Annotated in this window: 109 protein-coding genes, 1 other RNA gene and 4 other annotated features (1 of these 114 running past the window's edge); of the genes, 89 read left to right on the top strand and 21 right to left on the bottom strand. The window is 52.8% G+C overall.

Features of this window, described 5'->3' with window-relative positions; all coding sequences use genetic code 11:
• From rph to EVJ24_RS08515, 15 genes are all read left to right on the top strand, one after another.
• On the top strand, positions 1-667 hold the 3' portion of the coding sequence (gene rph / locus EVJ24_RS08585; RefSeq protein WP_071399353.1) for a ribonuclease PH. The gene continues 83 nt to the left of window position 1, outside the view; the window shows 667 of its 750 coding nt (coding positions 84-750); its start codon lies off the left edge, out of view; it ends in the stop codon at positions 665-667.
• On the top strand, positions 664-1254 hold the full coding sequence (locus tag EVJ24_RS08580) for an XTP/dITP diphosphatase (RefSeq protein ID WP_071399354.1): 591 nt from the start codon (positions 664-666) through the stop codon (positions 1252-1254). Before rph ends, EVJ24_RS08580 begins: the two co-directional genes overlap by 4 nt.
• A gap of 5 nt (positions 1255-1259) precedes the next feature.
• On the top strand, positions 1260-1772 hold the full coding sequence (locus tag EVJ24_RS08575) for a metallophosphoesterase family protein (RefSeq protein ID WP_131440983.1): 513 nt from the start codon (positions 1260-1262) through the stop codon (positions 1770-1772).
• A gap of 545 nt (positions 1773-2317) precedes the next feature.
• The gene (locus tag EVJ24_RS08570; RefSeq protein WP_071399356.1) at positions 2318-3223 is read left to right on the top strand and encodes a hypothetical protein; all 906 of its coding nucleotides are present in this window, start codon (positions 2318-2320) and stop codon (positions 3221-3223) included.
• A gap of 98 nt (positions 3224-3321) precedes the next feature.
• Positions 3322-4614 (top strand): trigger factor, encoded by a 1293-nt coding sequence (tig, locus tag EVJ24_RS08565; RefSeq protein ID WP_070327725.1) that lies wholly within the window; start codon positions 3322-3324, stop codon positions 4612-4614.
• A 210-nt stretch (positions 4615-4824) separates the two neighbouring features.
• Entirely contained in the window at positions 4825-6093 is a 1269-nt protein-coding gene (gene clpX, locus EVJ24_RS08560; protein ID WP_131440981.1) for an ATP-dependent protease ATP-binding subunit ClpX, read from the top strand.
• A gap of 71 nt (positions 6094-6164) precedes the next feature.
• Complete coding sequence (gene lon / locus EVJ24_RS08555) at positions 6165-8468, top strand: endopeptidase La (RefSeq protein ID WP_131440980.1); 2304 nt, start codon at positions 6165-6167, stop codon at positions 8466-8468.
• Positions 8465-9061 (top strand): ribosome biogenesis GTP-binding protein YihA/YsxC, encoded by a 597-nt coding sequence (gene yihA / locus EVJ24_RS08550; protein WP_071399358.1) that lies wholly within the window; start codon positions 8465-8467, stop codon positions 9059-9061. The genes lon and yihA overlap by 4 nt, the downstream gene beginning before the upstream one ends.
• 95 nt (positions 9062-9156) lie before the next feature.
• Positions 9157-10329: an AI-2E family transporter gene (locus EVJ24_RS08545; RefSeq protein ID WP_236637605.1), complete on the top strand. Its 1173-nt coding sequence runs from the start codon at positions 9157-9159 to the stop codon at positions 10327-10329.
• Between the two features lie 187 nt (positions 10330-10516).
• Positions 10517-11860 (top strand): glutamyl-tRNA reductase, encoded by a 1344-nt coding sequence (gene hemA, locus EVJ24_RS08540; RefSeq protein WP_131440978.1) that lies wholly within the window; start codon positions 10517-10519, stop codon positions 11858-11860.
• A 58-nt stretch (positions 11861-11918) separates the two neighbouring features.
• Entirely contained in the window at positions 11919-12836 is a 918-nt protein-coding gene (gene hemC, locus EVJ24_RS08535; RefSeq protein ID WP_131440976.1) for a hydroxymethylbilane synthase, read from the top strand.
• The gene (locus EVJ24_RS08530; RefSeq protein WP_131440975.1) at positions 12829-13494 is read left to right on the top strand and encodes a uroporphyrinogen-III synthase; all 666 of its coding nucleotides are present in this window, start codon (positions 12829-12831) and stop codon (positions 13492-13494) included. The genes hemC and EVJ24_RS08530 overlap by 8 nt, the downstream gene beginning before the upstream one ends.
• Positions 13491-14471, top strand: coding sequence for a porphobilinogen synthase (gene hemB, locus EVJ24_RS08525; protein ID WP_131440973.1), 981 nt, complete (start codon positions 13491-13493; stop codon positions 14469-14471). The genes EVJ24_RS08530 and hemB overlap by 4 nt, the downstream gene beginning before the upstream one ends.
• On the top strand, positions 14468-15772 hold the full coding sequence (hemL, locus tag EVJ24_RS08520; RefSeq protein WP_131440971.1) for a glutamate-1-semialdehyde 2,1-aminomutase: 1305 nt from the start codon (positions 14468-14470) through the stop codon (positions 15770-15772). Before hemB ends, hemL begins: the two co-directional genes overlap by 4 nt.
• Positions 15773-15819: 47 nt before the next feature.
• Positions 15820-16040 (top strand) — a binding site (T-box leader).
• Between the two features lie 55 nt (positions 16041-16095).
• Positions 16096-18747 carry a valine--tRNA ligase gene (locus EVJ24_RS08515; RefSeq protein ID WP_131440969.1) on the top strand — a complete coding sequence of 884 codons (2652 nt, stop codon included), beginning with the start codon at positions 16096-16098 and terminating at the stop codon, positions 18745-18747.
• A gap of 91 nt (positions 18748-18838) precedes the next feature.
• Here the strand turns inward: EVJ24_RS08515 and EVJ24_RS15365 are convergent, their stop codons facing one another.
• The 4 genes from EVJ24_RS15365 to EVJ24_RS08505 form a co-directional block, all read right to left on the bottom strand.
• On the bottom strand, positions 18839-19015 hold the full coding sequence (locus tag EVJ24_RS15365) for a hypothetical protein (RefSeq protein ID WP_161567329.1): 177 nt from the start codon (positions 19013-19015) through the stop codon (positions 18839-18841).
• Positions 19012-19206, bottom strand: a complete 195-nt coding sequence (locus tag EVJ24_RS08510; RefSeq protein WP_131440967.1) for a hypothetical protein — start codon at positions 19204-19206, stop codon at positions 19012-19014. Before EVJ24_RS08510 ends, EVJ24_RS15365 begins: the two co-directional genes overlap by 4 nt.
• Positions 19203-19379 carry a hypothetical protein gene (locus EVJ24_RS15360; protein ID WP_161568081.1) on the bottom strand — a complete coding sequence of 59 codons (177 nt, stop codon included), beginning with the start codon at positions 19377-19379 and terminating at the stop codon, positions 19203-19205. Before EVJ24_RS15360 ends, EVJ24_RS08510 begins: the two co-directional genes overlap by 4 nt.
• A gap of 88 nt (positions 19380-19467) precedes the next feature.
• The gene (locus EVJ24_RS08505) at positions 19468-20910 is read right to left on the bottom strand and encodes a protein adenylyltransferase SelO (protein ID WP_131440965.1); all 1443 of its coding nucleotides are present in this window, start codon (positions 20908-20910) and stop codon (positions 19468-19470) included.
• 114 nt (positions 20911-21024) lie between these two features.
• Here EVJ24_RS08505 and EVJ24_RS08500 point away from each other — a divergent pair, with 114 nt between their 5' ends.
• The 3 genes from EVJ24_RS08500 (at position 21025) to EVJ24_RS08490 (ending at position 26676) form a co-directional block, all read left to right on the top strand.
• Entirely contained in the window at positions 21025-22239 is a 1215-nt protein-coding gene (locus EVJ24_RS08500; RefSeq protein WP_131440963.1) for a bifunctional folylpolyglutamate synthase/dihydrofolate synthase, read from the top strand.
• Positions 22240-22327: 88 nt separating this feature from the next.
• Positions 22328-26068, top strand: a complete 3741-nt coding sequence (locus tag EVJ24_RS08495; RefSeq protein WP_161568745.1) for a DUF5057 domain-containing protein — start codon at positions 22328-22330, stop codon at positions 26066-26068.
• Positions 26068-26676 carry a hypothetical protein gene (locus tag EVJ24_RS08490; protein ID WP_131440959.1) on the top strand — a complete coding sequence of 203 codons (609 nt, stop codon included), beginning with the start codon at positions 26068-26070 and terminating at the stop codon, positions 26674-26676. Before EVJ24_RS08495 ends, EVJ24_RS08490 begins: the two co-directional genes overlap by 1 nt.
• A 41-nt stretch (positions 26677-26717) precedes the next feature.
• On the opposite strand, the gene EVJ24_RS08485 is transcribed toward EVJ24_RS08490, so the two are convergent.
• From EVJ24_RS08485 to EVJ24_RS08475, 3 genes are read right to left on the bottom strand one after another with little or no spacing between them, the layout of a single operon-like run.
• On the bottom strand, positions 26718-28373 hold the full coding sequence (locus EVJ24_RS08485; protein WP_131440956.1) for a hypothetical protein: 1656 nt from the start codon (positions 28371-28373) through the stop codon (positions 26718-26720).
• A gap of 20 nt (positions 28374-28393) precedes the next feature.
• Positions 28394-28957, bottom strand: a complete 564-nt coding sequence (locus EVJ24_RS08480; protein WP_236637604.1) for a prepilin-type N-terminal cleavage/methylation domain-containing protein — start codon at positions 28955-28957, stop codon at positions 28394-28396.
• The gene (locus EVJ24_RS08475; RefSeq protein ID WP_131440954.1) at positions 28896-29360 is read right to left on the bottom strand and encodes a type IV pilus modification PilV family protein; all 465 of its coding nucleotides are present in this window, start codon (positions 29358-29360) and stop codon (positions 28896-28898) included. Before EVJ24_RS08475 ends, EVJ24_RS08480 begins: the two co-directional genes overlap by 62 nt.
• A 158-nt stretch (positions 29361-29518) precedes the next feature.
• On the opposite strand from EVJ24_RS08475, the gene EVJ24_RS08470 reads away from it, so the two are divergent.
• The 25 genes from EVJ24_RS08470 to EVJ24_RS08350 all read left to right on the top strand — a co-directional run bounded on the left by EVJ24_RS08470 (position 29519) and on the right by EVJ24_RS08350 (position 51299).
• Complete coding sequence (locus EVJ24_RS08470) at positions 29519-30745, top strand: G5 domain-containing protein (RefSeq protein WP_071399374.1); 1227 nt, start codon at positions 29519-29521, stop codon at positions 30743-30745.
• Positions 30742-31023, top strand: a complete 282-nt coding sequence (locus tag EVJ24_RS08465) for a hypothetical protein (RefSeq protein WP_131440952.1) — start codon at positions 30742-30744, stop codon at positions 31021-31023. Before EVJ24_RS08470 ends, EVJ24_RS08465 begins: the two co-directional genes overlap by 4 nt.
• A gap of 1 nt (position 31024) precedes the next feature.
• Entirely contained in the window at positions 31025-32683 is a 1659-nt protein-coding gene (locus tag EVJ24_RS08460) for a GspE/PulE family protein (protein ID WP_131440950.1), read from the top strand.
• 7 nt (positions 32684-32690) lie between these two features.
• On the top strand, positions 32691-33725 hold the full coding sequence (locus EVJ24_RS08455) for a type IV pilus twitching motility protein PilT (RefSeq protein ID WP_442899261.1): 1035 nt from the start codon (positions 32691-32693) through the stop codon (positions 33723-33725).
• A gap of 4 nt (positions 33726-33729) precedes the next feature.
• On the top strand, positions 33730-34947 hold the full coding sequence (locus EVJ24_RS08450) for a type II secretion system F family protein (protein ID WP_131440946.1): 1218 nt from the start codon (positions 33730-33732) through the stop codon (positions 34945-34947).
• Positions 34948-35087: 140 nt separating this feature from the next.
• Complete coding sequence (locus EVJ24_RS08445) at positions 35088-35576, top strand: prepilin-type N-terminal cleavage/methylation domain-containing protein (RefSeq protein ID WP_131440944.1); 489 nt, start codon at positions 35088-35090, stop codon at positions 35574-35576.
• A 95-nt stretch (positions 35577-35671) separates the two neighbouring features.
• Entirely contained in the window at positions 35672-36424 is a 753-nt protein-coding gene (locus tag EVJ24_RS08440) for a prepilin peptidase (protein WP_131440942.1), read from the top strand.
• A gap of 12 nt (positions 36425-36436) precedes the next feature.
• Positions 36437-38038, top strand: a complete 1602-nt coding sequence (gene pilM / locus EVJ24_RS08435; protein ID WP_131440940.1) for a pilus assembly protein PilM — start codon at positions 36437-36439, stop codon at positions 38036-38038.
• Positions 38035-38742 carry a hypothetical protein gene (locus tag EVJ24_RS08430; RefSeq protein ID WP_131440938.1) on the top strand — a complete coding sequence of 236 codons (708 nt, stop codon included), beginning with the start codon at positions 38035-38037 and terminating at the stop codon, positions 38740-38742. Before pilM ends, EVJ24_RS08430 begins: the two co-directional genes overlap by 4 nt.
• Positions 38743-38879: 137 nt before the next feature.
• Positions 38880-39467: a Maf family protein gene (locus EVJ24_RS08425; protein ID WP_236637603.1), complete on the top strand. Its 588-nt coding sequence runs from the start codon at positions 38880-38882 to the stop codon at positions 39465-39467.
• 23 nt (positions 39468-39490) lie between these two features.
• On the top strand, positions 39491-40120 hold the full coding sequence (gene radC / locus EVJ24_RS08420) for a RadC family protein (protein ID WP_131440934.1): 630 nt from the start codon (positions 39491-39493) through the stop codon (positions 40118-40120).
• Between the two features lie 85 nt (positions 40121-40205).
• Entirely contained in the window at positions 40206-40622 is a 417-nt protein-coding gene (locus EVJ24_RS08415) for a hypothetical protein (RefSeq protein WP_131440932.1), read from the top strand.
• 119 nt (positions 40623-40741) lie between these two features.
• The gene (locus EVJ24_RS08410) at positions 40742-41578 is read left to right on the top strand and encodes a DUF2785 domain-containing protein (protein ID WP_131440930.1); all 837 of its coding nucleotides are present in this window, start codon (positions 40742-40744) and stop codon (positions 41576-41578) included.
• Between the two features lie 193 nt (positions 41579-41771).
• The gene (locus EVJ24_RS08405; protein WP_131440928.1) at positions 41772-42809 is read left to right on the top strand and encodes a rod shape-determining protein; all 1038 of its coding nucleotides are present in this window, start codon (positions 41772-41774) and stop codon (positions 42807-42809) included.
• A 13-nt stretch (positions 42810-42822) separates the two neighbouring features.
• Positions 42823-43713, top strand: a complete 891-nt coding sequence (mreC, locus tag EVJ24_RS08400; RefSeq protein WP_070327696.1) for a rod shape-determining protein MreC — start codon at positions 42823-42825, stop codon at positions 43711-43713.
• A gap of 1 nt (position 43714) precedes the next feature.
• The gene (gene mreD / locus EVJ24_RS08395) at positions 43715-44209 is read left to right on the top strand and encodes a rod shape-determining protein MreD (protein WP_131441070.1); all 495 of its coding nucleotides are present in this window, start codon (positions 43715-43717) and stop codon (positions 44207-44209) included.
• Positions 44210-44214: 5 nt separating this feature from the next.
• Entirely contained in the window at positions 44215-44883 is a 669-nt protein-coding gene (locus EVJ24_RS08390) for a septum site-determining protein MinC (protein WP_236633412.1), read from the top strand.
• 5 nt (positions 44884-44888) lie between these two features.
• The gene (minD, locus tag EVJ24_RS08385) at positions 44889-45746 is read left to right on the top strand and encodes a septum site-determining protein MinD (protein ID WP_070327693.1); all 858 of its coding nucleotides are present in this window, start codon (positions 44889-44891) and stop codon (positions 45744-45746) included.
• A gap of 41 nt (positions 45747-45787) precedes the next feature.
• Positions 45788-47113, top strand: coding sequence for a ribonuclease E/G (locus EVJ24_RS08380; RefSeq protein ID WP_131440926.1), 1326 nt, complete (start codon positions 45788-45790; stop codon positions 47111-47113).
• A 55-nt stretch (positions 47114-47168) separates the two neighbouring features.
• Positions 47169-47240 (top strand) — a sequence feature (ribosomal protein L21 leader region).
• A 15-nt stretch (positions 47241-47255) separates the two neighbouring features.
• A complete protein-coding gene (gene rplU, locus EVJ24_RS08375) occupies positions 47256-47564 on the top strand; it encodes a 50S ribosomal protein L21 (protein ID WP_070327691.1) in 309 nt (102 codons plus the stop codon).
• 5 nt (positions 47565-47569) lie between these two features.
• Entirely contained in the window at positions 47570-47905 is a 336-nt protein-coding gene (locus EVJ24_RS08370) for a ribosomal-processing cysteine protease Prp (RefSeq protein ID WP_070327690.1), read from the top strand.
• Between the two features lie 12 nt (positions 47906-47917).
• Entirely contained in the window at positions 47918-48199 is a 282-nt protein-coding gene (rpmA, locus tag EVJ24_RS08365) for a 50S ribosomal protein L27 (RefSeq protein ID WP_016508537.1), read from the top strand.
• A gap of 66 nt (positions 48200-48265) precedes the next feature.
• The gene (locus tag EVJ24_RS08360) at positions 48266-48706 is read left to right on the top strand and encodes a Spo0B domain-containing protein (RefSeq protein WP_131440924.1); all 441 of its coding nucleotides are present in this window, start codon (positions 48266-48268) and stop codon (positions 48704-48706) included.
• Positions 48707-49996, top strand: a complete 1290-nt coding sequence (obgE, locus tag EVJ24_RS08355; RefSeq protein WP_070327688.1) for a GTPase ObgE — start codon at positions 48707-48709, stop codon at positions 49994-49996.
• 16 nt (positions 49997-50012) lie between these two features.
• Positions 50013-51299: a hemolysin family protein gene (locus tag EVJ24_RS08350; RefSeq protein WP_131440922.1), complete on the top strand. Its 1287-nt coding sequence runs from the start codon at positions 50013-50015 to the stop codon at positions 51297-51299.
• A 36-nt stretch (positions 51300-51335) separates the two neighbouring features.
• Here the strand turns inward: EVJ24_RS08350 and EVJ24_RS08345 are convergent, their stop codons facing one another.
• The 4 genes from EVJ24_RS08345 to EVJ24_RS08330 all read right to left on the bottom strand — a co-directional run bounded on the left by EVJ24_RS08345 (position 51336) and on the right by EVJ24_RS08330 (position 54573).
• A complete protein-coding gene (locus tag EVJ24_RS08345; protein ID WP_070327686.1) occupies positions 51336-52112 on the bottom strand; it encodes an NUDIX domain-containing protein in 777 nt (258 codons plus the stop codon).
• Positions 52113-52237: 125 nt separating this feature from the next.
• Positions 52238-52819, bottom strand: a complete 582-nt coding sequence (locus EVJ24_RS08340; RefSeq protein ID WP_131440920.1) for a DedA family protein — start codon at positions 52817-52819, stop codon at positions 52238-52240.
• Between the two features lie 106 nt (positions 52820-52925).
• Positions 52926-53465: a transcription repressor NadR gene (locus EVJ24_RS08335; protein ID WP_070327684.1), complete on the bottom strand. Its 540-nt coding sequence runs from the start codon at positions 53463-53465 to the stop codon at positions 52926-52928.
• A complete protein-coding gene (locus EVJ24_RS08330; RefSeq protein ID WP_236637602.1) occupies positions 53443-54573 on the bottom strand; it encodes a cysteine desulfurase family protein in 1131 nt (376 codons plus the stop codon). Before EVJ24_RS08330 ends, EVJ24_RS08335 begins: the two co-directional genes overlap by 23 nt.
• A gap of 95 nt (positions 54574-54668) precedes the next feature.
• On the opposite strand from EVJ24_RS08330, the gene EVJ24_RS08325 reads away from it, so the two are divergent.
• The 8 genes from EVJ24_RS08325 to yajC all read left to right on the top strand — a co-directional run bounded on the left by EVJ24_RS08325 (position 54669) and on the right by yajC (position 62210).
• Positions 54669-56102 carry an L-aspartate oxidase gene (locus EVJ24_RS08325; RefSeq protein WP_236637601.1) on the top strand — a complete coding sequence of 478 codons (1434 nt, stop codon included), beginning with the start codon at positions 54669-54671 and terminating at the stop codon, positions 56100-56102.
• Complete coding sequence (gene nadC / locus EVJ24_RS08320; RefSeq protein WP_131440916.1) at positions 56056-56925, top strand: carboxylating nicotinate-nucleotide diphosphorylase; 870 nt, start codon at positions 56056-56058, stop codon at positions 56923-56925. Before EVJ24_RS08325 ends, nadC begins: the two co-directional genes overlap by 47 nt.
• Positions 56888-57967 (top strand): quinolinate synthase NadA, encoded by a 1080-nt coding sequence (gene nadA, locus EVJ24_RS08315; protein WP_131440914.1) that lies wholly within the window; start codon positions 56888-56890, stop codon positions 57965-57967. Before nadC ends, nadA begins: the two co-directional genes overlap by 38 nt.
• An 84-nt stretch (positions 57968-58051) precedes the next feature.
• Entirely contained in the window at positions 58052-58639 is a 588-nt protein-coding gene (ruvA, locus tag EVJ24_RS08310) for a Holliday junction branch migration protein RuvA (protein WP_070327680.1), read from the top strand.
• A gap of 10 nt (positions 58640-58649) precedes the next feature.
• Positions 58650-59645, top strand: a complete 996-nt coding sequence (gene ruvB, locus EVJ24_RS08305; RefSeq protein ID WP_071399448.1) for a Holliday junction branch migration DNA helicase RuvB — start codon at positions 58650-58652, stop codon at positions 59643-59645.
• A gap of 18 nt (positions 59646-59663) precedes the next feature.
• Positions 59664-60707: a tRNA preQ1(34) S-adenosylmethionine ribosyltransferase-isomerase QueA gene (queA, locus tag EVJ24_RS08300; protein ID WP_083274023.1), complete on the top strand. Its 1044-nt coding sequence runs from the start codon at positions 59664-59666 to the stop codon at positions 60705-60707.
• Entirely contained in the window at positions 60704-61849 is a 1146-nt protein-coding gene (tgt, locus tag EVJ24_RS08295; RefSeq protein ID WP_070327677.1) for a tRNA guanosine(34) transglycosylase Tgt, read from the top strand. Before queA ends, tgt begins: the two co-directional genes overlap by 4 nt.
• Positions 61850-61931: 82 nt before the next feature.
• Complete coding sequence (yajC, locus tag EVJ24_RS08290; RefSeq protein WP_070327676.1) at positions 61932-62210, top strand: preprotein translocase subunit YajC; 279 nt, start codon at positions 61932-61934, stop codon at positions 62208-62210.
• A 26-nt stretch (positions 62211-62236) separates the two neighbouring features.
• Here yajC and EVJ24_RS08285 read toward each other — a convergent pair whose 3' ends face one another.
• Positions 62237-63391, bottom strand: a complete 1155-nt coding sequence (locus EVJ24_RS08285) for an FAD-dependent oxidoreductase (RefSeq protein WP_131440912.1) — start codon at positions 63389-63391, stop codon at positions 62237-62239.
• Positions 63392-63568: 177 nt separating this feature from the next.
• Here EVJ24_RS08285 and EVJ24_RS08280 point away from each other — a divergent pair, with 177 nt between their 5' ends.
• Complete coding sequence (locus EVJ24_RS08280; protein WP_131440910.1) at positions 63569-65359, top strand: methyl-accepting chemotaxis protein; 1791 nt, start codon at positions 63569-63571, stop codon at positions 65357-65359.
• Between the two features lie 51 nt (positions 65360-65410).
• On the opposite strand, the gene zupT is transcribed toward EVJ24_RS08280, so the two are convergent.
• Positions 65411-66277: a zinc transporter ZupT gene (gene zupT / locus EVJ24_RS08275; RefSeq protein WP_071399453.1), complete on the bottom strand. Its 867-nt coding sequence runs from the start codon at positions 66275-66277 to the stop codon at positions 65411-65413.
• A 218-nt stretch (positions 66278-66495) separates the two neighbouring features.
• Between zupT and secD the strand changes: the two genes are divergently transcribed.
• The 8 genes from secD (at position 66496) to aspS (ending at position 77842) form a co-directional block, all read left to right on the top strand.
• Positions 66496-67797, top strand: coding sequence for a protein translocase subunit SecD (secD, locus tag EVJ24_RS15555; RefSeq protein ID WP_084813086.1), 1302 nt, complete (start codon positions 66496-66498; stop codon positions 67795-67797).
• Entirely contained in the window at positions 67787-68716 is a 930-nt protein-coding gene (secF, locus tag EVJ24_RS15550) for a protein translocase subunit SecF (protein ID WP_131440908.1), read from the top strand. Before secD ends, secF begins: the two co-directional genes overlap by 11 nt.
• Before the next feature lie 102 nt (positions 68717-68818).
• Complete coding sequence (recJ, locus tag EVJ24_RS08260) at positions 68819-71116, top strand: single-stranded-DNA-specific exonuclease RecJ (RefSeq protein WP_131440906.1); 2298 nt, start codon at positions 68819-68821, stop codon at positions 71114-71116.
• A gap of 1 nt (position 71117) precedes the next feature.
• Positions 71118-71636: an adenine phosphoribosyltransferase gene (locus EVJ24_RS08255; RefSeq protein WP_131440904.1), complete on the top strand. Its 519-nt coding sequence runs from the start codon at positions 71118-71120 to the stop codon at positions 71634-71636.
• Positions 71637-71823: 187 nt separating this feature from the next.
• A complete protein-coding gene (locus EVJ24_RS08250; protein WP_131440902.1) occupies positions 71824-74013 on the top strand; it encodes a RelA/SpoT family protein in 2190 nt (729 codons plus the stop codon).
• Positions 74014-74030: 17 nt separating this feature from the next.
• On the top strand, positions 74031-74474 hold the full coding sequence (gene dtd / locus EVJ24_RS08245; protein ID WP_131440900.1) for a D-aminoacyl-tRNA deacylase: 444 nt from the start codon (positions 74031-74033) through the stop codon (positions 74472-74474).
• A 38-nt stretch (positions 74475-74512) separates the two neighbouring features.
• Positions 74513-74747: a binding site (T-box leader), on the top strand.
• 39 nt (positions 74748-74786) lie between these two features.
• The gene (gene hisS / locus EVJ24_RS08240) at positions 74787-76067 is read left to right on the top strand and encodes a histidine--tRNA ligase (protein WP_131440898.1); all 1281 of its coding nucleotides are present in this window, start codon (positions 74787-74789) and stop codon (positions 76065-76067) included.
• Positions 76064-77842 carry an aspartate--tRNA ligase gene (aspS, locus tag EVJ24_RS08235; RefSeq protein ID WP_131440896.1) on the top strand — a complete coding sequence of 593 codons (1779 nt, stop codon included), beginning with the start codon at positions 76064-76066 and terminating at the stop codon, positions 77840-77842. The genes hisS and aspS overlap by 4 nt, the downstream gene beginning before the upstream one ends.
• Positions 77843-77875: 33 nt before the next feature.
• Here the strand turns inward: aspS and EVJ24_RS08230 are convergent, their stop codons facing one another.
• The gene (locus tag EVJ24_RS08230) at positions 77876-78067 is read right to left on the bottom strand and encodes a hypothetical protein (protein ID WP_131440894.1); all 192 of its coding nucleotides are present in this window, start codon (positions 78065-78067) and stop codon (positions 77876-77878) included.
• Positions 78064-78414 carry an iron-sulfur cluster biosynthesis family protein gene (locus tag EVJ24_RS08225; RefSeq protein ID WP_131440892.1) on the bottom strand — a complete coding sequence of 117 codons (351 nt, stop codon included), beginning with the start codon at positions 78412-78414 and terminating at the stop codon, positions 78064-78066. Before EVJ24_RS08225 ends, EVJ24_RS08230 begins: the two co-directional genes overlap by 4 nt.
• Positions 78415-78532: 118 nt before the next feature.
• Here EVJ24_RS08225 and EVJ24_RS08220 point away from each other — a divergent pair, with 118 nt between their 5' ends.
• Together EVJ24_RS08220 and EVJ24_RS08215 are read left to right on the top strand one after the other, a co-directional pair.
• On the top strand, positions 78533-80245 hold the full coding sequence (locus tag EVJ24_RS08220; protein WP_131440890.1) for an ABC transporter ATP-binding protein: 1713 nt from the start codon (positions 78533-78535) through the stop codon (positions 80243-80245).
• Positions 80246-80343: 98 nt separating this feature from the next.
• A complete protein-coding gene (locus tag EVJ24_RS08215) occupies positions 80344-81378 on the top strand; it encodes a zinc-binding dehydrogenase (RefSeq protein ID WP_131440888.1) in 1035 nt (344 codons plus the stop codon).
• Positions 81379-81428: 50 nt separating this feature from the next.
• Here EVJ24_RS08215 and EVJ24_RS08210 read toward each other — a convergent pair whose 3' ends face one another.
• A complete protein-coding gene (locus tag EVJ24_RS08210) occupies positions 81429-82076 on the bottom strand; it encodes a YczE/YyaS/YitT family protein (protein ID WP_070327662.1) in 648 nt (215 codons plus the stop codon).
• Positions 82077-82420: 344 nt separating this feature from the next.
• On the opposite strand from EVJ24_RS08210, the gene EVJ24_RS08205 reads away from it, so the two are divergent.
• The 3 genes from EVJ24_RS08205 to EVJ24_RS08195 all read left to right on the top strand — a co-directional run bounded on the left by EVJ24_RS08205 (position 82421) and on the right by EVJ24_RS08195 (position 84760).
• Positions 82421-83635, top strand: coding sequence for a DASH family cryptochrome (locus EVJ24_RS08205; protein ID WP_131440886.1), 1215 nt, complete (start codon positions 82421-82423; stop codon positions 83633-83635).
• Positions 83636-83710: 75 nt separating this feature from the next.
• Positions 83711-83897: non-coding RNA, 6S RNA (gene ssrS / locus EVJ24_RS08200), on the top strand.
• Between the two features lie 95 nt (positions 83898-83992).
• Positions 83993-84760, top strand: a complete 768-nt coding sequence (locus tag EVJ24_RS08195; RefSeq protein ID WP_070327660.1) for a tRNA threonylcarbamoyladenosine dehydratase — start codon at positions 83993-83995, stop codon at positions 84758-84760.
• A 24-nt stretch (positions 84761-84784) separates the two neighbouring features.
• Here EVJ24_RS08195 and EVJ24_RS08190 read toward each other — a convergent pair whose 3' ends face one another.
• A complete protein-coding gene (locus EVJ24_RS08190; protein WP_131440884.1) occupies positions 84785-86092 on the bottom strand; it encodes a replication-associated recombination protein A in 1308 nt (435 codons plus the stop codon).
• A gap of 60 nt (positions 86093-86152) precedes the next feature.
• On the opposite strand from EVJ24_RS08190, the gene cymR reads away from it, so the two are divergent.
• The 4 genes from cymR to EVJ24_RS08170 are packed head-to-tail and all read left to right on the top strand — an operon-like array spanning position 86153 to position 89506.
• Complete coding sequence (gene cymR, locus EVJ24_RS08185) at positions 86153-86560, top strand: cysteine metabolism transcriptional regulator CymR (RefSeq protein WP_071399466.1); 408 nt, start codon at positions 86153-86155, stop codon at positions 86558-86560.
• 17 nt (positions 86561-86577) lie between these two features.
• Positions 86578-87714, top strand: coding sequence for a cysteine desulfurase family protein (locus EVJ24_RS08180; protein WP_131440881.1), 1137 nt, complete (start codon positions 86578-86580; stop codon positions 87712-87714).
• Positions 87715-88836 (top strand): tRNA 2-thiouridine(34) synthase MnmA, encoded by a 1122-nt coding sequence (gene mnmA, locus EVJ24_RS08175; RefSeq protein ID WP_131440879.1) that lies wholly within the window; start codon positions 87715-87717, stop codon positions 88834-88836.
• A 4-nt stretch (positions 88837-88840) separates the two neighbouring features.
• On the top strand, positions 88841-89506 hold the full coding sequence (locus EVJ24_RS08170; protein ID WP_201740363.1) for a tetratricopeptide repeat protein: 666 nt from the start codon (positions 88841-88843) through the stop codon (positions 89504-89506).
• Between the two features lie 52 nt (positions 89507-89558).
• On the opposite strand, the gene EVJ24_RS08165 is transcribed toward EVJ24_RS08170, so the two are convergent.
• Together EVJ24_RS08165 and EVJ24_RS08160 are read right to left on the bottom strand one after the other, a co-directional pair.
• Positions 89559-89834: a hypothetical protein gene (locus tag EVJ24_RS08165; protein WP_161568744.1), complete on the bottom strand. Its 276-nt coding sequence runs from the start codon at positions 89832-89834 to the stop codon at positions 89559-89561.
• 63 nt (positions 89835-89897) lie between these two features.
• The gene (locus EVJ24_RS08160) at positions 89898-90446 is read right to left on the bottom strand and encodes a VOC family protein (protein ID WP_233589610.1); all 549 of its coding nucleotides are present in this window, start codon (positions 90444-90446) and stop codon (positions 89898-89900) included.
• A 118-nt stretch (positions 90447-90564) separates the two neighbouring features.
• On the opposite strand from EVJ24_RS08160, the gene EVJ24_RS08155 reads away from it, so the two are divergent.
• From EVJ24_RS08155 to EVJ24_RS08085, 15 genes are all read left to right on the top strand, one after another.
• A complete protein-coding gene (locus EVJ24_RS08155; RefSeq protein ID WP_131440874.1) occupies positions 90565-91251 on the top strand; it encodes a hypothetical protein in 687 nt (228 codons plus the stop codon).
• Between the two features lie 67 nt (positions 91252-91318).
• Entirely contained in the window at positions 91319-93529 is a 2211-nt protein-coding gene (gene recD2 / locus EVJ24_RS08150) for an SF1B family DNA helicase RecD2 (RefSeq protein WP_201739225.1), read from the top strand.
• A 310-nt stretch (positions 93530-93839) separates the two neighbouring features.
• Positions 93840-96482: an alanine--tRNA ligase gene (gene alaS, locus EVJ24_RS08145; protein ID WP_131440872.1), complete on the top strand. Its 2643-nt coding sequence runs from the start codon at positions 93840-93842 to the stop codon at positions 96480-96482.
• Between the two features lie 37 nt (positions 96483-96519).
• Positions 96520-96786, top strand: coding sequence for an IreB family regulatory phosphoprotein (locus tag EVJ24_RS08140; protein ID WP_035386073.1), 267 nt, complete (start codon positions 96520-96522; stop codon positions 96784-96786).
• 1 nt (position 96787) lies between these two features.
• Positions 96788-97210 carry a Holliday junction resolvase RuvX gene (gene ruvX, locus EVJ24_RS08135; protein WP_070327649.1) on the top strand — a complete coding sequence of 141 codons (423 nt, stop codon included), beginning with the start codon at positions 96788-96790 and terminating at the stop codon, positions 97208-97210.
• A 13-nt stretch (positions 97211-97223) separates the two neighbouring features.
• Positions 97224-97520, top strand: a complete 297-nt coding sequence (locus EVJ24_RS08130) for a DUF1292 domain-containing protein (RefSeq protein WP_024369916.1) — start codon at positions 97224-97226, stop codon at positions 97518-97520.
• Between the two features lie 69 nt (positions 97521-97589).
• Positions 97590-98729 (top strand): endolytic transglycosylase MltG, encoded by a 1140-nt coding sequence (mltG, locus tag EVJ24_RS08125; protein ID WP_131440870.1) that lies wholly within the window; start codon positions 97590-97592, stop codon positions 98727-98729.
• 66 nt (positions 98730-98795) lie between these two features.
• Entirely contained in the window at positions 98796-99437 is a 642-nt protein-coding gene (locus EVJ24_RS08120; RefSeq protein WP_131440868.1) for an O-methyltransferase, read from the top strand.
• A 16-nt stretch (positions 99438-99453) separates the two neighbouring features.
• Entirely contained in the window at positions 99454-100092 is a 639-nt protein-coding gene (udk, locus tag EVJ24_RS08115) for a uridine kinase (RefSeq protein WP_071399478.1), read from the top strand.
• Between the two features lie 63 nt (positions 100093-100155).
• On the top strand, positions 100156-100647 hold the full coding sequence (gene greA, locus EVJ24_RS08110) for a transcription elongation factor GreA (protein ID WP_131440866.1): 492 nt from the start codon (positions 100156-100158) through the stop codon (positions 100645-100647).
• 56 nt (positions 100648-100703) lie between these two features.
• Entirely contained in the window at positions 100704-101408 is a 705-nt protein-coding gene (gene mtnN / locus EVJ24_RS08105; RefSeq protein WP_131440864.1) for a 5'-methylthioadenosine/S-adenosylhomocysteine nucleosidase, read from the top strand.
• A gap of 76 nt (positions 101409-101484) precedes the next feature.
• Complete coding sequence (locus EVJ24_RS08100) at positions 101485-102444, top strand: beta-ketoacyl-ACP synthase III (RefSeq protein ID WP_131440862.1); 960 nt, start codon at positions 101485-101487, stop codon at positions 102442-102444.
• Positions 102441-103673 (top strand): beta-ketoacyl-ACP synthase II, encoded by a 1233-nt coding sequence (fabF, locus tag EVJ24_RS08095; protein ID WP_071399481.1) that lies wholly within the window; start codon positions 102441-102443, stop codon positions 103671-103673. Before EVJ24_RS08100 ends, fabF begins: the two co-directional genes overlap by 4 nt.
• A 66-nt stretch (positions 103674-103739) precedes the next feature.
• A complete protein-coding gene (locus EVJ24_RS08090) occupies positions 103740-105272 on the top strand; it encodes a peptide ABC transporter substrate-binding protein (RefSeq protein WP_131440860.1) in 1533 nt (510 codons plus the stop codon).
• Between the two features lie 203 nt (positions 105273-105475).
• Complete coding sequence (locus tag EVJ24_RS08085) at positions 105476-107140, top strand: peptide ABC transporter substrate-binding protein (protein WP_131440859.1); 1665 nt, start codon at positions 105476-105478, stop codon at positions 107138-107140.
• 98 nt (positions 107141-107238) lie between these two features.
• On the opposite strand, the gene trpS is transcribed toward EVJ24_RS08085, so the two are convergent.
• Both trpS and EVJ24_RS08075 read right to left on the bottom strand, forming a co-directional pair.
• Complete coding sequence (gene trpS / locus EVJ24_RS08080; RefSeq protein ID WP_131440857.1) at positions 107239-108240, bottom strand: tryptophan--tRNA ligase; 1002 nt, start codon at positions 108238-108240, stop codon at positions 107239-107241.
• Between the two features lie 47 nt (positions 108241-108287).
• Positions 108288-108495 (bottom strand) — a binding site (T-box leader).
• Positions 108496-108540: 45 nt separating this feature from the next.
• Positions 108541-108918 (bottom strand): DUF3899 domain-containing protein, encoded by a 378-nt coding sequence (locus EVJ24_RS08075; protein WP_131440855.1) that lies wholly within the window; start codon positions 108916-108918, stop codon positions 108541-108543.
• A gap of 273 nt (positions 108919-109191) precedes the next feature.
• Between EVJ24_RS08075 and EVJ24_RS08070 the strand changes: the two genes are divergently transcribed.
• From EVJ24_RS08070 to EVJ24_RS08050, 5 genes are all read left to right on the top strand, one after another.
• The gene (locus EVJ24_RS08070) at positions 109192-110808 is read left to right on the top strand and encodes a peptide ABC transporter substrate-binding protein (protein ID WP_131440853.1); all 1617 of its coding nucleotides are present in this window, start codon (positions 109192-109194) and stop codon (positions 110806-110808) included.
• A 302-nt stretch (positions 110809-111110) separates the two neighbouring features.
• Positions 111111-112037 (top strand): oligopeptide ABC transporter permease, encoded by a 927-nt coding sequence (opp3b, locus tag EVJ24_RS08065; protein WP_131440851.1) that lies wholly within the window; start codon positions 111111-111113, stop codon positions 112035-112037.
• Positions 112037-113062 carry an oligopeptide ABC transporter permease gene (opp3C, locus tag EVJ24_RS08060; protein WP_070327636.1) on the top strand — a complete coding sequence of 342 codons (1026 nt, stop codon included), beginning with the start codon at positions 112037-112039 and terminating at the stop codon, positions 113060-113062. The genes opp3b and opp3C overlap by 1 nt, the downstream gene beginning before the upstream one ends.
• Positions 113063-113085: 23 nt before the next feature.
• Entirely contained in the window at positions 113086-114159 is a 1074-nt protein-coding gene (locus EVJ24_RS08055; protein WP_131440849.1) for an ABC transporter ATP-binding protein, read from the top strand.
• Positions 114159-115109, top strand: a complete 951-nt coding sequence (locus EVJ24_RS08050) for an ABC transporter ATP-binding protein (protein WP_131440847.1) — start codon at positions 114159-114161, stop codon at positions 115107-115109. The genes EVJ24_RS08055 and EVJ24_RS08050 overlap by 1 nt, the downstream gene beginning before the upstream one ends.
• Positions 115110-115343: the final 234 nt, after the last annotated feature.

Genomic DNA, 115343 nt, shown 5'->3' with positions numbered 1-115343 from the left:
GATCTCGATCGGGGACACGAAAGTGATCTGTACGGCGACGGTCGAAGAACGCGTCCCAAACTTCCTGCGCGGGAAGAAACAGGGCTGGATCAACGCCGAGTACGCGATGCTGCCACGGGCGACGGGTAACCGGACCGTCCGGGAATCCGTTCGCGGTAAGCAGACAGGACGGACGATGGAGATTCAACGGTTGATTTCGCGTTCGCTCCGTTCGGTCGTCGACTTGGAACGGCTCGGTGAACGGACGATCTGGATCGATTGTGACGTCATCCAAGCAGATGGTGGCACACGGACAGCGTCGATCACAGGCGGTTTTTGTGCGCTCGTGCTCGCGATCGACGCGCTCATCCGTCAAGGCAAACTCGGCGACACGCCGATCAAAGAAGGCGTCGCCGCCATCTCGGTCGGACGGACGAACGAGCTGTTGCTCGACTTGAACTATGAAGAAGACGCAGCGGCCGAAGTTGACATGAACGTCGTTATGACGGCGAGCGGACGCTTCGTCGAAGTGCAAGGCACGGGTGAAGAAGCGACGTTCACGCTGCAAGAAATGAATGAGATGCTCCAGATGGCCCAAGGCGGGATCGAGACGCTGTTCAAAGCAGCAGAAGACGCACTCGGTGCCTCATGGTGGTATGTCGGGGAACAAATGGAGGAAACGATATGAAACTGATTGTCGCGACACGCAACAAAGGGAAAGTGGTTGAAATCGAAGGGATGCTCACGCCGCTCGGATTTGAAGTCGAATCGCTCTTAGATTATCCGGATGCACCGGAAACGGATGAGACGGGCACGACGTTCGAAGCGAACGCCGAACTGAAAGCGACCGAGGCGGCCCGTTACTTCGGACACGCCGTCCTCGCCGACGATTCGGGGCTTGAAGTCGATGCGCTCGACGGTGCCCCAGGCGTCCACTCGGCCCGCTTCGCCGGTCCTGAGAAGTCGGACGCGGCGAACAACGCGCTCCTGCTCGAGAAGTTGAACGGGGCGAACGACCGCTCGGCTCGCTTCGTCTGCGCGCTCTGCCTCGCCAAACCGACAGGCGAGACGTTGACCGTGCGCGGGACAATCGAAGGTACGATCGGCTATGCGCCCCACGGGGAAAATGGATTCGGGTACGACCCGCTCTTTATCGTCCCGTCGCTCCATAAGACGGCAGCAGAGCTCGAGCGTGACGAAAAGGCGGCGGTCAGTCATCGCGGTCAGGCGTTAAGAAAACTGGAGGCAGAAATCATTCCATTTATGAAAGGTTGAGGTGTATGCGTTTTCTAGTAGTCAGTGACAGTCACGGATTGACAGACGAACTAACGACCATCTTTACTCGGCATGAAACTGAGATTGAAGACGCGTTCCATTGCGGCGACTCCCAGCTCGCGCTCGTCGACGAGCACTTGCTGCCGTATCGGACCGTCCGCGGAAACTGTGACTTCGGGGGCGATTTGCCGCTCGAACGGGTCGAAGAGACACCTGAAGGTACGGTTTTAATCGTCCACGGCCATCACCATGACGTGAAGTTCGATTTGAACCGGTTGCGTTATCGGGCCGAGGAAATCGGGGCGAACGTCGTCTTGTACGGTCACTCGCACGTGGCCGGGGCCGTCATCGAAGACGGGGTGCTCTACGTGAACCCGGGCTCGATCCGGATGCCGCGCGGACGCTCGGACAAGACGTACGCGTTGATCGACCTTGACGCCGGTCAGGCAGCGGTCCGGTTTTACCGGTCTGAGGACGGGACGCACGTCGAAGATTTGGACTTGTCAGGACAACTTTGAACAAAACAGAAAGAACCAATTGACAGCAAAGCATTTTTCTATTATAGTTTTCTTGTCAATGTCCCAATAGCTCAGCTGGATAGAGCAACGCCCTTCAAGACAAATAGGAGCCTTTATAGGGAAACAGAAACCTATAGAGTGGACGACACTATATCGGTGAAGCCTTAACAGATCATGCTGATGGTAATACCGAGGAAACTTGTATCCTTTCGAGGTCAAGGTGGTTCAAAGGACTAAAGGGTCAGCCTTTAGAGGTAGAACCATTGAAGGAACAATTTGTTCGTGAGGTTCCGTAGAGACTACACGTGTCGCACCTGAAATGGTGAAGATATAGTCCAGACTACAAACAACATGCGTTGGTGGCGAAAGCCATGGTGGTAAGCTAAGGCGTCGGTCGGGGGTTCGAATCCCTCTTGGGACACTTCCATTTAAAATAGAGATAGCCTCCACGGAGGTTGTCTCTTTTTTCGTTTTCCGGGGTATTGATTGACAACGCAGCAATTCCTAAGGAAGATGGAGATGGATGGAAGAAAGGGTGTGTGAAGATGGAAAAAGAGCGGGAGTACCCGTTTCCAGGGAACTGGTCGCGGCTGCAGAAGATGATTCAAGAAGCGGATGCGGCCGGGGAGCGGCAACGGGTCGAGCCGATCCTATGGGATTGGTACGCAGCCGTCAAAGGCGATCAGTTTATTTTCATGGAAATTTTTCAATGTTTGATGGAGCGTCCGGAAGAGCCGGAAACGCTTGAAAAACTCGAAGAACTCGTCACGACGCAGATTCATGAGGCAGAAGAACCGGCAGCCGGCGGGCTTCAAATTGCCCAGTACTACATCATGCGTGACCAACCTTTCGAGGCGGCACACTGGATTCATCAATATTTAGAGTGGCAAGACAAGGCCGATCAAGTGAACACCCAAGCTTACCAAGTGCTCCAAGTACTTAAGATGACCGAGTTTCCGGCGGCCATCGCCAAACTGAAACGGACGGTTCATCGTGGCAGTGTCGGGGAACAGATTGAACTGCTCGAGCACGTCCATTTCAATATCGATGACGTACTCGACAACGTATTGAAGGAACTGCTCCTTGAAGATCGCCCAAAATTGATGAAGTTGATCGTGCTCGAAAAAGCGTTCGAAGAACTGTCCGTCATCGAATGGGTCGACCTCGAAACGCATCATCGGCTGACGCAGGCAGAGGCACAAGTGAAGATGGACGAATGGGAGCATGTGGTCCACGATTTGCAGAAGGCCGTCAAAGGCGACGAAATCGCGACGCAACTGCTCATGAACTACATGTATACGCACTATCCGTTCACACCGGGTGAGACATCTGAAATCGAGACAGCCGTCGTGAAAGCGAAAGCAGCGATCCTGAACGATGAAGAAACAGACGGGCTCGCGGCTGAAATTTTAGAGGCGGACATCCGGTTCACGCAAGCGTTTCTAGACTAAATCCTTGTGTGCAGTCACCGGATTTATGCTATAATACTGATTGTTGTACATTTTTGTACGGTATAGAAGAATAAACGAATTTGTTGGAGGGACTTAGCATGACAGCAAAATGGGAAAAAACATCAGGTAGCCAAGGCGTACTCACGTACGAAGCACCTGCAGAAGCATTCAATAAAGCAGTCGACGCAGCATTTAAAGATGTCGTCAAAAACTTGAACGTACCTGGCTTCCGTAAAGGGAAATTGCCACGTCCAATGTTCAACAAAATGTACGGAGAAGAAGCACTCTTCCAAGATGCGCTTGATATCCTCTACCGTGACACAATCCAATCTGCAGTCGAAGAAGCTGGTTTCGAACCAATGGCTCTCGAAAACATCGACGTTGATGGCACGCTCGAAAAAGGTCAGCCGGTTACTTTCAAAGTAACATTCGTGGTTGAACCAGAAGCTGAGCTCGGCGACTACAAAGGTCTCGAGTACGATGCTGTAGAAACGAACGTCACAGACGAAGAAGTCGCAGCAGAACTTGACGCCCTCAAAGAGCAAGGCGCAGAACTTGCTGTTAAAGAAGGCGCAGTCGAAAACGGCGATACAGCTGTCTTTGATTTCGCAGGTTTCGCTGAAGGCGAGCAATTCGAAGGTGGCACGGCTGAAAACTACACACTTGAAATCGGTTCAGGTCAATTCATTCCTGGATTCGAAGAGCAAATGGTAGGCATGACTGCTGGTGAAGAAAAAGACATCGAAGTAACATTCCCTGAAGAGTACCACGCTGACAACTTGGCGGGTAAACCAGCGACGTTCAAAGTCAAACTTCACGAAGTAAAAGCGAAGCAAGTTCCTGAGCTCGACGACGAGTTCGCAAAAGACATCGACGAGTCAGTAGCATCACTCGACGAGTTGAAAGCGAAAATTCGTGAGCGCTTAGAAGCTGCGAAGCAACAAGAAGCTGATGGCACGATGCGCGACCAACTCGTTGAGCAAGCAACTGCTAACGCGACAATCGACGTACCTGCAATCCTCATCGACCAAGAAGTAGACCGCATGGTTCAAGAGTTCGGTACTCGTGTATCTTCACAAGGCATCGACCTCAACATGTACTTCGAACTCACTGGCACAACAGAAGAAGCTATGCGTGAAGAGATGAAAGAGCAAGCTGAAGAGCGCGTTAAAGCTCGTCTCGTCTTGAAAGCAATCGCTGAAAAAGAAGCGATCGAAGTGACTGATGAAGATGCTGAGAAAGAACTCGAAGAAATGTCTAAACTCTACAACATCGCACCGGATCAACTCCGTACGATGCTCGCACCGCAAGGCGGAATCGAGACACTTAAAGGTGACCTCAAATTCCGTAAGGCGATCGACATCCTCGTTGAAACTGGTAAAGCGAAGTAATTAGATGAGAGGAGGGCGACTGCGACGCAGTCGTCCTTTTTTCTGTCACGACACATTACGTGTGTTAATCTTTGAAGTCGCTATATGTTCATGCTACAATTATTGCAACGCAGAGATGTAAATGTTTTTTCGTGAGTGCTTTGCACCTGAAAATACAAATAGGCGATTTATCGCACTTACATCCATTTCCATTCAGAAGGGGTGTACCGAATGTTCAAATTTAACGAGGAAAAGGGACAACTTAAATGCTCGTTTTGCGGGAAATCGCAAGAACAAGTCCGTAAACTAGTCGCCGGTCCTGGCGTATACATTTGTGACGAATGTATTGAACTTTGCAATGAAATCGTTGAGGAAGAGCTCGGTGTCGAAGAAGAAGTTGAATTCAAAGACATTCCAAAACCACAAGAGATCCGTAATATCCTTGACGAATACGTCATCGGTCAAGACCGGGCGAAACGTGCGCTTTCGGTAGCTGTCTACAACCACTATAAACGTATCAATGCCGGTGGCCGTTCTGATGATGTCGAACTTTCGAAGTCGAACATCGTCATGATCGGACCAACTGGTAGCGGTAAAACGCTTCTCGCTCAGACGATGGCTCGCGTCTTGAACGTCCCGTTCGCTATCGCGGACGCGACGAGTTTGACAGAAGCCGGTTACGTCGGGGAAGACGTCGAGAACATCTTGCTCAAGCTGATCCAATCGGCTGACTACGATGTCGAAAAAGCTGAAAAAGGGATTATCTATATCGATGAAATCGATAAGATTGCCCGTAAGTCGGAAAACCCATCAATCACGCGTGACGTGTCTGGTGAAGGGGTCCAACAAGCCTTGCTCAAGATTCTTGAAGGAACGACTGCGAGCGTACCGCCACAAGGTGGACGGAAGCATCCGCATCAAGAGTTCATCCAAATCGATACGACGAACATTCTTTTCATCGTCGGTGGCGCATTCGCCGGCATCGAAGCGGTCGTCAAACGCCGCATCGGGAAGAAAGTCATCGGTTTCGGGAACGATCAAGAAAATCGCGAGATGACGCAAGAAGACTTGCTCGCCCGCGCATTGCCGGAAGATCTTCAAAAATTCGGCTTGATCCCTGAATTTATCGGACGTCTACCGGTCATGGCGACGCTCACGACGCTCGACGAGGAAGCACTCGTCGAAATCTTGACGAAGCCGAAAAACGCGCTCGTCCGTCAGTACGAGAAAATGCTCGAACTCGACGATGTCGAACTCACGTTCACAGACGAGTCATTGATTGAAATTGCCAAGCTTGCGATCAAACGCAAGACAGGTGCACGTGGTCTCCGCTCGATTATCGAAGAAATGATGCTCGATGTGATGTTTACTGTCCCATCGCGTGATGATATCGAGAAAGTCATCATTACAGACGAAACGATTACGGGTCTTGCCGGTCCGAAATATGTTCTCCGTGATGGTACTGTCGAACAGACTGGGGACAACAAAGAGACAGCATAATCTTTTAACGAAAAAGGCTCAAACACTCGGCACACCCGAGTTTTGGGCCTTTTTGCACAGGAGGCGTTGTAATGGAACAATTACCAATTCTTCCTTTGCGTGGAGTTGTCGTTTATCCGCTGATCGGAGTGACGATCGACGTCGGGCGACCGCTCTCATTACGAGCACTCCTTGCCGCAAAGGAACACGAGACAGACTTGATTGTCGTCACGCAAAAAGAGACAGGCAAAGAATCACCTGAACCGGAAGACCTTTACGCGATCGGGACGCGGGTCCACATCGCCAAGATGAGCGAACTGTCGAACGATACGGTACGGGTCCGCCTCGTCGGGAAAGAACGCGTCAAAATCAACGCCGTCGAAGTGACGAAAGACGGCTGGTTTGCTGACGTCGACTCGCTTGAACTCGTTGAAGGGGAAGAAGTCGAGCGGACGGCACTCGTGCGGCTGTTGAAAGAACAGTTCGGCAAACTCGTCGGGACGATTAAAGGCCTGTCACCGGACGAGCGTCGTCGGTTTGAGATGTATGAGCGGCTCGAGTCATTGACCGACTATATCTCTTCAAAACTCGATGTCGATGTCGACATTCGCCAAGCGATGCTTGAAGAACCAGACGCGGTCAAACGCGGACTCGAACTGCTCGAGATCATGACTCACGAAGTCGAGATCATCGAGCTCGAGCAAGAGTTGCGTGAACGGACGAAGAAGACGATTGAACAAGCGCAAAAAGAGTACTACTTACGTGAACAGATGAAGACGATTCAACAAGAACTCGGGGACCAGTCGCAAGAGTCGGAACCGAACCGTCTCCTTGAGAAGCTCGAGGCGCTCGACTTGCCGGAAACGACACGGAAGAACGTCATGCGGGAAGCGGAACGGTTGAACGTCGTCCCGGCGACGTCACCTGAGTACGCCGTCATCCGCAACTACCTCGATTGGATCGTCTCGCTGCCGTGGGGAATTGAAACCGAAGATAAATTGGACGTCAAACATGCGGCCGGTGTCCTCGACGACGACCATTACGGGCTCGAATCGGTCAAAGACCGGATCCTCGAATATTTGGCGGTCCGTCAATTGACGAACTCGCTGCGTGGACCGATCCTTTGTCTCGCCGGACCTCCAGGAGTCGGGAAGACGTCGCTCGCCCGCTCGATCGCTTCGGCGCTCGAACGTAACTTCGTCCGCGTCTCGCTCGGCGGGGTGCGTGATGAGGCTGAGATTCGCGGTCACCGCCGGACGTATATCGGCGCGATGCCAGGCCGGATCATCCGTGGCTTGAAGCAAGCTGAAAGTAAGAACCCGGTGTTCTTGCTCGATGAGATTGACAAGATGGCGTCGGACTTCCGGGGCGACCCGGCTTCGGCGATGCTCGAAGTGCTCGACCCGGAACAGAACGTCTCGTTCTCGGACCATTACATCGAGGAGCCGTTCGATTTATCGAACGTGCTGTTCATCGCGACGGCGAACGACGTCTCGCAAATTCCGGCCCCGCTCCTCGACCGGATGGAACTCATTCAAATCGGCGGCTACACGGAGCTCGAAAAAGTCGAGATCGCGAAACGCCACTTGATTCCGAAACAGTATAAAGAACACGGCTTGAAAAAGAGCCAGCTCACGATTAAAGAAGACGCGCTCTATGAAGTCGTCCGCCGCTACACACGTGAGGCCGGCGTCCGTAACCTTGAGCGCGTCATCGGATCGCTTTGCCGGAAAGCGGCGAAACAGATCGCGATCGGCGAGAAGAAACGTGTCACCGTGTCGCTCAAAGTCCTAAGCGACTACCTCGGGAAACCGAAGTATCGTTACGGCAAAGGCGAGACGGAAGACTCGATCGGAGCGGTCACAGGCCTCGCTTACACGGCGTTCGGCGGCGATACGCTCACGATCGAAGTCGCGCTCGCACCGGGCAAAGGCAAGCTGCAGTTGACGGGGAAACTCGGCGACGTCATGCAGGAGTCGGCGCAGACGGCGTACAGTTACGTCCGCTCGAACGCGGAACGGTTCGGGATCGACCCGACGTTCTACGAGCGGCAAGACGTGCACATCCACGTCCCGGAAGGTGCCGTCCCGAAAGACGGACCATCCGCCGGGATCACGATCGCGACGGCGCTCATCTCGGCCTTGACCGGGAAAAAAGTCCGTCGTGACATCGGGATGACCGGAGAGATCACGCTCCGTGGCCGTGTCCTGCCGATTGGCGGCTTGAAAGAAAAAGCGCTCGCCGCACACCGGGCCGGACTCACGACCATCATCATCCCGAAAGACAATGAACGTGACATCGATGACATTCAAGACACCGTCCGTGAAAAACTGACGTTCGTCCCGGTCACGATGCTCGATCAAGTATTAGAAGTAGCATTTGGAGGAAAACAATGAAAATCAATAAAGCAGAATTTATTACGAGTGCCGTGGCGCCGGACCATTATCCGGTCCACGAGTTGCCAGAAGTCGCACTCGCCGGCCGTTCGAACGTCGGGAAATCGTCATTCATCAACAAGATCTGTCAGCGTAAAGCACTCGCCCGGACATCATCAAAACCGGGGAAGACGCAGACGCTGAACTTCTTCAACATCAATGACGAGATCATGTTCGTCGACGTCCCGGGCTACGGGTATGCCAAAGTTTCGAAGACCGAGCGTGAGAAGTGGGGCGTCATGATGGAGCAATACTTGACGTCGCAAAGCGCACTCAAAGGTGTCGTCCTCTTGGTCGATATCCGACACGAGCCGTCGGGTGATGACGTGACGATGTACAATTTCTTGAAACATTATGAGATTCCGGTCATCGTCGTCGCGACGAAACTCGATAAGATCAAGAAAGCGCAGCGCCAGAAACATGAGGCGGCCGTGAAGCGGAAGCTTCAATTCGAATCGACTGACCGATTCGTATCTTTCTCGGCCGAAACGGCAGAAGGAAAAGACGAAGCGTGGAAAGCCATCTACGATTTGTTGACGGACGACGAGGGATAACCCCCTCGTCTTTTTGTTTTTAGGGTTACGTGAACGGGTAAGTATCGTATAATTGTCATATTGTATAGCAATACATTAATGAACGAGGTGGAAAGATGCAGAGAATGTTTGAAAGCAAATGGTATCGCTTCTTATTTTGGACGTTGACGATCTTCTTAGTGATCTTGGTCGGGACAGAGATCTCATTCGTGTTCGAACCGATCCAAGTCATATTGGCGCTCGTCACGGTACCGCTTATTATTTCAGGACTTTTCTTTTATTTTCTCGTTGGAGTCGTCGATTATCTAGAACGACGGTCCGGGAAACGTGGCATGTCAGTCGCAATCACGTTAACATCGCTTATCCTGATTATCACGCTCGTGTTCAGTATTCTCGGGCCGGTGCTCGTCGGACAAGTGACCGATCTCGTCAACGCGATGCCGAGCATCGCCAAAGAGTTGCAGCAACAAGCGTTCTCAGTGCGTGACTCGCTCATGCAAAACGAGTTCCTATCGCGCTTCATGGCGGAGAACGATGACATGTTCACCGATTTGACCAACAATGTCACCACATACCTCGGTGATATTTTTGGCAATATCGCTTCTTCATTCGGCCAAGTCATCGGATTCATTACATCAGCCGTCATCACGATCGTCGTCATTCCATTCATGTTGCTCTATATGCTACTTGACGGGAAACGTTTGCCGGACTCGATCGTCAAGCTGTTGCCATCGAGCTATGAGAAAGAAACACGTAAAATTTTGAACGACATGCATACGACCGTTAAAAACTATGTGCACGCCCAACTGATCGTCGCGTTCTTCGTCGGGATCACGTCGCTCATCGGTCTTTGGATCATCGGTGTCGACTACGCCATCTTGCTCGCACTCTTCATGATGGTGACGAACATCATCCCGTACGTCGGACCGTTCCTCGGGGCGGCACCGGCCGTCGTCGTCGCCTTCATCCAAGATCCGATCAAAGTGCTCTGGGTCATCCTCGTCATCATCATCGTCCAACAGATTGAGGCGAACGTCATCTCCCCGCTCATTCAAGGGAAGACGCTCAAAGTGCATCCGCTTACGATTATCATCGTCTTGCTCGTGGCCGGTAACTTGGCTGGGATCATCGGGATGTTGATCGCGGTTCCGACGTATGCGGTGGCGAAAGTCGTCGTCAAAAACATCGTCCGCATCTATAAATTGAAGGAGCGACAACATTACCTCGAGTCGGAAGAAGAAGACAAGCCGGAAAGTACGATTATCACAGATTCATCGTCACTTAAATGACGAAACAAGTAGAAATGGCCAATTTGACCGTTTCTACTTTTTTTCGTCACAAAAAGTTCTTAAATTATTTCACAAAAATCGAACAGAAGATTATAGTTCCTAAATAAAAATTGTTATAATGTACGGTAGAGATGTAAAAAAAGAAAAGACAACCGCCACTGTGATTTTAGATGAGGGGAAGAGGTACATGCATATTGTCGTCGTCGGACTAAATAACAAGACAGCCCCTGTCGCGATTCGGGAGCAGTTCTCGTTTGGGGAGCAAGAAATCGTGGACGCGATGATCGCGCTCCGCGAAGAGAAAAGCATTTTTGAATCGGTTATTTTGTCGACCTGTAACCGTACCGAGCTATACGTCGTCACAGACCAGCTCCATACGGGTCGTTATTATACAAAACGTTTTTTAGCGAACTGGTTCGATCTTGAGATGGATCAGTTCACACCATACTTGTCGATCCGTGAAGGGGAAGAAGCGATTCGTCACTTATTCCGTGTCACGTCAGGTCTCGACTCGATGATTATCGGGGAAACGCAAATTTTAGGACAAGTGAAGTCAAGTTTCTTCCGCGCCCAAGAGAACGGGACGACGGGGACAGTGTTTAATAAATTGTTCAAAGAAGCCGTGACGCTCGCCAAACGGGCCCATACTGACACGCAAATTGGGGAAATGTCGGTATCGGTCAGCTCGGCTGCGGTCGCGCTCGCGCAAGAGATGTACACGCGCCTCGATGACAAACAAGTCGTCGTCGTCGGTGCAGGCGAGACGGGTGAGCTGACAACGCTCAACTTGTTCGAAGCCGGCGCCAAACAAATTGCGGTCTTCAACCGGACTGAAAGCAAAGCGAAAGCGGTCGCTGACAAGTTCAAAGGCCGGGCCCACTCGATCCGCGAGATCGCCTGTGGACTGCTCGATGCCGATATTTTGATCAGCTCGACCGGCGCCAAAGAAGCCGTTATCGCGTATGACGACGTCGCCGCAGCACAATTGTTGCGCCGGGAACGTCCACTTCTTCTCATCGACATTGCTGTGCCGCGAGATATCGATCCAGCGGTCCGGTCGCTTCCGGGCGTCCATTTGTTTGATGTCGACGACTTGAACGGGATCGTCAATAAAAACTTGGCAGCCCGTCTCGTCGAGGCAGAGAAGATTGAAGTGAAGATTGATGAGGCGATTCAAGAGTTCCAAGCGTGGCTCGTCACGCTCGGTGTCGTGCCAATCATGAACGAGTTGCGCTCACGTGCGCTCACTGTCCAAGAAGAGACGATGGAAAGTCTTGAGCGCAAGCTCGACCATCTGTCGGACCGGGACAAGAAAGTCATCGGCAAGCACATGAAGTCGATCATCAACCAGATGCTTCGTGAACCGATCGACTACATTAAAGACGCGGCCGCTCAACCGGACGCGAACACGCGCATCGCTCAGTTCGTCGAAGCGTTCGCGCTAGACGTCGACGTTCCGACTACGGACACAGAACCGGAAGAGCTAGAAGCGATGGCAGCTAAAGCACCACTTCGCGCATTGATGCGCTAATACAAACCAAAAAGGCGGCGAATCTCGTCGCCTTTTTCTATGAAGGGGACTAAACATTATGCGTAAAATTATCGTCGGCTCACGCCGCTCACAACTCGCGATGACACAGACGAAATGGGTCATCGAACAATTGAAGCAAGCCGGGGCCCAGAACGAGTTCGAGATTAAAGAAATCGTGACAAAAGGCGACCAAATCGTCGACGTCCAACTGTCGAAAGTCGGCGGGAAAGGCTTGTTCGTCAAAGAGATCCAACAGCAGATGCTTGCCGGGGATATCGATTTTGCCGTCCACAGTATGAAAGACGTCCCGGCCGAACTGCCAGAAGACCTCTTTATCAGCTGTATGCCAAAACGTGTCGACGCACGTGACGTGTTGATTTGCGAGAACGGCTACACGCTCGAGACGTTGCCGCAAGGTGCAGTCATCGGGACGAGCTCGCTCCGTCGCGGTGCGCAGATGCTCGCGGCCCGTCCGGACTTCGAAATCCAATGGATTCGCGGCAACATCGACACGCGCTTGAAAAAACTCGATACCGAGAACTTCAACGCCATCTTGCTCGCGAAAGCGGGACTTGAGCGCATGGGTTGGACCGACCGCGTCAAGTTCGAGGCGCTCGATGCCGACATGATGGTACCGGCCGTCGGACAAGGCGTGCTCGCGATCGAGAGCCGGAAAGACGACGCCGAAGTGACGCAGATTTTACAACTCCTTCACGATGACGTAACGGCGAAAGCTGCGACGGCGGAGCGGACGTTCTTGAAGGCGATCGAAGGCAGCTGCCACGTACCGGTCGGCGGCTACGCGACGGTCGACGGGGACACGGTAACGCTCACCGGCTTGATCGCCTCGGTCGACGGCAAAGACGTGCTCCGTGTGACGAAAACGTCAACGGACGAAGTCGCTCTCGGTCAAGACGTCGCTGACGACTTGCTCGGACGCGGCGGACGCGAGATCCTCGCCTCGGTCAATGTGTGACGTCTGGTACACAGGGACAAAACGACTGACCGCTTCGCAACGGGCCTTGCTCGATGCGAGCGGTCTTTCCGTTCATCACGTCCCGATGATCGAGACAAGGCTGACCGGGAAACCAATGCCAACTGATTCGTTCGATTGGCTCGTCATCACGAGTCAAACCGCTGTCCCAGCGCTTCAAGACGTTCCTCGGAACGTTCAAGTCGCCGCCGTCGGCGAGAAGACGCGGGACGCGCTCGAGGCAGAAGGATTCACCGTTTCGCTCATGCCAGAGACGTATACGGGCGAGGCGTTGTTCCGCGAGTTGGCGAACGTCGTCGCTGAGGAGGACGTCGTTTTGTTCGCCCGTGGGGATTTGGCGAACACCGAGCACATGCAGCAATTGCCGCATGTGTACGACTGGGTCGTCTATGAGACGGTCGAGAAAGCACTCACGGCCGATCAAGCGGCCGCGCTCGAACACGTCGAGGCGCTGCTCGTGCTCAGTCCGTCCGCGGTCCACGCGCTCACACCATACCTCGAGCGGTTTCACGGCACGTGGTATGCCATCGGCGAAGTGACGGAGCGTGCCGTCCGAGAAGTGTCGACGTTACCGGTCCGAGTGCCTGAGTGTTATACTATGGATGCATTAATACAGTGTGTAGGGGGAGATTTTTCATGAACCAATTCGACCGTCACCGTCGTCTGCGCTCGTCGAAGTCGATGCGTGCACTCGTACGTGAAAACCATGTTCGGAAAGAAGATTTGATTTATCCGCTCTTCGTCGTCGAAGGGACAAATATTAAACGCGAAGTCAGCTCGATGCCTGGCGTCTTCAACTTCTCGCTCGATCGTCTCGAAGACGAGATCCGTGAGCTCGTCGACCTCGGGCTCGAGTCCGTTCTCTTGTTCGGTGTACCTGAGCATAAAGATCCGGAAGGCACGGAAGCGTACCACGACCACGGCATCGTCCAAGAAGCGATCCGCAAAGTGAAAGAGTGGGCACCACAGCTCACGGTCATCGCCGACACGTGCCTCTGTGAATATACGTCGACGGGCCACTGTGGCATCGTGAAGAACGGTGACGTCGATAACGACGCGTCACTACCGCTTCACGTCCAGACGGCGATCACGCAAGCGCAAGCGGGCGCAGACATCATCGCACCGAGCTCGATGATGGACGGCTTTGTCGCCGCCATCCGCGAAGGGCTCGACCAAAACGGTTACAGCCACATCCCGATCATGAGCTACGGCGTCAAATACGCATCGGCGTACTACGGACCGTTCCGTGACGCGGCGCAGTCGGCGCCTGGTGAAGGCGACCGCAAAGGCTATCAGATGGACCCGGCCAACCGCCGCGAGGCGTTCCGGGAATCACAGTCGGACGTCGAGCAAGGTGCCGACTTCATGATCGTCAAACCGGCGCTCGCGTTCATGGACATCATCCGCGACATGCGCGACTCGCTCGATATGCCGATCGTGGCGTATAACGTGAGCGGGGAGTACGCGATGATTAAAGCGGCGTCGATGAACGACTGGATCGATGAACAACGTATCGTCATGGAGACGATGGTCGGTTTCAAACGGGCCGGTGCCGATTTGATCGTCACGTATTTCGCAAAAGACGTCTGTCGCTATTTGGAAGGAGAATTCGCATGACATACAAGCAAACTCGCTCAGAAGCAGCGTTCAAACAAGCACTCCCACTCATGCCGGGCGGGGTCAACAGCCCGGTCCGTGCCTATAAATCGGTCGGGATGACGCCGATCTTCGCCGAACGCGGTGAAGGTTCACGCGTCTACGACATCGACGGCAACGAGTACATCGACTACGTCCTCTCATGGGGGCCACTCATTCTCGGTCACCGCGACCCGGTCGTCATGAAAGCGATCCAAGATCAGGCTGAAAAAGGCTGGACGTTCGGGACACCGACAGAGCTTGAGACGAAGATGGCCGAGCTCGTCATCGACCGCGTCCCATCGATCGAGATGGTCCGCATGGTCAACTCCGGTACGGAAGCGACGATGGCGGCTCTCCGCCTGGCACGCGGCTATACGGGCAAGACGAAGATCTTGAAGTTTGAAGGCTGCTACCACGGCCACGGGGACTCGCTCCTCATCAAGGCCGGATCAGGTGTCGCGACACTCGGTCTCCCGGACTCACCGGGCGTCCCGAAAGACTTGGCGAGCCACACGCTCACCGTCCCATACAACGACCTCGACGCGCTTCGCATCGCGTTCGAGAAGCACGGTGACGACATCGCCGGCGTCATCGTCGAGCCGGCTGCCGGCAACATGGGCTTCGTCCCGCCGCAGCCAGGATTCCTCGAAGGACTGCGTGAGATCACGGAACAAAACGGCGCGCTCCTCATCTTTGACGAGGTCATGACCGGCTTCCGCGTCGGTTACAATTGCGCCCAAGGTTACTTCGGCGTGACGCCTGATCTTACGTGCCTCGGCAAAGTCATCGGCGGTGGCCTTCCGGTCGGCGCATACGGCGGCAAACGGGAGATCATGGAACACATCGCACCGCAAGGGCCGATCTACCAAGCAGGGACGCTTTCAGGCAACCCGCTCGCGATGATCGCCGGCTACACGACGCTGTCGCAACTCAAGCCTGAGCACTACGAGGAGTTCGAGCGCAAAGCCGACCGTCTCGCGGCAGGCTTCACGGCAGCGGCCGAGAAATATAACATCCCGCACGACACGAACCGGGCCGGCTCGATGTTCGGCTTCTTCTTCACGAACGAGAAAGTGACGAACTTCGAGAAGGCGAAAACGTCTAACCTCGACATGTTCCGCTCGTACTATCAGAAGATGGCGGGGCGCGGCGTGTTCTTGCCACCGTCACAGTTCGAAGGCTTGTTCTTGTCGACTGTGCATACGGACGAGGATATCGACGCGACGCTCGCTGCGGTCGATGCGACGTTTAAAGAGCTGCAACAAGAGTTTTCACTGTAATCTTGACTGAAACGTCTTCAATCGCTACAATTGTTTAACAGATACGTTTAAAAGCTATGATGAGGAATAGTACGCAACAACACTCCTTTCTAGAGACGCGGCCGCACGGTGCAAGGTCGCGAGGGAAGTGTGCGGAAGTCGCCTCGGAGCTGACCTTTTGAATCAAGTAGGAAGGTTCGGTCCATCGACCGTTATTCGATTTTGAGGGCGCCACGTGTTGGCGAACTAAGGTGGTACCGCGGAAGATACGGCTTCTTTCGTCCTTAGCGTTAAGGACGAGAGCAGCCGTTTTTTGTGTAGACAGATAGAGGAGGATTGGCACAATGACCAACGAAACAAACGAAATCAGCATGCCGACGAAGTACGACCCGAGTGCGACGGAAGCGAAATGGTACGACTATTGGATGGAGAACAACGTGTTCAAGGCGGACGAGGACGACTCGAAACAGCCGTACACGATCGTCATCCCGCCACCGAACGTCACAGGGAAACTTCACCTCGGACACGCGTGGGATACGACGCTCCAAGATCTACTCACGCGCTTGAAGCGGATGCAAGGCTATGACGTCCTCTGGCTCCCAGGGATGGACCACGCCGGTATCGCGACACAGGCGAAAGTTGAACAGAAACTCCGTGAGGACGGCATCATGCGTTACGACCTCGGACGTGAGAAGTTCCTCGAGAAGACGTGGGAATGGAAAGACGAGTACGCCGACACGATCCGTGCCCAGTGGTCAAAACTCGGCCTCGGTCTCGACTACTCGCGTGAACGGTTCACACTCGACGCTGGACTCTCAAAAGCGGTCCAGGAAGTCTTCGTCCGCTTGTATGAAAAAGGCTTGATCTACCGCGGCGAATATATCGTCAACTGGGACCCGGCACAAAAGACGGCCGTCTCCGACATCGAAGTCATCTATCAAGAAGTCGAAGGCGCGTTCTACCATATGAAATATCCGCTCGCTGATGGCTCAGGCCACATCGAGATCGCGACGACACGCCCCGAGACGATGCTCGGCGATACGGCCGTCGCCGTCAACCCGAAAGACGAGCGCTACGCGCACCTCGTCGGTAAGACGATCATGCTCCCGGTCATGAACCGTGAGATCCCGATCGTCGCGGACGACTACGTCGACGTCGAGTTCGGTACCGGTTGCGTGAAGATCACGCCGGCGCACGACCCGAACGACTTTGAAATCGGGAACCGTCACGAGCTTCCACGTATCCTCGTCATGGACGAGTCGGGGACGATGAACGAGAATGCTGGCAAGTACGAAGGGCTCGACCGCTTCGACTGCCGCAAGCAGCTCGTCAAAGACTTAGAAGCGGATGGCACGCTCGTCAAAATCGAGCCGCACACGCACTCGGTCGGTCACTCGGAACGTTCAGGCGCAGTCATCGAGCCTTATCTATCAAAACAATGGTTCGTCGATATGGAGCCACTCGCCAAAGCGGCGCTCGCAGCGCAAGGCAACGACGAGACGAAAGTCAACTTCGTCCCAGAGCGGTTCGAAGGCACGTACCTCCGCTGGATGGAAAACATTCGTGACTGGTGCATCAGCCGTCAACTTTGGTGGGGCCACCGCATCCCGGCTTGGTACCATAACGAGACAGGTGAAATCTATGTAGGGAAAGAAGCGCCGGCTGACATTGAGAACTGGCATCAAGACGAAGACGTGCTCGACACGTGGTTCTCGTCAGCGCTCTGGCCGTTCTCGACGATGGGCTGGCCGGACACGGATTCGGCAGACTTCAAACGCTACTTCCCGACGAGCGCGCTCGTCACGGGTTACGACATCATCTTCTTCTGGGTATCTCGGATGATCTTCCAATCGCTCGAATTCACGGGCAAGCAGCCGTTCAACGACGTGCTCATCCACGGTCTAATCCGTGACTCGGAAGGCCGCAAGATGTCGAAATCGCTCGGTAACGGCGTCGACCCGATGGAAGTCATCGACCAGTACGGTGCCGACTCGCTCCGCTGGTTCCTGCTCACGGGCTCGACACCAGGGAACGACCTTCGCTTCTACTGGGAGAAAATCGAATCGACATGGAACTTCGCGAACAAGATTTGGAACGCGAGCCGCTTCGCCCTCATGAACATGGACGGGATGAAGTTTGAAGACATCGACCTCTCAGGTGAGAAGACGCTCGCCGACAAGTGGATCTTGACGCGCTTGAACGACACGGTCGACCAAGTGACACGCCTCGTCGACAAGTACGAGTTCGGTGAAGCCGGTCGTTACTTGTACAACTTCATCTGGGAAGAGTTCTGTAACTGGTACATCGAGATGGCGAAACTCACGCTCTACGGTGAGGACGAAGCGGCGAAAGCGACGACACGTTCGGTGCTCGCGCATACGCTCGACTCGATCATGCGTCTCATGCATCCGTTCATGCCGTTCTTGACAGAGGAAATTTGGCAGCACTTGCCACACGAAGGCGACTCGATCGTCCGTGCGAGCTATCCGACGCGTCGTGACGACCTCCACTATGCGGAGTCGGTACCGGCGTTCGAAGCGGTCATGAACGTCATCCGTTCGGTTCGTAACATCCGTTCGGAAGTGAACGCACCGATGTCGAAACCGATCCAACTGTTCATCGCGACGAGTGACGATACGACACAAGGTTACTTGAGCGAAAACGAAGCGACAATCGGCAAGTTCACGAATGCGACCGAACTTGAAATCGGACGCGGCTTGACGGCTCCTGACAAGTCGATGTCAGCGATCATGACGGGTGCGGAACTGTTCATCCCTCTCGCCGACTTGATCAACTTCGAAGAAGAGATCGCCCGTCTTGAAAAAGAAGTGGCGAAGTACGAGAAAGAAGTCGAACGCGTGCAGAAGAAACTCGGCAACCCGGGTTTCACCGGCAAAGCACCGGCTCACGTCATCGACGAAGAGAAAGCAAAAGAGAAAGACTACCTCGACAAGCGTGACGCCGTGCGCGCGCGTCTTGAAGAGTTGCGTAAGTAAGACATCAACCTTCTTTGGAGACTTGTTCTCCGAGGAAGGTTTTTTGTCGTTTGGTAGAATTTTAGCATCTAAACGAGAAGAACCCCCGACGTCACGAACGACGTTTGGGGGTTCTCCGACGTAGCCATAAAACATAAAGTCCGATTCCCGTGATCCACAGGAAGTGCATGTAGAGCGAATCAGTCAGCCCGACTCGATACAAATGGACGAGATACACGGCATATAGGAATCCGGCGATGAGCATGATAGTGAAGTAGACGAGCCTCATTCGTGATCGCCTTCGTTCCATCCAGGCAGTTGCTTCGTCACTAAAAAATAAGATGATGTGAACAAGGCGCCAATCGCAAGTCCGGTCCATTGCGGGTGAAGCGGTTGTCCAATGAGGGATAGGTAGAGACTATACACCATATAAGCAGCCGAAAGGATGAGGCAGACAAGTACGGTAAGCATGACCTTCATTTCGTCTCACTCCATTCAAGCTCATTCAAATGTTTCATGAACTGGAAAAACGAGACGATTAAGAAAAAGGCGGGCATGGACCAAATCCAGCCCCCATAAAACGGACCTTGCCATAGCTCGAGCGAAATCAGACAAGCGAAACCAAGCGAGATGAGTGAAGCAAGTAGACGCATAGTAAACCTCCAGAGTGTCGTTTGTCTATAGTACGCATCCAAACGCTAAAAGGTTCCTAAAAAATCCATCCCGCAAAAGCGGAATGGATCACGTGCCACAAAACGTCTGATATGGATACGTCCGCTCTGGTCCCGTCGAGACGTAACGCCCGTAATCGGCTTCATAGTCATACGGTTTCCGCAACACGTCAAGTAAGGCTGTTGTCGGACCGAAGTCACCTCGCTCGGCTGCCGTGATTGCCGCTTCGACGTGATAGTTGCGCGGGATGACGGCCGGGTTGTGTTGGTGCATAAGTCGCGTCACATCAGCGTGCGGGAGACCTTGTTCAGCGAGTCGTTTACGCCATGCCGAAAGCCAGGCCTTCCCATCGTCACGCGACGCGAACGGAAGTGACTCCGTTTCTCCTAGCGTGAGCGCGCGGAACGTGTTCGTGAAATCAGCCTCGGTCTCCATCATGAGCCGGAGCAGTTCGTCCGTCAGCGCGTCATCGCCGTCTTTTCGGACGTAGAGGCCGATTTTATGGGCGAGTCCGGTGAAGTACGCTTGTTTATAAATCTCCGTATAATCGTTCAACAAACGATTGGCGATGTCGACGGCAGCTTCTTGCGTGTCGGCGAGCAGCGGCAACAGCGTCTCGGCGAGTCGGGCCAAGTTCCACGACCCGATATACGGCTGGTTCGCGTAGGCGTAACGGCCCTCGCGGTCGATCGAGCTGAAGACGGTGTGCGGATGGTACGAGTCCATGAAGGCGCACGGGCCGTAGTCGAGCCCTTCACCGCTGATGAACGTGTTATCCGTGTTCATGACACCGTGGATGAAGCCGACGAGTTGCCAATCGGCGATCAGCTTCGCCTGACGTTCGATGACGCGTCCGAGGAACGCTTCGTAGCGGTCAGGACGACCTTCAAGACTTGAGTCGTGACGATGGATCGCATAGTCGGCGAGGGCGGTGACGTCATCGATCGACCCGGCCGCGGCCGCGTATTGGAACGTGCCGACGCGGATATGGCTCGAGGCGACACGGGTCAGGACGGCACCGTGCTTCGGCCCTTGACGCATGACCGGTTCACCTGTCTTGACGACGGCAAGTGCCCGGTTCGTCGGGATGCCGAGCGCGTGCATCGCTTCACTAATCAAATATTCGCGTACCATCGGCCCGATGGCGGCCCGGCCGTCACCACCGCGTGAGTATTCGGTCGGTCCTGAGCCTTTCAACTGCACGTCGACCCGTTTACCGTTCGCTGTGACGTGTTCCCCTAAGAAGAGGGCGCGTCCGTCACCGAGCATCGTGAAGTTGCCGAACTGATGCCCGGCGTACGCTTGCGAGAACGACGTGTCGGTCTGCCGGTTTCCGGACAGGAGCGCCACGTCTTCTTTCAATGCATCAATATCGAGTCCGAGTGTCTCGGCGAGGGGTTCATTCAATAAGACGAGTTCTGGTTTGTCGACCGGGTTGATCGGCCCACGGTCGTAAAACATGTCACGAAGTTCGACGTATGTCGCTTCAAGGTTCCAACCTGTGTCTTTCATCTGAATTCCTCCTATCTCTGTTCGCTTCGAGTATAGCACAGCCGATTCTCTGCGTAGGCCTTCGTGAATTTTGGTAAGATGGGAGGGAAGTGTTAGAACAGGGGTGGGTTAAAGATGGAGACAAGACAAGACGTATTTGAATGGCTGAACGGACAACTGCGGTTCGGGATCAAGCCTGGATTGAATCGAGTCGAGTGGATGCTCGAGACGTTACAGATTGACGAATTGCCGTCGATTCACGTGGCCGGGACGAACGGGAAGGGATCGACCGTCGCGTTTTTGCGGGCGATGGCTATCGCTGAAGGGTTGAACGTCGGGACGTTCATCTCGCCGTACATCATCCAGTTCGAGGAGCGGATCATGTTGAACGGCGAACCGATTCGCGAGGTTGATCTCGTCCGTATCGCGAACCGTGTCCGTGACCGTGCCGATGAGTCGCCGGAGACGTTGACCGAGTTTGAACTGCTGACGGTCATGGCGTGGCTGTACTTCCATGAACAGCAACCGGACCTTATCATTTGGGAAGTCGGTCTCGGGGGCCGGCTCGATTCGACGAACGTCTTGAAGCGACCGCTCGCGACGATCGTGACGTCGATTGGCCACGACCATCAAGGTATACTCGGTGATACGCTCGCAGAGATTGCCAAGGAGAAGTTCGGCATCATGAAACGAGGCGTCCCGATGTTCCATAGTTTGGACGATGCGCAGTTGAGCGCTTTGCTCGAACAACAAGGACGGACGATGGAGTCACCGGTGCATGCGGTCACACCGCTCATCGAGTCGATCGAAGGCGGGGCCGACACAACCGTTACATATGAAGGACTGCCTGCTGCGGCGCTCGGCTTGACGGGTCATCATCAAGCCTACAACGGGGCGTGCGCCGTCGCGGTCGCCCGTCATCTCGGGTGGAAGACCGAGTCGATATTGACAGGGCTTGAGACGGCACAACATCCGGGGCGCTATGAGATCATCTCAAAAGAGCCGCGGATCATTTTAGACGGGGCGCATAATGCGGAAGGCGTAGCGGCACTCTGTGAGCAACTTCGTCTAGAAGAAAATGTCACCGTGCTTGTCGCGACTCTTGCCGATAAGGACCGTGAAGCGATAATCAAATCGTTAGGGATGCTCGCGACCGTTTATGAGACGACGTTCGACTTTCCGCGGGCACGGACGCAAGCGAGTCTAGTTGAAGCAGGAGCGAACTATGTGGAGTGGACAGGCTGGTTGGTGGAATGGATGCGTTCGCCACAAACGAAAACGCTCGTCGTGACGGGGTCGCTTTACTTTATTAGTGAAGTGAGAACGTATTTCCAAAGTTTTCAAAAATGACCTTGTTTTCACCATGGATTCAGAGTATGAATAAGTATGAGTACTTATGTCAAAAAATCCATTCACAACACCAGGGAGGAAACGCAGCATGGTCAGTCAACCTAGATTGAAACGACCCGTGGCGGCACTCGTTGCCATCGTCTTTTTAGCCTCACTCCTCATAACGACCATCTTTGAGGTCTATACAAAAGTTTCAGCGAGTACACCGGTCAAACCAGTGATTTTAGAATTGACCGATCTTGCAGAAAAAGATAAAAACACGACGGATGTGACATATGTCATCCCGTCACAATTAAATTTGGGAGCCGAATATACGGTCGAAACGATGACCGTTAAACAGTTTAATGCATCTCGAGAAGACTTATTAGGGAAGTATGATGCTGTCGTATTTGGACCGTCGCGGGCAACTGGCACTCAAGCAAAATATAGCTCGAGTACGATCACATACGACTCTTCGTTAAACGGGTCTAGTGCCATTCGGACGGTTACTCAAAAATCGCATGATACAAGATTTCTAGACAATGATTTAACTTTGTTAAAAGCAAAACAAATTCAGGAAGATTTACTTGCTAATGGAATTCCTGTTTTACTTCATGAAGATGTATTTGTTAACGAAAATAGTTCTCCAAAACAATTTGATCAATTGAAACAAACCGAAGCACGCACTTATAAATCGGTAGATGAAGCGAAAAAATATTTGCAGACTTATTTTGCAAGCAACAAACCGAATAAATTCAATCGCGTGACAACCCTACAAGATGCTAAAACCCTTACTTCTTTAGTAGATGTCAAATCAGCTTCTTCGATTGTCCCCGCAGTGCGTGGTAAAGCAATTCAATTTGATTATTCACTTGATAACAAGCCATCTGATAGCGCGACTGTCGAGCTTTATATCGATTTTGATAGTAACGATCGCTTCACTCAAAATGAATGGATTGAAACGGTACAGGCTAAACAAACAGGTTCGCTTTCATATACAATCGATGCGCCGAGTTACACGAGTCCCCGTTATTGGAAAATCATCATGAAAGATCCAGTCATGAAAACGTACTCGTATAAAACAGGACGCTTTTTACTGAAAGATGAAAAAGCAGTGGCAAAAGTGCTACAAGTTACAGCCGATACTTCAGATACAGCGAGTACTGGAAACTTAAAAAATACGTTCACAAATAATCAAATGCTAAGTTATGGAGATTTATATGAATTTGATTTGGAGACGATTAGTTATAAGCAACTAACGGATAGAATCTGTGGGCAAAATCTCAACAAGAACAAAGAATGGTTTTATAGTAAAGATTTAATTATATTCGGATTCAAAGATTCATACATCTCTGGGCTTACGAATACATGTACGCATTCAGAATTGAAGGAATTTATGGATCAAGGTCGTGGAGTTATGTTTACGCACGATATGCTATATCGCACTGAAAGTAGTGGCAGATTCAATGTGAAAAATATGTGGGAAAATAATTTCGCATCACGTTTTGCGACAAGAGAATACACGAATATGGGAATTTATGCTCAAAATCCTTCAACAGAAGTCGTTCAAACCGCGACAGGGCTATTCACTGAGTATCCTTATAAAATAAGCTCTAGTTCAATAGCGAAGAAAAAAGTCAAAACAACACATAATCAATACTTCTCACTAAATTTAGAAAATGAAGATTTGACGACGTGGTTTAATCTTGTCGGAAGCAACCGTACCGCCGGTGATAGTTCCAATCACTACTATATGTATACAGTTGGAAACTTGACATATTCCGGAGCAGGTCATGTTCAAACGTTTAACGAGCAAGATGAGAAAGAGATATTTGTGAACACGATGTTCCGTGCCTTCATCGGATCGAACCATGCTCCGAAAATTGAGGTGATCAACCCTCAACTGGAACAGGATCGACAAGCAAGCGTATACGACATTGAACCGCTTTACTTGTCATGGAAGTCGCTTGACTATGATTTTGCAGACCGCTTTTTAGATACACGTGTCTTGATCAACGAGAAGCAAGTTTATCCAGCGGAGAACGGAAAGTTTGCCAGTGTTCGAAACGGGGAGACGAGCGGTTTCTTTTATGAACATAACGCACAGGCTGGTTCGCAGTTAAGCGTTCGGATTGAGACGAAAGAACAACGTACTAAAGGTGCAATCACATCGACTGAATCCTTTGTCGTCAACGTCTTAGAATCTGAGGAGGCTGCGTTCGTGTCTCGGACGATTAGCCCGTTAACGACAGAAGTCGAGAATCAAATCGCTCTTACGTACAACCTGAACTATTCGGTACCATTTATTCAAAAGCCGAACGGTAACGCGTATAAAGAATTTGCGTGGATTGTGAACGTTGAAGAAACGATTCCAAGCGGTTATTCAGTTCTAGACAGTTCGTTACCAACAGGATGGAAGCGAGTCGGCGATAAACTTATCGGGTCGATTACAGATCAATGCGTCATTCAGAACGGTGATCGAAGCTGTAAGGTGAATGACACAAAAATCGAAGTGAAGCTTGTTGCCAATAAAGTAGGAAACTATACGTTCGACCGAGGGACATTTGATTATGTTTTTGAAGCGAACCATAATTCGAACGGTACAGACAAGCATGATGTTGAAAAAGAAGGGGCTGGTAAGCTTTCTTCAGTCAATACGACTGTTCTTGAAAAAGAAATTGAACGGTTGCAGCTCGAGGGCCCGATTTATTTGAATATCGGGGAAACACGTCAAGTGACACCTATTCTCACCCCTGAAACAGCACGCAAACTCGATTTAAAATGGGTAATTGGCTCTTCGGCTGTAGAGTTGACGCCGAGCTACGTCAACAACAGTGCGTCGATTAAAGGGATGAAGCCAGGGAAGACGACAGTACGAGTAGAATATACATCTCCAGTGACGGGGAAAACGATTCGATCAAATGAAATCGAAATCATCGTCGACGATCCGCCAACGCAGTTCTCAGCGAACAATTTAATTTTGTTGGTCGGTGAAGATGGGATCATTCGACCGTCTATTAAAACGACGAATGATGAGTATCGGAACTTCCGATTTGATATCGTTTCAGGTCAAAACGCTGTCGAAGTCGTTCAGCAGACGAAGCAAGAACTTAAGTTGAGCGGAAACGCACCAGGAACGGTTCAAGTCAAAGTATCGCTTGTGAATCAACCGGCGAATCAGCCGGTTGCACCAATCTTTGTCAATGTACAGGTTTCACTGCCGGCGTTGAGCGTATCTCCGACTGAGGCGACGTTATGGGTATACCGTGATTCAGAAGGAACACTGGTTCAACAATCAACCAATCTATCTCTTATTCAAACAGGGTCAGTCCGATTGCCTGTCAGTTGGGAGCTTCCATCCGGTACAAGTGAAATCACGTTAGGTGCGCCACGAGCTGATGGTGTGACTGTCCAGGCTGTTCAAGGGACAGGGACGACGCAGCGCTTGATTCCTGTCACAGGAGCATTCACGAACTTTGCTTCTCAACGCGTCACAGCGATGATTGATGTTAAAGAGTACCCGCAAGACATGCTAGCGTCGAACATCGAGCTTTACATGGAAAACTCACCGTACACGTATGAACCGGTCTTCTTGCCGAGTACAGCAAACGTTCGAGGTTTTGGAATGCAGGTGGCTGAAGGTTCAGACGTCGTAGAAATCGTGGATCAAACAAAACTGCGGTTGAAAAAACCAGGACTTGCAAAAGTACGAATTGCGACAGAAGACGTCAGCCGCTTCTTCCCTGGAACGAATGGGCCGAAAATTGTTTATCGTGAATTTTATGTGCGAGTTCGTGAAGGCGCAGATCCTAATCCCGGTTCACGGGAAGATGCAGGAGATTACTATTGATGAAATGGAAAGTAATTAGTGTCATCCTGTTCGTCGTTTTCATTGGTGCGGCAGGATGGGGCTATACCTATTACCAGACAAAACAAGTAGATGAATCGCTTCAAACAGCTGATACTGAACAACTCGCTACGATTTTAGAGCGACCGCTCGTCAACGTAAAAGCCGAGTGGATGGAGAAGGCAGTTGAACAGTACGATGTTCCTTCAGTGCTTGTTTTGTACGAACACGGTGGAGTTCTTACAGATAAGCAATGGATTTACTTGGCTGACTTGATGACGTTTGAAGAATTCGAACGCATGGTGAAGGCCGGTGCACCGCTTGATGTTTCAATCCCTTCGAGCACGTTGTTAGAAGGGTTGTATAGCTTGAATGACGAGCCAGAAAAATGGCGCTTGGCTCACGAACAGATTGATGTTGCGTTTTTAAATACGCATCCTAATATTCTGATTCAAGCCGTCTACGATGGGAATACAGAGGCCTTTACAGACTTGATTGAACGTATGGATGCAGAAATTGTGCCGTATGAAGAAGTCGCATCTGTTGTCATGGAAATGAATCAGCAATTGATGTTAGAAGCGATGGTTAAAAAAGGGTATCAGCCCGAATGAAAACAAGGACAATCCTGCGACGGATTGTCCTTGTTTTCATTTTAACGAATTTGCACAGGCTGACTGACGAAGAACTGCAGTTGATTTGTTACTGGCAACGTATCTAATTGATTGAAGACTGCATCGTTATACGAAAGTTTCAGTCGTGATTGTGACGCGTCGTGCGCAGGAATACGGCTATCGAAGTATTCAGCCGGGCTCAGATTGTCTTGAGTGCTGAACGTTCCACGAAAGACGTTCACATTCATCGGACCTTTACTATACAGTCCACCTTTAATTTGTAAAATTGAGCCGACGGCATAGACGTATGTCGGTTCGGAAGAATCGCTATACAGAAACGCCTGTAATGTCGTCGGAGTTTGGTCGAACTCATTGATTCGGTTCAATAAAATCTTCCCTTTTGAAAGCAAAATCAAAGAGTTCCCTTTTGACTCGTCAATCGGTAAAATATTGGCCCGATCGATAAACGTATCACCGAGTGTATAAACGGTCGATTCAAACGAGACGTTGCCTCGAATTGTCAAATTCCCTCTCACAATAAGTGGTCGTTCAATCGTCAAACGATCAGTCGATTCGATGACTAAATCTCCATCAAATAACAATGGGGCTGATGCTTTCGCAATTGATTCGGTCACATACATGGCACGATCAGATAACGTCGTTGGCAATTTGATAATTGTTGGGTTCGTGAACGCGTTATACGTGCGTGCGGTTAAGTAAGGAGTAGGTCTTTCAATGACCGTTACACCGTCTTCGGCGAGAATACGCTCGACTTCGAACACTTGATCTGTTGATGGAATCAAAACACCATTGAAAATCGCAGCGTCGACGGTGCTCGTGTAGCTTAACTTTTGATTCAAATAGCGATTTAAAAATTCAATAATCGAATAGTCATATTGGAATGGAGAAAACTGACTCGTCGATATACCGGCGTCCGGCAATTCGCCAGCCACTTCTTCACCGGACGTGAAATAGTTCAATGTGCTACATGTCGTACAATCATTCGGATTCTTCAGGTCGATACGACCATCTAGATGGAGCAAGCTTGTATCAATATTGTCTATTCGTTTCGCCACGCCGTTCAGCTGGTAATTTGCCGTCCGGTCAAACGCCAAAGGCCCACCTGAGAAGATGTTCCCTTGCACGGTCGGCATTCCGTTCACCGTCAACTGCTCGTCCGACCCGAGCACGTAATACAAAAACGCGGGCAGAGCCGTCAAATAAAGGTCTTGTGTGTATTCGACCGACAGGAGCGGTTGCTCAGGATTCGTCTGTCGGCTCGCGACGACGTTTACTTGTAAAATCTTCGTGAACGGTGCAGTATCGAGCAGGTTCGCGTCCGCATTCTCTTTTAATTGAATTGAATAGCTGATCTCGCTGTCGCTCTCGCTCGGGAGATTAAGGAACGGTTCGTTTGAGACGAGTGCGCCTTGAATCGCGTCATTAAAAGCCGATTCCGACTCCATATGAGCCGGTACATCATTTGCGTCATGAAGAGGGAAACGATTCCGAACATCCGCCGCAATCAGATTGAGCGCACTTTTTGCGTCTTCGTTCAGCTGCGTATCTTCCGTGCGGATGACCGTCAGTTTATTCGTGACCAAGTTCACTTGCATGGCAGCGAGCGATAAGACGGCGAGCGCGGCCATCGTCACGAGTACGAGTACGAGGACATAACCTTCTTCTCGTTTATGCATTAGTGGTGCCTCCGTTCTTCTCAAAATGGGATCGAGCTTTTAAACGTTTTAATGGAATCGGGATTTGCCTTCAACGATAGGTTCATCTCGATTTCAATCAAGCCGCTCGTTATATAGTCCGGACGCCGTGGATCATAGACGGGCTCGATCAGTTGAATTGAAATATCATCTAACAAGACGTTCGGGTTGCTCGGCACGTATGAATCTGCTGATAAGTTCAAGCTGATCGGTTCGTATCCGGCTTCCCGATAAATCATCCCAGTCGATGAGATGCGAGGTTCGGATAGTTGGTGGAATTGGTAGGTGTCATTTATTTCGGTGACGGCATCGAATTCACTCCGGTTGACTTCGGATAGGATGGACGTGACTAAATAGTCGGCCTCACTGCGCAGTTCGCTCGTTTCGTTCGTCAATTGAAAACCGAGCGTTCCTGAAATGAAGGCAGTGATGATGACACCACTTAAGATCGAGGCAACGACGACGGTCACAAGGAGCTCGACGAGCGTAAAACCTTCGGATGCTTTACTGAACGAGTTCACTTTCTGGGACAGCCGTTTCAGGGAACGGCTCGCGTAACGTTGCATTCGAAATCACTCCTTTCAACGTGACAGGTGTTCGGAGTCGATCGGTCGTCACGGAAATCTCGACTTCGATTGTATTTGGCGGCAGCGTTGACGATTGGGTGATGGTAGCGACGTATGTCTCACCATGGATCCGATAATCAGAACAAAAATCACATTCTGAACTCACGCCGTTTCGATTCAACAGTTTATTCAAGTCAAGCGTTTCTTGAACAGCTGAGGCTCGTCGATCTAATGTATGCAGTGCGTTTTGAGCAACTTGGTTGGCGATGGTCGTACTAAGACTATCATTCGTCGTCTTCAGGCTTTGGCTGAATATGTTTAACAAGGAGAACGAGACAATCGATAAAATGACGATCGACACGAGTACTTCGACGAGCGTAAAACCTTTTTCGGAACGGGCCAACGCATTGACCTCCTTTTCAAATATAATAAAATACTAGGAAAAAAGCGTATGATTACCTAAATAAATGTTAATTTATGTCCAATGCATATTATACTAAAGTTAGAGTACGAACGGATAGTAAATCGAAAGTCTCAGTTTTTTACATAGGGGGAATTGGAATGAAGCAATATGGGATGCACTTTTTCATCCTGACATGTCTTGTGTTGCTCGTGTCGTTACCGACAATCGGGCTCGTCAACTATCTCGACGCGTCAGCGAAGACGAGTGCTACATATAAAGACACACGTGTCGCCGGGATCGACATATCGGGGATGACGAAAGAAGAGGCGGTCGTCCGTCTCGACAATGCCGTCAAAGACTTCGCAAACGCACCGTTCACGGTCACGCTCGTCGACGGGACGGCGCTCGAAGTCGGGAAAGACGTCGTGACGTTTAACGTGAACGATACGCTTGAAGCCATATCCGAACCAGGGGACTATCCGCTCATCACAACAATCGATGAAGAGCGAATCGCTCCGTATTTAGAGAATCAACCCGTCACGATGACGATGGTGACCCCACCGCTCGTCGCCTCGGCGTCTGAGCTCGATTCGAACGTTGCCCTTGAGATGGTCGCAGAAGAGAACGAGGTCGTCGCGTCGATGACGATTAGTCCGACACCGGCAATGCGCTCGGCGTTAGAACGGATGAACGGATTTGAAATGGATGCAGGCGACATGTTCAGCTTGAAGTCGTTCGGGGAAGATTTTGAAGCACTCACGCCGCTCGGCTCATCGCTTTATAAATTGTTTGCGGCGACTCCGTTCAAAGTGCTCGAGCGTGTCCCGCATGAAGTGCTTCCGAGCGGCATCGAGCTTGGCTACGACGTCAAAATCGATGCCGGCTCGAACTTCGCCGTCCAAAACACGGAACAATCACCTTACGCCATCATCGTCCTAGATGAAGGGAACGTGATGACGGTGCAACTGCTCGGGAAAGCGTTCGTCGGCGCGTACGAATCGCGGGTCGAAGAAGTCGCAAGCGTGCCGTACCAAAACGTGATCCGCTTCTCCCCATCACTCCCGGCCGGAAGTTCTTCGGTGACGCAATCCGGTCAAACTGGAGAGTCAGGGAAGTTGTATCGCATCCGTGTCACCGAGGCAGGCGAGACGCGTGAACTGTTGGGCTTTGATTTCTATGAGCCGGTACCGGAGATCGTGACGAAAAGTTCGGTCCCACTACCGCCGCCTGAACCGGTTGAACCGGTCATTCCGACGTTCCCGGACGAAACACTGGACGACGATCCGTTTAATGACGATATAAAAGATGATGGATTGAATGAATTTGAAGAGCAACCGCCGGTGGACGAGGATGTCCCGGCGTCTAGCGAGGAGGCAGTCGGATGATCGGATATGTAATACTGCTCGCCTTTTGGGTGCTGGCCACGTTGACGCTGTTTGCCTTGTCGATTCCATACGTACGGAAGCGCGAGACGAAACTCATCGTGTCGGTACTTGTGGCCGTGTTATCGCTCGGTATGTATATGTTGTATGCGGAATCGCTTGAACGGACGTGGTGGGCTTGGCTCCTCCTCGTCATCGGTTTAGCGGGCGGCGCAGCGTTGAGCGTCTTTATTGAACAGCGAGACGTCGAGCAGGAGGTACCTCAGAGGATGGTGAAGTAAGGTGAGACGAACGAAAAAACGATTAGGCGAGATGTTGATTGAGGCTGGATTGATTACGAACGAGCAACTCGACGAGGCGCTCGCCCAAAAGCGGCGAGGCGAAAAACTCGGCGATGCACTCATGCGGTTGCACTATTTGACCGAGACACAATTGATTCAAGTACTTCATGAACAACTGGACGTACCAATCATCGCACTATATTCGCAAGACATTAACGTGACCGTCACAAAACTCGTGCCAAAAGCGATTGCACAAAAGCACGACATCATGCCGATTGAATTACAGGGGAACACGCTATTCGTTGCGACGGCGGATCCCCTTGATTTGATTGCAATCGATGACGTCCGGTTGCAGACCGGAATGAATATCGAGGTCTACATCACGACACGTGAACAAATCCGGAAGACGATCAGTCGGTATTACGAAATGGACGCCTCGCTCATCGAGATTTTAAAAGAAGAGGCGCCGGAATTCGAACGGCAAGAGACAGCGTCACGTGACGATGCCCCGGTCATTCGGCTCGTCAATCAGTTGTTTTTGAGCGCGATCGATCAACGGGCGTCAGATATCCATTTCGATCCACATGAGAAGCAACTACACGTCCGCTTCCGCGTCGATGGTGATTTACGGACAGAAGCGGTTTATCCAAAGAAAATTCAAAGCGTCATGCTGACGCGACTTAAAGTGATGAGTAATCTAGACATCACGGAAAGTCGGCTGCCTCAAGACGGTCGGATCAAGTACACGCTACGCGATCGCCCATACGACTTCCGCGTTTCGACGCTCCCGACGATGTACGGCGAAAAGATCGTCATCCGGGTGCTCGATTCTTCACAAGGGTTGACCGACTTGACGAAACTCGGGTTCGGCGACCATAACGAGATGTTGTATCGCGACATGTTAAAGCGGCCGAACGGCATTATTTTGATCACAGGGCCGACCGGTTCGGGTAAATCGTCAACACTGTACGCATCGCTCAAAGAACTAAATGACGAGTCGAAGAACATCATCACAGTCGAAGATCCGGTCGAGTATCAACTTGACGGTATCAATCAGGTCCAAGTCAATGCGAAAGTCGGGCTTACGTTTGCTTCCGGCCTCCGCTCAATCCTCCGCCAAGACCCGAACATCGTCATGGTCGGGGAGATTCGGGATACCGAGACGGCCGAGATTGCGATCCGGGCCTCGCTCACCGGACATTTAGTCTTATCGACGCTCCATACGAACTCGGCGATCAGTTCGATCACCCGCCTCGTCGATATGGGGGTCGAACCGTTCCTCGTCGCGGCTTCAACGTCCGGCCTTGTCGCCCAACGCCTCGTCCGCCGCGTCTGTCGCGACTGTGGTCATGAGCAACCGGTCTCGAAACGGGAACAAGAACTGTTCGACGCCGAACATGTGGCGATCACACGCGTCATCCGCGGAAACGGGTGCTCGTCGTGTAACTTTACAGGCTATCGTGGGCGACTCGCCATCCATGAAGTCGTGCCGATTGATGAAGAATTGCGTCGTTTGATCATGAACCAAGCGACCGAGGCCGAGATGGTCGAGCAAGCGAAGCGATCCGGTGCCCGGTTCTTGCTCGCCGACGGTCTCGAGAAAGTCGCTCAAGGTTTGACGACGACCGAGGAAATACTGAGAACAGTCATAACGGAGTGAACCTATGATCCATCAATCAATCGAAGCGATTTTAACGAAAGCGGTCGAACAACGTGCCTCAGACATTCATCTGACCGCCGGTTCGCCACCGATTTTCCGGATTGACGGCAGTCTGATTACGATGGGCGAGGAGAAAGTGCTCCCCGTCCACATCGAAGGCTACTTAAAAGAGATCATGACCGACGAGATGCGAGGCCGCCTCGAGATTCAGCGCGACCTTGACTTTTCGTTCGGCGTGCCCCGCGTGTCGCGCTTCCGTGTCAACGCTTACTATCAACGTGGCACGATCGCCATCGCGTTTCGTTCTATTTCCGGGGAAATCCCGACGTTGAACGAACTCAATTTACCGCCGGTGCTCAAGCGCCTCATCGAGAAACCACACGGGTTGATCCTTGTGACCGGGCCGACGGGGTCTGGGAAATCGACGACGCTCGCGGCGATGATCCATGAAATCAACCGGACGCAGCGAAAGCGTATCATCACGCTCGAAGACCCGATCGAATATTTACACTCGCACGATCAGAGCATCGTCGACCAGCGAGAGATCGGCTCGGACGTCATGAAGTTCGTGAGCGGCCTGCGGGCGGCGCTCCGCCAAGACCCGGACGTCATCTTGCTCGGGGAGATGCGTGACTTAGAGACGATCTCGACGGCGATGACCGCCGCTGAGACCGGTCATCTCGTCATGGCGACGCTCCATACGTCGAGCGCGATGTCGACCGTCAGCCGGATCATCGACGCCTTCCCGGCCGAACAACAAGATCAAATCCGGACCCAACTCGCCAACGTGTTGCTTGGGGTCGTCAGTCAGCGCCTGTTCCCGCGTGTCGACGTGCCGAAGGGTCGGGTCGCGGCGATGGAGATCATGATTGGGAACGCAGCCGTCGCCAACTTGATCCGAAACGAGAAGGAGTTTCAGCTCCCGACCGTCATCCAGACGAACAGGCAGAACGGGATGCAGTCGATGGAGATGTCGATTGAACAGCTGATCCGTCAAGGGGTCATCAATCCAAGCGCCGTGCCAAGCGAAGAAATGAGGTGAGACTATGGCCATCTTTCAATACGAAGGAAAACTGCTGAACGGGAAGCGCAAGAAAGGGCGGATCACCGCCGTGTCGCTCCGGGAAGCCAAAGATAAACTTCGGCAAGAGTCGATTCTCGTCACTGACTTGTCCGAACTCGAGTCGACCGGACTGAACACGGAAGTCAACTTATTACCGGAACGCGTCAAGATCGAACATTTGATCATGTACGTCCGTCAGTTCGCCACGCTCATCCGGGCCGGCGTCCCAATCGTCCGGGCGACGTCGATTTTGCGCGTCCAGACGGAATCGAAGCTGTTGAAGAAGACGCTCAGCCAAGTCGAGGACGACCTTCGAGAAGGGATTGCCTTTTCGGAAGCGATTAAAAAACATCCGCGCGTGTTCTCGAACTTCTTTAGTTCGATGGCACTTGCGGGTGAAGCGAGCGGTAACTTAGAAGAAGCACTCGACCAAATCGGGCTGCAACTTCAGAAACAATATGATATTAAACGTAAAGTCATTTCGGCGCTCACGTATCCACTCGTCGTCTCGATTGTCGCGATTGGCGTCGTCGCTTTCCTCATGGTGAACGTAGTCCCGACTTTTGCGACCATTTTCGGACAGCTCGGCGGTGAGCTCCCGCTCATCACCCGAATCGTCGTCGCCGTCTCAGACTTCGTCGCCGCCTATTGGTGGCTACTGCTCGGTGGTGCGCTGCTCGGCGTCCTCCTGTTCTCGTGGATGTTAAAGCGCGACAAAGAACGGTTCTTGATCGACGGGTTGTTGCTGAAGATGCCGATTTTCGGACCGATCGTCCTAAAGTCACAAATCGCGCTCTTGACACGAAGCTTGGCCGTCTTACTGCAAGCGGCCGTGCCGATCTTGTCAGCGATCGAGATCACGGAGAAAATCGTCTCGAACCGGGTCATCCGTAAAGGGCTCGGACAAGCGCGCAATATGATGGCGCAAGGGATCCCACTCCATGAACCGCTCGAACGGAACCCGAACTTTCCGCCGCTCATGACACAAATGATTGCTGTCGGTGAAGAGAGCGGAGATTTAGATTCGATGTTGAACGAAGTCGCCGAATTTTATGAGACCGAGGTCGAGACGACGACAGACCGGTTGAAGTCGATCATCGAGCCGCTGTTGATCGTCGTATTGGCCAGTATCGTCGGAGTCATCGTCATCGCGGTCGTTGTACCGATGTTCCAAATTTATGGTGATATCCAAAATCAGTAGAAAATTCTTAGTTTATGCATATAAACTACTTTTCAACACCATATTTTGAATGTATAGTAAAATTGTACTACTTGTTTTAGTACTACAGTAATGAATCCAGCACAAAATACAGCAAAACACACAAAAGGGGAGAATCAGTCATGTTAGAAAAAATGAAAATGATTTGGCAAGATGCGAAACAATTGAAAGATGAGCGCGGACTCACACTCGTCGAGTTACTCGTCGTCGTCGTTATTTTAGGAATTATCGCAGCCATCGCCGTCGTCGCGATCGGTGGGATTATCGAGAACTCGAAGAAGGATGCCATGGTTGCTGATGCGAAGCAGATGGTAAGTGCGGCGAAATTGTATACAGCTTCTAACCCAGTAACTGCTGCAAAAACTATGCGTTTTAGTGGTACAGTTGCTGGTACAGAGGCAGACGGTACTGAATATGTAGCAGGACTAAAAGATCCTTTTGGCACTTCATACGACACTGCTTTAGTGACGATTACTCCTGATGGAAACCAATACAAATATGCAGTCCAGCTTATTGGTGATAAGGCTATTGGACAATCTGGTCCACTTGCAGAAGGCAGTATAAACAAAGATGCTGTAAAAGATAAACAAGCAGTAACACCTAATCCTTAAAACAATAGGTACTTTCCGGCTGGCGCTGGGCTCTCGCTCAGCCTAGCCGGTTTTCTTTTTTTGGCATATACTTACAAGTAAGGAAGTGACCAGTTTTGGTTGACCTCATTGGACTCATTTACAGCATCGTGCTCGGGATGATCATCACCTCGTTCACAAACGTCGTCGGGCTCCGCGTGCCACGCAAACAGTCGATCGTGTCGCCACGGTCGCATTGTCCGTCGTGCGGACACGTCTTATCCGCTTGGGAACTCATTCCGGTGTTCGGTTACATATTGTTACGCGGCAAGTGCCGCGGCTGTGGCGGACGGATCGCGCCGACGTATCCGCTGTTCGAACTGCTCGGGGCGGTCGGTTACGGCTATAGTTTTTGGCTGTACGGATTCTCCGGGACGACGTTGCTCGCGTTCGTCTTCTTATCGACGCTACTCGCATTGGCGATGTCAGATTTGTCGACGATGCTCGTGCCGAACGTGATTCTTCTATTTGCGGCACCACTGCTGCTCGTCCTCGCTTATGCGTCCGGAGCCACATGGTGGAGCCCGCTCGCCGGGGCCGCGCTTGGATTTTCTGTCCTCGCCACCGTTTTTTTCGTCTCAAAAGGGGGACTTGGGGCCGGCGATGTCAAACTGTTTACAGTGATCGGGCTCGTGCTCGGACCACGTGACGTATTGGTCGCCTTATTTTTAGCGAGCTTGATTGGAGCGGTCGTCGGACTGTTACTGATCGGATTGAAACGGATCGGACGCAAGCAACCGATCCCGTTCGTCCCGTCGATCGCACTCGGTACGATGCTGACGTTTTGGTTCAGCGAACGTTTTTTTGATTGGTATTTTGATTTGATGTAGGGGGAAACAAGCATGAGCCGGGCTATAGAGAAAGGAACGGTCGCGTACTTCTCGTTCGATGCACTCAGCATCCACGGGGCCGTGATTAAACAAGGCGTCTTTAAACGAAGCGCTTCCGTCCAATTGGCGAAAGGTGCCTATGCGGAAGGTTTGATTCAAGACGAGAACGCGTTCGGACTCGCCTTTGACGAGTTGTGCCGTAAAATAAAAGTAAGAAAAGGGATGGTGTGTGCCGTCGATATGGCGGAGACGGAAGTGCTGTCCCGCAAAGTCGAGATTCCATCGAATATCCCGAAAGACGAGATCCGTGGCTATTTGTTCATGGAGATCGGCAGCTCGATCATCTTGCCGTTCGACGACGTCGCTTTCGACTACGAAGTGCTCGGCGAGACGGATATGAAGACCGAGGTCATGTTGCATGCCGTCTCGGTCGATTTGACGAAAGCGATCCGCGCCTACATGAAGAAGCGCGGCTTCGCCTTGAAAAAAATCGTCCCACGTCCGATCGCGATCGCGAACGGGGTGTCTCGACTCGAGACGCTCGACCCGCTCAAGTCGACGCTATTGTGGCACGTGACACCGTTCGCGCACCAACTGCTCGTCCTCGAGGAAGGACAGGTCCGCTTCATCCGTGCCATCGAGACTGACTTAGCGTATCGTGCCGACACGACAGACGGCATCGTTACATATACGTTCAACGGCTCAAGCGAGGCGTTAGCGAATCGGACCGATGAATGGTTGAACGAGCTCGCCCGTTTCCTCGACTTCTACCGTTACTCGCTCCGTACGGACGGACGCCCAATCGATGAGCTGATCATCTCCGGGACGGTCCCGGAACTCGACGACCTCGTCCGGACGATTGAACTGGAATCGATGGTGCCGGTCAAACGGATCGAAGACCCGTTGCCGTTGTCGCATGCGACACCGCTAACCCATCAGATGCTGCCGCTTCTCGGGATGGCGACGCTCGACCGCGACCATGACGCCAACTTCATCAACGCGACCGACGTGACGCTGCGTTGGCCAATCATTGCGAGTCTAGCCGCCTTGTTGATCGGCGGCGGACTGACCGGTTATCTTTATTACGAGGTGAATGGGATCGAACAGGACAAAGCACAAGTGAACGAACAGTTACAGCTCGTCCGCATCTACCAGACCGAACAAGTGAACTCGAAAGGTCAACAAGTCATCTCGCTCGAGCAGACGGTGACCGCGCTGACGACTGAAGAGAAGCAGGCGGTCCCGGCGCTCCGTGCGCTGACCGAACAGCTGCCGCCGACAGGTTACGTCTTGACGTATAACTACGCCGACGGTTCGCTCATGAGCGTCCGGACCCAGTTTGAGACGTTACCTGACTTGAACGCGTTCCAACGAGCGCTGTTGAACGATCCACGGTTCGATAACGTCAAACTGCTCGGTGTGACGACCGAGACGAAAGCAGAAGCGGACCAAGACGCGGAAACGGATACGGGGACACCTGTCCTAAATGCGTCAGATGAGCCGCTCCCACGCTATATCGGAGAGTTCACATTCACGTTTATCGATGCCGAACCTGAGACGCCTGAAGGCGAGACGGAACAACCCGAGGAAGATGAGGAGGTGGTGAGCGAATGAAACGTTCAACGATTTATTTGATCTTTACAATTTGTTTGTTCGCAGCCATCGCCGTCCCGTCGTACTTCGGCTACCAGTACTTTATCAACCAAGGTGAATTGAAGGCGCTCGATCGCGAGCTGTCACTCGAACAGACGAAGCTCGAACTGTTGCGCCAAGAAGGCGAAGTCGTCGACGTCGCCGACTCGCAGCGCTTGCAGACACGCGTCCCGACGGAGCCGGCCCTCGATACGGTCGTTGAGACGCTATCGCAAGCGAGCCAGCTGTCTGACGTGCGTGTGACGAGCATCGCTTTCGCGGACGGACTCGTCGCCGAATCGGAAGTGCCGGAACCAATCGACGAACCGGAACCGAACGATGTGAGCGAGACGGCCGAACCGGCTGAACCGGTCGAGATCACACCGGTCAACGCCTCGTCCGTCCGCTCGACGGTGTCGCTCCAAGCGGAGACGTATGAGGCGCTCGTCCTCTTCCTCGAGTCGGTCGAGTCGATGAACCGGGTCCACATTTTGCGGACCGTCCAGTTCACGGGACCTGCCGAAGCGGGCCCGAACACGACCGAACCTGCCGCACCGCTCGACTTCACGGTCGAACTCGATGCGTTTTACCGGCCCGACCTCGATCAACTCGTTCCGGATCGCTACGTACCGACGCAGACGTTCCCACGAAAAGATATCCCGGTGTACGATTACACGACACCGTGAGCAGACGTCCCTTCGAAAAGAAGGGGCGTTTTTTTTGGCGGCTTGGATTGTGTTCGGGTGACGCTTTGCCTACAATCAACAGAGAAGCGTGAAACGGCAAGGAAGCCCGTTTCGAAAGTATGGAAGGAGTCGATACAATGAACACAACACAGAAACGTGTCATCCTCGCCTCGATGTCGCCGCGGCGGACCGAGTTGTTGAAACAAGCCGGCATTTTGCACGAGGTGATCCCGTCAAACGTCATCGAAGGGACTGACGGACGTGAGCATCCGGACGAGTACGTCGGACGTCTCGCCCGTGAGAAAGCGATGGACGTCGCACGAGACAACCGCGACGCGATTGTGATCGGGTCGGACACGGTCGTCGTCCTAGACGGAACGATTTTAGAGAAACCGAACGACCGCGATGACGCACGCCGGATGCTCAAGCATTTGTCAGGGACGACCCATGAAGTGCTCACAGGCGTCAGCATCATCGGACCAGACCGGCATGACTTGTTCGTCACGACGACGCACGTCACGTTCATCGACATCCCGGAGTCTTGGCTCGACGGCTACCTCGATTCGTCGGAGCCGTATGACAAGGCCGGTGCCTACGGGATCCAAGGGTCGGGCGGTTTGTTCGTCGAACGGCTCGAAGGGGATTACTATAACGTCGTCGGCCTCCCGCTCCGGCCGCTCGTCGAGACGCTCGAGCGTCACGGGGTATCGCCGCGCTTTCTGTGAATGATGCGAGAGTAGGTGAAGGAATGACTATGGTGCTCGACCGAAGTGTTGAATCCGCTATTGCCAGACTGCTTCAAATCGGTGGACGGGGCGGGGACCCGCAGGCGACGGCCCGGCGGTTGTCAGATGTATATCCGACGCTTCGGGCACTGTCACAGGCGTCCGTGCACGACCTCTGTCAAATCGAAGGGATGACGAAGAAGAAAGCCGAGCAGTTGCTCGCGGCGTTCACAATCGGCATCCGTTACGTCGAAGAGCCGAAAGTAGAGTCGCCGACGATCCGGTCGCCGCAGGATGCGTACGAGCTGCTGCGTGATGAGCTCCGGCTACTTAATCAAGAACATTTCGTCTGTTTGTACTTAAACACGAAAAATCAATTGATCGCGCGCAAGACGTTGTTCGTCGGCGGATTAAATTCGTCGATCGTTCATCCGCGCGACGTCTTCCGCGAAGCGCTCAAGCTGTCGGCGGCGTGTTTCATCGCTCTGCATAACCATCCGAGCGGGGACGCGACGCCGAGCCGGGAAGACATCGAAGTGTCGGAGCGCTTGGTCGAAGCGGGCAACATTGTCGGGATCGCGTGCCTCGACCACGTCATCATCGGCGAGGATCATTATGTCAGTATGAGGCAACGGGGCTATATGAATGGGTGAAATGGAATTAATTTTCCAAATGAGACATCTGTTTGTTATACTGACAGACGAGGTGTTTACATTGGAGAAATTAATTTGGCTTTTAATGATTAGCTTTGCATGTTTAGCGAGCTTCGTTCCGCTCGACCCAATCGTATTATCACTCGTCGTCTTCGTCCTGTTCGTTTTGATCAGTATTGCCTTATATTACCGACTACAGAAACATCATTGGCTCGATCGCTTCTCACCGCTCGTCGGCATCGGAATCGGCCTCACCGCACTCGTCGCCTATCTAGCTGTGTTTCTCGCTTGGGGGAATGCAACGCTTGATTCACAAATGTGGCAGATGGTCGGACAACTCACTTTCACGTACGTCGGGGGTTATTTGTTCGTTCTGATCATCTCAAGCTTTGTGGCTGGAGCGACGCGTCAAAAGCCATCGCGGTTTTATCGGCCGGTGCTTCTCCTCTCCGTAATTTGCTACGGGGCGATGCTGTTAATGTCACTTTCGACGCGAACTTGAATCGGACGTAATTTGAAGCAGGCGCATATCCGCCTGCTTTTTTGTATTTTAGAGGAGTCGTCAATCACCGCGTTGAAGATGTAAGGACAGAAGGTTAATCAAAGGGGACATGAAAATACATGAACGAGGAGAGTATTTACAGTGAACAAGAGTTAAAGCTGACGTTGAAGGCCATCAAAAACCGGACAGCTCAGTTACACGAATTAGACGAGGATCGGGTCATCCAATCGATGCTCCATCATATCGGTTCGACGGACCCCGAAATGCGAGACCAGTTGATTTATTCGCTCTTTTACCGTTTCATCATCGAAGACGAGCAACTGACGAACGAACAGTTGACGAACATGTTGAAGACAACGCTCAAGTACCACTTGTTCCACGGAATCGGAGAAGCGGAATCGGATACGGTCTTCACACGATCGTTCTCGACGTTGTTGATTGCCTTGATTGTGTATCAAGACCGTCAACAAGGATTTTTACCAGAAATGGATATCGAGATGTTGAAAGCGAAGCTCCTGGCGTATCTTGATTGTGAAATCGATACGAGAGGATATGTGCCGGTAAAAGGTTGGGCCCATGCGATTGCCCACGTGGCCGATGCATTCGACGCACTAGTCTTGCATCCGAAACTTGACGAGACGGAGTTCAGCGAAATCTTGGAGGCGCTATGGAACAAAGTCATGATTCCGACCGTCTATCTGCATGACGAGGACGAGCGCTTGCTGAATCCCGTTTTTGCCTTGTTACATCGCGGGATGGACGAACACGAAATTATCATTCTGCTAGAAGGCTTGCCTGCTAGATTGAGTGTACAAAAACAGCAACTCGAGGCCGAACAGTATTGGCACGTCGTTTGTAACGTGAAGTCGTTTTTGAAAAGCTTTTTTGTGAAATCATTTGAGATGAACCGACCGATGCTTCAAACCACCGTGTCTGAAACGTTGAAGCAGATATGACGAGGTCCAGGCAGGCGCTTCCATGCGTCTGCTTTTTGATTTGCGTTTTTGTTGAAAAGAAGGCACACTAATATACGGTGGAACAGGACTGAGATGAAGGGGATTGTAAATAACCTGTAATCGATTGAACGTTTTCAAACATGATTTTTCCGTTATAATAATAATTAGTGTAACCAGGAGAGGGGCAGTACGTATGTTTCGTAGTTTTAACCGAGAAATCGGAATCGACCTTGGAACGGCAAATACGCTCGTTTATGTAAAAGGTCAAGGCATCGTTGTTCGTGAACCGTCCGTAGTGGCGTTCCGTACAGATACAGGTAGAATTGAGGCCGTAGGTAATCAGGCCAAAGATATGATTGGACGTACGCCGGGGAACGTCACGGCACGCCGTCCGATGAAAGATGGGGTTATCGCTGACTTCGAAACGACTGCAACGATGATCAAATATTTCATGGAGCAAGCGCAAAAATCGAAGAGCGGGTTGTTCTCATCGAAGACGAACGTCATGATCTGTGTGCCAAGTGGCATCACGTCAGTTGAAAAACGTGCGGTTGAAGATGCGGCCAAGCAAGCAGGCGCTCGCGAAGCGTACACGATTGAAGAACCGTTCGCGGCAGCAATCGGCGCCGGTCTCCCAGTTTGGGAACCGACAGGCTCGATGGTCGTCGATATCGGTGGCGGTACGACCGAAGTCGCAGTGATCTCACTCGGCGGCATCGTGACGAGCCAGTCGATCCGTGTCGGTGGTGACGAAATGGATGACGCCATTATTCGTTACATTAAAAACAAATACAACCTCATGATCGGGGAACGTACGTCAGAAGCGCTCAAGATGGAAATCGGTTCGGCCCGCATCGACGAGTCGAACGAAAATGAAACGATGGAAATCCGCGGACGCGACCTCGTGACCGGTCTTCCGAAACAGATCGAAGTGGGAGCGACTGAAGTGTGCGAAGCACTTTCAGACACGGTCGAAGCGATTCTTGCCGGTGTAAAACAAACGCTCGAACAAACACCGCCGGAACTCGCAGCCGACGTCATGGACCGCGGTATCGTCCTTACAGGCGGCGGCGCGCTCCTTAAAAACTTGGACGGTGTCATCTCTGATGAGACGCACATCCCGACTCTCATTGCGGATGAACCGCTCGATTGCGTTGCGATCGGGACTGGAAAATCTCTTGAAATGATGGACGTCCTCCGTTCAAAATCAGGCATCTCGTCACGCCGATGAAAGGTGTTAAACGATGAGCCGGTTTGTACGTAATAAAAAGCTCATCATCACGCTGATCGGTATCATTTTATTTCTTGTCATTTTAGGAGTTTCGATTCGAGGACGGTCGGAATCCGCCTGGTACCAAGACGTCACGCGTGATGTGGTCGGAACGTTCCAACGGGTGTTCACGGTGCCGATCGGCTGGATGGATAGTACCGTGTCCTCGATTTCGAACGTCCGTGAAATTTATGAAGAGAACCGTGAATTGAAGCAACATTTGACGAAATACGCCGAAGTGTCCGTCGAAGCTGACGACCTGCGCCGTGAGAACGAGGAGTTGCGTCAAATGGTCGAGGCGGGCGAAAGCTCGCTCCGTGACTTTGATTTGATTCCGGCAGAGGTCATCGGGCGCACGCCGAACGACTGGCAGCGCTATGTGACGATCAACGTCGGGCAAGAACGAGGCGTTGAAAAAGGCATGGCCGTGACGGCCGCCGGCGGCATGGTCGGACGCGTCATTCAAACGAGCGCCTATACGTCACAAGTTCAGCTCCTGAGCGACAACAACCGGACGAACAACGTCTCTGCGGTCGTCAAAGATGCGGACGGTAAAGCGGCGTACGGAACGATCGACGGCTTCGACAGCGAGACGAACGAACTCTTTTTCACAAAGGTTTCGAACAGCGTCAAGTTGAAAGAAGGTGAGATCGTCTCGACGTCAGGGCTCGGCGGACGTTATCCGGCCGGTCTCGTCATCGGTAAGGTGAAGTCGATCGAGACCGATGAATATGGTGTGTCTCAAGTTGCCCGCATCACGCCAGAGGCGGACTTCAACGAGTTCTCGCAAATGTTTGTCATCGATCGAACGCTAGACGAACCGTTTTTGACGGGTCCCGAGGAAGGAGGAGCAGCGGGTGAGTAACATGAAAGTGTTCATCGCCCTGTTCCTCCTCTTTCTTATTGAAGGGACATGGGCTGCCATCTTTTCATGGCACTACGCGACGCCGTTCGTGTATTTGACGTTGATTGGGTTAATGTACGTCGGTTTGTATGGCCGGTTTGAGTCGGCACTCGGATTCGGTCTCGTATTCGGGTTGTTGTATGACATTGTCTACACCGACTTGCTCGGAATTTACTTATTTACTTTTTCACTCATTCCTCTCTTAGTCAGCTTCGTGTTAAAATATATAGGTGAGAACTTCTTCTCGGTCGTCATCACGTTCACGTTCATGATCCTTGTCTTTTCCTTCGGGATATACGGTATCATGGCAGCGGTCGGTGGGACGACCATGACCATACAAACACTATTAGTTGAACAGATTCCAGGGACGCTCGTCGTCAATGTGATCGCCGTCGCGATTCTTTATTATCCGATGACGCGATACGTGGCGGTGCGACCTGTAGCGAAAAGAGGGTAGCCATGATGGAGCGTAAACGACACATTACGATAAAAGGACATCGCAACGGTATTGCAATCCACTTCAATCCACGGAGTGGCGTCGATGAGGTGCTCGGAGAGCTTGAGGCCACGTTACAAGAAATGGAGCCGCCCTCTGGGGAGATTGCACTCAAGTTGCACGCGGGTACTCGTTATTTGGACGAGGAGCTGTCACGTCAAATTCGTGAAGTCGTTGCTCGTCATGGCGTTTTTTATATCGAGGAGCTGTCGAGCGAGGTCATGTTGACCGAAGAGGCGAAAGCGACTTACGGGAAAAAGACGTTCCATTACCATAGCGGGACGATCCGTAGCGGGCAAGTGCTCTCATTTGAGGGTTCGGTGCTCATTATCGGCGACGTCAATCCGGGGTCTGAAGTTCGGGCGACAGGAAGTATCTATTGTTTAGGCACGATACGAGGAAATGTCCGGGCCGGTGTCGAAGGATGGGAGGACGCGGTCATTACCGCAAGTCTGTTGCATCCGCTGTTTCTAGCGATCGGTGAGCACGTGCTCACGCCAGACGACGATACCGAGATGCCAGAGATCGAGATGGGCTGCGCGTATCAGACGAATCATGGCATTGAAATGACGCGTCTCCGCCAAGTCATGACAGGGCTTAAAGACGCATATGCAATGGAATTACAGAGAGGGTGAGTTTGATGGAGCAAGTAGTAGAGCCTGTACATACAGCAAAAGAAGTGAAGAAAGGTCGGGCCATCGTCGTGACGTCGGGAAAAGGTGGCGTCGGCAAGACGACGACGACCGCTAACCTCGGGACGGGTCTCGCATTGTCCGGACACTCGGTCTGTCTCGTCGATACGGACATCGGTCTCCGGAACTTGGATATCATCCTAGGACTCGACAACCGAAGCATCTATAACCTCGTCGACGTCATCAACGGGCAGTGCAAGCTGCACCAAGCGCTCGTCCGTGACAAACGGTTCGAAGAGATGTATCTGCTGCCGGCGGCCCAGTCAAAAGACAAGACATCGGTCCAACCGGAGCAAGTCAAAGAGATCATCGACCAGTTGAAGACGGAATATGATTTCGTCTTGATCGACTGCCCGGCCGGTATCGAGCAAGGGTTCATGAACGCCATCGCCGGTGCCGACGAGGCTGTCGTCGTGACGACGCCTGAGAAGGCGGCCGTCCAAGACGCAGACCGCATCATCGGTATGCTCGAACAAGCGGAACACGTCGCACCGCCTAAACTCATCGTCAACCGCGTGAAGAATCATCTCGTCGCATCGGGCGACATGCTCGACATCGATGACATCATGCGCATCCTGTCGATCGACCTGCTCGGCGTCGTCGTCGATGATGAAGAAGTCATCGCCGCGGCAAACCGAGGTGTCCCGGTGACGATGAACCCTGACAATAACGCCGGACAAGCGTATCGCAACATCACGCGCCGTATTCTCGGTGAGTCGGTGCCGCTCATGTCCATCCAGACGGACCAACAACCGACCGGATTTTGGGCACGATTGCTATTGAAGTTTGGAATGAAAAAAGCCTAAGGCAACGAAAGTTGCCTTTTTGTGTCGAAAGGAGTGCTCGTATGAAACTCATCTATGAACGGACCCCGTCGATCGAGCGGGCCATGCTCGTCGACGGCGAGCGTCTGCTTGAAGTCGAGGAGCGCTTTGTCGATCAGCTCTCGGTCGGGACGATCCTTGAAGCCGCGATTGAACGGATCCATCCGTCACTCGGCGCCGCTTTCCTCGTCAACGGCGAGACGACATTTTTCTTGCCGATCGCCGAGACGCTCCGGGCGCTCGCTGCCTACCCGGAAGTCCCGGGTATCGGTCAGGCGGCCGTCGTCGGGGAGAAACGTCTCGTCCAAGTGACGAAAGAGGGCATCGGGGGCAAGCACCACAAAGTGACCGAGAACATTCGGTTCGGAGGGCGCTATCTCGTCTACTTCCCGTATGGACGGCGCCAGTTGTTCAGCCGCAAGCTCGACCTCGCTACGCAGGACCAGTTGTCGAAAGTGTTCACGCTCAATGAGGCGGAAGGTGTGTTGTTCCGGACCGAATCAGGACAAGCCAGTCCCGAGGCGCTTCGCGAGGAGCTGGCCTTGTTGCGGGCTCGGGCAGCTGACGTTGAGACGGCGCGCCGCGGTCAAGACGAACTGCTCTGTGAGCAGTTCGTCCGGCGTCATTCGGTCGAGTCGGTACTGTTGAACGATAAAGAGGCGCAAGAGCGTTTGAAGCGGCTCGACGTCCCGGTCGAACGCCACATCGGCAAAGGCCGGATGAAAGAATCCGCGCGTTTAGACACAGCGATCGAGAAGCTCGGGAACCGTGTCGTCTGGCTCGAAGGCGGGTCTTACGTCTTGGTCGAACAAGTCGAGACGATGACCGTCATCGACGTCAACAGCGGCAAGAACGTCGCCGTCAAAGACAAAGGGCGCGCCGCCGACACGATCAATGAGGCGGCGCTGTATGCGATTATGGAACAGCTCCGCCTGCGCAATATCGGCGGCATGGTCGTCATCGACTTTTTACGCGGGTCAAAAGACGGACAAGACCGACTTTTGAAACGAATGAAAGAACTCGGGGCCCGTGACCCACGTCGTGTCGAAGTGTACGGCTTCACACGGATGGGGCTGTTCGAACTGTCGCGCGAGCGGACCGGACGTTCGATTCAAGACCGGATGACGTATAACGGTGCACCGTCGAAGCTGGCCGTGTTCTCGCGGCTTGAACGCACGCTCATGGAGCTAGACGGAAAACAGGAGGCGGTCGTACTGTCGCTGCCGGCGAAGTGGCAAGACGGGGCATGGGACGCGTCAGGTCTTCATGTGTTCTTTATAGAAGGAGAGCCCGACGTCGCTTTTCATGGTACACTCGAGGAATGTGAGAACTTCGTATCTCGTCATTGACAAGCTTCGCGCGAGAGTGGTAATATCTATAACGTTAGTTCGTTTGGAAGCACCCAAATGGCTACAACCGCACAGAACGGGTTGAAACGGTTTCGCCCTGCCCTGGATGGCGAGTCTGAGTTTAATAAGGAGGTGCACGTATATGTACGCAATCATCAAAACTGGTGGTAAGCAAATCAAAGTTGAAGCAGGTCAAGAGATCTACATCGAAAAACTCGATGCTGATGTCGAGGGTACTGTAGAATTCGGTGAAGTTCTTTTCGTTGGTGGTGACGATGTTAAAGTCGGAGCTCCATTCGTAGAGGGCGCTAAAGTAGTAGCAACTGTCGTTAAACACGGTCGCGCGAAAAAGATCACTGTCTTCAAAATGAAAGCTAAGAAAAACTACCGTCGTAAGCAAGGTCACCGTCAACCTTACACGAAAGTTCGCATCGAGAAAATCGAAGCGTAATTTCTATGATTCAAGTAACGGTCAGACGAGACGAGACGAAGTCGATTCGTTCCGTCGAAGTGACAGGTCACGCCAACTTTGCTGAACCCGGTTCTGACTTAGTGTGTGCCGGCGTTTCCGCTATCATTTTTGGGGCGTATAACGCTGTTGAGGTACTCGCAGGCCAGTCGCTTCTTGTAGAAATGGCAGACAAAACAGAGGGTGGTTACTTTTATGTCGAGACATATCCTGAACTATCACCGCAGGATATGACTCGCACCCAGCTGTTATTAGAAGGGATGCTCGTGCAACTAGACACGATCGCCCAAAGTTACGGTGATTATATCCAAATTGAACAATAGGAGGTGGACCTCATGTTACAATTGAACCTTCAGTTCTTCGCATCGAAAAAAGGAGTTGGATCGACTAAAAACGGTCGTGACTCGATTTCGAAACGCCTCGGCGCTAAACGCGCTGACGGACAGACAGTTTCAGCTGGATCGATTCTCTACCGTCAACGCGGTACGAAAATTCACCCAGGTGAAAACGTCGGCCGTGGTGGCGACGACACATTGTTTGCTAAAGTTGACGGCGTAGTACGCTTCGAGCGTCTTGGTCGCGACAAGAAACAAGTGAGCGTTTACCCAGTTGCGTAAGTAGAACCACGCAAAAGACTCTAGCCACTTATTTGGTTAGAGTCTTTTTTACTAGGAGAGGATCAAATGGACTCACAGGCAACACTGAAATTATTATCGACCGTCCGTCACGAATGGATGAATCGGCTTCAGATGATCTCCTTGTATGCGGCGCTCGAGCCTGATAGACTCGAGGAGCTGTACGAACGTTATCGTCAGCACGCCGACGAGGAGAGTGCGCTCGTTCGCTTAAATATGCCGGCGACTAGTCTCGTCATCATACAGGCGAATTGGGAAGGGCGGTTGACCTATAAGGTATCGACCGACCGTGCGTCGTTGGACGACGCACGCGTGGCGGATAAACTTGTCCGTCTTCTGTCAGGAACGGATGGACCGATTCATGTGACGTTCACGGACGGACTGGCGGTTCGCGTCTTCGGCAACGTGCCGGAAGATGTGTTCACGTCAGACGAAGTGCACGAACAGACTGTAGAATGTTCTACGTTTCGTTTAAAAGGAGGGAATTAAATGTTTGTCGATCAGGTGAATATTTTTGTAAAAGCTGGAGACGGTGGTAAAGGAATGGTCGCGTTCCGTCGCGAGAAGTATGTTCCAGACGGTGGACCAGCAGGTGGTGACGGTGGTCACGGTGGCGACGTCGTCTTTGAAGTAGAAGAAGGATTACGGACGCTCGTTGATTTCCGCTTCTCGAAGAAGTTTATCGCCTATAACGGTGAAAAAGGAATGTCGAAAGGGATGCACGGACGTAAAGCGAAGCCGCTCGTCGTCAAAGTCCCGCCAGGCACAATCGTCTTCGATTCAGTGACGGATACTGTCATTGCCGACCTTACCGAGCACGGCCAACGGGCCACGATCGCTAAAGGCGGCCGCGGTGGACGCGGAAACTGTCGATTTGCGACACCGTCGAACCCGGCACCAGAAATCGCTGAAAACGGGGAACCAGGCCAAGAGCGCGAGTTGCGTCTTGAACTGAAACTCCTCGCCGACGTCGGTCTCGTCGGATTCCCGTCAGTCGGGAAATCGACGCTCTTGTCGGTCGTCTCATCGGCACGTCCGAAAATCGGAGCGTACCACTTCACGACGATCACACCGAACCTCGGTGTCGTCAAAACAGCTGACGACCGTGATTTCGTCATGGCCGACCTTCCTGGACTTATCGAAGGTGCGAGCCAAGGCGTCGGTCTCGGTCACCAGTTCTTGCGTCATATCGAACGGACGAAAGTCATCGTCCATATGATCGATATGAGTGGGATCGAAGGACGTGACCCGTTCGAAGACTACACGACGATTAACCGTGAGCTCGAGTCGTACAACTTACGTCTCCTCGAGCGTCCACAGATCGTCGTCGCCAACAAGATGGATATGCCGGATGCGCCAGAACTTCTTAAAGAGTTCCAACAGAAAGTCGGCGATGACGTCAAAGTCTTCCCGATCTCGGCACTCGCGAAAGAAGGACTTCGCAACTTGCTCATCGAAGTAGCTAATCTCGTCGACGCGACACCTGAATTCCCACTTGAAGAGCTCGAAGCGAAAACGGCCACACCACGTGTCGTCTATCGTTACGAGAAGGAAGAGAAAGGGTATCAGATTCATGTCGATGAGTACCAACGCTTCGTGATCACGGGGCCGCGCATCGAGAAGCTATTCAAGATGACGAACTTCGATCACGATGACTCGATCAAACGATTCGCCCGTCAGATGCGTCAAATGGGCGTCGATGAGGACCTTCGTAAGCTAGGTGCTCAAGATGGCGACGTCGTTGCGATCTCTGACTTTGAATTCGAATTTGTCGAATAATTTTTTAAAATAAGAAATGGAGTGTGAAGTAAACGTGGACCCTGTGCCCTCGTCTAGTTTAATTCTTTATGCAGTTCTAGTATTTTTGTCAGCTTTCTTCTCTTCAGCAGAGACCGCGCTCTCGAGCGTGAACCGTGTCCGGATGATCCGGATGAGTGAAGACGGGGACAAGGGCGCCAAACGCGTCCTCCACCTCGTCGACCGGTTTGACGATACGCTCTCGACGATCCTCGTCGGCAACAACATCGTTAACATTGGTGCCGCGACCGTTTCGACGGCGATCGCCACGAGTATATTCTCGGGTGGGACCGGACTTGTTGTCTCGACGTTCGCGACGACGGTCGTCATCTTGATTTTCGGTGAAATTTTACCGAAGTCGCTCGCGAAAGAGTTCGCAGAGAAATATTCGCTTCTTATTAGCGGGATCTTGTTATTCCTCGTCAAAGTCTTGAAACCGGTGACGATGATCTTCACCGGCTTGAAGAAGTTGGTGCTACGTATGACCGGAATGGCCGATAAAGAGCCGTCGGTGACGGAAGAAGAGTTGAAAGTGCTCGTCGATATGGGTGAAGAAGAAGGAGTGCTCGGGGAGAAAGAAGCTGAGCTCGTGCATAGCGCCTTCTCTTTCAACGACATCACCGTCGATGACGTGTTGACGCCGCGGATCGACATCCTCGCCGTCGACATCGACGATACGCTCGAAGAGATCAAAGACACGATCTTTAGCGGGGGGCACTCTCGTCTCCCTGTGTATAAAGACTCGATTGACAACGTCATCGGGGTGTTGTCGGAACGTGACTTCCTTCGTTCGATGATGCGAGACGAAGTGACGGATATCCGTTCACTCATTCGTCCGCTCACGTACGTATCACCGCAGACGAAATTGATCGAACTGCTCCCGATTCTGCAGCAAAAACAATCACACATGGCTGTCGTTCTCGATGAGTTTGGTGGGACGGCTGGTCTCATCACGCTCGAGGATATGCTCGAAGAGCTCGTCGGCGATATTTGGGACGAGCACGACGAATCGATCGTCTACTTGAGACGGCTTCGAGACGGCGTATACGAGTGTATGGCCGACATGGACGTCGATCAGTTCGCTGACGAGATGGGGATTAAAGAACCTGAAGTAGATGCCAACACGATGGGTGGTTGGATCGTCGAGCTGCTCGGCGACATCCCAGAGAAAGGTGCTCGTGTCACGTATGACGACATGACGTTCACCGTTCTCCACGTCGAAAAACGACGCATTCGCAAACTGTTAGTCGAAACGAGTCAATCCGAATCGGCTGAACAGGCATAAGAAAAGGAGATCGCCACGTGGCGATCTCCTTTTTGTTTAGACGGTATGGTGGCGCTCGACGCGCTCGAGCAACTCGTAAGGACGAACCTTGTAGATTGCGTGCGGGATGTACGTCGGGTCGATCGCATCAATGAGACGCATCTGGAAGTGGTCACGTTTGATGTAGTCCGACACGTTCGACGCATCGATCGGGAAGAATCCGACCTCGTGTGTCTCGCCTGCTTGCGGACGAAGGTCGCCCGAGACGTAACGTCCATGGAACGAGACGCAGAGGACGCGTGACGACACGTTTTGATAGATCCCGATGATGCCGTCGATCTCGATGTCGGCCCCGGTCTCTTCTTTCACTTCACGATGGATCGCATCGATGATCGATTCGTGTTCTTCGACCTGTCCGCCCGGCATCTCGTACGTGTCGCTCCGGTGCGTGTTTTTGACGAGCAGCACCTCACCGTCATCGTTCGTGATGTAGGCGGTCACGGAGACAATCGTGCGCGGCGGGGTGTAGTGCCCGGTCGGCATCATGAACTCTTCGCTCGACTTGATGTACAAGTCTTTCCCGAGCCGGGCCCGCTTCTTCATCGCCTCGCGACGGAGTGCGCTCGAGCGGTAATCGCGTTCGACTTGTTCGTAGTGTTCACGGTCGCGGTACTCCCAAAGTGCCATGACCTCGGTTTGGTCCTCGGTCACCCAACGGCCGACGAGCCGTGCGCCGTGCGATACCTGAATCGGATACAGGTATGTATGGAAAAACTCAGTGAATTCTTGCAAGCGTTCGGGACGGATCGTATACGTTTTTCGACGATGGAACATGAAAATTCCTCCTTTGACGGTTGCTGTCTCTGTGCTTTAGAAATAGATTGATTTCCTCACTATGACGTATTCGCCATACGTATCAGTTTACCCTCTATTTAAAAAAAGTCAGCCCGAACTTTTGTTCAGGCTGACTTTTTCATGAAGTTCGGATGTGAGCGGATATAGCGGGCGACAAAGAAGATGCCGATGCCGAGCCCGATATAAGGAAACAGGCCGTGTGTGTATTCGCCGATATATCGCCAATTACTGCCGAGCATCATGCCGACTTTGACGAAGACGAACGACCAGACCGCGAAGACGATCGTTGTCATCATCAGGAATTTACGGAACGACAACCGCATCACGCCGGCGCTGATGGCGAACAATTGACGCCAAACCACGCTGAGGCAGACAATCCACGCCCCGTACTTCTCAAACCACGACTCGGCTTGAAGATGTTTCTCCTGCTTGATCCGAAACGAGCGATACAATCGCAGGGCGACCGGTCGTCCGCCGTAGCGGCCAATCCCATACAATGCGACCTGGGTCACGACGAAAGCCGACCAAGCGAGCAAAAAGATGAACAGGAATGACGCGTCAAGGGAACCGACGAGATAACCGCCGTATGCGAGGACGAGCTCGTTTGGGATGACTTGGATGAAGATGCCGAGCGGGATACTGAAGACGCCGCATCCGGCCAAGAGTTGCTCGAGGAAGTGCCACATGACAGATCACTCCTTTCAATACGTAGTAGGGAATTTGTTCCATCCATCAGTATAACGGACAAACTAGGAAAGCAAAAGAAAAGATGTCACAAAGGCGTGACATCTTTTAGTCGAGTTCGGAAACGAGCACGCCGAGGCGCTCAAGTTCAGAGACGGCGGCATCAATCGCGTCCGCACTGTCGGCTTCGAGCGTGTGAATGTGCAGCCCACCCGTCAAATGGGACAGTGGGGCAGCCTGGTTGGCCTCGACGCGTTCGAGGAAGGCCCGGACGTCGCGCCGGCTCTTCACCATCAACTGACCAGTCAGCGACCCGTAGACGGGGTGGTCGATGATGACGTCACGAATCGTGACACCTTCGTCGACGATGGCGTTCATCTCGGCCTCCATGTCCTCGGCTTCGTGCCGACAGACGACTTTTCGTGTGTAGGCGGACGGTGACGCCTCGCCGGGTAGATAGACGTAGCCGCGAGCGGTCGCGACGATTTGGTGGCCTTTCGCCTTCAAGAGCGACAAGTCTTGGACGATGACTTGGCGGCTGACCGCGACGCGGCGGGCGAGCTCGGAACCGGTGATCGGTTCCGTACTCGCTTCAATCAATTCCAATAAAGTGCGCCGGCGTTCTTCACCGGCTAAACGTTTGTTCATGGTGTTCAACTCTCCTTGCTAAAGTGACGATGGCATCGGCGAGTGCCGCCGTAGCTTCGGCGGTTGTCTGTTCGCCGAAGGAAATCCGGACGAGCCCGTGGCAGGCGCTCGTCTCATAGCCGAGTGATTCGAGCATGCGGTTCGGTCCGTTTTGACCGGCCCGGCAAGCCGAGCCGGCCGACACTTGGAAGCCGAGTGTGTCGAGTTCGGTCATCCACCATTGGCCGTCTCGTTTGTCCGAGACGAATGAGAGGATGGCCGGACTTTGGTCGTCGAACTCGAGCCAGTCAACATGTGACGATGTCTTCTCTTTCAAGATAGCACGAAACGCTAAGAAATTTCTTTCGTGACGTGTCCGATTCTCGTGCCGATTGGTGAACGCCTTGACGAACGCAGAGATGCCGGGCACGTCGATCGTCCCGGGACGGATGCCGTACTGATGGTGGCCCGGGTAGTAGGGTGGAGGCAACAGACGTTCCATATAGAGACCGCCGACCCCTTTCGGCCCGCCGACTTTATGGGCGCTGAACGAGTAAGCGTCGATCCCATCAACCGAGACCGGTATTTTTCCGAGCGCTTGTACTCCGTCGATATGGAGCAGTACTTTCTTATATTTAAGTTTACAGAGGATGTTATGGAGCGGCAAAACCCAGCCGGTGTCCGAGTTGACGTGCTGAAACGTGACGAGTCCGATATCACGATCGAGCAAGTGGAGGAACTTGTCGTGGTCGAACTGGCCGTCTTTCAGCTTGAGGCGATGGACGATTACACCTTCAGCTTCCCACTCGTCGAGAAGGAGCGAGACCGAGTCGTGCTCTTGCCAGGACGTGATGACCTCGCTGCCTTTCATGCGTTTGCGCAGACTCGTCAGCGCGATGTAATTGCTTTCCGAGCCGCTCCCGGTAAACAACAGCTTCCCTCTCAGCATATCGAGACCGAGCGCCTGCTTGACGAGCCGGCGCGCCTCTGTCAAATAGTCCTCGGCTATGAACCCATGCGTATGAAGCGACGAGGGATTGCCGGGGACGCCTTTAGCCATGGCGACGTAATGGTCAAGGGCGGGTTGGGTCATCGGGTGTGTCGCCGCGTAGTCAAAGTAACCGTTCATCGAAGTATCCCCTTTTCTCATGTTGTCTTCTTCACAAAATTATGCGAAACTAGTTTACAAGTCAACATTACATATGAAATACAGGTGATATACAGATGTCTTTACAGTTGAAACAAGTCGATGTTTTGATTATCGGGGCGGGGTTGGCCGGGGTCACGGTGGCACTCCATTTGCCGGAGACGTACCGCATTCTCCTCGTCTCAAAACGTGACGTGACCTCCTCGAACTCTGACCTCGCCCAAGGCGGGATCGCGAGTTCATATTTGGAGCCGTCGAGTCTCGATCACGCACACGATACGCTCGTCGCTTCCAAGATGACGGCGCAAGCGGACCGAGTCGTCACGCTCGTCGAGGACGGCCGTGGTGTCGTTTCAGAGATGGAGCGGTTCGGTGTCGTTTTCGACCGGGACGAGTCCGGGTATAAGATCGGCCGAGAAGGTGCCCACGGGAAACATCGGATCTACCACGTCGGTGGTGACGAGACGGGACGTCATGTGATGACCACGTTACGAGAACGGCTCCCGCAAAACGTTGAAGTGATGGAACACGTCTTGATCGACGGACTGACAAAAACGGGCGGCCGAGTCGTCGGTGCGACCGGTTTCCAAGGTGACGAACGAATCCATATTCAAGCGGGCGCGGTCGTCTTGGCGACAGGTGGCATCGGCGGGCTCGTCGATTGGACGTCGAACTGTCGGGCCGTGACGGGGGATGGACTCGTCTTGGCGAGCGCTGCCGGTGCCGAACTCTCCAACTTGACCGAGATCCAGTTTCATCCGACACTGCTAGCGGTCGAGACGCCGCACCTCGTGACCGAGGCGCTGCGAGGTGAGGGCGCGGAACTCGTCGATGAGGACGGGTGTCACGTGATGTGGCACCATCCGCTAGGCAGTCTGGCGCCCCGTGATGAAGTGGCGGCCGTGCTCACGCGTCACTGCGGCCCGGTCTATCTCGATACGAGTCGCGTCAAAGACATTGCGGCCCGGTTCCCGAAATTGTGGGCGACGTGTCAGGCCGAACGGATCGACGTCGCTCGCATCCCGGTCCGGCCGGGTCTGCATTTTCATATGGGCGGGGTGCGGGTCGATGAAACCGGGTCGACGGGTGTGGCCGGGCTTTACGCGGTCGGTGAAGTCGCCGACACGGGTGTTCACGGGATGAACCGGTTGGCTTCTAATTCACTACTTGAATGCTGGGTGTTCGGAAAGCGTGTCGCCGCATCGGTGCGACTTGAAGAAGGGTCGTTCACGATGACTGAAGTGACCGCTTATGAGTTATCGAAGGAGACGTTTCAAGCGTATCGTCAGCGATTAGGCAACTGGCTGACAATCTCGCCTGAGTTTGGAGAAATGAGAAGTTTCTTAGAAAATACCCAACAACTGGCACGGACGAAACACGTGACAAGACAATTGGCAGAACGAACACTACAACTTGAGGCGGGCCGGATTTTAGCGCGCGCCTTTATGAGAACGGAGGAGTTCCATGAACAGAACGTTACTGCGCGAACAGCTCGCACAATTTCTAAATGAGGATATCGGATTTGGAGACGCCTCGAGCGCACTCATCAATTCGCTCGACGTGACGACAGCCGTCGTCACCGCCAAAGCGGACGGGGTCTTCGCCGGTGTTGACGTCGTAATGGAACTCGCGGCGATGCAACGGCTCGTCGTCGAACAGTGCCTTGACGATGGGACGGATTTGAAAAAAGGGGACGTCATGTTCGCTTTACGCGGCAAGACACGGACGCTCCTCGAAACGGAACGGGTACTGCTCAACCTCGTGCAACATATGTGCAGCATCGCCACGCTGACAAGGCGCTGTGTCGAGGCGCTCGCCGACCCATCGATCCGGGTCACCGACACACGGAAGACGACGCCGGGACTGCGGATGCTTGAAAAATACGCCGTCCGATGTGGTGGGGGATACAACCATCGGCTGCGTCTCGACGACGCCGTCATGATCAAAGACAACCATATCGCGGCACTCGGGGGCATCACGCAGGCCATCGAAACGGCGAGAACTCAAAACGGGCATACGACACCGATCGAAGTCGAGGTCGAGACGATCGAGCAGTTGCGTGAGGCGATCGCGGCAAGTCCTGACATCATCATGCTCGATAACCGGTCACCCGAAGAGTTGAAGGCGTGGGTTGCGCTCGTGCCGTCCCACATCACGACGGAAGCGTCGGGCGGGATCACCGTCGACACGATCGCCGCCTACCGCGGGACGGGCGTCGACGTCATCTCGGTCGGACAGTTGACGCATTCGGTGACGGCTCTCGATTGTAGCTTAAATCTTAAAGGAGGGGTCAAATATGCAGTTACTCGGAACGATGCCAGCGCAATACGCTAATATGACGATCGAACAGATGGAAGCGCGGATCGAAGCCATTAAAGCACGGCTCGGCAGCCGGCTGTTTCTACCGGCACATCACTATCAAAAGGATGAGGTCGTCCAGTTCGCGGACGCGACCGGAGATTCGCTCCAGCTCGCACGACTCGCCGAACAGATGAACGAGACCGAATTTATCGTCTTTTGTGGCGTCCATTTCATGGCCGAGACGGCCGACATGCTGACACGCGACGATCAACTCGTCATCTTGCCGGACATGCGGGCCGGTTGCTCGATGGCTGATATGGCCGATATCGACCAGACCGAGATTGCTTGGGAGGAATTGACCGACTTGTTCGGTGACGACATCATCCCGATCACGTACGTCAACTCGACGGCAGCCATCAAGGCGTTCGTCGGAAAGAACGGCGGCGCGACCGTCACGTCGTCAAACGCCCACGACATCGTCCGTTGGGCACTCGAGACTGGCGAACGGATTATGTTCTTACCAGATCAACACTTAGGGCGCAACACGGCGTTTGATCTCGGTATACCGCTGGCGGCGATGGCTGTCTGGGACCCGCTTCGTGAGCGTCTCGACTACGAGGGCGACATCGAAGACGTACGGGTCATCCTCTGGAAAGGGCATTGTTCGGTCCACGAGAAGTTCAATGTCGCCCAAATCGAGGCGTTGCGGAAGCATGACCCGGAACGACGCATCATCGTCCATCCCGAGTGTACGTTTGACGTCGTGCAGGCGGCGGACGAGGCCGGTTCGACGTCGTATATCATCGACCAGATCGAGGCGAGCGCGCCGGGAGCGAAGTGGGCCGTCGGGACGGAGATGAACTTGGTCAATCGACTAGCAATGACGCATCCCGAGCAAGACATCGTCTCTCTCAACCCGTACATGTGTCCGTGTCTGACGATGAACCGCATCGATTTGCCGCATCTTTTGTGGGCGCTCGAGACGCTCGAGACGGATCCGGTCAACATCATTCGTGTCGATGAGGAAACGACGAAATGGGCAACGCTCGCCCTCGAGCGGATGTTAGCGAGATAACGGACAGGCGATTGCCTGTCCTTTTTTCACGGCGTTTTCTATGGTACAATGAATGCAGTTTTCCTATGAAGAGGAGATAACAAAGTGATTGAATTCGTAAAAGGATCCGTCGCCTACGTGTGTGCGGAATATATAACGTTGGATGTTTCGGGCGTCGGCTACAAAGTACATGTGCCTAACCCGTTTTTTTATCGTGAACAAGACGAACATGTAATCGTGTTTACGCACCATTACGTCAGAGAAGATCAACAGACGCTATACGGTTTCCGGTCACGCCGGGAGCGCGAACTGTTCAATAAACTGCTCGGCGTCAACGGCATCGGACCGAAAGGCGCGCTCGCCATCGTCGCCTCGGGCGACATGGACGCGTTGATTGACGCGATCGAGACCGAGAACGAGAAGTACTTGATGAAGTTCCCGGGCGTCGGCAAGAAGACGGCCAAACAAATGGCGCTCGATTTAAAAGGGAAGTTGTCAGAGCTCGCACCGGACTATGTGCCGAACACAGGCCTGTTCGCACAAGGCTCGTCAGAACTTGACGAAGCGTGTGAAGCGCTCGCCGCCCTCGGTTATTCGGAACGTGAGATCACACGTGTCCGTAAAGAACTGAATTCAGAAATATTGACGACAGACGCTTACATAAAGCGCGCCCTGCAATTGTTGTTGAAATAAGGAGGAACCTATGGACGAACGATTGTTGTCACAATCCCACCAACAGTATGAAGACTCTGAAGAGTGGAGCCTGCGTCCGCAACGGTTCGAGCAGTATATCGGACAAGAGAAGGCGAAAGGGAACTTATCCGTCTTTATCCAAGCGGCAAAAATGCGAAGCGAGACGCTCGACCACGTCCTACTTTACGGGCCACCTGGTCTAGGGAAGACGACGCTCGCCCAAATTATCGCCAACGAGATGGGTGTCGGCATCAAGACGACAGCCGGCCCTGCCATCGAACGCCCAGGTGACTTAGCAGCGATCCTGTCGACGCTCGAGCCGGGGGACGTCCTGTTCATTGATGAGATCCATCGGCTCAGCCGGACGATTGAAGAGATCCTGTATCCGGCGATGGAAGACTACTGCCTTGATATCGTCTACGGACAAGGCGAGATGGCGCGCAGCGTCCGCATCGACTTGCCACCGTTCACGCTCGTCGGCGCGACGACACGGGCCGGCATGTTGTCGGCCCCGCTCCGTGACCGTTTCGGGGTGACGCTCAAGCTCGAGTATTACGAAGCGCACGAACTCGCGGCCATCGTCAGCCGGACGGCCCAGCTGTTCCGACTGTCGATCTCACCGGAAGCGAGCGGCGCGATCGCCAAACGCGCGCGCGGGACGCCACGGATCGCCAACCGGCTGTTGCGTCGGGTTCGCGACTTCGCGCAAGTGGAAGGGACGAAAGAAATCGACCCAGCCATGGCATCGAGTGCGCTCGATCGCCTGCACGTCGACGCCCTCGGGCTCGACGAGGTCGATCATCGGCTCTTGCGGGCCATGGTCGAACGGTTCGGCGGTGGTCCGGTCGGGCTCGAGACGCTCGCCGCGACAATCGGTGAAGACGCCCAGACGATCGAGGACGTCTACGAACCATACTTGTTACAACAAGGCTTCCTCCAGCGGACACCGCGAGGACGCATGATCACACAATACGCTAAGACGCATTTTGGATACGAAGAGGAGTAAATGATGCAAGATATTCAATTGAACGTAAACGACTATGATTTTGACTTGCCAGAAGAACTGATCGCCCAAGTCCCGCTCCTTGATCGGACGAGCTCACGTTTGCTCGTCCTCGACCGGGACACAGGTGACATCGAGCACCGCCACTTCCGTGACGTGCTCGACTATTTACAAGCAGGCGACGCGCTCGTTGTCAACGATTCACGTGTCTTGCCGGCCCGTCTGTTCGGGGCGAAGCAAGAGACGGGCGGCAAAGTCGAGCTGCTGCTCTTGAAGCAGACCGAAGATGACGTCTGGGAAGCGCTCGTCAAACCGGCGAAGAAAGTCCGCGTCGGCGCCATCGTCGAATTCGGGAACGGATTGCTCCGGGCCGAATGCGTCGAAGAGCTCCCGGAAGGCGGACGCCGCTTCAAGTTCGAGTATGACGGGATCTTCTATGAGATTTTAGACGAGCTCGGCACGATGCCGCTCCCGCCTTACATCCGCGAACAGCTTGACGACCAAGACCGCTACCAGACCGTCTACGCCCGCGAACGCGGCAGTGCGGCCGCACCGACGGCAGGTCTTCATTTCACAGAAGAATTGCTCGAGGCTGCCCAGGCGAAAGGGGTCAACTTGATCCCGCTCACGCTTCACGTCGGGCTCGGGACGTTTCGCCCGGTCACGGCCGATACGATCGAAGAGCATACGATGCATAGCGAGTACTTTGAACTGTCCGAGCAATCGGCACGGGCGCTCCGTGACGTCCGCGCGAGCGGCGGCCGCGTCTTCGCGGTCGGAACGACGTCGACACGGACGCTCGAGACGATCATGCGCGATCACGGGGATTTCGTCGAGTCATCGGGCTGGACGGACATCTTTATTTACCCTGGCGTCGAGTTGAAGGCGATCGATGGACTGATCACGAACTTCCATCTGCCGAAGTCAACGCTCGTCATGCTCGTCTCGGCGTTCGCGTCACGCGACATCATCTTACACGCCTACCGGACCGCAGTGGAAAACGAATACCGCTTCTTCAGCTTTGGAGACGCGATGCTCATTACGAGGAAGGAAGAAAACAAATGACCAAACATGCAGTCACATACGAACACATTCACACGTGTAAACAATCAGGAGCGCGGCACGGGATCGTCCATACGCCGCACGGCTCGTTCGAGACGCCTGTCTTCATGCCGGTCGGCACGCAGGCGAGCGTCAAGACGATGGCACCTGAACAAGTGAAAGCGATGGGTGCGAACATCATCTTGTCGAACACGTACCACCTATGGATTCGTCCCGGACACGAAGTCGTCAAGCAAGCGGGCGGACTTCACAAGTTCATGAACTGGGACGGCGCGATTTTGACGGACTCAGGCGGCTTCCAAGTGTTCTCACTCGCTGACCTGCGTAACATTCAAGAAGAAGGCGTCCATTTCCGTAACCATTTGAACGGGGACAAGTTGTTCTTGTCACCAGAGAAGGCGATGGAAATCCAAAACGCGCTCGGTGCGGACATCATGATGGCGTTCGATGAGTGCCCGCCGTTCCCGGCGACGCATGAATACATGAAGAAGTCGGTCGAGCGGACAAGCCGTTGGGCCGAACGTTGTCTCGCGGCGCACGAACGTCCGGAGGACCAAGCGCTGTTCGGCATCATCCAAGGTGGCGAGTACGAAGACCTTCGCCGTCAAAGCGCCGAAGACCTCGTCTCACTCGATTTCCCGGGTTATGCGGTCGGCGGTTTGTCGGTCGGCGAACCGAAAGACGTCATGTATCGGGCGCTCGAGTTCACGACACCGTTCATGCCGGAAGATAAGCCGCGCTACTTGATGGGCGTCGGATCACCGGATGCGTTGATTGAAGGTTCGATTCGCGGGATCGACATGTTCGACTGCGTCTTGCCGACACGGATCGCCCGTAACGGCACGCTCATGACGTCTAAAGGTCGCGTGACGATCAAACACGCCAAACATAAGACGGACTTTGGCCCGATCGATGAGAAGTGCGATTGCTATACGTGTAAGAACTATTCACGGGCATACGTGCACCATTTGATCCGTGCCGATGAGATGTTCGGTCTCCACCTTTGCTCGACGCATAACCTTCATTTCCTCGTGAATTTGATGGAACAGGTCCGTCAAGCGATCCGCGAAGACCGTCTGCTCGATTTCAAAGAAGAGTACTTCGAAGAATATGGATATAACAAACCGAACGCCAAGAATTTCTAATTCTCTGACAGCGATTATGTGACAACGATTCGGTTTCACGGTATAATGAACCTGATATTGAAGGAAAGGGTGAATTCTACAAATGGAAACTCTCGTAGCACTATTACCGATGATCCTTATTTTCGTCGTGTTCTACTTCTTGTTGATCCGTCCACAGACGAAGCGACAAAAGCAAGTACAAACGATGCAAAATGCGCTTGAGCGTGGCGATCATGTCGTGACGATTGGCGGCCTTCACGGTGTCGTCCATCAGATTGAAGACACAGAAGTCACATTGAAATGCGACCAAGCACTTCTCAAGTTCAATCGCAGCGCGATTGCTGAAGTGACGAAAAAAGGAAACTCTTCATTCGCTGAGTAAGCAAATGACGCCTGACCAGTATATGGTCAGGCGTTTTTTCGTGCGGATAATAGGCGAGGAATGATACGACGAGCCCCTTCTTGACCGCCGTAGATGGCACGAGCGAACGGGCCGACGATCAAGTCGGCGTAAGCGCCAGTCATGTAGAAATTGTCCGTCCAAGCGAGTGAGGCGTCGAGTACCGGTGTGCCGCATGGGGTGAGCGGTAAGTCGAGCTGCTCCATGAGCGGCCGTAAAAACGTCTCTTTCGGATGGAGCGGGCGGATCCCCGTGCAGCAGACGATCTCGTCAGACGGCAACGCAATCCCGTCGACGAATAACTGGTCACCGTCACGGACCGCTTCTCCAATGATGTGTCGGATTTCACCAAGTTGCACGAGCCGCTTCACTTTCAAGACGAGGTCGTTCGGGGACGTACCAGGCTTTCGTTCTTGCTTGACGAAGTCACGTTTCTCAATCCAATTTTCTTCCAACTGATGAAAAGCGCGTAACCCCTTTGGACCCATAAAACTGCGGTCGGCGTCGAACTGGCTCACCTCGAGCGGGCGCTTCGTCACGAGCGTGACGTCATGGCCTTTACTATGACGAGATACCGTATAATGTAACGCCGTGATCCCGCCGCCGACGACGGTAACGTTCGATTGTTCCGGCTGATCGTTAGCTGAAAAGATGTGTCGACATGTCGGGATGTCTGCAAAGCCCGGTAGATGCATCGAGCTCGATTGACCGGTCGAAACGATGATCGTCTCGGCGGTAATCCGCCGAGTCGATGTCGTCACTTCGTAGACGTTGCCGGACCGTTTAATCGAGGAGACGGGTTGATGGCCTAAAAAACGAGAACGAAGATTAAAGTCAGCGATTACTTGATCACAGTGATCGTTGAACAATGCTAAAGACGGTCGGCCGAACGTATCCTTGAAATGGTGAGAGCCATAGTCGTTCGCAGCCGCGAACTGTTTCAACGCGTATGGATTGGACGATATATGATGGACGCGCGTCGAGCGCAAATGTGACATTTCAATATGGGCGGTTTGGGACTTCCAATTCTTGAGTAGTTGATCGTGAGCATCAATTAGCAGAATCTCTTCTAACGCACCGCCTTGTTCTAAATAAGATACAGCGAGGGTCATACCGTGAACGCCGGCGCCGATGATTAATACCCGTGTTGACAGATCAGTCATGCTTCCACCTTCTTAAATAGTAATAGTTACGATTTGTATCATAGAGTAAGTGTCTGCTTTTTGTCAAACTTCGTCAATTCATCGAATCATCGACCTCATTTCCAAAAATAAAATTGATTAGTGAAAACGTTTGCATTAATGTCAAGTTGAGAAGAAATTGGAAATGAGGAAACGGACATGGACGTTAAACGATTATTACAACCGATTAAAAATTGGCAAGGTTGGGCTCGCGTCAAACGACTGAAAGGACATTCGTCGATCAAACGAACAAAAGGTCGTTCATCGATGCGACGGAAGATGGCGATCGCGCTCGTGCCGACAATCATTGCCTTGCTCCTCGTCGGCGCACTCGGTTCTTACCAATTAAAAAATGCCACTGCCGAGTACGACCGGGTGTTGAACGAAGGTCTCCGTGACATGTTGATCGCCGAAGACTTAGCGTTAACTGTCACGGATGCCGAGCGCTATTTGAACTATTATTTGCTCGTCTCGAACCCGAAGACGCTGATCAGTTTAGAAGCATCGCAACAAAAGCGCGACGAATTGATGGACGCTCTCAAAGCGTCTTCATCTGACGACAAAGTGCTCAGTTGGCTCGGGGACTTAGAGAAGTTCAATCAACTGCTCGATACCGATATGGCACGTGCCATCGAGCTGCGCCAACAACAAGATGAGATCGGGTACAAGACGGTACTCAACACGAGCGTGACCCCGACGACCGATCGGGTCCGGATGACGGTCACCGATCTCGTCGCCCATCAAGCGGAGATGCTAGACGATGAGACGGCGGCGGTACAAGCAAACGCCGGCACCTCAATCGTCTGGATGATCATCATCAGTATTATCGGTGTCGCCATCGGGCTGTTGTCGCTCTATGCGCTCCAAAAACTGTTCTTAACACCGATCAACCGTCTCGTCCGTGAAGCACGAGTCGTCGCGGAAGGGGACTTGACCGGGGAAGACATCGCCGTCGAATCGAATGATGAGCTTGGTGATCTCGTGACGGCCTTTAACGAGATGAAACACAACCTCGTCGGGTTGATCCGCCAGGTCGGAGCGGCTTCGGATAAAGTGACGGCGTATTCGGAAGAGCTATACGCGAGCACGGACCACGTCGCGACGACGACTCAAGGCGTGGCTGGACTGTTCGAAGACATGAATATCGCGGCCCAAGTGTCGGCCAAGCGCGCCGAGGAAGGGACGTCTGGCGTCAATCAGGCCGTCACCGGCTTGAATCAAATCGCTACCGCCTCCCAAGGTGTGAATGAACAGACGATTCATACACTTGAGGCTGCGAGCGGCGGACTTGAGACGATTCAATTGGCCGAGAGTCAAATGCAAGAGATTCAACGGGCCAACGACCTGACCCAACAGATGGTCGAACGTCTTTCGAACCAATCGCTTGAGATTGAAAAGATCACCCGGTCGATCACGGCCATCACCGAACAGACGAACTTGCTCGCTTTGAACGCCGCCATCGAGGCAGCGCGGGCCGGCGAGCATGGAAAAGGGTTCGCGGTCGTCGCCGCCGAAGTCCGAAAACTCGCCGAAGAGTCGAAACAATCGGCTAAAAAGATTCAAGCGGTCGTTGTCGATATCCAACGCGACACGAAACAAGTTGAGGCGGCGTTTGACGTGACGAGCGGTCATGTGACGAACGGCGTCGCCCAAATGGGTGAAGTCGCCGGGGCGTTCCGTGAAATCGTGTCGGTCATTCAAGAGACGTCGCGTCAGATGAGCGAAATTGCCGCGGCGACAGAGGAAGTCAGTGCGAATACGACCGAAGTCGCGGTCTCGGTCGAGGACATGTCGACGAACGCGGTCTCGACGCAACGCAGTGTCGAAGAAGCGGGGGCGAACGTGGAAGAACAGCTCGCCGCGATTCAAGAAATCAATGGCATCGCCGAGACGATGAGCCATATGTCGGTCGAGTTGAAAGATCTCGTCCACTTGTTTAAAACAACATGAATGACAAAAACGTCCCCCCGACTCGTGTCGAGGGGACGTTTTTAAATACAGTCACATTAAAAGAACGAGACTCGCTGCCATAACCATCATTCCGGCGACCATGCCGTATACCGCATGATGGGCTCGGCCGTATTCACGGGCGGCCGGTAACAGTTCGTCGAGCGAGATGAATACCATGATCCCGCCGACGGCTGCGAACAACAAACCGAAGATCGTATCGTTCAAGAATGGCATCAAAATCAAGAAGCCGACAATGGCACCGACCGGTTCCGCAAGACCTGACAGGAACGAGAGTTTTAACGCTTTCTTCCGCGAGCCGGTCGCGTAGTAAATCGGCACCGACACGGCAATCCCTTCCGGAATATTGTGCAAGGCGATGGCAATCGCGATGGCGATTCCGACGGCCGGGTCGTCGAGCGCGGAGATGAACGTGGCTAGTCCTTCAGGGAAGTTATGAATCGTGATGGCGAGCGCCATAAACAGACCCATTTTGTGAAGACGTTGTTTTGTCTCCTGATTTAACGGCACAGGCTCACCCTCTGTTGCGGTTGCGGTCGTGGCCAGTTCTTGTGACGACGGATCGTTTTGCATCGTCTCGACGAATTTGACCTCATGCGGGTTTTCAGGGGAGGGAATCAACTTATCGATTAAAGCGATCAGGAGCATCCCTCCAAAAAATGCGAGCACGGTATAAATTGTGCCAGCTTTTTCCCCATGGGCACCGACGAGTTCGACAAGCGCTTTCGGGAAGATCTCAATGAACGAGACGTAAATCATGACACCGCCCGAGAAGCCGAGCGAGATTGACAGAAAGGCTGTGTTCGTCCGCTTCGCGAAGAAGGCGATCATGCTTCCGATCCCGGTCGCGAGCCCAGCGAATAGTGTCAATAAAAAGGCGAAAATAATTGTACTATCCATTGTAGAGGACTCCTTTGCAAACGTGATATATTTTCGATAGTCATAGCATAACGCAAGTTTTGCCCTAATGCAACTTTTAGTCGTTCGGGCAAAAAAGCCAGAAAATCTCGAGGTTGATGTTACAATTTTAGGAAAACGATTGATAAATGTTTAGAATATTTGTAATGTTAACGGGAGAAGTTTTATATAGAACACGTATCTAGAAAGGAAATAGCCGTATGTACAAAAAAGGGAATATCGCGATTTTTGCGGTCATCATGATCGCAACGATCTTGCTCGCCGTGTTCACGACGCCATGGGTCGTCAAGAACACGAACCTTGGACTCGACTTAAAAGGCGGGTTTGAAGTGCTGTACGAAGTCCAGCCACTCGAAGATGGTGATGTCATCGACCAATCGGCGATGAATGCAACCGTTCGCGCTATCAACAACCGTGTCAACGTCTTGGGTGTCTCTGAACCGGATATCCGGATTGAAGACGAGAATCGCATCCGCGTCCAACTCGCGGGCGTATCGAACCAGAACGATGCGCGGGAAGTGCTGTCATCGACGGCCCAGCTCACGTTCCGTGACATCGATGATAACGTCCTCCTCGATGGGAAGGACCTCGCACCGCGAGGCGCTGCCATCAGTTATGACCAACAAGGAAACCCGGTCGTCGAGTTGACGCTTCAGTCAGCGGAACAGTTCGGCGAAGTGACGTCGAAAATTGCAGAGCGTCCGGCTCCTGAGAACCGTCTCGTCATCTGGTTAGACTTTGAAGAAGGCGATTCATATGAAGAAGAGATTCAAAAAGAGAACTCAAAAATCGTCTCAGATGCTTCGGTCAACGGACCAATCCTATCTGACAAAGCGATCATTTCGGGCGGCGATATCGATGCTGAAAGCGGACAACGCTTAGCGGACATTTTGAACGCCGGCGCGCTTCCAGTCAAGCTTGAGGAGATTTACTCGACGTCAGTATCAGCCCAGTTCGGACAAGACGCGCTCGATAAGACTGTCTTCGCTTCGCTCATCGGGATTGCAGCTGTCTTCTTGTTCATGTTGTTCTTCTATCGTTTACCTGGACTCGTCTCGATCATCACGCTCGTCTTGTATATCAATTTGATCATGTTGTTCTTCAACGGCATCAACGCCGTCTTGACGCTGCCAGGGATTGCCGCTCTCGTCCTCGGGGTCGGGATGGCAGTTGACGCGAACATCATCACGGCCGAGCGGATTAAAGACGAGCTTCGTTCAGGCAAGTCGGTACTGTCGGCGTTTCGCGCCGGTAACCGCCGTTCGCTCAGTACGATCATCGATGCCAACTTGACGACGCTCATCTCAGCCGCTGTGTTGTTCTACTTCGGGACAAGCTCGGTTCGAGGGTTCGCCATCATGCTCATGATCTCAATTGCGATGACGTTCATCTCGAACGTCTTCATCTCACGTTATTTGATGCACCTCCTCGTCGCTAGTCGCTTGTTCGACAAACGTAAAGGTTGGTTTGGTGTGAAGGAGAGTGAAATCCGTGAACTTTAAGCTCACTGAATTAAATTATGTGAAACATATGCGCACGCTGTTCATCATCTCGTGTGCCATCGTTATCATCGGTCTCGGTATTTTATTCTTCCGAGGGTTAAACCTTGGAATCGACTTCGCGTCAGGGACGCGTGTCGAAGTGCAGACAGAGACACAAGTGTCACAGCAAGAACTTGAAGCCGCCTTTACAGAAGCGGGCGTCAACGAGTCAATTTCTTCGATTCAATATGCCGATGGCGGGTCGCTTGCGAACGTGACGTTCGTCGGTCAGCTCAGCCAGGATGAAGTCGCTTCAGTTAAAACTGTATTTACGGAAACGTTTGGAAGTGATCCGAATATTAGTACCGTATCAGCCGAAGTCGGTCGCGACATCGCCCGTAACGCCGTCTATGCGGTCGCTCTTGCGTCGCTCGGGATCATTCTCTACATCACGTTCCGATTCCAATTCTCGTATGCGCTCGCGACCGTCGTCGCGATGTTGCACGATGCGTTCTTCATGATCGTCGCGTTCTCGATTTTTGGGATCGAAGTCAACTTGTACTTCGTCGCCGCGATCTTGACAATCATCGGGTACTCGGTCAACGATACGATCGTCACGTTCGACCGGGTGCGCGAGAATATTCAAGCGTACGAAAAAGAGCGGAAGATCAAGTCGATGGACGTCTACCGCGATATCGTCAACACGTCGATTCAAGAGACGATCGTCCGTTCGGTCAACACGGTCATCACCGTACTCGTGACGGCGCTCGCTTTGTACATCTTCGGAGCCGAGTCGATTCGCGGCTTCGCGGTCGCACTTCTCATCGGACTTGTCATGGGGATGTACTCATCGATCTTCATCGCGTCATACCTCTGGCTCATGCTCAAAAAATTAACAATCAATAAAAAGAAACAAGCCACACCCGCCCCTGAGGCGTGATGACAAGGTCTTCCGATTCGTTCGGAGGACCTTTTTCATATGTCAAGACGGCAAAACACGTCTCCGTTCTGATATAATCAACAGTTGATTGGAGTGAAGGATATGTATCATGCAAAGAAACGGTGGGTGTATCCGGAGACGGATGCGGCCGCGATCGAACAACTACAGACAGAACTAAATATATCGGAACAACTCGCGACGTTGCTCACGCAACGGGGCCATCGAGAGCCTGACGCAGCGAAGGCGTTCCTCCAGATCGAGGACGAACTCGAGTTCCACGACCCGAACTTGTTCGAGCAGATGCCGAAAGTCGTCGAACGCTTGAAGCGAGCGGCTGACGAAGGCGAGATGGTGCTCATCTACGGGGATTACGACGTCGATGGGGTCAGTGCCTCGGCCGTCATGTGGCATGCGTTGACTGAGATCGGGGTCATGGCCGAGTGCTATATCCCGAACCGGTTCACAGAAGGCTACGGGCCGAACAAAGAAGCGTTCAGTTGGGCGGCAAGTGAAGGGTTCACGCTCGTCATCACGGTCGACTGCGGGATCTCGGGGATCGAAGAAGCGGCGTTGTTGAAAGAACTGAACGTCGACTTGATCATCACCGACCACCACGAGCCGAAAGCGACGCTACCTGACGCGTTTGCGATCATTCATCCACACATCGATCCGTCGTATCCATACGACAAGCTCGCCGGAGCCGGAGTCGCCCTTAAAGTGGCACACGCCGTGCTCGGGCGGATGCCTGACGAGCTGCTCGACTTGGCTGTCCTCGGGACGATCGCCGATCTCGTCCCGCTCGACGGAGAAAACCGTCTGCTCGCTAAGCTGGGTCTCAAGGCGCTCGATGAGTCGAAGCGGCCCGGGATTTTAGCGCTGCGCGAAGTGTGTGCCTTGACGGACAGCACGCTCAACGAAGAGTCGGTCGGTTTCGCGTTCGGTCCCCGCATCAATGCGGCCGGACGACTTGACTCGGCGATGCCAGCCCTCCAGATGCTGCTCGCCGAAAGTGTCGAAGAAGCACTCGTCTTAGCGAATCAACTCGATAAACAAAACAAAGAGCGTCAAGACATCGTCAAGACGATCGCGAAAGAAGCGACCGAACTCGTCGAAGCATCGATGACGGACGACCGCGTCCTCGTCGTCGCGAGCGAACGTTGGAATCCGGGTGTCGTCGGAATCGTCGCCTCACGTCTCGTCGAGGCGTACTATCGACCGGTCATCCTGCTCTGCCACGATCCGAAGACGGGGAAAGCAAAGGGTTCGGGCCGCTCGATCGATGGTTTTGACTTATTTAAAGAGCTTTCTAAAAACGAAGATATTCTCCCGCACTTCGGGGGACACCCGGCAGCGGCCGGGATGACGCTCATGTCAGAGAATGTGGCGGAGCTGAGACGACGCTTGAACGAGCAAGCGGAATCGATTCCGGACGAGACGTTCGTCGCCCGCGTGAACGTCGATTTGAAGCTCGACGTCAGTGACGTATCGCTCGACTTGATCGCAGAAATCGGCAAGCTCGCCCCGTTTGGGATGGGCAACCCGTCACCGCGCGTCGTCGTCGCGGACGCGAAACTGCGCGATATCCGTCAAATCGGGCGCGACAACACGCACCTTAAAGTCCAACTTGCTGGATACAAGCGCGAACTCGACGGCATCGGCTTCGGGTTCGGTCACGTCGTCTCAGAAATCTCGAAGATGGCACTCGTCTCGGTCATGGGGAGTCTCCAAGTGAACGAATGGAACGGGATGCGCAAGCCGCAACTCATGATCCAAGACATCCGTGTCGATGGGTTCCAAGTGTTCGATTATCGAGGCAAGAAAAACTCGATTGATGAATTGAGACAGCTTCCGAGTGACGCGACATCGTACGTGTCGTTCAGAGACGAGTCGAACGAATTTTCACTCCACGATTTCAAAACGCCGGTCAAACGGTTCGTCGTCTTGCTCGATTTACCGGACGACGAGACGGCGCTGTCCGACCTGCTAAACGAAGACGTCGAGCGCGTCTATTGCGCGTTCGGCCAAGCGGGTAATTCGTTTTTCGAGAAATTGCCGAGCCGGGAAGATTTCCGAACGTATTACGTCCATATGGCCACGTGCGAACGGAAACACCTGCGTGAAAACTTGATTCGTTTGTCAATTGAACGAAAATGGACAAAAAATACGATTCAATTTATGCATCAAGTATTCTCTGAACTCGAATTTCTTGTTACAATGGAAGACGGACTGCCTGGAGTGAATCCAGAAGCACCGAAACGTGATTTGACCGAAGCGCCTTGTTACAAACGTCGCGTCGGACGAGAACAACTCGAAGAACGTTTCGTCTATGCGTCGTTGGCAGAGCTGAAAGAGCGGTTACAATCATTGCGATCGAACAAGATGCAGGAGGCTTACACATAAAATGGATTTCAAACAGCATATTAAAGAAGTAGCGGATTACCCGAAAGAAGGCATCAGCTTTAAAGACATCACGTCGCTTATGCAAGACGGACCAGCTTACAAAAAAGCGGTCGACGAATTGATCGTCTACGCGCAGGAACGTGGCGCTGAACTAATCGCCGGACCAGAAGCACGCGGATTCGTCGTCGGATGCCCAGCGGCTTACGCCCTCGAACTCGGCTTCGTCCCGGTACGTAAAGAAGGCAAGTTACCGCGCGAGACGGTTCGCGTATCGTACGGTCTTGAATACGGCACGGACATTTTGACGATGCACAAAGATTCAATCAAGCCAGGTCAGCAAGTCGTCATCCTCGACGATTTACTGGCGACGGGTGGCACAATCGAAGCGACGATCAAAATGATCGAACAACTCGGTGGTGTCGTTGCTGGAATCGGGTTCTTGATCGAACTCGACGGCCTCGGTGGACGCGAACGTCTCGAAGGATACGACGTGTTCTCACTCATCTGCTACGAAGACTGAGGAAACGGGAAGCTCATGCTTCCCGTTTTTTGAATAGTTTTTGAGGAAAACAACCTACAACCTTTGACAGTTCGTCAGATTTTTTTGATAATGGTAATAAAAAATAGAACAACTTGTACGCAAACTACTACCATGCTGCGACGAATCCGAGACGTTGGGAGCGGTAAGAAAAAGGGTGTCGAATGTTATGACCAAAAAACAAATCGTAAGTATTGAGGATCTTCTCGACGCGCTCGGGAAGTATATGGATGAGCATGATGTTGCCGAAGTGAAACGCGCTTACGAATACGCAAAACTTCATCATACCGGTCAGTTCAGACGTTCAGGTGAACCCTACATTTTGCACCCGGTGCAAGTGGCCGGTATTCTCGTCGACATCGGCTTAGATGCGACGACGATTGTCGGTGCCTTGTTGCACGACGTTGTCGAGGACACGGATGTCACGCTCAAAGATCTAACTGACGAATTTGGGGTTGAAGTCGCCATGCTTGTCGATGGTGTGACGAAGCTTGGGAAGATCAAGTATAAGTCGAAGAAAGAAGAACTCGCGGAGAATCACCGTAAGATGATCATCGCGATGGCTGAAGACGTGCGCGTCATCTTGATCAAACTCGCCGACCGCTTGCACAACATGCGGACGTTGCAGCATATGCCGAAAGAGAAGCAAGTCCAAAAAGCCGAGGAGACGCTTGAAATCTTTGCGCCGCTCGCGCACCGGATGGGGATCTCGACGATCAAGTGGGAGCTCGAAGATATTTCGTTACGCTATATCAACCCGCAGCAATACTATAAGATCGTCTCGATGATGAAACAGAAACGGACAGAGCGTGAAGCGCTCGTCTCATCGGTCATCACCGAAGTGAACGCCGTGCTCGATGAAGTGAGTATCGAAGCCGATGTCAACGGTCGACCGAAACATATTTACTCGATTTACAATAAGATCGTGAAGCATAATAAAGAGTTCAATGAAATTTACGACTTGATGGCGGTCCGGATCATCGTTGATTCGATCCGTGATTGCTACGCTGTCCTCGGGATCATTCATACGCAGTACAAGCCGATGCCGGGTCGTTTCAAGGACTATATCGCCATGCCGAAACCGAACATGTATCAATCGCTTCACACGACGGTGATCGGACCGAAGGGTGAGCCGCTTGAAGTGCAAATCCGGACGAAAGATATGCACTTCATCGCCGAGTTCGGGATTGCCGCGCACTGGGCTTATAAAGAAGGCAAAAACGTCGCGACGAACGGGTTTGATGAAAAGATCGCCCATCTTCGTGAAATTTTAGAGCTGCAAAAAGATACGACCGACGCCGAAGAGTTCATGGAGTCGCTCAAAGTCGACTTCTTCAGCGACATGTTGTACGTCTTCACGCCAAAAGGTGACGTCTTCGAGTTGCCGAAAGGCTCGGTCCCGATCGACTATGCGTACCGCATCCATACTGAGATCGGTCATCGGATGACCGGTGCGAAAGTGAACGGACGCATGGTGCCGCTCGACCATAAACTTGAGACGGGTGACATCATTGAGATCATCACGTCGAAACATAGTTATGGGCCGAGCAAGGACTGGCTCAAACTCGCCGTCTCGAGTCAGGCGAAGAATAAGATCCGTCAATGGTTCAAACGCCAACAACGTGAAGAGAACGTCGAGAAAGGCAAAGAACTCGTCGACGTCGAAATCAAGAAGCTCGGCTTCGAACCGAAAGAAGTCATCGATGACCAGTCGATCAGCATTGTCGTCGAGAAGTTCAACTTCGGGAACGAGGAAGAGATGTACGCCGCCGTCGGCTATCACGGTATCACCGCGGCCCAAGTCGCGCACAAGTTGACGGAGAAGCAACGGAAAGAGCCGAAACTCGAACTGTCTGACGCGATCAACGAACTAAAAGTCAGCCAGTCACCGAAGAAGAAGACAGCCGAGGCCGGCGTCTCGGTCAAAGGGATCGACAATATGCTCATCCGGATGAGCCGGTGCTGTAACCCGGTGCCGGGTGATGAGATCGTCGGCTATATTACCCGTGGTCGTGGCGTCTCGATTCACCGGAAAGACTGCTTGAACATCATTAACGAGCAACATCCTGAACGCTTGTTGACGGTCGAGTGGGAAGTCGGTCAAGCGAAAGAGAAGAACTACAACGTCGATATCGAGATCACCGGCTACGATCGGTCTGGACTGTTAAACGACGTCCTTCAAGCCGTCTCAGCGACGAACACGAACATCGTGGCGGTGAGCGGACGCGGGGACACGAATAAACAAGCCCGCATCTCGATGACTATCTCGATTCCGAACGTGAACCATTTGCAAAAAGTCGTCGACCGGATCAAACAGATCTCGGACGTATACTCGGTCAGCCGAGTCATGATGACGTAACGAAAGGAAGATTTTAAGTGCGTGTATTGTTGCAACGAGTGAAGGAAGCATCTGTCAAAGTCGATGAACAGACGGTCGGACAAATCGACACCGGCTATCTGCTCCTCGTCGGGGTGACCCATGAGGATACCGAGCAGGAAGTGAACTGGCTCGCCGATAAAGTGGCGGGGCTCCGTGTGTTCGAAGACGCGGAAGAGAAGATGAACTTGTCGATTCAAGACGTCGCCGGCAAAGTGTTGTCAGTGTCGCAGTTCACGCTGTACGGCGATACGTCGAAAGGCCGCCGTCCCGCGTTCACGCAGGCTGCGAAACCCGACATCGCCGAACGTCTTTACGAACAGTTCAACGACCGCCTGCGGACGCACGGACTCGTCGTCGAGACCGGAAAGTTCGGGGCGATGATGGACGTCGGGCTCGTCAACGACGGCCCGGTCACACTCATGCTTGAAAAAAACGCTTGACAGAAGGCGCCAAAATTCGGCATCATGAACCATATAACCTAACACCTACGATAAAGAGAAGTACGGTCACCCCACCAGCAAAGAGAGCGATGCCGAGGCTGAAAGCATCGACTGGATGATGACCCGAACGACACTTTGGAGGTGCTTCCTTGAACGTTTAGTAGGGGAAGCCGTTTCATCGGGCGTTAACCGATTTCGAGTGGCAGAGTATCGATTTTGGCTCTGCAACGAGGGTGGTACCACGGGAAACTTTAACAGGCTCTCGTCCCTTTGCGGACGAGGGCCTTTTTGTATTCTAAGGAGGGAATTTTGATGAAAGCACCACGCGGCACACAAGACCTGCTTCCGGGCACGGTCGAGACGTGGCAGTATGTCGAAGAGAAACTTCGCGACATTAGCGCCCGTTACAACTATAAAGAGATTCGCACACCGATTTTTGAAACGACGGACCTGTTCACACGCAGCGTCGGCGAGACGACGGACATCGTCCAAAAAGAGATGTTCACGCTCGTCAAAAAAGGCAAGGACGAGTACACGCTCCGTCCGGAAGGAACGGCCTCGGTCGTTCGCGCTTTCGTCACGAACAAACTGTTCGGCAGTCCCGATCAACCGACAAAGCTGTACTATATGGGACCGATGTTCCGTTACGAGCGTCCGCAAAAAGGCCGTTTCCGCCAGTTGCACCAGTACGGTGTCGAGGCGATCGGCAGCAGTGATCCGGCCGTCGACGCCGAAGTGATCAGCCTCGCCTACACGATCTACAAATCGTTCGGTTTACAAAAAATCAAAGTCGTCGTCAACTCGCTCGGTGACGCGGAGAGCCGCAACGCCCACCGCGAAGCGCTCATCCGTCACTTCGAACCGGTCCAAGACGAATTGTGCCAGGACTGTCAGACGCGCTTGCACCAAAACCCGCTCCGCGTCCTCGACTGTAAAGTCGATCGCGATCACCCGGCGATGAAGTCGGCACCGTCGATCCTCGACTTTTTGAACGAAGAGTCGAAAGCGTATTTCGACAAAGTGCTCGAGCACTTGGACGCGCTCGGTGTCGCCTACGAGGTCGACCCGACACTCGTCCGTGGCCTCGATTACTACACGCACACGGCGTTTGAGATCATGTCGGAAGCAGAAGGTTTCGGCGCGATCACGACGCTTTGCGGCGGTGGGCGCTACAACGGCCTCGTCCAAGATATCGGCGGTCCGGATATGCCAGGTATCGGCTTCGGCATCGGACTTGAACGGCTCATCCTCGCGCTTGAGAATGAGAACGTGCTCCCTGAACTCGAGACGGGATTAGACGTCTTCGTCGTCGCCCAAGGCGGGAAGGACGTCGAGACGACGGCGACGCGCTTGTTGCAACTCCTCCGCATGGAAGGGTTCAAAGCCGATCGTGATTACCTCGGGCGCAAATTCAAAGGCCAATTTAAACAAGCCGACCGCTTGAATTCGAAATTCACCGTCATCCTCGGAGACGATGAAGTCGAACGCGGCTCGGCTTCGCTCAAAGTCATGGCAACTGGAGAACAAGTCGATGTGCCACTCTCGGCCGTCGCAGACAAAATTCGTGAACTATCGGAAGGAGCAGGACAATGATCGGACGCACACATATGAACGGCCGCGTGACAGAGTCACTGATCGGCCAAGAAGTACAATTGAAAGGTTGGGTCCAAAAACGCCGCGACCTCGGAGGACTCATCTTCATCGACCTTCGTGACCGCACAGGCATCGTCCAAGTCGTCGTACGCCCGGAAAATGAGGCCGTGCACAAGCTCGCCGAGTCGATCCGCAGCGAATACGTCTTAGACATCAAAGGGACCGTCCTCGAACGTGAAAATAAAAACCCAAACATGCCGACAGGGAATATCGAAGTCATCGCCTCAGAGATCAACATCTTGAACGCGGCGAAGATGACGCCGATCCCAATCGGTGACGAGGCGGAAAACGTCTCAGAAGACCTTCGTCTCAAGTACCGTTACCTCGACCTTCGTCGTCCGGCGCTTCAAGAGACGTTCCGTCTCCGCTCGAAGGCGTCGAACACGATCCGTAACTTCTTGACGGAAGAAGAGTTCCTCGAAGTCGAGACGCCGATTTTGACGAAGTCGACACCGGAAGGCGCGCGTGACTATCTCGTCCCGAGCCGTGTCCACGGTGGCGAGTTCTATGCGCTCCCGCAATCACCGCAACTGTTCAAACAGCTCTTGATGGTCGCCGGATTTGACCGGTACTTCCAAATCGCCCGCTGTTTCCGTGACGAAGACCTTCGGGCCGACCGTCAACCGGAATTCACACAAGTCGACATCGAGACGAGTTTCATGGACGTCGAAGACTTGATGGCGATGATGGAATCGATGATGGCGCAAGTGATGGAAGCGACGCTCGGTCGTACCGACACGCCAGCGAAGTTCGAACGGATGACGCACGCGGAAGCGATGCGCCGCTTCGGTTCAGATAAGCCGGACACACGTTTCGGTCTTGAACTGATTGATGTCGCGGACGCCGTTACAGGCGCTGGCTTCAAAGTGTTCGATATGGCGCTCGAGTCAAACGGACACGTCAAAGCGATCAACGTGAAAGGCGAGGCCGACAAGTTCTCGCGTAAAGACATCGACAAGCTTCAAGAGTTCACGGCCGTCTACGGCGCGAAAGGACTCGCATGGCTCAAAGTGACAACTGAAGGCTTGAACGGACCGATCGCCAAGTTCTTCGACGAGACGTACGCGCAGAAATTAATCGAAGCGACGAACGCGGAAGCGGGCGACCTGCTCTTGTTCGTGGCGGCAAAACCGACTGTCGTCGCCGACAGCCTCGGCGCGCTTCGCGTCAAACTCGGTCATGAGCTCGGTCTCATCGACGAGTCGAAGTTCAACTTCCTCTGGGTGACGGACTTCCCGCTCGTCACGTTCGAAGAAGAAGACGGACGTTTCTACGCCAATCACCACCCGTTCACGATGCCAAATCGTGACGACCTCCATCTTCTCGAGACGGACCCAGCAAGCGTACGCGCGCTCGCCTATGACCTCGTCTTGAACGGCTATGAGCTCGGTGGCGGATCACAACGGATTTATGAGCGCGACATCCAAGAGCGGATGTTCAAACTGCTCGGTTTCACAGAAGAAGAAGCGGTCGATCAGTTCGGCTTCTTACTCGAAGCGTTCGAATACGGCACACCGCCGCACGCGGGTATCGCGCTCGGTCTCGACCGTCTCGTCATGATCCTCGCGGGTCGTTCGAACCTTCGCGACACGATCGCCTTCCCGAAAACGGCTTCGGCGAGCTGTCTGTTGACGCAAGCACCAAGCCCGGTCGCGGACGCACAACTCGAAGAGTTGTCAATCCGGACAGCGGTGAAAGAGAAGAAACAAGGGTAAACAAAAGGAGGTTCGCCGCGGCGAACCTCCTTTTTAGTCATTCTGCTGTTCCATTTTCTTCGCAGTTTGCTGCAACGCAAACCCGAACGAAAACAGCGACGCGATCACGGCCGTCATCGTATAAACGGAGTTCGTGAAAGCAAGATAGATGCCAAACAAACCGAGGCCGAAGCTGAGGATGAACCAAAGCATCAACTTCGGGTGTTCTGTTAACGCTTGTTTCATGCGCTCGGCACGTTCAGCTGGCAACCGGTCCCGTCGGTCACGAGCAGGTTCGAGTTGAACACTTGGCCGTTGCTCTTCAAGACGAGCGACCGTTTATCGTCGCGGTAGTCGATGATCATGTCTTCATCTAGGAAGACTTTCGTCCAGTTCTTGATGAGGATTGGCCCGACGTTCGAGTCGATCTCGACGTCTTCCGGCGTCGTCTCGCTCACATAGCGGATCTCGAAGATGCCGCTATTGCCGCAACCGCAGCCTTCCGTCTCATAAAACAAGTGCATCTGTCCGTCACGGTCACCTTTCAAGGCGTTGATACGCTCTCTCGCGCGGTCTGTAATCTGTACGTTCATTGTTATCACTCCTTACGTCCATTATACATCGTCTGAAAAAAGATTGAAAAAGACGTGCTTCCCATTTTCCACTTCCTGCAAAAAAGCGTAAACTATTTGTTTAGAAGGGGGAAAGGAAATGATCTCACGTTTTTTTAGTTATTACCGTCCACATAAGAAGTTATTCATCCTTGATTTCACGTTCGCCATCCTCGTCGGCCTGCTCGAGCTTGGATTTCCGCTCGCCGTCCAATGGTTCATTGACGATCTGCTGCCGGGCGGCGAATGGAACTGGATTATTATCATCAGTATCGGCCTGCTTATTCTGTACATACTCGCCATGATGATGCAGTACGTCGTCAACTATTGGGGACATAAGCTCGGGATCAATATCGAGACCGATATGCGCGAAGAACTGTTCACGCACATCCATAAGCAATCGTTCCGCTTCTTCGACAACCATAAGACCGGTCACTTGATGAGCCGGGTCACGAACGACTTGTTCGACATCGGCGAAGTGGCACACCACGGACCGGAAGACTTCTTCATCGCCATCATGACGCTGCTCGGCGCGTTCGGGATCATGTTCTCGATCAATCCGCAACTTGCGCTCGTGACGGTCATCGCCGTTCCGTTCCTCGTCATCATGATCACGTACGCCAATAAAAACATGAACAAGGCGTGGCAGAAGATGTACGGCAACATCAGTGAAGTGAACGCCCGCGTCGAAGACAGCGTCTCTGGCGCGCGTGTCGTCCAGTCGTTCACGAACGAGACGTTCGAAATCAACCGGTTCCAACAAGACAACAACTTCTATCGCGGTTCGAAGATCGAAGCGTATCGGGTCATGAGTAAGTCGCTCGCCGGGATCTATATCACGACACGGCTCATGACATTGCTCGTCCTCGTCTACGGGGCGTACTTGACGTATGAAAACGAATTGACATACGGTGAGCTCGTCGGTTTCATCTTGTATATGAACTTGCTCATCAAACCGGTCGAGAAGATCACGGCGCTCCTCGAGATGTATCCGAAAGGGATGGCCGGCTTCAAACGGTTCACAGAACTGATCGATGAGGCACCGGACATCGAGAACCGTCCGGACGCGGTCGAGGTCAGTTCACTGAAAGGGAACATCGCTTTCCACGATGTCTCGTTCGGCTACTCGGACTACCGAGAAGTGTTGACGCATATCGACCTCGACATCACGACCGGGTCGACGGTCGCCCTCGTCGGGACGAGCGGTGCCGGCAAGACGACGATTTGCTCACTCATCCCACGCTTTTATGACGTGACGGGTGGGGCCATCACGATCGACGGGATCGACATCCGTGACATGACGAAAGAGAGTCTGCGTCGCCAAATCGGGATCGTGCAGCAGGACGTGTTCTTGTTCGCCGGGACGCTCCGCGAGAACATCGCCTACGGCAAGCTCGAGGCGAGCGACGCGGAAGTCATGCACGCGGTCGAGAAGGCACATTTGAACTCGCTCGTCGACGAACTCGAGCACGGGCTCGACACACAAATCGGAGAGCGGGGACTGAAACTGTCGGGCGGACAGAAACAACGGATCGCCATCGCCCGCATGTTCTTGAAGAACCCACCGATCTTGATCTTAGATGAAGCGACGTCCGCCCTCGACACGGAGACGGAAGCGATCATCCAGGAGTCGCTTACGGAACTCGCGGCCGACCGGACGACGCTCATCATCGCTCATCGTCTTGCGACCGTGAAGAATGCCGACCGCATCCTCGTCGTCACCGCCGACGGCATCGTCGAGGACGGCACGCACGACGAGTTGAGTGCCAAAGGCGGCGTCTTCGCCGGGCTGCTCAGACGGCAACAACTATAACTAGTCGGGCAGCCACCAGTGATTCAAGTCTTGGTGGCTGTTTTGCGTAAAATGGGTATAAACAAGCATCAGTGTGTGTGTGAGGAGGAAACAAATTGATGAAAGCAGTTCAAGTCATCGGATACGGTGACGTCGATCAATTACAGGTCGTCGACGTCCCGGTCCCGACACCGAAAGACGATGAGGTGCTCGTCCGCGTACAGGCGTGCGGCATCAACAATACGGAGATATGGATGCGAGAAGGGGCGTACGGGACGGATCAAGAGTCGGGCTGGCGTCCGGAGGGAGTCCAGTTTCCACGGATTCCAGGATCAGACATTACCGGAGAAATTGTCGGGGTCGGGAATCAAGTGGATGAAGGGATGATCGGCCGGCGTGTCGTCTTGTTTCCGTTCACGTCGAGTGGGGCTGACGGTGCGGAGCATATCGCTCCCGACATGTCGTTCATCGGCTCGGAATATGACGGCGGTTATGCGGAATATGTCGTCTGGCCGGCCGAGCTTTGTTATGACATGCCGCTCGACAGTTTCGTCGACAGCGCCGTCTTCTCGGTGAGCGGGTTGACGGCGTGGCACATGAACGAGCAAATTCAAATCCGTCCTGGTGAGACGGTCGTCGTCACCGGTGCGAGCGGCGGTGTCGGCTCGTTGAACGTGCAGATTGCAGCGCACGTGTTCGGAGCGAACGTCATCGCCATCATCGGCGATTTGAAAGGCGCACCGAAACTGAAAGCGCTCGGGGCGAGCCACGTCGTTTCCTATCGGTCGAAGACGCTCGCGGACGAGATTTTAGCAGCGAACGGTGGACCGGTCGATGCCGTGCTCGACGTCGTCGGGGATGCGTTGTTCGCAACGTCGCTCGATGTATTGAAGAACGGCGGTAAGTTTTGCATATCCGGATCGGCCGGGGGACAACGGACCGATCTCGATTTCCGTACGCTCTACTTGAAGCACATTACGATGTATGGATCGGTGCTCGGGACACGAGCGGAATTCAAAGCGATGCTCCAAGCGATTTCGAGCGGTCAAATCAAGCCTGTCGTCGACCGCACATTCCCGTTAGAAGAGGCCCGGGCGGCGCAAACGTATTTCAAACAGCAAGGCAAGGTCGGTAAGATCGTCCTCGTCCCGTAACAGCAAAGAGAGGAAATCGGACCCCTTGAGTCCGATTTCCTCTCTTAAATTCAGGCGATATCGGCTTTCGCCCGGTCGATGACCGAGACGAGCCGGCGGAACTGTTCGAGCCAAAACTGGAAGAACGGACCGATCAAGAAAATCGACAGCACCGTCCCGAAAAAAACGGGACCGCCGAGCACCCAGCCGATCAAGCAAGCGGAAAGCTCCATCCACGTCCGCATCATGCGGACCGATGTATTGAAACGGTCGGCCAAGGCGAGCGTCAGTCCGTCACGCGGGCCGGCGCCGTAACCGATGGCGACATACAGCCCGGCGCCCATGCCAATGACGAAGATGCCGAGAACGAGCCAGGCGATATTGAGTGCGGTTCCGTCGAGCGTCGGCAACAAGTGGTGGTCAAGGATCAAGTTCATGAACACACCGACGAAGACGGCGTTGACGAGCGTCCCGAACTGGGGTCGGATGCGGTCCAATATGTATTTGCATAAGACGAGCAACAGTCCGACGAGGAGAATGATCGTCCCGACCGAGATAGGTGTGTGCCGGGCGAGCCCGAGATGGAGCACGTCCCACGTCGAGACGCCGAGGTCGGCCGTGATCATCATCGACGACCCGAGGGCGAGCAGGAACAAACCGCCCATGAACAACGCCCACTTCAAACTGATTCGTAAAGATTGTATCCATACCGCCTGCATGTTGGTCGCCTCGATTCCCTAAAATGTTCCATCATCATATCATAATTGGTTTCAAGGCGAGAAAAAAACGCCTCAGCTTGGCTGAGACGTCATTGATTATTTTTTAGGTGTTTCTGCTTTTTTTGCTTTGTTCTTTTTATAATAATTGTAGACGAACGGAGCGACCGCCGTCGCGACTTTGATGAGTGTACCAAATTTTCCTTTTCTAGCCATGTTGTTGCACCCCTTTCTCTTCTCTAAAGAGTTATATTCCACACGTTGCGAAAATGAAAACATATTTCGAACAGGTTCGACACGATTGATGGCACATGCATCACGCATAATAGAGCCAGGAGGCGAAGAATATGAAGACAATTATTTGGTATCAGAACGATTTACGGATCGATGACCATCAGCCGCTCGAAGAGGCGCAGAAACATGATGAGGCGATCGAGGGGCATTACTTTATAAGAGAAGACGAGCTGAACGAAAATCAGTTCGGCGTCATCCCGCTCGGGGCCAGACGGCTTCAATTTTTAAAAGAGTCGCTAGAAGACTTGGCCGGATCGCTCGATGCGCTCGGAATCCCGCTCTACGTGCATGTCGGTCATCCACTCGATATCCTCGACCCGACAGACCGGCTGTTGTTTCAACGGTCGATCGGATTGAACGAACGCTTGCTTGAAAAAGACGTCATCGCACGTTGGCAAGGAGAGTGGCAATCGTTCGACGGATTCACGCTGTACCCACGCACCGAGATCCCGTTTAAGAAAATGCCGTTTTTGTTCACCGAGTTCCGAAAAGCGGTCGAGGACGATGCCCGTCCTGAACAGCTGATTGAGCGGACGAGCTCAGGTCAGTCGCGTCCGCTCCCGTTTCCTGTCCCGTTCGAGCGTCCGACGCTTGACGCCCGGTCCGCTTTTCCGTTTCAAGGCGGCGAAACGTCGGGGCGGAAACGTCTGAGCGACTATTTGGCAGGTCCCGTCCGCACGTATAAAGAGACGCGGAACGGCTTTGGGGTCGACGACTCATCCAAGTTGTCGGCTTTTCTTGCCAACGGGTCGCTCTCGCCGCGGCGTGTGCTCCATGAACTAGAGCTTCATGAACGACAGCACGGGGCGAACGAGTCGACATATTGGCTCTATTTTGAACTGTTGTGGCGCGAGTTTTTCCAATGGGTCGCGCTCGAGCAAGGGAAGCGGTTGTTCCGTCGCCAAGGGATACGTTCGAAAGATAAATCGTGGAAAGTGGACGAGGATGTGATTCATCGGTGGCAGCAAGGCGAGACGGGCGTCGCGTTCGTCGATGCGTTCATGCACGAGTTGAACGCGACGGGATGGATGTCGAACCGGGGCCGGCAAATCGTCGCGAGCTATTTCGCCAAAGAACTCGGACAAGATTGGCGCTACGGTGCGGCCTACTTCGAAGCGATGCTCATCGACTACGACGTCGCCAGCAATTATGGCAATTGGGCGTATCAGGCCGGTGTCGGCAACGATTCACGCGACCGGCGTTTCAACGTCTCACGCCAACAAGATACGTATGACCCGACGCGTGCGTTTCGTGACACGTGGATGTGACGAAACCGTCACCGGAAATCGAGGTTTCTGATTGACTTCTTTTTACATGGGATGCTATAGTAAGGGCATCAGATGGGATACCTGAGGTGTTCGAGAGCCGCCTTCGTTATTTTGAGCCAACACTTTGAATACGGGAGATCGAACTGCCAGCCGGATCAACTGCCTCATCACGTGCAGGAGGACTTGTGAAGGGGACGCTAGATCACCCACCTGCTTAAGCAGGTTCAAAAGCAGGGCATCGTCACGGCACTCCGGGCCCCATCGATTTTATTGTAAAAACGTCGCTAGACGTCTTTTTTTTGATTATAATTCCGAGTAAAATAGTGTGAAAAAATAGTATTAATTTGGAGGAAGATTATGTTACACCAGTTTTCGCGTAATGAGTTGGCCATCGGTCAAGAAGGTATTGAAACGTTGAAAGGAAAGACGGTCGCCATTCTCGGCGTCGGCGGTGTCGGCTCGTTCGCAGCAGAAGCACTTGCCCGGAGCGGTGTCGGTCGGATCGTGCTCGTCGATAAAGACGATATCGACATCACGAACGTCAATCGTCAAATCCACGCGCTCTTGTCGACAGTCGGACAACCGAAAGTCGAGGCGATGGGGGCGCGTCTGCTCGACATCAATCCGGACGTCGAACTTGTCCAGTTGAAGATGTTTTATACCGAAGAGACGTTCGAAGAGTTCTTCGCTCAAAACATCGATTTTGTCATCGATGCGTCAGATACGATCATCTACAAGATTCATTTGATCGTCGAGTGTAAACGTCGTGGTATCCCGGTCATTTCAAGTATGGGGATGGCCAATAAGATGGATCCGACCCGGATTCAAGTCATCGACATTAAAGACACGTCATACGATCCGATTGCGAAGATGGTGCGGACGCGTCTGCGTAAACATAACATCTATAAAGGCGTGCCGGTCGTATTCTCGGATGAGTCACCGATCGTGACGCGTGAGGACGTGAACGAGGTCGTCGGTAAGAAAGACGCCCCGATCCGTAAAGCGAAGATGCCACCGAGCTCGAACGCGTTCGTGCCATCGGTCGCGGGACTCGTCGCCGCCGGGTACGTCATCAATCAAATGCTCGAGACGGCTGGTGTCGAGATCAATCGCATCCAGAACTGAGAAAACGACGCCGACTCGAATGAGTCAGCGTCGTTTTTCCCAATAGTCGAGCCGTTTTTGGAGTTGTTGCTCGAAGCCACGGCTCGTCGGTGTATAATATTTAGGACGTTTCCGGGCCAAATTTTCCGGCCAGTAGTTTTGTGGGACGTATCCGTCTTTCTCGTCATGCGGATATTTGTAGCCGGCGCCATTACCGAGCTCGCGTGCCCCAGGGCTATGCGCGTCGCGGAGATGGACCGGGACGGGACCACCTTCGACCGTCCGGACGTGATGGATCGCCTTATCGATCGCGGTGATGACGGCGTTCGACTTCGGTGCCGTCGCGAGATAGAGGACGGCCTCGGCCATCGGGATGCGTGCTTCCGGGAACCCGATATGTTCGCTCGCCCGTGCGGCCGCGTCGACGATGACGAGCGCGTTCGGGTCACTGAGCCCGATATCTTCGGCCGCGTGAACGTACAGGCGGCGCATGATAAAGCGTGGCGATTCGCCCGCCTCGATCATGACGGCGAGCCAGTACAGGGCGGCGTCCGGGTCCGAGCCGCGGATCGATTTGATGAACGCCGAGATGACGTCATAGTGTCGGTCGCCCGTCTTATCGTATTTGATGGCTTTTTGTTGGATCGACTCTTCGGCGACGTCGAGCGTGATTTGAATCTTGCCTTCGATTTCCGGCGTCGTCAAGACGGCGAGTTCGAGGGCGTTCAATAAGACACGATAGTCACCGTCCGCCATTTTGATATAATGGTCAACAGCCGCGTCTTCGATTTCAACCGGGTAGTTGCCGAGCCCTTTCTTGTCGGCGAGCGCACGCTCAAGCACGACCCGGAGCTCGTCTTGTCCAGGCGGCTCGAGCCGAAACACCGTCGCGCGCGACAATAGCGCCGCATTGACCTCGAAACTTGGATTTTCGGTCGTCGCCCCGATCAAGACGAGCTTGCCGGCCTCTAGCGCCGGGAGCAACGCATCTTGTTGCAGTTTATTGAAACGATGGATCTCGTCTAAAAATAAAATCGTCCGCTCTTGCTCGAAATCAAATCGAGATTCGGCTGCACGGATGACGCTCCGAAGCTCATCTAGTTTTGCCGTGACAGCGTTCAATTGAACAAACGTCGCTTTCGTATAGTTTGAAATGACGCGAGCGAGCGTCGTCTTGCCAGTACCTGGCGGACCATAAAGAATAATGGTGCCGAGCCGGTCGGCCTCGATGGCGCGGCGCAACAGCTTGCCTTCACCGATGATGTGGCGTTGACCGATGACTTCGTCTAACGTCTCCGGGCGCATCCGGTTGGCGAGCGGCCCGCTATTTGATTGTTGAAATAAATCACTCATACGTACACGTTCCTTTCGACAAACGTTTGTTCGAACAGTATAACAGAAGGAGAAACCAATATGAAAATATCTACTAAAGGCCGTTATGGTTTAACGATTATGATCGCGCTTGCCCGTGAGACGGACAACAAACCGCTCAGTTTGAAGAAAATCGCGGCGCGCCATGAACTGCCAGAACATTACTTGGAACAATTGATCGGCCCGCTCCGTAACGGCGGTCTCGTCAAAAGTGTCCGCGGTGCCTACGGTGGTTATCAGCTCGTCAAAGCACCGAGCGATATCACGGCTGGTGAGATCATTCGTCTGCTCGAAGGTCCGCTGACGATTGTCGAAGACTCGGAGACGGACGACGCCGTGAAGCGAAAACTTTGGGACAAGATCAAAGCGGCGATCGAGACGGTGTTAGAAGAAACGACACTCGCCGATCTCGCGGAAGAAGATTCAGAAGGCTACATGTTCTATATTTAACGATGAGGTGAACGGATATGAACTATTTTGACCACGCGGCCACGACGCCGATGCGTCCCGAGGTGCTCGAGGCGATGACTCCATATTTTTTAGAGCAGTACGGTAATCCGTCGAGCATACATGGTGTCGGCCGGAAAGCTCGGGCGGCGCTCGACGCGTCACGACGGACGCTCGCGACATGGATCGGTGCGACGCCAAACGAGATCGTCTTCACGTCGGGCGGGACCGAGTCAGACAATTACGCCTTGATCGGCGCGGCTTATGCGAACCGACATAAAGGGAAGCATGTGATCACGACGAAAATCGAGCACCACGCCGTCTTGCATGCGATGGGGCAACTCGAGCGTGAAGGGTTCGACGTGACGTACTTAGACGTCGACGAGTCCGGTGCCATATCGGTCGCTGCGCTTAAAGACGCGCTCCGTGACGATACGATTCTCGTCTCGGTCATGTACGGCAACAACGAGGTCGGGACAATCCAACCGATTGCTGATATCGGGACGTTGCTAGCCGACCGGGATACGTTGTTCCATACCGACGCGGTCCAGGCGCTCGGCACAGAAGCGATCGACGTGCACGCGCTCGGCGTCGACTTGTTGTCGGCGTCGGCGCATAAAGTGAACGGTCCGAAAGGTATCGGTTTTCTTTTTATAAAAACAGGTGTAAAATTAGCGACGCGTTCTTTTGGAGGACAACAAGAACGGAAACGTCGAGCCGGCACGGAAAACGTTTCGGGTGCCGTCGGGTTTAGCCGAGCGGCTGAACTGGTCATAGCCGAACGGAACGAGCGGGTGACAGCTTACCGAGAGATGGCTGACACGTTGCTACACACGCTTGATGAACTTGGCGTCGAGTACGAAGTGAACGGGGCGAACCGCTTGCCTCACATCGTCAACTTGTACCTGCCGGGCATCGAGCTTGAGCCGTTCCTGATCATGATGGACATGCGCGGTTGTGCCATTTCGAGCGGCAGCGCCTGCACGGCTGGAACGATTGAGCCGTCGCACGTGCTGACGGCCATGTACGGTCAATCTGACCGGACGAAACAATCGGTCCGCATCAGTTTTGGACTGGGCAACACGGTCGATGACGTGACACGGCTCGCCGAACGACTACATGAAGTCGTCTCGACATTTATGAACGGAGTGAGATAGATGAACTTACGAACAAAAGCCCCTGAAGACACGACGGTCGTCGTCGGAATGTCAGGCGGCGTCGATTCTTCGGTGACGGCCCATCTGTTAAAAGAGCAAGGGTATAACGTCATCGGGATTTTTATGAAAAACTGGGACGATACGGATGAGTCTGGATTCTGCACGGCGACAGAAGACTATGAGGACGTCATCGCGGTCGCCAACCAAATCGGGATCCCGTACTACGCGGTCAACTTCGAGAAAGAATATTGGGACCGCGTCTTTGAATATTTCTTGGCCGAGTATCGTCTCGGGCGGACGCCGAACCCGGACGTCATGTGTAACAAAGAAATCAAGTTCAAGGCGTTCCTTGATCATGCGCTCCGACTTGGGGCCGACTTCGTCGCGACAGGGCATTACGCCCGCGTCGAGTTCGTCGACGGCGAGCACCGCCTGCTTCGTGGGAAAGATGACAACAAGGATCAAACATACTTCTTAAACCAATTGTCGCAAGACCAACTTGCGCGGACGATGTTCCCAATCGGGCACATGGACAAAAAAGACGTCCGTGTCATCGCTGAAGAAGCTGGACTCGCGACGGCGAAGAAAAAAGATTCGACTGGCATTTGCTTCATCGGAGAGCGGAACTTCAAAGAGTTCCTCGGTCAATACTTGCCGTCACAACCAGGTGAGATGCAGACGCTTGACGGGATTGTGAAAGGACGCCACGACGGGCTCATGTATTACACGCTCGGTCAGCGGCACGGTCTAGGCATCGGCGGAGACGGAGAGCCATGGTTCGTCGTCGGAAAAGACGTCGAAAAGAACATCCTCTACGTCGGCCAAGGCTTCCATCACGACGCGCTCTATTCAGACGCGCTCTTCGCGTCACAATTGTCGTGGACCGGCTCGGCTCCTGAGGCTGAGTTCCGGGCGACGGCGAAGTTCCGCTATCGTCAACAAGACGTGCCGGTAACGATCGCGCCGCTCGATGGTGGCGAAGTACTCGTCAAATTTGATGAGCTACAACGTGCCATCACACCAGGACAAGCCGTTGTCTTTTATGACGGCGATATCTGTCTAGGCGGGGCGACGATCGACAAAGCGTATATTAACGGGAAACAACTCGACTATATCGGATGAGGTGATGACAGTGAACGCAAACGAACAAGGCATCCAAGCGATGCAGCAAGGTGAATTTGAACAAGCGGCCAAACATTTCAACGACGCCATCGAGGCGAACCCTACGGACCCGACCGGTTACGTCAACATGGGCACACTGCTTCAAGCGATCGGTGACCATGAACGGGCGGTCGTCTTTTACGACAAGGCGCTCGAACTCGACAGTGCGTTCGGTGCGGCCCATTATGCGAAAGGCGCGCTTGCCTATGAGCTAGAACAAGTCGACTTGGCCGAGGCGTCGCTGCGACAAGCGCTTCTTTCCGGTATGAATGATGCAGACTTGCACTTCATGCTCGGTTTGACGTACAAGGCGATGGGCGACTTCGTCCGCGCGTTGCCGCGACTTCGTGAAGCGAAAGCGCAAGCGCCGGAAGACGTCGAGATCACGTTCCAATACGGTCTCGCGCTCGCGCAAAACGAGCAGCTCGACATGGCAGTCGACGCACTCGAAGACACGCTCGACTTAGATGCGTCGCATACGGACGCCCGCTATAACTTGGCCATCGCCTATGCGTTCCTCGGTGAGCAGGACAAGACGTACGCCGAACTCGAGCGCGTACTCGAACTACAACCGGACCATGAGCTCGCACGTGACGCGAAAGCGAAAATGGATGAATTGCTCGGAAACTGATTACGAAAAGCGCCTCTCGCTATTTTTGCGAGAGGCGCTTTTCGTCCCGTTGTCAGTTCACAAGTTCTCCGGCGAACCAGACGAACAAGTTCAACGTCGTCAACAAAAGCGTGCAGGCGAGCACAATGTAGCTCCACACGACGCGTTTCCCTGATTTAGCCCGACGTATACCATCCGTCAAAATGAGGAAGGTCACACCGAATGAGACGAATGTTAATGCGGCAAAAGAAGTCGGGCGATCGAGCGTCGGAAAAGCATCAATCATGAAATACAATACAAACGTGAGCACTCCGAGACCAATCATGAGCAGAGGAGGGAATAATCGCATCTGGCACAACCTTTTCCATTTTCTCTCATCTTATCATGAAGAGAGAACAGTCGAAAACAGCCGTCATAGCTGTTTCGTCGTGATCTTCACCGGTTCGCCGGCAAACTCGCCGTATGCCTCGTCCATATTTTTCGTATACAGTTCGATGACGTTCTTGCTCGGGTCTTTAAAGTAGGCCGAGCGCTCTTTGCCGTTGACTGTCTCGTCCTCGTCCCACGTCCGCAGCTTCGTCGGGATCGCTGACGCCTCGAGCACTTCGAGCGCTTGATCGAACGATTTCATCGGCACGAAAAAGGCGCAATGGACGTGGGCGCCGCCTTCGTCATACAGCGTGTCCCATTCGGTCACTTGTTGCTGGCGATTTTCTTCCTCGTCTGTCGTAAAGTCCCGCTTCAGCCATAGACCGAGCCGCGTATTGCCGCCGACGTACAGCCATGTCGCCCATGGTTCGTTCGCCCCTTCTTGCGACGCGCTCGGTTCGGCGTCATCGCCGATCCATTGCTCGACGACCGGCAGACCGAGCTTGCCGTGCCAAAAATCGACGGCCTCGGTCATGTCGGTCACTTCTAAGACGAGTTCACATAGTCCACTGATTGGTAGCCGTTTCGTCATCATTGTTTCCTCCTTCATGGTTTCACTTCGACAGTTCCCGCTTTGATTCACCGAAAAACGTGCATAGCTTGTTTCAGGTTCGGGGAAAAGAAGGGGAACGCTAGAAAGGGGAGACATCATGCGCATACTTAGTCTATTCAGTGTCGTCGTATTTTTCATTGTCGAATGGTTCATGCTCGGACGTTTATTTACAGCGGTCGATGACCGGCTTGCCAGCGGGGAGTGGACGAACAACGTGCTGTACCGGGTCGTCATCGAGTCCGAGCGGGCGACGTCGACGCTTTTGTTATTGTTTGTGACGTTCCTCGTCGTCGGAATCCTCATGCATTGGCTATTGTCATCAAACCGGTCATGGACCAAGACGGTCGGGACGGTCGGGGTGGCGTGGGTCGTCCCAGCACTGCTCGCTCTCACCGCCTGGTTCATCCCGAACCCGTACGTTCAACTCGTTATCATCGTCTTGCAGCTCTCGTTCATCCCGCTCATCCCGTTCATCGGACAGACGGTACGGCTCGGTCACGTCGTTCTCAACTGGGGTGTTCACGTAGCGGCCGCCGGGCTCGTCTTCTTCATTCAACGACCGTCACTCGAGCAGCTGTTCCGCATCGAGCGGACCGAGCTATTTGATCGGCTCGAAGGATACGTCAACTCAGGTGAACTCGAACGGTTCGAGCGGTTGCTAGAGACCGTCGACTTGGAACAACTCGAACGCATCTTGAATCGGGTCGATATCGACCAATTGATTCGGTTGCTTGAGCGGCTCAATCTCGATCAACTCGAGCAAATCTTGAATCTATTCAGTTAGTCCATTTGTTCTACCGTTCGAACTCGGGCTATAATGGGGAATGGAAAACTAGCTGGAGGTGGCTCGAATGATAGCAGCACCTTACGAGTTGACAGGAAAAGTCATCCGCGTCCTGTTTCAATCGGAAGAAGAAGCGCATACTATTGCGCTCGTACGTATAAAAGAGAAAAATTTTGAGACAGACGAGACCGAAATGGTCATCGCCGGCGTCGGTGTCGGCATTGAGAAAGGCGAGACGTACAAAGCGCACGGCCGTCTCGTCGACCATCCACGGTTTGGCAAACAGATGAAAGCGGATTGGATCCGCCGTGTCGTCCCGATGACGAAGCGGGCCGCTGTCCGTTTTTTGACGAACGGATCGTTTCCGGGGATCGGCCAAAAGACGGCACAAAAAATCGCCGATACGCTCGGTGACGATTGTATCGACCAGATCGTCAAGCATCCCGATGTCTTATCGAAAATCGAAGGGTTGAAAGAAAAACAAGCCCGCGTCATCACCGAGCGGTTGAACGTCTTATACGGGGTCGACCAGCTGTTGCTGTTTTTAGCCCCGTTCGACGTGACCCCGCGACTCGCTTCAAAGATTCATAAAGAGTATGAAGGCCGCGCCATGGAGACGATTGAAAAGAATCCATACGCGCTCATGTATGACGTGCCAGGCATCGGCTTCAAGACGGCCGACGCTATCGCCGCTCACTTCGGGATTCAAGGCATCCATCCGGAGCGGATCGCGGCAGCGGTATTGTATGTGCTCGAACTCGAGCAAGGGAACGGACACTTGTTCGTCACGGCCGATCAACTCGCGAGCGAGATGCCTCGCATCATCGGTGGCGACCCGGGCGAGGCACTCAACGGCGCGCTCGAGACGCTCGTCAAAGATGAACGGATCATCGTCGAGGACGGCGTCGTCTATCATCCGCGCATCTACCGGGCTGAACGAAAAGCAGCCGAAGAACTGGCCCGGATCATGTCGACATCGACGACGGAAGACGTCGATATGACGACGATCTTTGATGCGGTCGGCCGAGTCGAGGAGATGTTCTCGATCGAGTACGCCAAACAACAGCGAGAAGCGATCGAGCTCGCCTTGAAGTCCCCGCTCATGGTGCTCACCGGCGGACCGGGAACAGGGAAGACGACCGTCGTCCGCGGCATCATCCACGCCCTGAGCGACGTGTTCGATTGGAAGCTCGAACCGGTACCGAATCAACCGTTCCCGTTCGTGCTTGCCGCACCGACCGGGCGTGCCGCTAAGCGGCTCAGTGAATCGACCGGGCTACCGGCTTCGACGATTCACCGGTTGCTCAAGTTCGACGGCAGCTCGTTCCAAGTCGATGACACGAACCCGCTCGTCGGCAAAGTGTTGATCGTCGACGAGGCCTCGATGATCGATATCTTCTTGTTCCGTAGCCTGCTGCGGGCCGTGCCGAATGGGATGAAGATCTTGTTCGTCGGTGACCGTGATCAACTCCCGTCGGTCGGACCGGGCCAAGTGCTCGCCGACTTGATGGCGACCGGCGGCATCCCTGTCGTCCGGCTCGACGTCGTCCACCGCCAGGCGTCCGAATCGAGCATCCTGCGTTTGGCGCACGCGCTCAACGCGAAACAAATGCCAGACGACTTGCTCGCGGCGTTGCCGGACCGCCGCTTCTATACAGCGAACCAAGAGACGGCGTTGCAGGCGATCTGTCAGATGGCCGGCGCCGCACTGCGAAAAGGCTATTCGCCGTTCGACATCCAAGTGCTCGCCCCGACGTATCGCGGAGTATGCGGCATCGATGGGTTAAACGAGGCGCTCCAAAATGTGTTCAATCCGAAGTCGGCAGCAAGGGAAGTAAAACACGGCAATCGGACGTACCGGAGCGGCGACAAAGTGCTCCAGCTCGTCAACAACGCCGAAGAGAACGTCTATAACGGTGATATCGGCGAGATCACGAACATCTTCTTCGCCAAAGAGAACGTCGACAAAGTCGATAAGATCTACATCCGCTTCGACCAGACCGAGGTCGAATACAACCGCAGCGAATGGGACCAGTTCACCCACGCCTATGCGATCACGATCCATAAGTCACAAGGCTCCGAGTTTCCAATCGTACTCATGCCCGTCTTCTTCAACGGCGGCTTCCGCTCGTCGCGCAACTTGATCTATACGGCCGTCACGCGGGCAAAGAAGAGTTTGCTCTTGTTCGGCGACGTCCGGGCGCTCGAGGCGGCGACGCGGGAAGAAGAGCCGGTGCGGCGGACAAAACTCGTCGAACGGCTTGGCGGCAAGTCTTGACGTCTGGTTTCTGACATGTGATAATGACCAATAGAAAACTGAAACGATTAAAGACGATGAAGGAAATGAGTAAGTCGTAACCGCCTCACCAGAGACATCTTCCTAGGCTGTGAGAAGATGGGGGTCGGTCGACCGAAGCTAGTCTGGAGTCCCCACTCACCCTGGGCGTCTCATCCGCGTTATCGGATGTTTCGAGGCACGGTAAATCCGTGCGAACGAGGGTGGTACCACGAAGCGATGCTTTCGTCCCTTTCCACAGGGACGGGCATCGCTTTTTTTTCGTTTCGTTCAGAATAAGGAGGAATTGTTGATGAAACCGCTCAAACCATTAACTGGCGCCGAGATTCGCCAAATGTATTTAGATTTCTTTAAGTCAAAAGGACACGCGGTCGAGCCGAGTGCCTCACTCGTACCGGTCGAAGACCCGACACTTCTTTGGATCAACTCAGGCGTCGCGACGCTTAAAAAATATTTTGACGGCCGTGTCATTCCGGCAAACCCGCGTATCGTCAACGCCCAGAAGTCGATTCGGACGAACGATATCGAGAACGTCGGGAAGACAGCGCGTCACCATACATTCTTCGAGATGCTCGGGAACTTCTCGGTCGGTGAATATTTCCGCGAAGACGCCATCAAATGGGGTTGGGAATTACTCACGAGCGACGACTGGTACGGGCTTGACCCGGACTTCTTGTCGGTAACGATTCACCCGGACGACGAGGAAGCGAAACAAATTTGGCTCGAGTTAGGTGTTCCTGCTGACCGGATCATCCCGCTCAAAGAAAACTTCTGGGAGATCGGCGAAGGCCCGTCTGGCCCGAATACGGAGATCTTCTTCGATCGCGGCCCGGCGTTCGGTGACGACCCGACCGACCCTGAACTTTATCCAGGCGGCGAAAATGAGCGTTACCTTGAAATTTGGAACATCGTCTTCAGCCAGTTCAACCATGACGGTCACGGTAACTACACCGAGCTCCCGCGTAAAAACATTGATACAGGGATGGGACTCGAGCGAATGGCGAGTGTGCTTCAAGACGTGCCGACGAACTTCGACACCGACTTGTTCATGCCGATCATTCGCGAGACAGAAAAAATCAGCGGTGAGACGTATCGGGCTAACAACAGTAAAGACGTAGCGTTCAAAGTCATCGCCGACCACATCCGGACCGTATCGTTCGCAATCGGGGACGGGGCACTCCCGTCAAACGAAGGCCGCGGCTACGTGTTGCGCCGTCTGCTCCGTCGTGCCGTCCGTTACGCGAAGATGCTTGGAATCGAGCGTCCGTTCATGTTTGAACTCGTCGACGTCGTCGGCGACATCATGGTCGACTTCTATCCAGAAGTGAGTGAGAAAAAGGACTTCATCAAAAAAGTCATCAAGAACGAAGAAGAGCGCTTCCACGAGACGCTTCACGACGGCCTTGCGATCTTGAACGAAGTCGCGAAAGCACAAAAAGCAACTGGATCGAACGTAATCAGCGGAGAAGACGCGTTCCGTCTATACGACACGTACGGTTTCCCGCTCGAGTTGACGATCGAATACGCAGAAGATCACAAGTTGACGGTCGATGAGGATGGATTCAAGCAAGCGATGAACGCACAACGTGAACGGGCCCGTACGGCACGTGCTGATGTCGAGTCGATGCAAATTCAATCCGGTGTCCTCGCTGACATCACGCTCCCGTCATCATTCGTCGGGTACACGAACCTTGAGTCTGAAGCGAAAATCGTCAGCTTGATTCATAACGGCGAGCTTGCGGACGTCGTCGCGGCAGGAGAAGAGGCGCAAGTCATCCTTGACCACACGCCGTTCTACGCCGAGAGCGGCGGTCAAGTCGGCGACAAAGGCCGAATCGTCGGGACGGACTTCGTCTTGCGCGTCACGGGTGTATCGAAAGCACCGAACGGTCAAAACTTGCATACGGTCGTCGTCGATTCAGGGATCGCCAAGGCTGAGGTCGCGGTGACGGCTACGGTAGATAAAGACGAGCGCCAAGCGATCATCAAGAACCATACGGCGACGCATTTGTTGCACCGCGCTTTGAAAGACACGCTCGGTGAGCACGTCAATCAAGCTGGCTCCCTCGTGACACCGGACCGTCTCCGCTTCGACTTCTCGCACTTCGGTCAAGTGACAGCGGAAGAACTCCAGTCGATCGAACGTCAAGTGAACGAGAAGATTTGGGCATCAATCGGTGTCGATATCGAAGAGATGAACATCGCCGACGCGAAAGCGAAGGGCGCGATGGCGCTGTTCGGAGAGAAGTACGGGGACGTCGTCCGCGTCGTCTCGGCCGGTGATTACTCGGTCGAGCTATGCGGAGGTTGCCACGTCGCCAACACGGCTGAAATCGGTTTGTTCAAAATTTTGTCTGAGTCAGGTATCGGGGCCGGGACTCGCCGGATCGAGGCAGTCACAGGCGCTGGCGCGTATGAAGTCATGAACCAACACATCGAGACGCTTGAAGCGGCTGCGAAACTGTTGAAGACGAAACCGTTCGAAGTGCCTACTCGCGTCCAAGCGCTTCAAGTTGAAATGAAAGAGACGGAACGTGCGACCGAGTCGTTGAAAGCCAAACTTGCGAACATCGAGGCGTCAACGCTCACGGATTCGATCGAGACGTACGGTGACGTCCAATTGATCGCCAAACGTGTCGACGGACAGGATATGGATGCGCTCCGAGGCATGGTCGACGAGTTGAAAGGAAAACTTGGATCAGCCGTCATCATTCTCGGATCAGCGAACGGTGACAAGGTCAACCTCGTCGCAGGTGTGACGAAAGACTTGAACGACCGCGGTTTCCACGCCGGGAAATTGATTAAAGAAGTCGCGACTCGTTGCGGTGGAGGCGGCGGCGGCCGTCCTGATATGGCGCAAGCCGGAGGTCGTGATGCGACAAAACTAGACGAAGCATTGAAGTTTGCTTCACATTACGTTCAATCACTGGCATAATAGAATGTGAAGTGCAAACGGAAAGAGGTGGATTCTTGTGAGCCAAATGGATCGCACGATGCAATTCAATTTTCCAGAAGATGATAATCGAGCCAATACTCGAGAGACACTGATCACTGTGTATCAAGCACTCGAGGAAAAAGGCTACCAACCGATCAATCAAATTGTCGGATACTTGTTGTCAGGTGACCCTGCCTACATTCCGCGTCATAACGATGCGCGAAACTTGATTCGCAAAATTGAGCGAGATGAACTGCTCGAAGAGTTGGTCAAATCGTATTTGAACGATCGGAAAGAGGACTAATATGAAGCGAGTTATGGGGCTTGATGTCGGTTCGAAGACGATTGGGGTCGCAGTGAGCGATCTCATGGGTTGGACGGCGCAAGGTGTGGAGACGGTCTATTGGACGGAACCCGACTTTGAACAGGCTGTTCGTTTGCTTCGACCGATTATCGAGCAGTACGATGTGAAAGAAGTCGTCGTTGGTCTTCCGAAGAACATGAACGCAACGATCGGTCCTCGGGGTGAGGCGTCACAGGCGTTTGCCGCCGCCCTCACCGAGGCGACCGGTTTGCCGACGGTTCTTGTCGACGAACGTTTAACGACGATGCAAGCGGAGCGGATGCTCATTTCAGCAGACGTCAGCCGTAAAAAGAGAAAGGCCGTCATCGATAAGATGGCAGCCGTCATGATTTTACAAAATTACCTGGATCGTCCAGGGAAATAAGGAGGAACTACGCATGGCAGAAATCCGTCGTGAAGAAGAAATGTACCGTATTCCAGATGAAAATGGAGACGAGCATTTATTTGCAGAAATTTTCCGTATGACGAGCGACCGTTCGAAAAAGACGTTTGTTGTCCTCGAACCAGTCGGTAACCCGGAAACAGAAGATGAAGATACAATCGAAGTTTACGCGTTTGAAATCGAAGAACTTGAAGATGGTGAGTTCATCTTGAAACTCGTCGAAGATGATGACGACTTTGAAGAAGTGATGGAAGCGTTCGACATCGTCAACGACGAAGTCGGATTAGACTAATAAATGGACGGGCGGCTAGGGTAAACCCTCGTCGCCCATCTTCATACAGAAGAACAGGGGAGAACACGCATGAACCATCCATCGATGCCTGATGAGAAGCGTGCGCGTAGCCGGATCGTTCGACGCATCACGGTTATTATCCTTGCTGTCTTTCTTCTTGTCATCGCCACGGGCGCCGCTGTCTCGTATGCATTCGTAAAGCGGTCACTTGAGCCGATCGATCCCGCTTCGTCCGAAACGGTCGAAGTCGAGGTTCCGCTCGGTGCAGGCTCAGGTTATATTGGCGAACTACTCGAAGAGAATGGACTTGTGAGGAATAGCACGATTTTCCGTTTATACACACGGTTTAAAAATGAGTCATCGTTCCAAGCGGGGACGTATACGCTGTCGCCGTCACAGTCACTTGACGAGTTGATCGCCACGCTGAAGACGGGTAAAGTGATCGTCGTACCTGACATCAAACTCGTCATTCCAGAAGGATTCACAATCGATCAAGTCATCGCGCGGCTCGCCAACGTGGCTGAAATTCCAAAAGAAGAGATTTCGGCACAGCTGAGCGATCAGGAATATATCCGTTCACTCGTTGCCGAACACGAGATGTTGACCGAAGAAGTGTTAGCAGAAGGGATTTATCATCCGCTCGAGGGCTACTTGTTCCCGGCCACGTATGAGTTCGACAAAGGTGTCACGCTCACACAAATCATCGATGAGATGCTTAAGCCGACCGAACAGCTTTATCTCGAGTATGCTGATACTGTCGAGGCGTCAGGACGTACGTTCCATGAGACGCTCGCCCTCGCTTCCGTCGTCGAAAAAGAAGCGGTATCGACAGAAGACCGTCAAGAGATTGCCGGCGTGTTTGAGAACCGGCTTGCGGACGGGATGAAGTTGCAGTCCGACCCGACCGTTTGGTACGGAACGGGTGAGACGTCAATTTTCACGTCGTTCAATGATTTGCAAAACGATTCATTGTATAACACGTACCGTTACGCAGGGATCCCGATTGGTCCGATTGCCTCGGTCAGTCGTGACGCGTTCGTAGCGACGCTCAACCCGAACGATACAGACAACGTTTATTTCTACGCACGGCCGCCTCGCGAAGGTTTCCCGAGCGGAGAAGTTCTGTTTGAAGTGACATATGAGGCACATCAACAGAACGTCAACAAATATCGCCCCGAATGGGAAGCGTTCGAAGAAGCGAACAACTGATAGATATGCGACCGGAGGCCTTGGCTTCCGGTCGTTTGAATGAATAGAGAGTAAGAGGTGTAAGACGTGGAACATTCATCCTATGAAGGATACGTGGAGGACTTGATTTTAAACCGGTCACCGCTCTTAGCGGAGATGGAAGAGTTTGCGCGCGTTCATCACGTGCCGATCATGGACTTGACCGGCTCAGAGGTGTTATTATCGTTACTCGCGATGCAACGGCCGCAGCGTATACTTGAAGTCGGGACGGCGATCGGATACAGTGCAATCCGCATGGCTGAGCTGTTGCCAGAGGCCGAGATCGTCACAATCGAACGCAACGCACGTCGTTACGAGGAAGCGCTCGGCTTTATCGGACGTTCGGACGTCTCGGACCGGATCACCATCATTCACGGCGATGCGGTCGAACTGATTGGGTCGATCGAAGGACCGTTTGATGCGGTTTTCATCGATGCAGCCAAAGGCCAATATCAAAAATTCTTTGATGGGTATGGCGCTTTAGTACCAATTGGTGGTACTATTTACAGCGATAATTTGTTTTTGAGAGGAGACGTCCTGCTCGAAGACGTGTCAGTTCTTGACCGTCGTAGACGCCGGCTCGTCCGTCTCGTAAAACAGTTTACTGAGCAATTGATGGCACGGACCGATTATCACACCGCGATTTTGCCTCTCGGTGATGGCCTAGCAATCAGTCGTAAATTACGATGAGGAGGATTTAACTTTGATGCAACATAAACCCGTCATTATCGGCGTGGCCGGTGGGACTGGATCTGGAAAGACGACCGTCGCCCGTGCACTCGTGGATGCGTTCAAAGGACAATCGGTCGTCATGATCGAGCAAGATGCCTACTATAAAGACCAGTCAGAAATGACGATGGAAGAGCGATATAAGACGAACTATGACCACCCGTTCGCATTCGACAACGATTTGTTGATCGAACAGATCAAGCAGTTGCAAAATCATCAAGCGATCGAGAAGCCGGTTTACGATTATGCGGCCCATACACGTTCGAACGAGACGATTTTGATCCAACCGGTCGACGTCGTCATCGTCGAAGGGATTTTAGCACTCGAGGACGACCGTCTTCGTGAGTTGATGGATATTAAAGTGTTCGTCGACACAGACGCCGATGTTCGGATTTTACGCCGGATGCAACGCGATCTTAACGAGCGGGGACGCTCGATTGATTCGGTCGTCGCGCAATATACGAACGTCGTCCGTCCGATGCACTTGCAATTTTGCGAACCGACGAAGCGCTACGCGGACATCATCGTCCCTGAAGGCGGCGAGAATTTTGTCGCCATCGATCTTCTCGTGACAAAGATCCGCTGGGTGCTTACGGAACGCAATCGAGCCTACTAAAATAAATCGTTTTCAATTTTGATGTGCTGTAATATACTAGGAGACAATGAAGGAGTGACAGACATGGCTGAAAAGCAACATTACATGACGTTAGAAGGACAAGACAAGATTGAACATGAATTGAATGAACTGAAGACAGTGCGCCGTAAAGAAGTCGTTGAAAGTATTAAGATTGCCCGTGACTTCGGAGACTTGTCTGAGAACGCTGAGTACGATGCAGCGAAAGAAGAGCAGGCTATGGTCGAAGGACGCATCGCACAACTTGAAGAGATGCTTCGTAACGCCGTCATCATCAAAGACGATGGTGCGGACAATTCAATGGTCGCAATCGGGAAAACGGTGACGTTTTTCATTCAAGCAGACAATGAAGACGAAACATATACAATCGTCGGCAGTGCCGAGGCTGACCCGTTCACAGGGAAAATCTCGAACGAATCACCGATCGCGAAAGCGCTTCTCGGTCGTACCGTTGGAGACGTCGTGAACGTGCAGACACCTGGCGGCGACATGGTCGCTGGCGGCGACATGGTCGTCGAAATTAAAGAAATCAAATAATGACTAAAAGAGCGACATCCAATTGGAGGTCGCTCTCTTTCTGAGGAGGCTATCACATGAAAATTGGAATCATCGGGGCGATGGAAGAAGAAGTGAACTTGCTTCGTAACGAATTGACAGAACGGACGGATACTGAGATTGCGAACTATCACTTCTATGAAGGATACCTTGGCAACGTCCAGGTCGTCATTTTAAAGTCAGGGATCGGAAAAGTGAACGCGGCCATCGGGACGACGCTCTTGCTCGATAAGTTCAAACCAGACGTCGTCATCAACACTGGTTCTGCCGGGGGCTTCAAGAAAGGGATGAAAGTCGGAGACGTCGTCGTCTCGACGGAAGTCCGCCACCACGATGTCGACGTGACAGCGTTCGGCTATGAGTACGGCCAAGTTCCGGGCATGCCTGCTGCGTATAAAGCGGACGCGCACTTGGTGGACGTCTGTAAGGAAGTCATTGAGAGCTTGCACGATGTGAACGTCCACACCGGGCTGATCGTCACAGGGGACTCGTTCATCAACGATTCGAAACGGGTCGCGGAAATTTTAGGACACTTTGATGGTGTCGCAGCCGTTGAAATGGAAGCGGCTCCGATCGCCCAGACGTGCCACCAGTTCGGAGTGCCGTTCGTCGTCACACGTTCAATCTCAGACAGCGCTGACGAAGAGGCGAACTTGTCGTTCGATGAATTTTTAGAGACGGCATCGATCAACTCGGCGAAAATGGTCATGGCGGTCACGAAACGGCTCGGACAAAGTGAATAATTCGAGAGGGATGCGTTGACATCCCTTTTTCATTCCCTTATATTAGTACCAGATACTAAGAATAGGGGTTATAGCTATGAACATTGGAATCATCGGCATCGGTTCATTCCTTCCGGATAACCGGGTCACGAACATCGATTTGGAAAAACGTATGGATACGAGCGACGAATGGATTCGGACCCGAACCGGGATCGAGGCGCGTCATTTGGCCGATGCGGACATGTCGGTAGCGGATATGGCGACTCGGGCCGCTGAACGGGCGCTTGCGAGCGCGGGGGTTGTAATCGAGGACATCGACGCGATTGTCTGCGCGACGGCGACGGCACCATCATTCCCAGCGACGGCTTGTCTCGTCCAAGCGAACTTAGGCGCGAAACGCGCCGTCGCATTTGACGTCAGCGCCGCCTGCAGCGGCTTCATCTTCGCGATGGATACGGCGAAGAGCTTGATGCAGTCGAAAGGCTTTAAACGTACACTCGTCATCGGAGCCGAAAAGATGGGCAATTTGATCGATTGGGACGACCGCTCGACTGCCGTCTTGTTCGGTGATGGCGCAGGTGCTGTCGTATTAGGCGAAGATGACATCGCGGCAATCGATTCGATCGTTCTTGGGAGCGATGGTACGGGTGGGAAGTTCTTATATGAGAATGCAGATGGTAAAATCGTCATGAACGGGCGCGAAGTGTTCAAGTTCGCGGTCCGGAAAATGCCGGACATCGTGTTAGAGGCGCTTCATCAAGCCGGTAAAGACATTGCCGACATGGACGTCTTAGTCCCGCATCAAGCGAACCGCCGCATCATTGACGCGGCGATAGAGCGGTTAGGGCTCGCTGAAGATAAAGTAGTCGTCACGATTCAAGACCATGCGAACACATCGGCCGCTTCGATTCCGCTCGCGCTTGCTGAAGCGGTTAAAATCGGGAAGGTCACTGCCGGACAAACGGTCGTCATTGCCGGCTTTGGTGCCGGGCTCACTTGGGGAGCGAGCTGTCTCACATGGAATAACGCTAAAATCACGGAGGAGATTTGTTCATGAAACGAGTAGTCATTACAGGGTTAGGTGTCGTATCACCGTTAGGCAATGATGTCACAGAAATGTGGGGTCGGCTATTGAACGGGGACAATGCGGTCGATACGTTGACGAAGATTGATATTAGCCAGTACCCGGCAAAAGTCGGCGCTGAAGTCAAAGAATGGAATATCGAGCATTTGGTTGAGCCAAAAGAAGCTCGGAAGATGGACTCGTTCATCCAATACTCAATTTTAGCAGCGGACGCCGCACATCGGGATAGTGGTCTAGATGTGACAGCGATGGCGGACAAAGTCGGGACGTGGATCGGGAGCGGCATCGGCGGCGTCGAGACGATCGATAAACAAGCGAGCATCTTGCATGAACGCGGACCACGCCGAATCAGCCCGTTTTTCATTCCGATGATGATCCCGAACATGGCGAGCGGACAAGTCTCGATCTACCTCGGGGCGAAAGGACCGAGCAACTGCTCGGTGACGGCTTGTGCTTCGGGCACGAACTCGATCGGTGAAGCGTTCCGGGTCATTCAACGCGGCGATGCGCTCGCGATGTTCGCAGGCGGGGCCGAAGCACCAATCACTCCGTTGTCGTTTTCAGGGTTCTGTGCCAATAAGGCGCTATCGACGAACCCAGATCCGGCGACGGCATGCCGTCCGTTCGATGCAAATCGTGACGGGTTCATCATGGGCGAAGGCGCAGGCGTCCTCGTTCTCGAAGAATATGAGCACGCGAAAGCGCGCGGTGCCAAAATGTATGCCGAAGTCGTCGGATACGGGATGAGCTCGGACGCCTACCATATCACGGCACCGTCACCGGAAGCGGAAGGCGGGTCGAAAGCGATGAGTGAAGCGATGCGTGACGCCGGAATCGCGCCGGAAGACGTCCAGTACATTAACGCCCACGGGACGAGCACACCACTAAACGATATGTTAGAAACGAAAGCGATCCGCAACGTGTTCGGGGAACATGCTGATCAGCTCGCCGTCAACTCGTCGAAATCGATGATCGGGCATTTGCTTGGTGCTGCGGGCGGCGTCGAAGCGGTCATCACGGCGTTGTCCATTCATGAGGGTCAGATTCATCCGACGATCAACTGTGACGAACCGGCAGAAAACTGTGACCTTGATTATGTTCGAGAAGGAAAGCGGGAACTTGATATTCAGTACGCACTGAGCAATTCACTCGGCTTCGGGGGCCATAATGCGACACTCGCATTCGCAAAAGTGACAGACTGATTGTAGAAAAATAGGTTAAAAACGGGTAGGGTATAAGGGTTGGTCTAACAGAAGGGAGAATGCCGAATGAAACGTTTTATCATCGGTGCCGCCTTGTTGGGTTCAGTCCTTATACTTTTTTTGATCATTTGGAACGGACAACGCGAGCAAGCACGTGAACTAGTACCGCAAGAAGAACAAGTCGTGACGATCCACGGGGAGACGTTACCGGAGCAGCCGAACACCTTACTCGCCATCGACCCGAGTTCCCAGACGATATTGTCTCATGTCTATGAGGGATTGTATCGTTTCGGGGCGGACGGTGAAATTGAACCGGGTCTCGTCGAGAAATTGACCCGGTCAGAGGACGGTGCGACGTACACGTTCTCGCTAAAGCCGAGTCAGACGGTGGGCGGCAAGGCGGTAACCGCCGAGACGTTCGTCGACCATTTCAGAAAACTCGCGGACGACGATACGAACTCACCGTTTAGTTTCTTACTTGAAGATGTTAAAAATGGAAAAGCGATCAGTCTCGGAACAGCCGAGCCGGAGACGCTTGGTATCAAAGCGGTCGATGCGCAGACACTCGAATTGACGCTCGAACGACCGATGGAAGGGTTCGAGGAGATTTTGGCAATGCCGGCGTTTCTTCCACAAACAGCCATCGGGGCTTGGCAAGAACTCGATGCGAACGGACCGTTTCAAATCGAATCGATCGATGCGGCCCAAGTGACGCTGACGAAAAATGAATCTTATCACGACGCAAGCAATGTCACGCTCGAGCGGATCATCATGTGGGCGGATGAAGCGCTCGGGACGGAAGCAACGGGCATTCACCCACTTCCTTATGGGACGGAAGAAAGCGTGATCGACTCACTTGAAAGTGAAATCATCGATGTACCTCGGAGCGGTGTCTTCTATTTGAAATCGAACGTCGATGAATATCCGTTCGATGACCCTGACTTCCGCCGGTCGCTCGCGATTGCGCTCGATCGAGAGGCGTTCACCGACACACTCGCCCGCGCCGAACAAACGACGGACCGGTTGCTCGTCACAGACCGCAGTGCGCAAGACGTCTCGTTTGAAGAAGATGCGTCTTCGTTGTTCGAGTCGGTCAAAGAACGCTACGAAGAAGAAACGATTGACATCGAATTACTCAGCTTTGTCGATGAAGAAGCGAGACAAATCGCCGAGACGATTGAAACCGAACTTGAAAAACTTCCGGGGCTGTCTGTTTCCATCACTGAACTGCCGCTCGGTGACAAAGTTAGGAAAGAAGTCGCAGGTGACTATGCGCTGTCGCTGTCTGGTTGGCAACCGGATTATCCGGCGTTCAGTGCTTATTTGACTCAATTTGAAACAGGAAATTATTTGAATTCGAGTGGTTATAAAGACGAGACGTTCGATCGGTTGATGGAGGAGGCACGCTCGACTGAGGTACTCGTGGCGCGGAATGAAGCGTATCGTCAAGCCGAAAAACGCTTGTTGGAAGAGGCAGTCGTTATTCCAATCTATCAAGCTGGAAGATCTTACGCGGTCGATTCCACATATGCGGAAATTGGATTTCCGGTCATCGGTCCTTCGTACGTCCTAACTTTTTCAAAAGTTTATAAAAAATGAGCTAAAAGCCCGTCTCCCTAGGCGGGCTTTTAGCCTATGGTAAAAATTTTTTAGAAAAATCAAAATAAATACTTTGCAAAATTATCAGAATATTGTATTATTGCATCAACGGGATTGTGGTAACAAATTTTGTAAAGTTAAATTTCAGAATTTTCTACCATCGTTCATTTCGTTAAAACGAAAATAATCAGGGGGTCATCGTAATGAATAAGAAAAAAGGTTTTGCATTAGCAACGTCGGTAACGCTTCTATCTAGCGCGTTCCTAGCAGCTTGCTCGGGTGGGGAAGAAGAAACAACGACAACAAACGGAGACGGAGGTTCAGAAGGTAGTGCAGATGAAGCGCAAGTCCTCAACTTGCTCGACAGTGCAGACATTCCTTCACTTAACCCAACTCTCGCGACTGACGCAGTATCGTTCAACGTCTTGAACAACGTTAACGAAGGTCTCTACCGTATGGACGAAGAAGACAACCCAACACCAGGGATGGCTGAATCACACGAAGTTTCTGAAGACGGTAAAACGTACACGTTCAAAATCCGTGAAGGCGCAACATGGTCTAACGGTGAGCCTGTAACGGCAAACGACTTCGAATACGCTTGGAAAGAAGTTCTTAATCCGGACAACGGATCACAATATGCTTACGTCATGTCTGTCATCGAAGGTGCTGAAGCTTACAACTTGGGCGAAGGCGAGCGCGACGCGGTCGGCGTTACAGCAACTGACGATCAGACACTTGAAGTTAAATTGACAGCACCAGCTGAATACTTCCTTGGTCTCACAAGCTTCGGCGTATTTATGCCTAAACTTGAAGCGTTCGACGCAGAACAAGGCGAGAACTTCGGTACGTCTGCAGAGACGACGCTCTACAACGGACCGTTCAAACTCGAAAGCTGGGAGCGCGAGCAAGGCTGGAAAATGGTCAAAAACGACGACTACTGGGATGCTGAAGCCGTCAAACTCGACGAAATCGACGTTAAAGTCGTTAAAGAAGTTTCAACGGGCGTCAACTTGTACGAAAACGGTGACGTTGACCGCACTGGTTTGACTTCTGAACTCGTTGCTCAATACCAAGACAGCGAAGAATTCTCGACTGTCGTTGAACCGACACTCTTCTACCTCCAGTTCAACACTGAAGTTGAAGCGTTCGACAACCAAAATATCCGTAACGCGATCGACCGTGCTTACGATAAAGCAGCAATCTCTGAAACGCTTCTCGCGAACGGTTCAGTACCTGCGAACTACCTCGTACCGAAAGACTTCGTAACAGGCCCAGACGGTGCAGACTTCCGTGAAGCGAACGGCGACATCGGTGGTTACAACGTTGAAGAAGCACAAAAACTTTGGGAAGCAGGACTTGAAGAGCTCGGGACAGATTCTGTCGAAATCGAACTCCTCAACTACGACTCAGAGTCTGCGAAGCAAATCGGTGAGTTCATCAAAGGTGAACTTGAGAAGAACCTTCCAGGCATGACGCTTACAATCAAGCAACAACCGTTCAACAACAAACTCGACCTCGAGAACAAAGGTGACTTTGAGCTTACATTCGCAGGCTGGGGACCTGACTACCAGGATCCAATGACGTTTGTTGACCTCTTCGTAACTGACGGACCATACAACCGTGGTAAGTGGTCGAACGAAGAATTCGATGCACTCATCGAGTCTGCGAAAGCGAACACAGATGCTGAAGCACGTTGGAAAGAGCTTCAAGATGCAGAGAAAATCGTTCTTGAAGAGAACGCGATCTCGCCAGTTTACCAACGCGGATCAGCTCGTCTCACGAAGCCGTACGTTAAAGGAATCGTTGAACACGGATTCGGCGCTGACTACTCGTACAAGTGGGCATTCATCGAAGGCAAAGAGCAATAAGCAACATCCACAAGAAAGAGACAGGGACGCCTGTTTCTTTCTTTTTTTGTGTTCTTCCATAAAGAAGCCGCCCAACGCATACGTTGGGCGGCTCTGTCTTATTTTTTCACTTTGGCACGTTTTCGGCTTAAGCCCATCGCTTTCTCGATCTTGGCGAGGTTCTTGTTCGCGACCGCTTCGGCTTTCTCACGTCCCGAGTCAAGGATCGCATCAAGCTCTGACGAGTCGACGAGTTCGTGATAGCGCGCTTGAATCGGTTCGAGCATGGCGACGACCGCTTCGGCGACGTCTTGCTTGAACGTTCCGTAGTTCGAGTCTGCGTATTGAGTCACGAGATCTGCTATCGAAGTACCCGTCGATAACGAGTAAATCTCGAGCAAGTTCGAGATGCCCGGCTTATTCTCCCGGTCGAAGCTGATGACGCCGCTCGAGTCCGTGACGGCGCTCTTGATTTTTTTACGGATGACGTTCGGTTCGTCAAGCATCGAGATGAAGCCTTTGATGTTCGCATCCGATTTCGACATCTTCTTCTCGGGGTTCGTCAAACTCATGATCCGAGCCCCTTCTTTTTGAATGAGCGGCTCAGGAATCTTGAACGTCTCATAATAGCGTTTGTTGAATCGTTCGGCCAAGTCGCGCGTTAGTTCGATATGTTGTTTTTGATCGTCACCGACCGGTACGAGCTCTGTCCCATAAAGTAGAATGTCCGCCGCCATGAGTGTCGGATAGATGAACAGCCCGGCCCCGACGTTATCGCTACCTTGCGATTTATCTTTGTACTGCGTCATCCGACCGAGTTCGCCCATCCCAGCGATACACGTCAACATCCATCCGAGTTGGGCGTGCGCTTTTACTTCTGACTGGACGAAGATCGTTGCCTTCTCAGGGTCAAGTCCGCAGGCGAGATAGAGCGCCGCCAGCTTGCGGGTGTTGTCCATCAGCTCGACGCGGTCAAGTTGGACCGTGATCGAGTGAAGATCGACGATACAATAGTACGCGTCATGTTCTTCTTGAAGATCGACGAATTGTTTCATCGCCCCTAAGTAGTTACCGAGCGTCACGACGCCGGTCGGTTTAATGCCTGAAAATATCGTTGCCATGCCTACACCTCCATAAAATATAAAAAACCGCAGTTCTCCGCCCGAAAAATCGGGACGAATAACCGCGGTGCCACCCAAATTTGCATGAAATCATGCCACTTGATCGCGTTAACGGGCGTAACCGTCTCACCGTACTACCATTCAGGTGAGCCACTCTGAAGTCCATTCGCTTGAACGCTCTCCGTCTACTCGCAGCAACGTAGACTCTCTGGGGGAGAGGGAGTTCGAGGTACTTGTCTTCTTCCTTGTGTTTCCTATGTTCTGCATTTAGTTTAGCATATTGGCGGAAAAACAAAAAGGTCAAACGAGGGTGATGACGTATGACAGAATCACACTGCCAATCCCGACGTATACCCAACGCCAAGCCGACTGTTTACGGGCGGAACGTTCTTCTTTCATCTCGTCGTCGTCTTTTTCGTCTTCTTCATAATCGGAATCGATTTCCTTTAGTTTGGCGCGGCGATTTCGTTTAAACCCGTACATAATCCCGTCGAACAATCCTGAAGCGCTCATCTGTGAGAACATCCCGTACGCGAAGACGATCATGCCGGCGACGAACAAGCCGCCGCTCAAATGAAACGCGAACGATTCCGCGCGGTAATACGATACGTACGACCAAACCGTATAGGCAATTGTGACAATTCCCCAAACGATTAATATACTTCTAAAATTTTTCAATGTGACAAACTCCTTTCAACGTGATGACGCCAATTTATCACGTTTGCTTATGGTTCTATGATACGCGTAGTCCCGCTATTATGGCGAGAAGGAAGTTTTTTTAAATGACAGCGGTTTATTCCATAGTTGACAGTTTGATTAAAAATTTTTTACAATAGCCCTAACGTTCTTTCGTCGGATACTTTATGTAATATTCAGAAAATTAAAGAAAAAGAGTAAGATGTTAGTCCGACGGAATGCTAAGCTTCACGAGATTAGAAAGGGGACATCGCAATGAAGAAAAAATCGATTTTGCTAATGATGACACTCATCTTAGCGCTCGGTTCAGTGCTCGCCGCTTGCTCGACTGGCGGAGACTCTGACGGCGGTTCGTCTTCGAACGGAGAGAAAGTACTTCGTTTGACGGACACGTCTGACATTACTACAGCCGACCCGGCGCTCGCAACGGACGCAGTCGCGTTCAACTTGATCGCCAACACAATGGAAGGTCTTTACCGTCTTGACCAAGAAGGGCAAGCCGTTCCAGCCATCGCTGAAGGAGAGCCTGAATTGAACGAAGACGAAACCGTCTACACGTTCACGCTTCGTGACGCCGAATGGTCAAACGGTGAGCCGGTTACAGCGAATGACTTCGTTTACGCTTGGCAACGTGCCGTGGACCCAGAAACTGGTTCGCAATATGCGTATATCATGAACACGGTAAAAAATGCCGAAGCGATCAACACGGGTGACCTTCCTAAAGAAGAACTCGGTGTGAAAGCAATCGATGAGAAAACGCTAGAAGTTACACTCGAGCGTCCGGACCCATCGTTCGTCTCACTCACATCGTTCGGTACGTTCACACCGATCAATGAAGCGTTCGCAACTGAGCAAGGAGCGGACTTCGCAAAAAACACAGAGAACCTTCTCTACAACGGTCCGTTCACATGGTCAGAGTGGGATCGTGAACAAGGCTATGTCTTGACGAAAAACGATACGTACTGGGATGCCGACAACGTCGCTCTCAACAAAGTCGACGTTCGCGTCGTCAAAGATACGTCAACGGTCGTCAACTTGTATGAAGCAGGCGATGTTGATTACGCAGGCCTCGCGTCTGAGCAAGTCGCTGCTTTCCAAGAAGACGAAGACTACAACACAGGACTTCGTTCAGCAATTGGTTACTTCAAGTTCAATCATGAAGATGAAGTATTCGCTGATGTGAACGCACGTAAAGCAATCGCTCGTGCCGTTGACCCGGCCGGTATCATCGACCAACTGTTGAACAACGGTTCAATCGCAACGACTTCGTTCATCCCGAAAGAATTCATCAAGTATGAAGACGGAACGGATTACACAGAAGGCGTCCAACACTTCGAGACAAACACTGATGAAGCAGCAACGCTTTGGGAAGAAGCAACTGGTGGCGAAGCGACCACAATCGAATTGCTTTCATTCGACAGTGAAGTTTCAAAACAAATCTCAGAGTACATGAAAGGCCAAATCGAGTCGAACTTGCCGAACGTAACGGTCAACATCTCGCAACAACCGTTCAACAACAAGCTCGAACGCGAAGCGAACGGGGACTACCAGATGTCATTCGCCCTTTGGGGACCTGACTATCAAGACCCGCTCACTAACCTTGGCATCTTCACGTCAGACAACGGTCAAAACGACATCAAGTACAAGTCAGCAGCATACGACAAGTTGATCGATGAAGCTTCGGCTGAAACAGAGATCGATGCTCGTTACGACAAATTCAAAGAAGCAGAAACGCTCTTGATTGAACAAGACCAAGCGATCATGCCGATCTACCAGGCCGGTGTCGCTTACTTGATCCGTCCAAACATCGAGAACTTCAACCGTCAACTTTTCGGTGCTGATTACCAGTACAAATACGTTGATATCAACTAAATAGGAGAGGGGACATGCGCAAGCATGTCCCCACTTTTCTAAAAAAAAAATCGAATTGAGAGAAAATACTATTCAAATGTTTTGTTGGTAAAGTATAATGGAGTAACAGTGAAAATTCAGAATACTTCAGAAACTGAGGGTTTTGTGATTTTCATATGCTGTGCTAAGAGCCTTGAGATGACGTTTGACCTATTCTTTCAGAAAATTCCTTTCATTTTGTGAATTCAAGAAATGGGAAATATGTCATAGTGACGCTGTTGGTGCAAGCATAGACACAATTAGAAAAACAGGGGGTTTTTATTATGGGACGTTATATTCTTCAGCGGCTGGTTTACGGCCTCATCACGTTCTTCTTGATTGCGACGTTCACATTTTTCCTGATGGACCTGCTTCCAGGTTCACCGTATCAGAACCAGGAAAAATTGACGGAAACGCAAATTCAGATCTTGAACGATCGTTACGGACTCAATGATCCGCTTCCAGTTCGTTATGCGACTTACTTAGGGAACCTTGTCCAAGGCGACCTCGGCGTATCGTTCCGTACGGCCAACCGGCCAGTGACGGAGTTGATCATGGAACGAATCGGACCATCGGCCCAGTTAGGTATTCAGGCACTAGTGCTTGGTACGCTGACAGGACTATTGCTCGGGATCGTTGCAGCGATTCGCCATAACACGTACATCGATTATGGTTCAATGTTCGTGTCGGTAATCGGGATCTCTGTCCCGTCGTTCGTCTTTGCGGCCCTCCTTCAATACTACGTTGGGGTAAAATGGGGCGTATTGCCTGTCGCGTTCTGGGACTCGCCGGCGCATACGATCCTTCCGACCATCTCATTGTCGCTCGGGGTCACCGCGTCGATCGCCCGTTTCGTACGGACCGAGATGCTAGAAGTGACCGGACAAGACTATGTCACGCTCGCGAAAGCGAAAGGATTAACCGGGAATGCAATCGTGTGGAAACATATGGTGCGTAACGCCATGATTCCAGCGATCACAATCCTTGGACCGATGACGGCTGCGCTACTCACAGGTACGTTCGTTATCGAGAAAATCTTTGCCGTTCCGGGACTTGGTGAATTGTTTGTAACGTCGATCACGTTGAATGACTATTCGGTCATCATGGGCACGACGCTCTTCTTCTCGGCTCTGTTCATTGTAATTATTTTACTTGTTGACTTGCTCTACGGAGTCGTTGACCCACGTATTCGTCTTGGGGGGGATAACTGATGATTGAAAATAAAAAAGATTTCGAGCAGTTCGACCAAGACATGTTCCAACGTGTCGAGATGAACGAACAGCTCGGTGAACGAATTGCCGGGAAAAGTTTGAACTTCTGGCAAGATGCATGGCTTCGTCTTAAGAAAAACAAAGCGGCCATCTTCTCGCTGTCGATCATTTTAATTTTAGTGTTGCTCGCGTTGTTCGGTCCGATGCTTTCAGCCCGTGACGCCTATGAACAAAATATCTCACAAGCGAAACTACCGCCTAAAGTCACAGGACTTGAGTGGGCCGGATTTGACGGCATGGCCAACCTCGGTGGGCGTGACATCAACTTCTATGAACAGAAAAACGTCGAAGAGAACTTCTGGTTCGGTACCGATTACCTCGGGCGTGATCTTTGGTCGCGTGTTTGGGAAGGGACTCGTATCTCGCTCTTCATCGGTTTGATGGCCGCAATCATCGATACGGTCATCGGTGTCGCTTACGGCGGCGTCTCGGCTTACTTCGGTGGCCGCATTGACAACATCATGCAACGGATCGTCGAGATTTTGACTGGCGTTCCTAACTTGATCTTGATCATCTTGTTCATCTTGATCTTTGACCCAGGTGTCTTCACCATTATCTTGGCGATGGCCATCACCGGCTGGATCGGGATGAGTCGACTCGTCCGCGGTCAGATTTTGAAACTGAAAAACCAAGAGTTTGTGTTGGCTGCCCGTACGCTCGGTGCTTCAAGTAACCGTTTGATTTTCAAACACTTGATCCCGAACACGCTCGGTGCGATCATCATCACACTCATGTTCACGATTCCATCTGCCATCTTCTTCGAGGCGTTCCTCAGCTTCATCGGGATCGGACTTCAACCGCCACAAGCGTCACTTGGTACGTTGATCAACGACGGATACAAAGAGCTACGGACGTTCCCGTACTTGCTCGTCATCCCGTCAATCATCATCGTCTTGCTCATGGTCAGCTTCAACTTGCTCGCCGATGGCTTGCGTGATGCGTTCGACCCGAAAATGCGTAAATAATTTAAACAGAGGGGGACTCGTGCATGGAAACGATTTTATCTGTCCGAGACTTAGCGGTCTCGTTCCATACGTATGCCGGAACGGTACAAGCCGTCCGCAACGTATCGTTTGATTTGAAAAAAGGCGAGACGCTCGCAATCGTTGGTGAATCGGGTTCTGGTAAATCCGTCACATCGAAAGCGATCATGCGTCTCATTCCGAACCCGCCAGGTGAGATCACGAACGGAGAAATTTTGTTCGAAGGAAAAGACTTGGCGAAGTTGTCAGAAAAAGAAATGTTGAAAATCCGAGGGCGCGACATCGCGATGATCTTCCAAGATCCAATGACGTCACTCAACCCGACGATGACAATCTTCAAACAGATTGCCGAAGGATTGAAGCAACACCAAGGATTGACGGGTGAAGATGCGAAGAAGCGTACGCTCGAATTGCTCACACTCGTCGGGATTCCGAACCCAGAGGCACGTCTTAAACAATATCCGCACCAACTTTCAGGCGGTATGCGTCAACGGATCGTCATCGCGATCGCGCTCGCATGTAACCCGAAAGTGTTGATTGCCGATGAGCCGACGACGGCACTCGACGTGACGATCCAAGCCCAAATTTTAGAATTGTTGAAAGACATTCAGCAAAAAACGGGTACGGCTATCATCTTCATCACGCACGACCTCGGTGTCGTCGCGAACATGGCTGACCGTGTCGCCGTCATGTACGCCGGTAAAATCGTCGAAAGAGGAACGGTCGATGAGATCTTCTATGAGCCGCGTCACCCGTACGCTTGGGGACTGCTCGGATCGATGCCGCGTCCGACCGATGATCCGAACGAAGCGCTCCCGGCCATCCCGGGCACGCCGCCTAACTTGCTTGACCCGCCGAAAGGTGACGCGTTCGCACCGCGTAATCCGTATGCGATGAAGATTGATTTCGAGAAAGAACCGCCGATGTTCCAAATTAGCGATACACACTATGCAGCGAGCTGGCTCTTGCACCCACAAGCACCGCAAGTGACGCCGCCGCGAGCGATCCGCGATCTCGCGCTCAAATATCGTCCTGACAGCGCGTTCGCGAAATCGATTTTGAAAGGTGGTGCTGAATAATGGAACGTGAGAAATTATTAGAAGTACGAGACCTGAAGCAGCACTTTAAAATTGGCCGAGGCCGCGTCGTCAAAGCGGTCGACGGCATCTCGTTCGATATTTACAAAGGTGAAGTGCTCGGTCTCGTTGGAGAGTCGGGTTGCGGTAAATCGACGACAGGTCGTACGATCATCGGCCTTTACGATGCAACCGACGGCGATGTTCTTTTCAAAGGTGAGAACGTCCACGGGAAAAAGAATAAGGCTGAGAAGTTGAAATTCAACCGGGCTATGCAGATGATCTTCCAAGATCCGTATGCGTCGCTCAATCCGCGGATGACGGTCGCTGATATCATCGCTGAAGGCATCGATATCCACGGCCTTGCCAAGACGAAAGAAGACCGGATGAACCGTGTGTACGACCTTCTCGAGACGGTCGGCCTCACGAAAGAGCATGCGAGCCGTTACCCGCACGAATTCTCAGGCGGACAGCGTCAGCGGATCGGGATTGCCCGGGCGCTCGCTGTTGAACCGGACTTCATCATCGCCGATGAGCCGATCTCAGCACTCGACGTGTCGATCCAAGCTCAAGTCGTCAACTTGATGAAAGAGTTGCAACGTGAACGTGATCTCACGTACTTGTTCATCGCCCACGATTTGTCGATGGTCAAGTATATCTCGGACCGGATCGGAGTTATGTACCAAGGTCACCTCGTCGAGCTTGCACCGGCAGAGCGCCTGTACGAGAACCCGATTCACGCTTATACGAAATCGCTCTTGTCTGCGATCCCTCTTCCGGATCCAGAACATGAACGGACACGTAAGCGGATCGTCTACGAGTCTGGCTCACTTGGTGCTGTCGGACGGTCGGATGAAGATTCGAGCATCCCTGCGCTTCGCGAAGTCGAACCAGGTCACTATGTTTCGCTCACAGACGCAGAATATGAGGCGTATAAAGCCCAGCTCGTCTAATACGAAAAGCCCTAAAATGAACTGCCCCATAAAAGTTGGACATAAAAATCCAACTTTTATGGGGTGTTTTTATGGTCAAATTTACGAAGGCTTTCAAAATTCATGTGGCCGAACGCTACTTGACGGGCAAAGACGGATGCACAACGTTAGGAAAAGAGTTCGGGGTGGACCGTAAGAAAGTCAGTCAATGGGCACTCCTCTATGAGCGCTGGGGCGAGACGATCTTCGATCCGT

This window comes from Exiguobacterium sp. SH1S21, from assembly GCF_004337175.1.
In the GTDB taxonomy this organism is placed as follows: domain Bacteria; phylum Bacillota; class Bacilli; order Exiguobacteriales; family Exiguobacteriaceae; genus Exiguobacterium; species Exiguobacterium aurantiacum_A.
The sequence above is the reverse complement of the archived record's forward strand: the minus strand, read 5'-3'. Positions and strand labels throughout refer to the sequence as shown.

Coding starts and splice junctions, on each gene's coding strand:
- EVJ24_RS08580 (WP_071399354.1), top strand. CDS start 664: ATGAAACTGATTGTCGCGACACGCAACAAAGGGAAAGTGGTTGAAATC.
- EVJ24_RS08575 (WP_131440983.1), top strand. CDS start 1,260: ATGCGTTTTCTAGTAGTCAGTGACAGTCACGGATTGACAGACGAACTA.
- EVJ24_RS08570 (WP_071399356.1), top strand. CDS start 2,318: ATGGAAAAAGAGCGGGAGTACCCGTTTCCAGGGAACTGGTCGCGGCTG.
- tig (WP_070327725.1), top strand. CDS start 3,322: ATGACAGCAAAATGGGAAAAAACATCAGGTAGCCAAGGCGTACTCACG.
- clpX (WP_131440981.1), top strand. CDS start 4,825: ATGTTCAAATTTAACGAGGAAAAGGGACAACTTAAATGCTCGTTTTGC.
- lon (WP_131440980.1), top strand. CDS start 6,165: ATGGAACAATTACCAATTCTTCCTTTGCGTGGAGTTGTCGTTTATCCG.
- yihA (WP_071399358.1), top strand. CDS start 8,465: ATGAAAATCAATAAAGCAGAATTTATTACGAGTGCCGTGGCGCCGGAC.
- EVJ24_RS08545 (WP_236637605.1), top strand. CDS start 9,157: ATGCAGAGAATGTTTGAAAGCAAATGGTATCGCTTCTTATTTTGGACG.
- hemA (WP_131440978.1), top strand. CDS start 10,517: ATGCATATTGTCGTCGTCGGACTAAATAACAAGACAGCCCCTGTCGCG.
- hemC (WP_131440976.1), top strand. CDS start 11,919: ATGCGTAAAATTATCGTCGGCTCACGCCGCTCACAACTCGCGATGACA.
- EVJ24_RS08530 (WP_131440975.1), top strand. CDS start 12,829: ATGTGTGACGTCTGGTACACAGGGACAAAACGACTGACCGCTTCGCAA.
- hemB (WP_131440973.1), top strand. CDS start 13,491: ATGAACCAATTCGACCGTCACCGTCGTCTGCGCTCGTCGAAGTCGATG.
- hemL (WP_131440971.1), top strand. CDS start 14,468: ATGACATACAAGCAAACTCGCTCAGAAGCAGCGTTCAAACAAGCACTC.
- EVJ24_RS08515 (WP_131440969.1), top strand. CDS start 16,096: ATGACCAACGAAACAAACGAAATCAGCATGCCGACGAAGTACGACCCG.
- EVJ24_RS15365 (WP_161567329.1), bottom strand. CDS start 19,015: ATGAGGCTCGTCTACTTCACTATCATGCTCATCGCCGGATTCCTATAT.
- EVJ24_RS08510 (WP_131440967.1), bottom strand. CDS start 19,206: ATGAAGGTCATGCTTACCGTACTTGTCTGCCTCATCCTTTCGGCTGCT.
- EVJ24_RS15360 (WP_161568081.1), bottom strand. CDS start 19,379: ATGCGTCTACTTGCTTCACTCATCTCGCTTGGTTTCGCTTGTCTGATT.
- EVJ24_RS08505 (WP_131440965.1), bottom strand. CDS start 20,910: ATGAAAGACACAGGTTGGAACCTTGAAGCGACATACGTCGAACTTCGT.
- EVJ24_RS08500 (WP_131440963.1), top strand. CDS start 21,025: ATGGAGACAAGACAAGACGTATTTGAATGGCTGAACGGACAACTGCGG.
- EVJ24_RS08495 (WP_161568745.1), top strand. CDS start 22,328: ATGGTCAGTCAACCTAGATTGAAACGACCCGTGGCGGCACTCGTTGCC.
- EVJ24_RS08490 (WP_131440959.1), top strand. CDS start 26,068: ATGAAATGGAAAGTAATTAGTGTCATCCTGTTCGTCGTTTTCATTGGT.
- EVJ24_RS08485 (WP_131440956.1), bottom strand. CDS start 28,373: ATGCATAAACGAGAAGAAGGTTATGTCCTCGTACTCGTACTCGTGACG.
- EVJ24_RS08480 (WP_236637604.1), bottom strand. CDS start 28,957: ATGCAACGTTACGCGAGCCGTTCCCTGAAACGGCTGTCCCAGAAAGTG.
- EVJ24_RS08470 (WP_071399374.1), top strand. CDS start 29,519: ATGAAGCAATATGGGATGCACTTTTTCATCCTGACATGTCTTGTGTTG.
- EVJ24_RS08465 (WP_131440952.1), top strand. CDS start 30,742: ATGATCGGATATGTAATACTGCTCGCCTTTTGGGTGCTGGCCACGTTG.
- EVJ24_RS08450 (WP_131440946.1), top strand. CDS start 33,730: ATGGCCATCTTTCAATACGAAGGAAAACTGCTGAACGGGAAGCGCAAG.
- EVJ24_RS08445 (WP_131440944.1), top strand. CDS start 35,088: ATGTTAGAAAAAATGAAAATGATTTGGCAAGATGCGAAACAATTGAAA.
- pilM (WP_131440940.1), top strand. CDS start 36,437: ATGAGCCGGGCTATAGAGAAAGGAACGGTCGCGTACTTCTCGTTCGAT.
- EVJ24_RS08430 (WP_131440938.1), top strand. CDS start 38,035: ATGAAACGTTCAACGATTTATTTGATCTTTACAATTTGTTTGTTCGCA.
- EVJ24_RS08425 (WP_236637603.1), top strand. CDS start 38,880: ATGAACACAACACAGAAACGTGTCATCCTCGCCTCGATGTCGCCGCGG.
- radC (WP_131440934.1), top strand. CDS start 39,491: ATGACTATGGTGCTCGACCGAAGTGTTGAATCCGCTATTGCCAGACTG.
- EVJ24_RS08415 (WP_131440932.1), top strand. CDS start 40,206: ATGATTAGCTTTGCATGTTTAGCGAGCTTCGTTCCGCTCGACCCAATC.
- EVJ24_RS08410 (WP_131440930.1), top strand. CDS start 40,742: ATGAACGAGGAGAGTATTTACAGTGAACAAGAGTTAAAGCTGACGTTG.
- EVJ24_RS08405 (WP_131440928.1), top strand. CDS start 41,772: ATGTTTCGTAGTTTTAACCGAGAAATCGGAATCGACCTTGGAACGGCA.
- mreC (WP_070327696.1), top strand. CDS start 42,823: ATGAGCCGGTTTGTACGTAATAAAAAGCTCATCATCACGCTGATCGGT.
- mreD (WP_131441070.1), top strand. CDS start 43,715: ATGAAAGTGTTCATCGCCCTGTTCCTCCTCTTTCTTATTGAAGGGACA.
- EVJ24_RS08390 (WP_236633412.1), top strand. CDS start 44,215: ATGGAGCGTAAACGACACATTACGATAAAAGGACATCGCAACGGTATT.
- minD (WP_070327693.1), top strand. CDS start 44,889: ATGGAGCAAGTAGTAGAGCCTGTACATACAGCAAAAGAAGTGAAGAAA.
- EVJ24_RS08380 (WP_131440926.1), top strand. CDS start 45,788: ATGAAACTCATCTATGAACGGACCCCGTCGATCGAGCGGGCCATGCTC.
- rplU (WP_070327691.1), top strand. CDS start 47,256: ATGTACGCAATCATCAAAACTGGTGGTAAGCAAATCAAAGTTGAAGCA.
- EVJ24_RS08370 (WP_070327690.1), top strand. CDS start 47,570: ATGATTCAAGTAACGGTCAGACGAGACGAGACGAAGTCGATTCGTTCC.
- rpmA (WP_016508537.1), top strand. CDS start 47,918: ATGTTACAATTGAACCTTCAGTTCTTCGCATCGAAAAAAGGAGTTGGA.
- EVJ24_RS08360 (WP_131440924.1), top strand. CDS start 48,266: ATGGACTCACAGGCAACACTGAAATTATTATCGACCGTCCGTCACGAA.
- obgE (WP_070327688.1), top strand. CDS start 48,707: ATGTTTGTCGATCAGGTGAATATTTTTGTAAAAGCTGGAGACGGTGGT.
- EVJ24_RS08350 (WP_131440922.1), top strand. CDS start 50,013: ATGGAGTGTGAAGTAAACGTGGACCCTGTGCCCTCGTCTAGTTTAATT.
- EVJ24_RS08345 (WP_070327686.1), bottom strand. CDS start 52,112: ATGTTCCATCGTCGAAAAACGTATACGATCCGTCCCGAACGCTTGCAA.
- EVJ24_RS08340 (WP_131440920.1), bottom strand. CDS start 52,819: ATGTGGCACTTCCTCGAGCAACTCTTGGCCGGATGCGGCGTCTTCAGT.
- EVJ24_RS08335 (WP_070327684.1), bottom strand. CDS start 53,465: ATGAACAAACGTTTAGCCGGTGAAGAACGCCGGCGCACTTTATTGGAA.
- EVJ24_RS08330 (WP_236637602.1), bottom strand. CDS start 54,573: ATGAACGGTTACTTTGACTACGCGGCGACACACCCGATGACCCAACCC.
- EVJ24_RS08325 (WP_236637601.1), top strand. CDS start 54,669: ATGTCTTTACAGTTGAAACAAGTCGATGTTTTGATTATCGGGGCGGGG.
- nadC (WP_131440916.1), top strand. CDS start 56,056: ATGAACAGAACGTTACTGCGCGAACAGCTCGCACAATTTCTAAATGAG.
- nadA (WP_131440914.1), top strand. CDS start 56,888: ATGCAGTTACTCGGAACGATGCCAGCGCAATACGCTAATATGACGATC.
- ruvB (WP_071399448.1), top strand. CDS start 58,650: ATGGACGAACGATTGTTGTCACAATCCCACCAACAGTATGAAGACTCT.
- tgt (WP_070327677.1), top strand. CDS start 60,704: ATGACCAAACATGCAGTCACATACGAACACATTCACACGTGTAAACAA.
- yajC (WP_070327676.1), top strand. CDS start 61,932: ATGGAAACTCTCGTAGCACTATTACCGATGATCCTTATTTTCGTCGTG.
- EVJ24_RS08285 (WP_131440912.1), bottom strand. CDS start 63,391: ATGACTGATCTGTCAACACGGGTATTAATCATCGGCGCCGGCGTTCAC.
- EVJ24_RS08280 (WP_131440910.1), top strand. CDS start 63,569: ATGGACGTTAAACGATTATTACAACCGATTAAAAATTGGCAAGGTTGG.
- zupT (WP_071399453.1), bottom strand. CDS start 66,277: ATGGATAGTACAATTATTTTCGCCTTTTTATTGACACTATTCGCTGGG.
- secD (WP_084813086.1), top strand. CDS start 66,496: ATGTACAAAAAAGGGAATATCGCGATTTTTGCGGTCATCATGATCGCA.
- recJ (WP_131440906.1), top strand. CDS start 68,819: ATGTATCATGCAAAGAAACGGTGGGTGTATCCGGAGACGGATGCGGCC.
- EVJ24_RS08255 (WP_131440904.1), top strand. CDS start 71,118: ATGGATTTCAAACAGCATATTAAAGAAGTAGCGGATTACCCGAAAGAA.
- EVJ24_RS08250 (WP_131440902.1), top strand. CDS start 71,824: ATGACCAAAAAACAAATCGTAAGTATTGAGGATCTTCTCGACGCGCTC.
- hisS (WP_131440898.1), top strand. CDS start 74,787: ATGAAAGCACCACGCGGCACACAAGACCTGCTTCCGGGCACGGTCGAG.
- aspS (WP_131440896.1), top strand. CDS start 76,064: ATGATCGGACGCACACATATGAACGGCCGCGTGACAGAGTCACTGATC.
- EVJ24_RS08230 (WP_131440894.1), bottom strand. CDS start 78,067: ATGAAACAAGCGTTAACAGAACACCCGAAGTTGATGCTTTGGTTCATC.
- EVJ24_RS08225 (WP_131440892.1), bottom strand. CDS start 78,414: ATGAACGTACAGATTACAGACCGCGCGAGAGAGCGTATCAACGCCTTG.
- EVJ24_RS08220 (WP_131440890.1), top strand. CDS start 78,533: ATGATCTCACGTTTTTTTAGTTATTACCGTCCACATAAGAAGTTATTC.
- EVJ24_RS08215 (WP_131440888.1), top strand. CDS start 80,344: ATGAAAGCAGTTCAAGTCATCGGATACGGTGACGTCGATCAATTACAG.
- EVJ24_RS08210 (WP_070327662.1), bottom strand. CDS start 82,076: ATGCAGGCGGTATGGATACAATCTTTACGAATCAGTTTGAAGTGGGCG.
- EVJ24_RS08205 (WP_131440886.1), top strand. CDS start 82,421: ATGAAGACAATTATTTGGTATCAGAACGATTTACGGATCGATGACCAT.
- EVJ24_RS08195 (WP_070327660.1), top strand. CDS start 83,993: ATGTTACACCAGTTTTCGCGTAATGAGTTGGCCATCGGTCAAGAAGGT.
- EVJ24_RS08190 (WP_131440884.1), bottom strand. CDS start 86,092: ATGAGTGATTTATTTCAACAATCAAATAGCGGGCCGCTCGCCAACCGG.
- cymR (WP_071399466.1), top strand. CDS start 86,153: ATGAAAATATCTACTAAAGGCCGTTATGGTTTAACGATTATGATCGCG.
- EVJ24_RS08180 (WP_131440881.1), top strand. CDS start 86,578: ATGAACTATTTTGACCACGCGGCCACGACGCCGATGCGTCCCGAGGTG.
- mnmA (WP_131440879.1), top strand. CDS start 87,715: ATGAACTTACGAACAAAAGCCCCTGAAGACACGACGGTCGTCGTCGGA.
- EVJ24_RS08170 (WP_201740363.1), top strand. CDS start 88,841: ATGACAGTGAACGCAAACGAACAAGGCATCCAAGCGATGCAGCAAGGT.
- EVJ24_RS08165 (WP_161568744.1), bottom strand. CDS start 89,834: ATGCGATTATTCCCTCCTCTGCTCATGATTGGTCTCGGAGTGCTCACG.
- EVJ24_RS08160 (WP_233589610.1), bottom strand. CDS start 90,446: ATGACGAAACGGCTACCAATCAGTGGACTATGTGAACTCGTCTTAGAA.
- EVJ24_RS08155 (WP_131440874.1), top strand. CDS start 90,565: ATGCGCATACTTAGTCTATTCAGTGTCGTCGTATTTTTCATTGTCGAA.
- recD2 (WP_201739225.1), top strand. CDS start 91,319: ATGATAGCAGCACCTTACGAGTTGACAGGAAAAGTCATCCGCGTCCTG.
- alaS (WP_131440872.1), top strand. CDS start 93,840: ATGAAACCGCTCAAACCATTAACTGGCGCCGAGATTCGCCAAATGTAT.
- ruvX (WP_070327649.1), top strand. CDS start 96,788: ATGAAGCGAGTTATGGGGCTTGATGTCGGTTCGAAGACGATTGGGGTC.
- EVJ24_RS08130 (WP_024369916.1), top strand. CDS start 97,224: ATGGCAGAAATCCGTCGTGAAGAAGAAATGTACCGTATTCCAGATGAA.
- mltG (WP_131440870.1), top strand. CDS start 97,590: ATGAACCATCCATCGATGCCTGATGAGAAGCGTGCGCGTAGCCGGATC.
- udk (WP_071399478.1), top strand. CDS start 99,454: ATGCAACATAAACCCGTCATTATCGGCGTGGCCGGTGGGACTGGATCT.
- greA (WP_131440866.1), top strand. CDS start 100,156: ATGGCTGAAAAGCAACATTACATGACGTTAGAAGGACAAGACAAGATT.
- mtnN (WP_131440864.1), top strand. CDS start 100,704: ATGAAAATTGGAATCATCGGGGCGATGGAAGAAGAAGTGAACTTGCTT.
- EVJ24_RS08100 (WP_131440862.1), top strand. CDS start 101,485: ATGAACATTGGAATCATCGGCATCGGTTCATTCCTTCCGGATAACCGG.
- fabF (WP_071399481.1), top strand. CDS start 102,441: ATGAAACGAGTAGTCATTACAGGGTTAGGTGTCGTATCACCGTTAGGC.
- EVJ24_RS08090 (WP_131440860.1), top strand. CDS start 103,740: ATGAAACGTTTTATCATCGGTGCCGCCTTGTTGGGTTCAGTCCTTATA.
- EVJ24_RS08085 (WP_131440859.1), top strand. CDS start 105,476: ATGAATAAGAAAAAAGGTTTTGCATTAGCAACGTCGGTAACGCTTCTA.
- trpS (WP_131440857.1), bottom strand. CDS start 108,240: ATGGCAACGATATTTTCAGGCATTAAACCGACCGGCGTCGTGACGCTC.
- EVJ24_RS08070 (WP_131440853.1), top strand. CDS start 109,192: ATGAAGAAAAAATCGATTTTGCTAATGATGACACTCATCTTAGCGCTC.
- opp3b (WP_131440851.1), top strand. CDS start 111,111: ATGGGACGTTATATTCTTCAGCGGCTGGTTTACGGCCTCATCACGTTC.
- opp3C (WP_070327636.1), top strand. CDS start 112,037: ATGATTGAAAATAAAAAAGATTTCGAGCAGTTCGACCAAGACATGTTC.
- EVJ24_RS08055 (WP_131440849.1), top strand. CDS start 113,086: ATGGAAACGATTTTATCTGTCCGAGACTTAGCGGTCTCGTTCCATACG.
- EVJ24_RS08050 (WP_131440847.1), top strand. CDS start 114,159: ATGGAACGTGAGAAATTATTAGAAGTACGAGACCTGAAGCAGCACTTT.